Origin of the sequence: Pseudomonas frederiksbergensis (assembly GCF_003732665.1) — a bacterium.
In the GTDB taxonomy this organism is placed as follows: Bacteria; Pseudomonadota; Gammaproteobacteria; order Pseudomonadales; family Pseudomonadaceae; genus Aquipseudomonas; species Aquipseudomonas frederiksbergensis_G.
Window position 1 is genome coordinate 1 of sequence record NZ_MOBP01000010.1, and the last position, 112,579, is coordinate 112,579.

The window sequence follows — 112,579 nt, forward strand, 5'->3', positions numbered from 1 at the left end:
CCCACAAAAACGTAAAGGATGTCCCCGGTTTCGTTTGTAAAGGATGTTCCCGTTTCTACATCGGGTAGAAACAGGCGACATCGATATCGGGTTAATTAAACTCGTCACCCACCGGATACCGGCTCGCATTCAAGCTCTCTTTGATCTTGCGCAAATGCGGCTGGAAATCCACCCCGCGACGCAAAGTCATGCCCGTCGCCAATACGTCCAGCACCGTCAGCTGAATAATCCGCGAAGTCATCGGCATATAGATGTCGGTGTCTTCCGGCAACGGAATGTTCAGGCTCAAGGTACTGGCCTTGGCCAGCGGCGAGTTCTCGGCGGTCAAACCCAGCACCGAAGCGCCGTTCTCCCGGGCGATGCGCGCCACTTCCACCAGTTCGCGGGTGCGGCCGGTGTAGGAGATGATCACAAACAACTCGCCGGTGTGCGCCACCGACGCAATCATGCGCTGCATCAGCACGTCAGCGTGGGCGGTGACCGCGAGGTTAAAGCGGAAGAACTTGTGCTGTGCATCCAGCGCCACAGGGGCCGAGGCGCCGAGGCCGAAGAAGTGGATCTGCCGGGCCTGGATCAACAAATCGACGGCGCGGCTGATCAGGTTCGGGTCCAGGGCCTGGCAAGCACTGTCCAGGGACGCGATGGCACTGCCGAAGATCTTCTGGGTGTAGGCTTCAGGATTGTCATCGGCCTCGACCGCCCGGCTGACATACGCCGCACCGCTGGCCAGGCTCTGGGCCAGTTGCAGCTTGAGTTCCGGGTAGCCGCTGACGCCGAATGAACGGCAGAAACGGTTGACCGTCGGCTCGCTGACCTTGGAGGCCTGGGCGAGGGCGGCGATGCTGAACCGGGTAGCCTGCTGTGGATTGAGCAGGATCACTTCGGCGACTTTGCGTTCGGCCTTGTTCAGGTCTTCAAGGCGATTCTGGATCTGTTCCAGTAAATTTCGCACGCGGTCCATAGATGTTCCTTGAGTCAGCAACGCCAACAAAGCGTTCTGCTATGCAAAAAGGGCCTTTGATGCGGCCCGTGACGGTGGCCTATCCTACTGATGGCTCCGACCGACCACCACTCGGAATCTGTATTTTGCGAAAATGTTGTGGTTATTACTACATTTTCCCTTGAGTGATGCCTTGAAAAAAGGTATTTGTAGCTTAACTTGATAAAAGAACAAACATCATGCCTTCGATTACGGTTGAACCGTGCACCTTTGCCTTGTTCGGCGCCCTCGGCGACCTGGCCTTGCGCAAGCTGTTTCCTGCCCTCTATCAACTGGACGGCGCCGGCCTGTTGCACGAGGACTCGCGCATCATCGCCTTGGCCCGTGAACCCGGCAGCGAGCAGCAACACCTGGCGTTCATCGCCTCGGAGCTGCGCCGCTATGTCGATGCCAAGGAGCTGGACGAGGCCGTACTCGAACGTTTTCTTGCCCGCCTGACTTACCTGCACGTCGATTTCCTCAAGTCAGAGGATTACGTCGCCCTCGCGGAACAGGCCGGTAGCGCCCAGCGCGTGATTGCCTACTTCGCTACGCCGGCCGCCGTCTATGGCGCGATCTGCGAAAACCTGTCGAAGGTCGGCCTGGCCGAAAACACCCGGGTGGTCCTGGAAAAACCCATCGGTTCGGACCTGGAATCCTCGCGCAAGGTCAATGACGCCGTGGCGCAGTTCTTCCCGGAGAACCGCACCTACCGCATCGACCACTACCTGGGCAAGGAAACCGTCCAGAACCTGATCGCCCTGCGTTTCGCCAACAGCCTGTTCGAAACCCAGTGGAACCAGAATTACATCTCCCACGTGGAAATCACCGTGGCCGAGAAAGTCGGGATCGAAGGCCGCTGGGGTTACTTCGACAAGGCCGGCCAGTTGCGGGACATGATCCAGAATCACCTGCTGCAACTGCTCTGCCTGATCGCCATGGACCCGCCGGCCGACCTCTCCGCCGACAGCATCCGTGACGAGAAAGTCAAAGTACTCAAGGCTCTGGCGCCGATCAGCCCTGAGGGCTTGACCACCCAAGTGGTGCGCGGCCAGTACATCGCCGGTTACAGCGAAGGCAAACCGGTGCCGGGCTACCTCGAAGAGCCGAATTCCAACACCCAGAGCGACACCGAAACCTTCGTCGCCCTGCGTGCCGACATCCGCAACTGGCGTTGGGCCGGCGTGCCGTTTTACCTGCGTACCGGCAAGCGTATGCCGCAGAAGCTGTCGCAGATCGTCATCCACTTCAAGGAGCCGTCGCACTACATCTTCGCGCCGGAGCAGCGCCTGCAAATCAGCAACAAGCTGATTATCCGCCTGCAACCGGACGAAGGCATCTCCCTGCGTGTGATGACCAAGGAACAAGGCCTGGACAAAGGCATGCAGCTGCGCAGCGGTCCGTTGCAGCTGAATTTTTCCGACACCTGGCGTAGCGCACGGATTCCCGATGCCTACGAGCGGTTGTTGCTGGAAGTAATGCGCGGCAATCAGAACCTGTTTGTCCGTAAAGATGAAATCGAAGCCGCGTGGAAGTGGTGTGACCAGTTGATCGCCGGGTGGAAAAAATCCGGTGACGCGCCCAAGCCGTACGCGGCCGGGTCCTGGGGACCAATGAGCTCCATTGCACTGATCACGCGGGATGGGAGGTCGTGGTATGGCGATATCTGAATTGAAACTGCCTCAGGGCGTGAATGCCCATGAGTTCAAGAGCCCGGTGTTGCTGGCCGATGGTTTGGCGCTGAATGTGGCCAAGCAATTGAGCGATGCCATCGACGCTCGCGGCAGCGCGACCCTCGTGGTGTCCGGTGGCCGCAGCCCGGTCGCGTTTTTCCAGAACCTCGCCAAGCAGAAGCTGGATTGGTCCAAGGTCGTGGTGACCCTGGCTGACGAGCGCTGGGTGCCGGTGGAACACGCCGACAGCAATGCCGGTCTGCTCAAGCGTTATCTGCTGCAAGGCCCGGCGGCCAAGGCGCAGTTTCTGAGCCTTTATAGCGCCACCGCCAACCTTGAACTGGCAGCGGAGCAGGCGGATCGCTTGCTCGCGGAATTGCCGCCAATCGACGTGCTGATTTTGGGCATGGGCGATGACGGTCACACGGCCTCGCTGTTCCCCAACAGCCCGAACCTGGCCGAGGCCTTGAAAGTCGACGGCACGCGCCGTTGCTGGCCGATGCTGGCGCCGACTGTGCCCCATCAGCGCCTGACCATGAGCCGGGCGCTGCTGGCGTCGGCCAAGACCACCGTTCTATCGATTTCCGGTCAGTCCAAATTGACCACTTTGAGTGCCGCATTGGCCAGTGACGATGTCGCTGCCATGCCGATTCGCGCGTTTCTGCAACCTACGTTAGAGATTTACTGGTGCCCATGAGCCAAGGATCAGCCGCTATGACAAACACATCCCCGACCGTTTCCATGGCGGACAAAGTTGCCCTGATCGACAGCCTCTGCGCCAAGGCGCGGATTTTGCCGGTGATCACCATCGCTCGCGAACAGGACGTCCTGCCTTTGGCCGACGCCCTGGCCGCCGGTGGCCTGACAGCCCTGGAAGTGACGCTGCGCTCGCAGTTCGGCCTGAAAGCCATCCAGATCCTGCGCGAGCAGCGTCCGGAGCTGGTGACCGGTGCCGGCACTGTGCTGGATCGCACCATGCTCGCCGCCGCCGAGCGCGCCGGTTCGCAGTTCATCGTCACCCCGGGCATTACCCGTGACCTGCTCGAGGCCAGTGTCGACAGCCCGATCCCGCTGTTGCCCGGCATCAGCAACGCCTCCGGGATCATGGAAGGCTATGGTCTGGGCTACCGCCGCTTCAAGCTGTTCCCGGCGGAAGTCAGCGGCGGCGTCGCGGCGATCAAAGCCTTGGGCGGCCCGTTCGGCGAAGTGAAATTCTGCCCGACCGGCGGCGTGAGCCCGGCCAATATCAAAAGCTACATGGCGTTGAAAAACGTCATGTGCGTGGGCGGTAGCTGGATGCTTGATCCGGAGTGGATCAAGAACGGCGACTGGGCCCGCATTCAGGAATGCACCGCCGAGGCGTTGGCGCTGTTGGACTGATGCTGTTGGATTAGTAATTACCAGACACTTCGTTGTGTGTTCTACGGCTTTACGGTGCGCTTGGTCGGTGCACCGTTTTTTTTTGCCTGCAAACAATGCCCCTGTAGGAGCAAAGCTTGCTCGCGATGGCATCACCGCGGTGCAACGGTTAACCGCGTTATCGTTCATCGCGAGCAAGCTTTGCTCCTACAGCGAAGGCGGACTGACATTCAACATTTACATCGACTGACACACCGCTTTCGCGAGCAAGCCCGCTCCCACACATAAACATTTGCCGATACATAGTTACCGCCTCCCGCCCGGCATCTCTCTCTATCCTTGAAGCATCTTATGGAAGAGAGAACCTCATGGATTACACCTCTGCTGCTCCCCGCGAACCCGTCTGCCTGCTCTCCCCGGAACAGATCGCCGGCCCTTATTTCCGCAACCCCAAGCTCATCCGCAGAAACATCAGCGAAGGCCAGGACGGCCTTCCGCTGGTGCTGCGGCTGGTGATTGTCGATGCCATGACCGGCGAGCCGGTTAGTGGCGCCCTGGTGGATATCTGGCACTGCAATGCCCGAGGCACGTATTCGGGCTGGAGCAAGGTCAACCCGGACCAGGAAGTTGATGCCGACGCTATTGGTTCGATCCCGCGCACCGATGACGACACCTACCTGCGCGGCGGGCAATTCAGCGACAACAATGGCGTCGTGCGCTTTACCACGATCTATCCGGGGTTCTATGCCGGCCGTGCGCTGCACCTTCACGTCGCCGTGCGGATCACCGGCGGTAACAATTATCTGGAGGAACGGCATGTCGCCTGGGTTGGCCAGTTGTATTTCCCAGAGGTCGCCTCACGGTCGGTGCTGAATGCCAAGGCCTATCGCGGGCGGACGCTGGCGCCGCCGACCAACGCTCAAGACGAGTACTACGCCAACATGGGCGGTGAAGCGTCGACCCTGATGGTGCACAGCATCGGCCGAGACTCCTACGAGGACGGTTTCTTCGGGCACCTGACCATCGGCATCGATACTTTTGCAGTGTCGACGCAGATCAGGCCCGAAGACTTCGACAAGTACACGGTGTAGACGTCAGCTCAGTTCGGTCAGGGCCTGGGCCAATCGGTCGATGTTGGCGGCCGTGGTGGTCAGCCCCGGGGTGATGCGAATGCACGGTCCGCTGGCGGCACCGCTGCGGACCACGGTGAAGATGTCGTACTCGCTGAGCAACCGCTCGACCATCACCTGCTGGTCGGCATGCGCGGTGAAACGCATTGAAGTGATGCCGCAATACAGGCGCGGATCGTCCGGCGTCATGACTTCGATGCCCGGCAGGTCTCGCACGGCGTTGACCCAGCGGTTACGCAGGTAGTTGAGCCGTGCGCCCTTGGCCGAGGAACCCCCCATGGCCTGATGCTCTTCGAGTACCAGTGGCAAGGTCATCAGCGCCGGGATGTTCGGCGTGCTGTAGGGCGTGCGGGCGCGGATGTCGTTGATCGCAAAATGCATCTCGCCCATGTCCGGGTCGATGTCGGCCAGGCGCTGGGGCGCGATGTAGATGAAACCCAGGGTCAGCGGGGCGCCGATCCATTTGTGCAGGTTGTAGCCGGCGAAGGCGATGCCCAGGGCTTCCAGATTGAATTCCATCTGGCCCAGGGCATGGGCGCCGTCAAGGATCACATCGACCCCGTATTCCTTGGCCAGCGCGGCAATCGCCTGCACTGGCATCACCAGGCCGGTGCGGTGGGTGACGTGGGTCAGGGCCATCAGCTTGAGGCGCGGATAACGCTCGAAGGTTTCGCGATAGGTCGCCAGCAGGTTGTCGAAGGTCGCCGGGTGCTGGTGATCGATTTCGATCACTTCCACGCCGCGATGACGGGCCAGCCAGCGCATGGCGCCCTTGACCGTGTCGTACTCCAGATCGCAGAACAGCACCTGATCGCCGGGCTGCAAGCGGTTGTAGTTGCGGATCAACGATTGCAGGCCGTCCGAGGCGTTGCGGGTGAGGGCGATGGAGTGCGCACGCACACCCATCATCTCGGCGAGCTGCGCCCGGATGTCGAGGCTTTCAATCTTCTCGAAACGCTGGCGCACATGCACTGAGTTGCTGCGGTTGATCAGCTCGATGTTGCGCTGATATTCCTCGACCACCGTGCGCGACATGCGTCCGAAGTAACCGTTCTCCAGATTGATGGGGCCGGGTTCGACTGCGTAACGATCGGCAAAGGTTTGCCAGAAGGCTTCATCACGGGCACGGCGGGTGTTCTCGGGCATGGGTTACTCAGTCAATTCAGTGGCGGGGCGCAGGTTTGCCATGTTTGGCGCGCAGCGGTTCGAGCAGTTCCGATAAGCCGTTGTGATCGATTTCCTGCATCAGCGCCAGCAGTCCGCCGAGTTCGCCGTGGGGGAACCCTTCCCGTGCAAACCAGTTCAGGTACGGGCCGGGCAGGTCGGCGATGATGCGGCCTTTGTATTTGCCGAAGGGCATTTCGCGGGTAATCAGCAGTTCGAGCTTTTCAGGATTCATCAATCGGTCGTCTTGATTCAAACAGCCCTCGAAAATACAGGCATTCTGCATGCAGGCCAAATGACAGATCATGCAAATAACGCGGATACAGATTTCAGAGTCAAAGTTAAATGATTGAAAAATAAGGAATAAATATTCAATTCAAAGCTGGCATGCAGGCTGCAATAGCTATTGCATCTTTCATCAAACCGCGAGGAATTGAAAATGACCGACGTGAATAAAGAAGCCATCTCTGTACTCAACGACCTGATTGAAACCAGCAAAGACGGTCAGGAAGGGTTCAAGACCTGCGCTGAAGACATCAAGCATCCAGAACTGAAAACCTTGTTCGTGCAACGCTCCGCCGATTGCGCGACAGCGGCTGCCGAATTGCAAAGCGCTGTGCGCTCCATGGGCGGCGATCCGGAAACTTCGACCAGCGTCAGCGGTGACCTGCATCGTCGCTGGGTCGATGTGAAAGCCATGTTCACCGGCAAGGACGAAGAAGCCGTACTGAACGAAGCCGAACGCGGTGAAGACCACGCGCTGAAGGCATACAAGGAAGCGCTGGAAAAAATCAACAAACACAATCTGGTAGGGATTCGCGACCTGGTTGAGCGTCAGTACCACGGCGTGCAACGCAATCACGATCAGGTAAAAGCCCTGCGTAACCAGGCGCGTGCTCGTTCTTAAGCGTTCGTCGCTGTAATAAAAAACGCCAGTTTGACTGGCGTTTTTTTATGCCTGGGATTCGGTGCCAGACATGAGTCCGGGGGGAGGCTATTCGCGAGCAAGCCCGCTCCTACAGTAGATCTTCAGTGAACACAGCATTTGTGCTCAACAAAGCTCCCCTGTGGGAGCGGGCTTGCTCGTGAATGGCTCCGAAGGAGCCTCAGCCAATGCTGATCGCCGGCAGCGTCGGCAAGGTCACGGTCTGTTGCTTGCGCGGTGCCAGGATCTCCGCTTCGCCATCCACCACCAACTCATCACGCTGGTTGAACACGCGGGTGGCAATGCGTACGCGAAACTTCGGCAGTTTCTCGAGAATTTCCAGACGCACGGTCAGGGTGTCGCCGATTTTCACCGGTTTCTGGAAGCTCATCTGCTGGCCGATATAGATCGTGCCCGGGCCAGGCAATTCGCAGGCGACGGCCGCGCTGATCAGGGCGCCGCTGAACATGCCGTGGGCGATGCGTTCCTTGAACATGGTGCCGGCCGCGAATTCCGCGTCCAGGTGCACCGGGTTGTGATCGCCGGACATGGCGGCGAACAACTGAATGTCGCGCTCTTCAACGGTCTTGCTGTAGCTGGCGGTCTGGCCGACTTCAAGGGCTTCGTAAGGGGTGTTGGTAACCTGGGTCATCTGTCTCAATTCCTGTGACGAATTAAAAAATCCACAAAAAAACGATTCGAAAAACTATTCGGTTCTGGCTGGGCGGCGGTGGCTGAGGGCCTGGGCGATCCAGTTCAATACGTCGGCGGTTACTTCATCGCGGTTGCTCTCGTTGAACAGTTCGTGACGCGCCTGCGGGTAAATATTCAATTGCAGGTTCTGACTGCCGGCCGCCCTTAGCGCATGGGCCAGATCTTTCAGACGCTTGCCTTCGCTCACCGGATCACATTCGCCACCCATCACCAGCAAGGGCAGGCCCGGATCGACTTGGGCGAGATTGGACGCTTTGCTGATTTGCTGCAAGCCGCCCAGCAAATCGATCCACAGTTGATTGGTGCAGCGGAAGCCGCAAAGTGGGTCGTTGGCGTACAGATCGACCTCCGCCGGATCGCGGCTCAGCCAGTCAAATTGAGTGCGTGCCGGTTTGAATTTCTTGTTGAAGGAGCCGAAGGACAGGAACTCGATCAGCGCGCTGCGCCCCTTCGGCCCCTGGCGCAGCCGTTCAAGGCGAGCAATCTGCCGCGCTGCGCGGTAAAGCGCCACGGGCTGGAAGTTCGAGCCACTGAGGATCGCCCCGTGCAGGCTGGCGCTGTGGTGCAGCAGGTAAGCCTGGGCGATGTAGCTGCCCATGCTGTGGCCCAGCAGCACGATCGGCACTCCGGGGTGTTGCTGGCCGATGTGCTGGTTAAGGCTGGCCAGGTCGCCAACGACTTTGCACCAGCCATCGTCATCGGCGAAATAACCGAGGGTGCCGTTTTCGGCAGTTTTGCCATGTCCACGCAGGTCCGGCGCGTAGACGCCATAGCCCTGATCACAGAGTTTTTCCGCCAGCCGGGCGTAGCGACCGCTGTGCTCGGCCATGCCATGGGCCAGCAGAATCACGGCTTTCAGCGGCGGGGTGGGCAGCCACTGGTTGACGAAGAGGCGGCTGTGGTCACTCGCGGTCAGCCAGAAAGTGTCGTGGATCATGGCGATTCCTTTGCACGATGTCGTTGCATTGTATAGCGCATCCCACGCTTGCCGTCTGATCAGGCCACACCGTCCTAGGAAGATTCACACGATCTATGACGCTGTTTGCCATATTTGCCTGATTGGCCATAACTGCTAGTGTCCGTGAAGCTCCGCTTTTCGTTGTTTGCTTTTCAGAAATGACAGAAGTGGCCCCGGATAGATTCAGGTAAAGAGGACAAGAACAATGCAACCTGATTTCTGGAATGACAAACGCCCGGCCGGCGTACCCCTGGACATCGATCTTGGGGCCTACAAGTCGGTGATCGAGGTGTTCGAGCGTTCCTGCAAGAAATTCGCGGATCGCCCGGCCTTCAGCAACATGGGCGTGACCCTGAGCTACGCCGAACTGGAACGCTACAGCGCCGCGTTCGCCGGTTACCTGCAAGCCCACACGGATCTTGCGCCGGGGGATCGCATCGCGGTGCAGATGCCCAACGTCCTGCATTACCCGATTGCCGTGTTCGGTGCCTTGCGCGCCGGGCTGATCGTGGTCAACACCAACCCGCTGTATACCCCGCGGGAGATGCGTCATCAGTTCAAGGATTCCGGTGCCCGGGCGCTGGTGTACCTGAACATGTTCGGGGCCAAGGTCCAGGAAGTGCTGGCCGACACTGACATCCAGTACTTGATCGAAGCGAAGATGGGCGACCTGATGCCCGCCGCCAAGGGCTGGCTGGTCAACACCCTGGTGAGCAAGGTCAAGAAAATGGTCCCCGACTATTCATTGCCCCAGGCGATTTCCTTCAAGAGCGCGCTGCGCCTGGGCCGGGGCCTGGGTATCAAGCCACTGAAGGTCGGTCTCGACGACATCGCCGTGCTGCAATACACCGGCGGCACCACCGGCCTGGCCAAGGGCGCGATGCTCACCCACGGCAACCTGGTGGCAAACATGCAGCAGGCGCGAGCGTGCTTGGGGCAGTTCGGCAATGACGGCCAGCCGCTGCTACGCGAAGGCCAGGAAGTGATGATCGCGCCGTTGCCGCTGTACCACATCTATGCGTTCACGGCGAACTGCATGTGCATGATGGTGACCGGCAACCACAACGTGCTGATCACCAATCCACGGGACATCAAGGGCTTTATCAAGGAGCTGAAAAACTGGCGCTTTTCGGCGTTGCTGGGGCTCAACACGTTGTTCGTGGCGCTGATGGATCACCCGGACTTCAAGACCCTGGACTTCTCCAGCCTCAAGCTCACCAACTCCGGCGGCACCGCGCTGGTCAAGGCCACGGCCGAGCGCTGGGAACAGCTCACCGGTTGCCGCATTACCGAAGGCTATGGCCTGACCGAAACCTCACCGGTGGCCTGCACCAACCCTTACGGCGATAAATCCCGGATCGGCACGGTCGGCCTGCCGGTGCCGGGCACCACGTTGAAGATCATCAACGACGAAGGCGTCGAGCAGCCGCTGGGCGAGCGCGGCGAGTTGTGCATCAAGGGCCCGCAGATCATGAAGGGCTATTGGCAGAAACCCGACGCCACCGCCGAAGTGCTGGATGCCGAGGGCTGGTTCAAGTCCGGTGACATTGGGGTGATCGACCCGGACGGTTTCGTGCGCATTGTCGATCGCAAGAAAGACATGATCATCGTCTCGGGTTTCAACGTGTACCCGAACGAAATCGAAGACGTAGTGATGGCCCACCCGAAAGTCGCCAACTGCGCGGTGATCGGCGTGCCGGACGAACGTTCGGGGGAGGCGGTGAAGTTGTTTGTGGTGGCCAGGGAATCGGGAGTCAGCCTTGAAGAGTTGAAGGCCTACTGCAAGGAAAACTTCACCGCGTACAAAGTGCCCAAGCACATTGTGTTGCGTGAGTCGTTGCCGATGACGCCGGTGGGCAAGATATTGCGGCGGGAGTTGCGCGATATCGCCTGATCGTTGGATGGCCGCGCTCCGCGCGTTCGCGGGCAAGCCTCGCTCCTACAGGTTCACCGTCATTCACATTGACGCGATACCTGTAGGAGCGAGGCTTGCCCGCGAAGCTTTTAAGGGCTGAAAAGCCCGATTTAAAGGGCTTCCAAGGGGTGTATAGAATTTTTGCTCTAAAATGACTGCTTGCTATTCTTGAGTCATGAAAGTGACTGTAGAGGCCGCTTTTGGCTCTAGTCGGCCCTTGGCAAAGCTGCTACTCTCGGCGCGCTTTTGTGACTTCTCGGCCTATATAAAAGCCAGACTCACCAATCAAAAACACACACCAATAATAATCGCATCAAATGCGGTGATGAATTCGCGTTGCTGAGGAGTGGGCTTCCATGATCGAAGACTTTTGGAAGGATAAGTACCCTGCCGGGATTGCTGCCGACATCAATCCAGACGAGTATCCGAATATTCAGGCAGTGTTGAAGCAGTCCTGCCAACGCTTCGCCAACAAACCGGCATTCAGCAACCTGGGCAAGACAATCACCTACGGTGAACTGTACGAATTGTCCGGTGCCTTTGCCGCTTACCTGCAACAGCATACCGACTTGCAGCCCGGTGATCGAATCGCCGTGCAACTGCCCAACGTGTTGCAGTACCCGGTGGCCGTCTTCGGTGCGATCCGCGCCGGGCTGATCGTGGTCAACACCAACCCGCTGTACACCGCGCGGGAAATGGAACACCAATTCAACGACTCCGGTGCCAAAGCCCTGGTCTGCCTGGCCAACATGGCTCACCTGGCGCAGACCGTGGTGCCGAAAACCGGCGTCAAGCACGTCATCGTCACCGAAGTCGCCGACCTGCTGCCGCCACTCAAGCGCCTGCTGATCAACAGCGTCATCAAGTACGTGAAGAAGATGGTCCCGGCGTATCACTTGCCCAAGGCCGTCAAGTTCAACGACGTGCTGAGCAAGGGCCACGGCCAGCCAGTGGCCGAAGCCAACCCGGACAGCGGCGATGTCGCGGTGCTGCAATACACCGGCGGCACCACCGGCGTGGCCAAGGGCGCGATGCTGACTCACCGCAACCTGGTCGCCAACATGCTGCAGTGCAAGGCGCTGATGGGTTCCAACCTCAATGAAGGTTGCGAGATCCTGATCACGCCGCTGCCGCTGTACCACATCTATGCCTTCACCTTTCATTGCATGGCGATGATGCTGATCGGCAACCACAACATCCTGATCAGCAACCCGCGCGACCTGACGGCGATGGTCAAGGAACTGTCGAAGTGGAAGTTCAGCGGTTTCGTTGGCCTGAACACCTTGTTCGTGGCGCTGTGCAATAACGAAGCGTTCCGCAAGCTGGATTTCTCGGCGCTGAAAGTCACGCTGTCCGGCGGCATGGCCCTGCAACTGGCCGCCGCCGAGCGCTGGAAAGCGGTGACCGGTTGTGCGATCTGCGAAGGTTACGGCATGACCGAAACCAGCCCGGTGGCCACGGTCAATCCGATCCAGCACATCCAGATCGGCACCATCGGGATTCCGGTGCCGTCGACCCAGTGCAAAGTCATCGACGATGCCGGCGTTGAGCAGCCCCTGGGCGCAATCGGCGAGCTGTGTGTGAAAGGTCCGCAAGTCATGAAGGGCTACTGGCAGCGCCAGGACGCCACCGATGAAATGCTCGACAGCGAAGGTTGGTTGAAGACCGGCGACATCGCGCTGATCCAGCCCGATGGCTACATGCGCATTGTCGATCGCAAGAAAGACATGATTCTGGTCTCCGGTTTCAACGTGTACCCGAACGAACTGGAAGACGTGCTCGCGACCCTGCCGGGCGTGCTGCAATGCGCGGCCATCGGCGTGCCGGACGAGAAGTCGGGGGAGGCGATCAAGATCTTCATCGTCGCCAAACCGGGCGTGACCCTGACCAAGGAACAGGTGATGGAGCACATGCGCGCCAACGTCACCGGCTACAAGGTCCCGCGCTCCGTGGAATTTCGCGATGCACTGCCGACCACCAACGTCGGCAAGATCCTGCGCCGCGAACTGCGCGACGAAGAGCTGAAGAAGCTGGGCGTGAAGAAATAAGCCCCTAAACAAAAGCCCCGCAGATGCGGGGCTTTTTTGTGCCTGACGGATCGTTCCCACGCTCTGCGTGGGAATGCCTCAATGGACGCTCTGCGTCCGCTGTTGGGACGCGGAGCGTCCCGGGCTGCATTCCCACGCAGAGCGTGGGGACGATCAATGTAGGAGCTGCCGAAGGCTGCGATCTTTGTGTTTTTACAGGCGAAACGGCGCGAAGTTGACGTTGGTGCCCGCCGGGCGCATGTCCTGCAGGTACGAGTCCTTGTCGGCGCTCAGTTCCAGGCTCAGGGCGGCTTTGCGCTTACCCTCGTTGCGCACCACCAGGCCTTCGAGTTTTTCACGCAGGAACACCGTCGGCACTTTCAGGTGCAGCAGTTCGTCGGTGTCCGGGGTGTGCATCAGCAGGTGAACCCACTCGTACTGACCAACGGCCAAACGTGCCACCGGGATGTCGAACCACCAGATGTTGCGGTTGCGGTTCAGTTCGGTGAAATGGCAGTTGTTGACGCCAAGCACAGCACCGCCGAGTTCCTGGTTTCTGCGGGCAATGGCCTGCTTTTTATCGAGTTTCATAACATTCCTACGGGATTGGATCTTCAGCGCCAAGGCCTGAATACGTTGCGCATTCTCGGGGGTTGCAGGGCAAACATAAAGCCCAACCTTTGATCGGCGATGAAATGACGCCGTGAAAATAAATGAAACTCCGCCCAAACGCCGCCGGTCAATCTTTCTGTGACGACTTTCCCGATGAAATGTTCACAGGAGAAACACCATGAGCAGCACTGGCGATAAAGTTAAAGGCATGGCAAACGAAGCGGTCGGCAACGTCAAGCAAGGCGTCGGCAAGGCCACTGACAACACCAAGTTGCAAGTAGAAGGCAAAATCCAGGAGAAGAAAGGCGAAACCCAGCAAGCCGTGGGCAAAGCCAAGGACGCCATCAAGAAAGGTGTCGACAAGGCGTGATTCGGCCTTTGAAGACAGTAAAGAAACGGCCATCCGCGGATGGCCGTTTTTGTGTCAGCCCCACCGGTTAAATAACGAAATTGTTTCAAAGTCGCCAAGTAGGCTACTTTGATGTAGAAAACGGCCCCTGAGTCGCCACGACTTCAACCCTTTTGCGGCGAAAGGAGACGCTTATGATTTTCCCGGACATGAAAGGCCTGCCCATCCACCAAGTGATGGTGCGCACGGTCAAAGAATTCATTGACGATGAAATGTCGACCTACGCCTCGGCGCTGGCCTATCAAATGCTGTTCTCGCTGTTCCCCTTCATTCTGTTCCTGATTGCCCTGATCGGTTTCCTGCACCTGCCGGACTTCTTCTCCTGGCTGCGCCTGCAATCGGAACTGGTGTTGCCGCCCCAGGCCCTGGAACAAGTGAACCCGGTGATCGACCAGCTCCAGCAATCCAAGGGTGGTTTGCTTTCGATCGGTATCGTCATCGCCCTGTACACCGCCTCCTCGGGTGTGCGGCTGATGATGAGCGCGATGAACGCCGCCTACGACGTGGTCGAAGGCCGCCCGGTGTGGAAGCGCTTTCCGTTGTCGATTTTCTACACCATTGGCATCGCCGGCATGCTGCTGGCCGCTGCCGCGCTGATGGTGCTCGGGCCGCAGGTGATGGGCTGGATTGCCGCGCAGGTCGGGCTCGAAGACTTCATCGTCACGGTGTGGACCATCGCCCGCTGGCCTGTGATCGTGATCCTGATGATGGTCGCGGTGGCGTTGATCTATTACGTCATGCCTGACGTGCGCCAGGAGTTTCGTTTCATCACCCCCGGCTCGGTATTGGCGGTGGTGGTGTGGATCTGCGCGTCGTTGGGTTTCGCGTTTTACGTCAAGACCTTCGCCAACTACAACGCCATGTATGGCAGTATCGGCGCGATCATCGTGCTGTTGCTGTACTTCTACATTTCCGCGGCGGTGCTGTTGCTCGGCGCGGAGATGAATGCGGTGATCGAACACATGTCGACCGAAGGCAAGGACCCTGGCGAAAAGGTCCCCGGCGAGCACGACCAAGCAACCAAACACCACATTTCGGGACTGGGACGGGACCACTCGCTCAAGCCGAACACTGACGAAGCCTGAACATGATCCGTGAAATCCTGAAAATGGGCGATGAGCGCCTGCTGCGCATCGCGCCGCCAGTCCCTGCTGAAATGTTCGACAGCCCCGAGCTGTGGCAACTGATCGACGACATGTTCCAGACCATGGAAAGCGTCGGCGGCGTCGGCCTGGCCGCGCCGCAGATTGGCGTGGACCTGCAACTGGTGATCTTCGGTTTCGAGCACAGCGAACGTTACCCTGACGCTGAAGCCGTGCCGCAGACGATCCTGATCAACCCGCTGATCACGCCGCTGAGTCCGACCCTGGAAGAGGGCTTCGAAGGTTGCCTGTCGGTGCCGGGTTTGCGGGGTGCGGTGGATCGCTATCAGCACATTCGTTATGAAGGTTTTGATCCCAAGGGGCAGCCGATCACACGAATCGCCTCGGGGTTTCATGCGCGGGTGGTGCAGCATGAATGCGACCATTTGATTGGCCGGTTGTACCCGTCGCGGATTACCGACTTCACCAAGTTCGGGTTTACCGAAGTGATGTTTCCGGACCTTGATCCGAACGTGGACGACTAACCCAAACCCACCACAGAACCCAATGTGGGAGCGGGCTTGCTCGCGAATGCGGTGTGTCATTTAANNTGCTCGCGAATGCGGTGTGTCATTTAACAATGATGTTGACTGACACACCGCATTCGCGAGCAAGCCCGCTCCCACAGTGGAGGTGTGTTTACTTCAATGGTTTAACAAACCGCAACGTCATCCGGTCCGACTCGCCAATCGCCACATACTTGGCCTTGTCCTTCTCCCCCAACGTCAACGCCGGCGGCAAGGTCCAGACGCCTTCCGGGTAGTCCTTGGTGTCCTTCGGATTGGCATTGATCTCGCTTTTCTCCTCAAGCTTGAACCCCGCGTCGGTCGCCAGTTTCACCACGTAGGCGGTGGTCAGGTAGCCGCTGTGCTTGATGTCGTCCAGCGACGCGCCATCCTTGGCCCGGTGATCCACCACACCGAGCACACCGCCCGGTTTCAGCACCTTGAAGAACGACTCGAACATCACCGGTGCTGTGTCCGCCAGCACCCAATTGTGCACGTTGCGAAAGGTCAACACCGTGTCGGCGGAACCGGGTTTTCCCAGTACCGGGGCCTTGGGATCGAACTCGGCGACTTGGGCCTTGGCGTATTGGGCCGGGGAGGCGGCGAATTTGGCCTTGAGGGTTTCTTCATTTTTGCGTGCGTAGTCACTGACGGTTGGCGCCTGCACGGCGGCGATGTACTGACCGTGATCCTTGAGCAGCGGCGCCAGCAGTTCGCTGTACCAACCGCTGCCGGGGGTGATTTCGATGACAGTCTGGTTCGGCCGCAGACCGAAGAATTGCAACGTCTGCTGCGGATGCCGGTAGACGTCGCGCACCACGTTCTGCGGCGCGCGCCAGGTGCCCTTGAGCACCTCGGCGTATTGCTCGGCGGAGACGGGTTTGGTGTCGGCGGCGTGGGCCAGAACCGGGGCGAGCAGGGCGGTCAGGGTCAAAGCGAGTAGGGCAGGTTTCATGGAGCATCCTGGCGAAGTCGAAGTCGACCCCGAGGCTAGCACGCAGCCCTCGATGGCCGATCACACATTATTGCTGGACGACCTCACCAACGGTTCTAAGCCCATGGCGATCATCGGTTTGCTGCGGGCGTAGCGGGTCAGGCGCTCGACCATGGCGTAGGGCATTTGTGGATCAAACGTAAAACCCCGGCGCTCGTAAAAACCGCGCAAATCCGGATGGCAGTACAACCAGACCGGGCTGTCGAGGCCCTTGACCGCTTCGGCGATCAACGCGGCGGCGATGCCTTGTTCACGACACGCCGGATCGACGAACAACCCCGTCAACCAATGGCCGCCCGCTACCGGTCGCAAACACAAGGCCGCGACAATCTCCCCGCGCCGGGCCACCCACAGTCGGGCCTCGCGCACGGCTTTCATCGGCGATTGGTGGGCGCGGTAAAACTTGTTCATCAACGGCCAGAGCGGCTCGTCGAGCAGGGTGTATTGAGTGTCTGGCATGGGCGTTGGCTGTCGTTTGGCAGGGTGGGCGATTATAAAAGAACGCGAGCGCCGCGATAGGTGTATACCTGACTTCACATCCCGTATGAGTGGAGTACGTATCATGGCCAAAGGCATGGATTCAAAGAAAGCAGCGAAGAAAAAACCGGCCAAAACCGCCGATGAAAAGCGCGCGGACAAGAAGGCCAAGAAGGTGGATGTGTTCGGGCACTAAAAGCCAAGTCACCCTGCTGATCGTTCCCACGCTCTGCGTGGGAATGCCTCTAGGGACGCTCCGCGTCCAGTGACGCGGAGCGTCACGGGCTGCATTCCCACGCAGAGCGTGGGAACGATCGTTAAACCAAAAAATAATCTGCAAGATTTCCCCCCGCCATTGCACAGAGAGGGATACGTCCCGTTCTGAGCAACGCCATGCCCCATTACTTCGACGCCGCCCATCGAGCAGAAATCGACAACCTGCGCCATCGCCTGACCGCTCGGACCGAGTGGCCGACCTGGCTGTTGCTGATCGGCGTGTACGCAGGTTGGTTGAGTATTGTCCTGAACAGTCATCGCCTGGGTTTGTGGTGGAGCACGGCGTTGCTGATTCCGTTGGTGGTGCTCTGGCTGTCGGTGCAACACGAATTGCTCCACGGCCATCCCACCCGCTGGCTGGCCCTGAACAAATTCCTCGGCTACGCGCCCTTCGCGGTGTGGTTTCCCTACACCCTGTACCGCGACAGTCATTTGCTGCATCACCACGACGAAGACCTGACCATCCCCGGTCGCGACCCGGAAAGCCGTTACCTCACCGCCGAGCACTGGCAGCGCAGCTCCGTGTTCCAGCAAGCCTTGCACTGGCTGAATAAAACCGTGCTCGGGCGCGTGATGATTGGCGCGCCCATGGCGTTGCAAGCCCTGGCCCGCAAAGAACTTCGACGCCTGAAGGCGGGCGAGCGCCAGGCCTGGCTGATGTGGCTGACCCACGGCGCGTTCACCGTGTTGATGCTGGCGTTCATCGCCCATTTCAGCGTGTTGCCGGTGTGGCATTACCTGCTGCTGATCAGCGTACCGGCGCTGTCGATTGCCATGATTCGCTCCTACTATGAACACCGCCCCAACGCCCAGCCCGAGCAACGCACCGTGCTCAATGAAGCCTCTTGGCCGTGGAGCTGGCTGTTTTTGAACAACAACCTGCACCTGGTGCATCACGACTTGCCGGGTTTGCCGTGGTATGACCTGCCCAAGGCCTATCAGGCCCGGCGCGAGCAATGGCTGGCGCGCAGTGGCGGGTTTTTGGTGCAGGGATATGGGACGCTTTGGCGTCAGCATGGGTTGAGGGCAATCGACAGCCCACAACACCCATTTCATTGATTAGCGCAGATCCCCTTGTGGGAGCGGGCTTGCTCGCGAATGCAGTGTTTCAGGCACCCTAGATGTCATTTGACACACCGCCTTCGCGAGCAAGCCCGCTCCCACAGGGGTTCTTTGTTGTAGGGGAGTTTTTGAGATGACCGCACACCTCGCCGAACTACTGATGTACATCGCCCCCGAGCCGATCCGTCTGGCCAACGAACGCTGGCTGACACGAATTCTTGAACGGCTCGGCAGCACCCGCCAAAGCGCCGTCGGCCTGTCGTTGCCACAGCTTTGGCTTTCCCCGGACCTGCTGCTGACCCAAACCTGCGGCTACCCGCTGATGACCCTGCTGCGTGATCAAGTCCGGGTCGTCGGGCGCCCGCGTTATGAATTGCCGGACAGCAACGGCGGCAATCATTGCAGCCTGTTGCTGTGTCGCGCCGACGATCCTCGCCGCAGCTTGCCGGCCTTTCTCGGTAGTCGCGGGGTGATCAATGACGAAGGCTCCAACAGCGGCATGAACCTGTTGCGTCATCGCCTCGCGCCGCTGCACCGCGACGGTCAGTTCTTTGCCAATGTCGGCATCAGTGGCGGCCACCGCGAAAGCCTGCGCTGGTTGCGCGAAGACCTGGCCGACCTGGCCGCCATCGACAGCGTGACCTTCGCCTACCTGGCGCGGCATGCCGAGGAAGAAGTGGCCGGTTTGCGCGTGGTTGCCCGCAGTGCGTTTAGCCCGACTTTGCCTTACATCACGGTGGCGAGTGCTACGGATGAGCAGGTCGAAGCGCTTCGGCGGGTGATGAACGAGACCCTGAAAGAATTGCCCGAAGTCGCTGAGGTGCTCGGTCTGCAAGAGGTATTGCCCGCGACGGAAAGCGACTATCAGGTGGTGCTTGATTATCAGCAGGAAGCCGAGGCGTTGGGGTATGGGCGGTTGCGTTAATAGACAGGGATTTTCGTTGCCAGTCAGAACGCTTTCGCGGGCAAGCCTCGCTCCTACAGAATCGATCACCGATCCCGTAGGAGCGAGGCTTGCCCGCGAAAGCAATCGAACTGACGCAACTCATCTAAATGTCTAAATAGAATATAAAAATGCCTTTTAAGTATTATTAAAGAATAAGGCTCCCCGCTAGAATCGCGCCACCGGATCACCGGACATTCAGCGACCCCTAACCCCAGGAGCCCCTATGTCCGGCGCCGACCTTTCCCATCGCAACCACGTCGACGCCTTGTTCCGCGCGCATTACGCCTGGCTGTGCATCCGGTTGCGCCGGCAGTTGGGCGCCAGCGCCAGCGTCGAAGACATCGCCGCCGAAACCTTCACCCAATTGCTCGAATCCCCAGGGCTGACGCCGATCCGCGAGCCCCGCGCCTTGCTGACCACTATCGCCCAACGCTTGATCTATCAGCTCTGGCGCCGTCGCGATCTGGAGCGCGAGCATCTGGAGCAACTGCAACACGCCGATGCCGATCAAGTGCAATCGCCGGAAGTGCTGCTGCAACTGACCCAGGCCCTGCACCGCCTCGACCGCAGCCTCGACCGCTTGCCGGGTAAGGTCCGGGCGACGTTCCTGTTGTCGCGCATCGATGGCCTGACTTACCCGCAAATCGCCGCCGAGCTGGGCATTTCCCAGCGTTCGGTCAGCGTCTACATGACCCGCTCCCAAGCCTTGTGTGCGCAACACAGCGCCAATGAACCCCTAAATAGAACGACCCAGAGGTCCGCATGAGATCGATCAAAACCCTGCTCGGCAGTTCGCTGCTGGCCCTGAGCCTGGTCGCCACCCAGGCGCCCGCCAGTGAAAAAACCGCGCCGATTCACTTCGGCGACATCGCTTGGGAAAGCGGCAGTTTCATCACCGAAGTCCTGCGCCTGATCGTCGAGAAAGGTTACGGCTACCCGACCGACACCTTGCCGGGCAGCACGGTCAGCCTCGAAGCGGCGCTGGCCAAGAACGATATCCAGGTGATCGGCGAAGAGTGGGCCGGGCGCAGTCCGGCGTGGGTCAAGGCCTCGAACGAGGGCAAAGTGTTTGGTCTGGGCGACACGGTCAAAGGCGCCACCGAAGGCTGGTGGGTGCCGGAATACGTGATCAAGGGCGACCCGGAACGCGGCATCAAGCCGTTGGCCCCGGAGCTGAAATCCGTGGCCGATTTGCCGCGCTACAAAGACGTGTTCCGCGACCCGGAAGACCCCAGCCGTGGCCGCTTCCTCAACAGCCCCACCGGTTGGACTTCGGAAATCGTCAACAGCCAGAAACTCAAGGCCTATGACCTGACCGCCGACTACGTGAACTTCCGCACCGGCTCCGGCGCGGCGCTGGATGCCGAGGTCGCGTCGTCGATCCGCCGTGGCAAACCGGTGCTGTTCTACTACTGGTCGCCGACGCCGTTGTTGGGCCGCTTCAAACTGGTGAAACTCGAAGAACCGGCGTTCGATGCCGAAGCCTGGAAGACCCTGGCCGACGCCAACAACCCGCACCCCAAAGGCACCCGTTCGATGCCGGCAAGCCTGGCGATTGGCGTGTCGGCGCCGTTCAAGACCCAGTACCCGGACCTGGTGGCGTTCTTCGAAAAAGTCGATTTGCCGATTGATCTGCTGAACCAGACGTTGGCGCAGATGAGCGAAAAACGCCAGCCACCGCGCCAGGTCGCAGAGGCGTTTTTGCGGGACCAGCCGCAGGTGTGGAAGGGCTGGGTGCCGGGGGACGTCGCGACCAAGGTGAGCGGGAGTTTGTAGGTCTTTTCTGATGTTTTTGTGGTGTTAATTAGATAGCTTTCGCGAGCAAGCCTCGCTCCTACAGGATCGCGCGTTCTGTAGGAGCGAGGCTTGCCCGCGAAGGCGGCCTAACGCCCTACACCAACTCCGCCGCCAACGCCGCTTTCACTGTCGGGCGCTGACCAACCCGCGCCTGAAACCGCGCCAACGCCGGCCACTCCTCCAACTCAATCCCAAACCCCACCGCCCAGCGCAGCACCGTAAACAAATACGCATCCACCACACTGAACCCCTCCGGCATCAAATAATCCTGGCGCTCAAGCGTGCGCACCAACACCGCAAACCGCTTGAACAACTTCGCCTTGATCAACCCCTTTATCTCGTCGGGAAATTGCGCATTGAACAGCCATCCAAGCCCGCCATGAATCTCGGTGGAGACGAAGTTCAGCCATTCCTGCAACCGTACCCGCTCGAAACTGCCGTTTGCCGGCGCCAGGTTCGCTTCAGGCCGCAGGTCTGCCAGGTATTGCAGGATCGCCGGGCCTTCGGTCAATACCTGACCGTTGTCCAGTTGCAGCGCCGCGACGTAGCCCTTGGGGTTGATGGCGAGGAAGTCTTCGCCGGCGGCGGTTTGCTTGGTGCGGTTATCGACACGGATCAATTCGAACGGCAGATCGAGTTCGCGCAACACAATGTGCGGCGCCATCGAACAGGCTTGAGGGGCGTAGTACAACTTCATGGGCAGGGCTCTGGTTGGAGATTTGCGCCAGTGTCATAGTGCGCGCCGGGCTTCGTAAAATTAATCTTCCAGAAAACTGCCATAAGGACAGCTACTGCCATGATGAATCTGATGCACTGGCGCATGGTGGTGGCGGTGGCCGATACCGGCAACATCACCCGGGCGGCTGAGCGGGTCGGCATGACCCAGTCCGGTGCCAGCCAGGCGCTGGCGCTGATCGAAGAAACCCTGGGCGTGCAACTGTTCAGCCGGGAAAACCGCCAGACCCTGCCCACCGCCATCGGCCTGCCGGTGATCGAGCAGGCGCGGACCATGCTTGGCGCGTTGGAGAACATTCGCAGCACCGTCGATACCGCAAAAAACGTCCAGCGCGGCAGCATTCGCCTGGCCAGTTTTCCCATGGTGCTGGCTACGTTCCTGCCGCCACTGTTGCGCCGGTTCAATCGGCTCTACCCCGGCATTCAGGTGGTGGCCCTGGAGGTCAGCGACGATGAAGTGGAAACCCTGCTCGACGCCGGGTTGGTGGACGTCGGCGTGGTATTGAACCCGGCGCCGGAACGTAATGCTGCAGTTTTGGGACGCGATGCCTGGGTGGCGGTGCTGCCCGGCGGCCATCCTTTGGCGCGGGGTGCACACGATGAAGGCCTGAGCCTGGCGCAATTGGTGACGCAACCTTTTGTGCTCGCCACGGGAGGCTGTTCGACCAATGCCCGCAGCCTGGCCGCCGACGCCGGTTTGCAACTGAGCGATATCCGGGTCGAGGTCCGGGAGTGGAGCAGTGCCTTTACCCTGGTGCGGGAAAACATCGGCGTAACCCTGGTGCCAGAAATGACACTGCCGGCCAATCGCCAGGGGTTACGGGTGGTTCCGATTACACCGCAAATCATTCGCGAGTTTGCCTTGGTCACGGGAACCCGAGAGGCACCTTCGGTCGCCGTACAAGCACTGCTGGGCATGCTCGCGGATCAATGATCGGCAGGTGACGCTGAACCGATTTTGTGCTGATTTCTGGCCGACTAATGGCATTGCGCCCGTCATTTCACTGGCTATGCTCACTCATGACTCTCTATTTCAGTCACGAAAATGAATGGTTCGTGACCGAGTGGTGAGCCCCCGTGAAACACGCCGCAGAGTGCGCAACCCAAGGCACCGACACTGAACAACAAGGAGCCGTCCGGTAAATGGAGTTACTTAACAAAACGTTAGGGTTGGCCCGACCGGGCTATCAAGAGAAGGATGTCTTGATAAGAGCGTCGCTGCATGGACACTCCGATTGAACATCATTTATCACCTGACAAATCCTGCCCTTGGCGGGATGCGTGTGCCTGTTCCGTGGAACGTAGTGGTGGATCTGGAATGACCGAGAACTTTCTCCCGGCATTTCCCCTGTAGGAGCAAAGCGTGCTCGCGATAGCGCCGAACCTGACACACCGCGTCATCGTCCATCGCGGGCAAGTCTTGCTCCTGCATCAATCAAAAAGACCGCGCTAAAGGTGATAGAACCATGTTTAACCTACATCACAAGGCAGACCTGCTTGAGATCGAGCGCTTCAACGGTGCGTTGAGCGAGGCCAACGCCAAGTTGGCGGCGGTCGGTCGTTCGATGGCGATGATCGAGTTCAGCCCTGACGGCATCGTGCTCGACGCCAATGACAACTTCTGCGCCGCCATGGGCTACAGCGCCGAAGAAGTGCGCGGCAAACATCACCGGATCTTCTGTGAAGAAGCGTTCTATCGCAGCGAGGAATACGCCAAGTTGTGGCGTGACCTGGCCCGTGGCGAACCGATCAGCGGCACTTTCCTGCGCTTGAACAAGGCCGGTCGCGAGGTGTGGCTGGAAGCCAGCTACATGCCGGTGTTCGGGCCGGATCGCCAGGTGAAAAGTGTGATGAAAATCGCCTCGGACATCTCCGCTCGGGTCCACAAAGAGCACGAAGAGGAAAGCATGCTCGCGGCCATCGGGCGTTCCATGGCGGTGATCGAATTCACCCCGGACGGCCGGGTGATTACCGCCAACGAGAACTTTTTGAAAACCATGCATTACTCGCTCAACGAAGTGATCGGCCAGCATCACAGCCTGTTCTGTCATCGCGCTGAAGCTGAGTCGCCGCAGTACAAGGCGTTCTGGGCCTCACTCAATCGCGGCGAATATCACTCGCACCGTTTTGAGCGCAAAGATAAGTACGGTCATACGGTGTTTCTGGAAGCGTCCTACAACCCGTTGTTCGACAGCAAGGGCCGGTTGTACAAAGTGGTGAAGTTCGCCAGCGACATCACCCAGCAAGTCACCACCCTGCAGACCGCCGCGGAATCGGCCCACAGCACCTCGGTACAAAACGACGCCTGTGCGCAGAAAGGCTCCCAGGTGGTTCAGCAAACGGTGCAGATCATCCAGGACATTTCCCGCGACCTCAACGAAGCGGCGCTGAGTATCGACGCAGTGAGCAAACAGTCGGACATCATCGGCACCATCGTCCAGACCATTCGCGGTATCGCCGACCAGACCAACCTGCTGGCACTCAACGCCGCCATCGAAGCGGCTCGGGCCGGGGAGCATGGGCGTGGTTTTGCCGTGGTGGCGGATGAAGTGCGCAGCCTCGCGGCACGCACCAGCCAGGCGACGCTGGAAATCGTTGATGTGGTGCGCAGGAACCATGACCTGTCGCTGAGTGCGGTGTCGAGCATGCAGTCGAGTTTGAGCCGCACCGGGTTAGGCGTGGAACTGGCGAACGAGGCGGGGGAGGTGATTCTGGAGATTCAGCAGGGATCGCGGCATGTGGTGGATGCGATCAGCCAGTTCAACTCAACCCTGCAACTGAATTGATACCCGCATCACCACAACCCAATGTGGGAGCGGGCTTGCTCGCGAAGAGGCCAATACATTCAACATCTCGGTTGACTGACACGACGCCTTCGCGAGCAAGCCCGCTCCCACAGGTGTTATGCGTTGGGCTTAGAGCGAAGCCAGGAACTTATCCACCACTTGCGGCCCATCAGGCTTTTCAGTGCTGCCATTTTCCTTGTCAGCCTGGGCCAGTTTCATCTTGTCCTGGAGACGCTCGGCGATCTCTTTGCCGATGGCCAATTGTTGCGCCGGTGGCATGGCTTGCAACTGGTCTTCGGTAATACCCATCTCTTTCAGAATACTATCGCGCAGCCGCTGCTCCGGCGTTTTGCTCATGTAGTCCTTGAAGTCGGTCATCGCGGCGCTGTCGGTGGACTTGGCCTTGTTATCGTCCGGCACGGAGGCTTGCAGGCCCACGCGGGTTTTCGCGAACGCTTCGTCAACGTTGTCGCTGATGGTGCTGGCCGAGTTGACTTGCTGGGTGGCGGCGTTCAGGCCGGAGGACTGCGCGTTGGTGCTGTCCTGCTTGATTTGCGCCACGGTGTTTTGCGCGTTCTGGATCAAACCACTGTACAGCGCGCTCGCGGCGGCCGTGGTCGGGTCCATGTCCGTGCGCTGGGTCTTTTGAACGATGGAAGCTTGATGGGCACTGACCAACATGATGGATAAACCTGTAGGTAATTGCTGTTGAGTCTGTAGGAGCAATTAGCGTGCCGCTGCTGAAAGCCCCTATTTACGGGGCGATTCAACAGTGGCAGCGGTCAGATATTGCCGCTGGGCGGCAGACGGCAACCGCTTCAGCGGTGGGCAATGTTTTCCAGCGCAAGGTTGCGGGTTCTTGGCCCGAAGTAACCGATGGTGATCATCACGATCAACATGCTGCTGACAATAAACGCCAACACCCCCGGCGTGCCGAAGTGTTCGAGGAAGATCCCGATCAGCAAACTGCTGAACACCGTCGACAAACGACTGAACGAATAACAGAAACCCACGGCCCGGGCGCGGATGTTGGTGGGGAACAATTCGCTCTGGTAGGAGTGGTAGGCGAAGCTCAGCCAGGCGTTGCAGAAGGTGATCATCACCCCGCAGACGATCAAACCGACTGCGCTGGTTTGCAGGGCGAACAGCGTGCCGAAGGTCATGGCGCCGAGGGCCGAGCCGACAATCTGCCACTTGTTCTCGAAGCGGTTGGCGAACTTCACAAACAGCAACGGCCCCAGCGGATAGGCGAGGGTGATGATGAAGGCGTACATCAAACTGTGGGTCACGCTCACGCCCTGGCCGGACAATAACGCCGGCAACCAGTTGCCGAAACCGAAGAAGCCGATGGCCTGGAACACATGGAACACGATCAGCATCAACGCCCGGCGGCGATAGGGTGGCTGCCAGATATCGGCGAATCGGCCCTGACCCTGAATGTCCACGGCGGCCAGTTCCGGTTCGTCCAGCGCCTTGCCCTGATCTTTCACGCAACGTGCTTCAATGCTGTCGAGAATCCGGCTCGCCTCATCAAAACGGCCATGTTGCGCCAGCCAGCGCGGCGACTCCGGCAAGCGCGAGCGCAGCCACCAGATAAACAGCGCAAACACCGCGCTGGCCAACACCACCCAACGCCAGCCCGACACCCCGAACGGGTCCTGCGGCACCAGCCACCAGGACATCAACGCCACCGCCGGCACCGATAGGAATTGCACGAAAAACGCAAAGGCAAACGCCGAACTGCGCATGCGTTTGGGCACCAGTTCCGAGAGGTAGGCGTCGATGGTCACCAGCTCGATGCCCAGGCCAATCCCCACCAGAAAACGCATGCAGATAATGCCCAGCGCCGAACTCTGCACACCCATGGCCACGGTGGCGACCGTGTACCAGATCAGCGCAAAGGTGAAAATCGCCCGGCGGCCAAAACGGTCGGCCAAGGGACTCAGCAGACTCGCGCCGAGGAACAATCCGAGAAAAGTTGCCGAAGCAAATGCAGCCTGATCGGAGAAACCGAACACCCCCTGACTGCCGGTGGCGAAGATGCCGTCGCGAATCAGGCCGGGGCTGATGTAGGCGGTCTGGAACAAATCGTAGAGTTCGAAGAACCCCCCAATCGACAGCAGCGCCACCAGTTTCCAGATCGTGGCAACGGCGGGCAGTCGGTCAATGCGAGCGGAAATCTGGGCGGCGCGGACGGGGTCGATACCGTCCGTTTGAACAGCGGCGGGGGAGTGAGCAGGCATGGGCTGATCCAATTCTTGTTGAAGAGGAAGCTTAGCCTGCTATCGGAAATAAATGGTTGCGAATCTTTGCGGTGTTGTGACGAGATTCGCTGAGTTCTTGCCTTAACGGCTCAGGTTTTAAGGGTTTATGGCGCGATCGGTATATCAAACTCCCGAAACGCATCATCCACCGGCAGATAACCCAACACCCGCGTGGTTTCGCTGAGGTCCAGACGCTTGAAGCGGTTATTGGAAATACCGTGGGCGATCAGGTGTTGAACGCCTTCGACTTCCACGGCGCGTTGCAGCAGTTGCACCGCATCCCGAGGGCTGAGCCAGGCGCTCAAGTCCCGGGCGTTGGTCAGTTCGTGGCGGTCCGGGAATTCGAAGGCACCGATGCGAATGGCGATGGTCGAGAGCCCGCGTTTGGCGGCGTAAAACGCGCACAACGCCTCGCCATAACATTTGCTGACGCCATACAGATTGGCCGGCATGACCTGCATGCCCGGGGTGATCTGCCGGTCCACCGGATAGCCTTCGATGGTCTGCGCGCTGCTGGCGAACACCAGCCGTTTGCAACCGGCCGCCACCGCTGCTTCGAACAGGTAAGTGGTGGCCAGAATGTTATTGGGCAACAACTCATCGAAGGTCGCGGTGGCGTGAGGGATGCCGGCCAGGTGGACGATAACGTCGATGCCGTTCAGCACTTCTGCGATGGCCTTGGGATCAGCCATGTCCAGACGCACGAAACGGTGGGGCGTCTCGACGGGGAAGTCGGGTTCGACGCGGTCGGTCAACAGGAAGGTGTAACGGTCCTTCGAGGCTTCGAAAAAAGTTTTGCCGATTCTGCCGCAGGCACCGGTGAGCAGTACGTTGAGTCCGTTCATGTATCTCTCTTTTTTGGGAAGGGGGGGATCCGCTTAATCAGGCCCGCCACAGTTACTCATTGCCAGCTTCATCTCTTTAAGGCTACGGCAACCCATTGCAGCCATGTTTCAGGAAACCAGGACGCTGTGCCAGCCGTTGGAAATATTCATCAACGGCAGGAAAGTCCGGTCGCTCCATCGGCGTCATCAACCAGCGATTGACCGACAGACCGATCACGATATCCGCGAGGCTGAACCGTGGCCCGGCGACATAGGCTTTGGTCGCCGCAAGCTGATGCTCAAGGATGCTCATCTTGTGGTTCCAGTCATTGATGCCGACGGCAATCTGGTGTGGGTCCTGAAACTCGGGGTCTTTACGCACCAGCGCAGTGAACGCGTAGCTCCAGGACCGATTGAGCTCGGTGGCCTGCCAATCCATCCACTGTTCCACCCGTGCGCGGGCCGCAGGTTCAGTGGGCAGCAATTCGTGGTTGTGGTGCTTGCCGGCCAGGTAACGGCAAATCGTATTGGACTCCCATAGCACACCGGCGTCATCGATGATCACCGGCACCTGGGCGTTGGGGTTGAGCCGGGTGAACTCGGGGCTGTGGGTCGAGGCAAAACCGCTGCCCCAATCCTCACGCTCGTAGGCAACGCCCAGTTCCTCACAGGTCCACAGGACTTTTCTGACGTTGATGGACGACGCCTTACCGAGAATCTTCAGTGCATGTTCCATGGAGCTACTCCTTTAGCGAATCGACGCCTCGGGAATCTACCACTAAGCGGGATCCGGCAGCGCCGACGCTGGCAAACCAGACGTGCGATCAAACAACCAGTTGAAGGCGAAGGTGTAGCACGGGATGAAGAGGATCAGGGCCAAGTCCAGCAAGAACGCTTCTACCAGGCTGATGTTCATCCACCAGGCGATCAACGGAATGAGGAACACCATCAAGGTTAGTTGAAAACCCACGGCATGGGCGATGCGCCGCTTCACCGTGCGAGTGCGGGGCAATTTCCCGTTGTCGGTGGTGCAGCCGTTGCAGAAAGGCGCATTGGCCTTCGTCAGCCTTATGTCCGCAGCCTGATCGTTCCCACGCTCTGCGTGGGAATGCCTCAACGGACGCTCCGCGTTCGGCTTTGGATGGGACGCGGAGCGTCCCGGGATGCATTCCCACGCGGAGCGTGGGAACGATCATCAAGTGCGGTGTAGGAGATGGCTGTAGGAAAGCGGTTTCAGCAGGTGTCAAAAGGCTACAGCTTCTTGCTCCATTGCCTACAACTACGCCAGAATCCGCCGGCTTGTGCGTTGGGTGCCCGGAATTTATTGTTCCCGTGTCGCTGCCAATTCAGCGGTCGGGTTTCGCAGCCCGGGTATCTCTAGACGCATAGCGTCCACCGTTCGTGATCCGTTCACGTTATGGCGGCTGTGCGCGGGAGACCTTCGGGTCTACTGGGTTCTAGAGTCCCGGTCTGCGACCCGCGTACGGCTGCCACCCCTTTTCGTTCGCAGCGAATCGTGGCAGCTCCATTACTCTAGGAGCATCACCATGTTCAAACCGACTCCCAACCCTCCGCGCAAAATCAGTCCCATGTTCAGCATCTCGACTGACCTCAACAACGAAACCCTGCTGGCCCACGCCTGCGAATCCCTGGCTTCGGCCAATGTCATGATCAATGACTTCGCGACTTTACTGGACAACCCTCATCGCAACACCGCGCTGGGTATCGCACAGATCATCCTGTCGGCGGAAATGGCGGTGAATCGAGCGCTGGATAACCTCGACCCACAAGACTGACCGGTCGCAGATCGTTCCCACGCTCTGCGTGGGAATGCCTCAACGGACGCTCCGCGTTCGGCTTTGGATGGGACGCGGAGCGTCCCGGGCTGCATTCCCACGCGGAGTGGTCTGCACCCCATCAGTTGTATCCAACTTTTGGGGTGCAGACCAGAGCGTGGGAACGATCAAAATCGAGCGCTGGATAACCTCGACCCACAAGACTGACCACTAAACCGTTGTAGCAGCTGTCGAGCACCGCGAGGCAGCGTTCGGCGGCGTAGCCGTCGCAAAATCAGGCGGTGCGGTGTGTCAGGTAAACCGTAAGTGTAGGGTTTACGACGGCTTCGCCGCCGAACGCTGCCTCGCGGTGCTCGACAGCTGCTACAAAAGGTGTGCTCGGCGCGCTCTACGTCAGGTGCTTTCCCGCACCTTCAGCTCAAACCCCATGTCTTGCACCGGTTTAGCCACGGTGTTGCCCGCCATCAGCGTCAACATCTGCTCCGCAGCCCGCCGTCCGATCGCTTCACGGGGGGTGTTGATGCTGCTCAGGCGCGGGACCATGTGCGCCGAGGCCGGCAGGTCGTTGAAGCCGAGGATCGCCACTTGCTGCGGGATCTTGATCCCGCAACGCATGGCCTCCAGCAGCGCGCCTTGGGCCAGGTCGTCGTTGCCGAAGAAGATCGCATCGACATCGGGATGGCTGGCCAGCAGTTGCAGGAACAGTTCGCCACCCAAACCGACGGAAGACGCACGGGGCGTCAGCACTTCCAGATCCGGGTCGTACAAACCAGCCTTTTGCAGCGCCTTGCGGAAGCCTTCGCCGCGCAACAACGTGCGTTGATCGAGTTGCGCGCCGATATAAGCCAGGCGCTTGCGACCCCGGGACAGCAGGTGTTCGGCAGCCGTTTCGCCAGCGGCCAGTTGGGAGAAGCCGACGCAGTTAACCCCGGCGGCGCTGTCCAGTTCCATCATGTAAACGCAAGGAATGTTGCTCGCCTCGATCATCCGCCGCGAACTCTCGGTGCGGTCGAAACCGGTCAGCAGCAAACCACGCGGCTGATAGGCCATGTAGTTGCGCAGCAGGTTTTCCTCTTCATCCCGGGAGTAGTGGAAGTTGCCGATCAGCACTTCAAAGCCCTTGGGCCGCAGCACTTGATGGATGGCTTCCAGGGTGTCGATGAACAGCAGATTGGACAGCGACGGCACCAGCACCACCACCGAATGGCTCTGGGCCGAGGCCAGGGCGCGGGCGGCGGGGTTGACGACGTAGTTGAGTTCGGCGGCGGCTTTCTGGACTTTTTCCACCAGTTCGGTGGCCACGGTGCTGACCCCGCGCAAAGCCCGGGAAGCGGTGATCGGACTGACGCCGGCCAGGCGTGCGACTTCGTTGAGGGTAGGGCGGCCAGTGGTGCGTGTATTTTTATCGTTTTTAGGGGTGGTCATCGGGGCGGCTTGCCAAACAAAATTCAAGGCACTAAGGTAGCGCTGTCCCGAAGCAGCTGCAAATGCGTGAGCGAGTTTTGCCTGAACCTCGCTTTTTGGCATTGGGAGCGAACATGCTGCAACCCACAAAAATGACAAGAAGGCGTCGGCAACTTCTACTTTTGATCCAGTGTCATAACTTGCAAAGGTAGCGCTGTCTGCGCGCTGAGGTGTTTCATGAATCATCCCATCACCGCCCTGGTCATCATGGGCGTTGCCGGTTGTGGCAAGACTTGCGTCAGCGAGGCCTTGTGCCAGCTCAGCGGCGCGACTGCCATTGAAGGCGACACTTTCCACCCTGCCGCCAATATCGAAAAGATGAGCGCGGGTATCCCCCTGAACGACGAAGACCGTGCCGGCTGGCTCGACAGCCTGTGCGACGAACTGCGCCGCGTCGATGCCAAGGGCGAACGCCCGGTGCTGACCTGCTCGGCCCTCAAACACAGTTATCGCGAAGTGCTGCGCAGTGCCTTGCCGGGCCTGGGCTTCGTGTTCCTTGAGCTGACCCCGGAAGTCGCCGCCGAACGTGTGTCCCACCGTCCCGGCCACTTCATGCCATCGACCTTGATCGACAGCCAGTTCGCCACCCTTGAATCCCCTGTTGGCGAGCCGTTGACCCTGGCGCTGGATGCTTCGAACCATAGCGTCGAGCAATTGGCCAGGCAGGCGCATGTCTGGTGGCTTGAACACGGTTTGAAACTCGCGGTATGAGTTTTCCTCGAAGAGATAGCGCTGTCCTTATGCCTTGCGAATTACCCGCTTTAATAACAACAACAATCAGGAGACACCCCTAATGTTTGGCATGTCCCACGAGTCGTTCCTGCTGCTCGATGCAGTGGTTACCGTGATCGGACTTATTGTCCTGATCACCAAGTTCAAATTGCACCCGTTCATTGCCCTGATCATCGCCGCCGGCTTCCTTGGCCTGACCTCCGGCATGCCGGTGGGCACCATTCTCAAAGCGTTCCAGGACGGCTTTGGTGGTGTGCTCGGTTTTGTCGGGATCATCCTCGCGCTGGGCACCATGCTCGGCAAAATGATGGCCGAGTCGGGCGGGGCGGATCAGATTGCCCAGACCCTGATTCGCGCGTTCGGCAAAGAGCGCGTGCAATGGGCGATGATGTTCGCGGCGTTCCTGGTCGGCATTCCGCTGTTCTTTGAAATCGGCTTTGTGCTGCTGATCCCGTTGGTGTTCATCGTCGCCCGGCGCACCGGCGTGTCGATCATCAAGATCGGTATCCCGCTGCTGGCCGGTCTGTCGGCGGTACACGGCCTGGTGCCACCGCACCCGGGCCCGTTGCTGGCCATCGGCGTGTTCGGTGCCGACATCGGTAAAACCATTCTGTACGGCCTGATCGTTGCGCTGCCGACCGCCATCATTGCCGGTCCGATCTTCGGTACGTTCATCGCCAAATACATCCCGGGCCATGCCAACCAGGAACTGGTGGATCAACTGGCCCGCGAGCCGCAATCCGCCACGTTGCCGAGTTTCGCCATCACCCTGATCACTGTGCTGTTGCCGGTGTTCCTGATGTTGCTCAAGACCTTTGCCGACGTCGCGCTGCCGGACGGGCACTTCTTCCGCAGCTGGATGGACCTGATCGGTCACCCGATTTCGGCGCTGCTGCTGGCATTGCTGTTGTCGCTGTACACCTTTGGCCATCGCCAGGGCATCGGTTCGAAACAGATTCTGAAACTGCTGGATTCGAGCCTTGCGCCGACCGCCGCGATCATCCTGATCATCGGTGCCGGTGGTGGCTTCAAGCAGATGCTGGTGACCAGCGGCGTGGGTGACGTGATCGGCCACATGGCGGTGAACGCACAGATCTCGCCGATCCTGCTGGCCTGGCTGGTGGCGGCGGTGATTCGTGTGGCCACCGGTTCGGCGACCGTGGCGACCATTACTGGCGCAGGCATCGTGGTGCCGGTGGTGGGGATGATTCCGGGTGTGAACCGTGAGCTGCTGGTGCTGGCCACCGGTGCTGGTTCGCTGGTGTTGTCCCACGTCAACGACGCCGGTTTCTGGCTGGTGAAGCAGTACTTCAACATGACCGTGGCCGAAACCTTCAAGACCTGGACGGCGATGGAAACCATCCTGTCCGTGGTCGCGTTGGGCTTTATCCTGCTGCTGTCGCTGTTCGTCTAATCGCCTCACACCGATCGTTCCCACGCTCTGCGTGGGAATGCCGCCATGGACGCTCCGCGTCCCCTGTGACGCGGAGCGTCACGGGATGCATTCCCACGCGGAGCGTGGGAACGATCGGGTAGCGATCAGGTACAAAAAAACCGCAGCGATGCGGTTTTTTTGTGGGTGTTTAATGGGTCAGGCGCTGGTTTTGGTGACCAATCCATCCGCCCTGAACATCCCGCGAATCCCACGCACGGCCTGACGAATCCGATCCTGGTTTTCGATCAGCGCGAAGCGCACATGATCATCCCCGTATTCCCCGAATCCTACGCCCGGCGAGACGCAAACCTTCGCTTCGGCGAGCATTTTCTTGGCGAACTCCAGCGAGCCCAGGTGCGCATACGCTTCGGGAATCTTCGCCCAGACATACATCGCCGCCTTCGGATTCTCGACCATCCAGCCCAGTTCATGCAGGCCTTTGACCAGCACGTTACGACGCTGCCGATACTGCTCGGCGATGTCTTTCACACACTGCTGATCGCCTTCCAGCGCCGCAATCGCGGCAACTTGCAACGGGGTGAAGGTGCCGTAGTCGTGATAACTCTTGATCCGCGCCAGGGCGTTGACCAGTTCGGCGTTGCCGACCATGAAACCAATGCGCCAGCCGGCCATGTTGTAGCTCTTGGACAGGGTGAAAAACTCCACCGCAATGTCCTTGGCGCCGGGCACTTGCATGATCGACGGGGCTTTCCAGCCGTCGTAGACGATGTCGGCGTAGGCCAGATCGTGCACCACCAAAACGTCGTACTGCTTGGCGAGGGCGATGACGCGCTCGAAGAAGTCCAATTCCACGCATTGCGCGGTCGGGTTCGACGGGAAGCCGAGGATCATCATTTTCGGTTTCGGGATCGAACCGCGAATGGCGCTTTCCAGTTCAGCGAAGAAATCCACGCCCGGAATCAGTGGCACGGAACGCACCTGGGCGCCGGCAATCACGGCACCGTAGATGTGAATCGGGTAGCTGGGGTTCGGCACCAGCACGGTGTCGCCCTGGTCGAGGGTGGCCAGCATCAAGTGCGCCAGGCCTTCCTTGGAACCGATGGTCACAATGGCTTCGGTTTCCGGGTCGATATCGACCGCGTAGCGATCCTTGTACCAGTTGGAAATCGCCCGGCGCAGGCGCGGAATGCCTTTGGATGTCGAATAACCGTGGGTGTCTTCGCGCTGGGCGACGGTCACCAGTTTTTCGACGATGTGCGGCGGGGTCGGGCCATCAGGGTTGCCCATGCTGAAGTCGATGATGTCTTCGCCACGACGACGGGCGGCCATCTTCAGCTCGGCAGTGATGTTGAATACGTAAGGGGGGAGTCGATCTATGCGCGCAAAGCGGCGCGGCGAACCTGGGTTAGCCATTGGTGCCTCGGATAACGTGAGCGCCCGGAACCGTCCGAGCGACGCTGGCCACTGCGGTGGCCTGTGGCGGAATGTAAGGGCTGATGTGGCACACTGTCCAGCGACTATGTAAACAAATTTGTCCGAAGGAAATCGGTTGATGGAATTTAGCAGTGGCTTCTTGCTGAGCCTTTCGCTGTGCCTGGATATCGGCGTGGCCAACATCGCGATGATCACCCTGGCGATGCAACGCGGCTATTTTCAAGGCTTTGCCCTGGGGTTGGGCACATGTGTCGGCGACCTGATCTACGCCGTGCTGGCCCTGGCCGGGATGACCGTTTTGCTGCAATACGAAACCGTGCGCTGGGTCCTGTGGATCGGCGGTTCGGCGCTGTTGCTGTACTTCGCGGCGAAGATGATCTACTCGGCGATCCACCACGAAGCGGTGCTGGCCCAAGGCGCGGAGGTAGGAAACAACTCCCATCGGCGTGAGTTTTTTCGCGGCATCTTCCTCGCCATGTCCTCCCCCAGCGCGATTCTCTGGTTCGCGGCGGTGGGCGGCACCCTGATCGCGCGTTCCGGTGGCGGTGGCGCCCTCAGTTCGGCATTGTTTCTCGGCGGTTTTCTCTGCGCCGGGGTGCTCTGGTGCGTGGCGTTGTGCTTCGCCGCAAGCCACGGTGGCAAGTTGCTGGGGGACAAGCTGCTGCGCTACTCCTACATGGCATCGGCAGCGATCTTCTGCTATTTCGCGGTGTACGTGATTCTATCGGGCTACAACGAGTTCATCGGCAAGGCTGCCGCCGGGCAGGTTCCAGGCCTGTGACTGGGAGAATCGGGCAGGGCTTCTATACTCCCAGCCGAACCCACTTTTTTGTTCCAGGAGTTGAGTCATGGATGAGCAAACACACGTCAAACCGGCCGAGCCACGCATTGTAAGCGGGCACTTCCTGCTCATTGCCGGGCTTGGCGGACGATTTACCCAGGAAACGTCGAAGAAGATTCCCGAACTCTGGGAGAAATTCATTCCCGAGATCGGCAAGATTCCGGGGCAGAAAAGCGAAGTGACCTACGGTATTTGCTGCAATCCCGACGGCATGGGCGGGTTCGAATACATCGCCGGCGTGGAAATCAGCAAGCTCGACGATTTGCCCGACAAGTACCGCTGGGTCGAGGTTCAGCCGCAACATTACGCAGTGTTCGAGCACAAGGGATCGCTGGACACCTTGCCCCAGACCTTTCAATACATCTGGAAAACCTGGCTGCCACAGTCCGGTCGCGCAGCGGCGGACGCCCCGGAGTTCGAACGCTACAGCGAGGACTTCAACCCGAAGCTCAAAACCGGTGTGCTGGAAATCTGGCTGCCGCTCAAACCCGAATGATCGCAGCGAGAGGCGGACTGCACGTCCGCCTCTCGACTTGTCATTTACCCTGCTTCAGCCGTCGCGCCCGCAACAGGTCGATGGACAGGGTGACAAAGCCAAACGCGATGATGCCCGAGAGCATAAGAAGACCGATCTGAACGCTGCTCATGACGTATTCCCCCTATTGATGATCAGAGACAGGGAACACCAATAGGCCGAATCCTGGAGCAATGAAAGCGCCTATACGCAGGCTTTACGGCGCCGACGGTGATCGATATGAACACCTTATTCCTCTATGATCTCCCACCTTTCCAACGCTGAATCCGAGCCGCCATGAACACCGTTATCCGTCACGTCACCCCCGTCGACCTGGACCGCTGCTTCGCCATCGAAACCGTGGCCTATGAAGGCGACGAAGCCGCCACCCGGGAAAAAATCGCCACCCGCATCGCCACCTGGCCCGAAGGTTTCATCGTGGCAGACGTCGATGGCGTTGTGGCCGGTTTCATCAATTCCGGTGCGGCGTTTGAAGTGGAAATGTCAGACGAAGCGTTCAAGGAACTGATCGGCCACGACCCGAAAGGCCCGCATGTGGTGATCATGTCGGTGGTGGTCCACCCGGATTATCAGGGGCAGGGTCTGGCTAAACGCTTGATGGGCGAATTCATCGAGCGGATGCGCGGGATGGGCAAGGCCAGCATCCATTTGATGTGCAAGGAGCGGCACATTCCGCTGTATGCGGGGTTCGGGTTTGCCTACATCAAACCGTCGGCGTCCGACCATGGCGGGATGGCTTGGCATGAGATGGTGCTTGAGCTCTGATTGATTCGGTGCGGCTGAAATTGCCTTCGCGGGCAAGCCTCGCTCCTACAGGATTCGCGCAGGACTTGTAGGAGCGAGGCTTGCCCGCGAAGGCGATCGAAAGATCTCAATTGCTAGTAAAGGCTATCGCGCACCCTGGCCGGCGCTTCTCGGTCATACGTCTCGGCATCAAATTGCCCATCATTCAGCCGCTTGTGAAACGCCCCCGCCGTCGGCAGGGCTGAGCGGTCCAGGTAGCGTTCCGGGTTCCACAGCTGCGAACGCACAATCGCCTTCGAACAGTGGAAATACGCCGCGTCCACCGTCACCAGCATCACCGTACGCGCCGGTTTGCCGTTGACTGCGAAACTCTCCAGCAGCTCAGGTTCGGCGCTGATCTGCGCGGTGCCGTTGACCCGCAGTGTCTCGCCAATCCCCGGAATGATGAACAGCAGCGACACCCGTGAATCGAGCACTACGTTGCGCAGCGTATCGATGCGGTTGTTGCCCGGACGATCCGGGATCGCCAGGGTGTGCTCATCGATGATCCGCACAAAACCCGGCGCATCGCCCCGAGGCGAACCGTCCATACCATCCGGGCCGACCGAGCTGATGATGATCAGCGGCGAAGCGCGGACCATCGCCTGATAGTCCTCGTTCAAAAACGCGATCTGCTTGCGCACGGCACGGTCATGGGGTTGGCCGTAGATGGCCTCCAGTGCTTCGATTGAATTCACCATCGTTTTTCCCTCAACGATTCAGAAAACCAGGCCCATCCGCCGTTCGTAGCCGATGCGGCCCTTGTACGCCTCGCCACTGTCGACGAAGCCAAATTTGGCATACAGCGCGATGGCCGCTTCGTTGTCGGCGTCCACTGACAACTCCAGCCCCTTTATTTCCGGAAACGCCTGGCGCGCAGCATCGGGCAACGCTTGCAGGCAGGCCTTGCCATACCCCTTGCCCTGGGCGCGTTGATCGACTTGCAAGGCGTGCAACGTGGCGCTGTGTTCATTTGCCCAGGCCGGTAGTGCCGGTGGGCGCTTGAGCAGCAGGAATGCGACGGGGATGTCCTCGACCAGCAAGGCAAAACCTTTGACGCCGGGACCGGGTTTGGACAGCAAGGTGTGCAACGCACCGTGGATGTCGCCGGAGAACTTGATTTGTTCTTTGTGTACTTCGATGGCCTCGACCTGTCGGCACTGGTGCGCGTTCAGGCTTTCGTAAGGCACGAGTAGAGCTGTCACGGGAGTGTCCTTTTTCCACTGCAAACGGGCCTCGAATTCTAGCGAGTTTGCGTAGTTGGATTATTTTTATTTCAGGTGTCGATTCAACGTTACGCCGAACGACTAGAGGTGTCTTCCCAACAAAAACCACGGAGAAAGCACCATGCACGCTCAAACCCAAATCCATAACCTGATCGAAAACTATCGTCAGGCCGTCATCATCAAGGACGTGGAAAAAGTCATGGCCCTGTACGCCGACGACATCGTGTCCTTCGACGCGGTCAAGGCCCTGCAATTCAAGGGCAAAGCGGCGTACCGGGCGCACTGGCAGGCCTGCATGGAAATGTGCCCCGGCCCGCACATTTTCGAATTCCATGAGATCGATATCGCGCCGTCCCAGGAAATCGCCTTCGCCCATTGGCTGGCCCATTGCGGCGGCACCAACGACAAGGGCGAAACCCAGGCCTGCTGGATGCGCGTCACGCAGTGCTACCGGCAAGAGGCAGGGCTGTGGCAGATCGTCCATGAGCACTGGTCGGCACCGTTCGACATGACCAGCGGCGCTGCGCTGTTCGACCTGAAACCCTGATCGTCGGAAAAGCAGCCATAACGCCAAACAGCAGCCATAGTTGATCAGCCGATCACGGAGAGCCCCATGAAATACCTATGCCTGGTTTACAGCAACGAGCAGGCGCTGCACTCACTGCCCGACAGCCCCGAGGACGCCGAATGCATGGCCTACGCCGAGTCGATCCAGGGCAGTGGCCGGATGATCGCCGCCGAGGCGCTGGAGTCGGTGCAGACTGCCACCACGGTGCGTATGCGCAACGGCAAGTTGTCGATCACCGATGGCCCGTTCGCCGAAACCAAGGAGCAGTTGGCCGGCTTCTACCTGATCGATGCCAAGGACCTCAACGAAGCGATCCAGGTTGCCGGTGACATCCCGGCGGCCCGGGTCGGCTGTGTCGAGGTGCGTCCCGTTCGCCAGTTGAATCCCTGAACAATCAAAAACAAACAGGAGATCTGCATGAGCCCGCAACCCTTTAAAAAACAGCCTGCCGAATTCGAACTGTCCATCAGCCGTCTGATCGACGCGCCACGCCGTAAGATTTTCCGCGCCTGGACCGAGCCGGCCTTGCTCGTCCAATGGTGGGGGCCCCACGGCATGACCACGCCGGAGTGCGAAATGGACCTGTGGGTCGGCGGCCAGTTTCGCACCCTGATGCGCGCCCCGGACGGCAGCGAATACCCGACCATGGGCGTGTTTCTTGAAATCGTCGCGCCGGAGCGGCTGGTGTTTACCGATGCGTTTATCCCCGGCTGGATTCCCTCGGGCAAACCCTTCATGAGCGCCGAAGTGACCCTCGAAGATCAGGGCGGCAACACCCTCTACACCGCCCGCGCCATGCACTGGAGCGAAGAGGATCGCCAGGCTCACGAGGCCATGGGTTTCCATGACGGTTGGGGGCAAAGTCTTGATCGGTTGGTGACGCTGGTGACCGAAGGCATGCCGGACTGATGTCCGCTGAGTCGGTCAAGGCGCGGGTCGAGCAGGTTTACCGCGAAGACTCGCGGCGAATCCTGGCGACGCTGATCCGTTTGCTCGGCGATTTCGACCTCGCCGAAGAGGCCTTGCACGAGGCGTTCTTCGTCGCGGTCGAGCGCTGGCAGCGCGACGGCGTGCCGGACAACCCGCGCACCTGGCTGGTGTCCACCGGGCGCTTCAAGGCGATTGATGTGTTGCGCCGGCGGGCGCGGTTCAAGGCGTCGCGGCCGCTGCTGATCGCTCAACTGGAAGCGCTGGAGCAGGCCGATTGGAGTGACGAAGACGTGGAAGACGATCGCCTGCGCCTGATCTTCACCTGCTGTCACCCGGCCCTCGCGGCAGATGCGCAAGTGCCGCTGACCCTGCGGGAAGTCTGCGACCTGACCACGGAAGAAATCGCCCGCGCCTTCCTCTCGGCGCCGGCCACCATCGCCCAGCGCATCGTGCGCGCCAAAGCGAAAATCCGTGACGCGAAAATCCCTTATCAAGTGCCGTCGCTGAGCGAATTGCCCGAGCGCCTCGACAGCGTGTTGCGGGTGATTTATCTGGTGTTCAACGAAGGCTACTCGGCGTCCATCGGCGCCGAACTGACCCGCGAAGCGATTCGTCTCGGGCGTTTGTTGGTGGAATTGTTGCCTGAACCTGAGGTGATGGGGTTGCTGGCATTGATGCTGTTGCACGAGTCCCGACGTCCGGCGCGCAGTACTGAAAACGGCGAACTGATCCTGCTGGATCAACAGGACCGTTCGTTGTGGGATGCCCGGATGATTGCCGAAGGTTGCGCGTTGGTGGAGCAGGCGCTGACCTTGCGGCGTTTCGGGCCTTACTGCCTGCAAGCGGCGATTGCGGCGGTGCATGCTGAAGCCGCGACGGCGGGGGAGACGGATTGGCCGCAGATTGTGGGTTTGTATGATTTGCTGCTGCGGGCGGTGCCGTCGCCGGTGATCGAGCTGAACCGTGCGGTGGCGCTGGCCATGCGCGATGGGCCGCTGGCGGGGTTGACGGTGGTGGAAGGGATTCTGGCCCGGGGCGAGCTGCAGGATTACCACCTGGCGCATTCAGCGCGGGGGCAGTTTTGCCGGCAGTTGGGCCGGGTGGAAGAGGCAAGGTCGGCGTATCAGCGAGCGCTGGAATTGACGCAGCAGGAGCCGGAGCGGCGGTTTATCGAGGGGCGGCTCAGGGATTTGGAATGATTCGAGAGGTGCGCTGTGGCTGCTGGCCTCTTCGCGGGCAAGCCTCGCTCCTACAGACTATGGGTGATCCCCTGTAGGAGCGAGGCTTGCCCGCGAATGGCCGCACCGCTATTCCAACATTTTGCTCAATAACCAACTCCCCGCCGGCCCCGGCGGATGCAGCCGCGACCACAGCGCATCGACATACACCGGCTTCGGCCAGCCCCGCACTTGCAGTTCCACCAGCGAACCCGCGCCAAACCGCCCCACCAGCCAGCGCGGCAGCGGCGCCCAGCCGAAGCCGCCCTGGGCCATTTCCAGCAGCATCAGGTAACTCGGCGCCGACCAGACCCGGCCCTTCGCCCGGCTTTCATAGGGATTGACGATGGTCGCCAGGCGCAACTCCCGGTGCTGTTGCAACACGTCCTGATCGATCCCGCTCAGCGTCGCCAAAGGGTGGGTTTGCGCGACGAACAGGGCGATTTCCGTGCGCTCGTCGACGGTCGAACTGACCAGATCCGGTGGATAACTGTCCTGCATCTCAGCGAAGGCGACATTCGCTCGACCACGCTGCACCAGCGCCACCAGGTCATCGCATTCGGCGATCAGGCATTCCAACTCAAGGTCCGGATAACGCTGTTCGAAAGCACTGAGTGCCGCTTCGAAACGGTCGGACTGATAGGTGTCGGAAATCGCCACCGTCAGCTTCGCCTCGACCCCTTGGGACAATTGGCTGGCGGTCATTTCCAGGCGACTGGTGGCGGCGAGGATTTCCTCGGCCCGTTGCAGCATCACGTGCCCGGCCGGGGTCAGGGTCGGTTTGCGGCTGCTGCGGTCGAACAGGGTCAGGTTGAGGTCGATTTCCAGGCTCGCCACCGCCGCGCTGACGGTCGACTGACTGCGCCCCAGTTTGCGCGCCGCTGCGGAAAACGAGCCTTGGGTCGCGGCCTGGACAAACGCCAGCAACACTTCGTGTGAGGCCATGAACTATCGCCTTGATCGATGGTTATTGATTATGAAGTATCGGTGCGCTGCCAGATCATGGCAACCACAGTCACTCAGGGGAGTCTGGCCATGACCGCCAACAAATCCATTACTGAACGTATTTTCCAGGCCATCGGTTTCGAACTGCTGGCCGTCCTGATCTGCACTCCGCTGCTGGCCTGGGTCATGGATAAACCGATGCTGGAAATGGGCGTCGCCACCGTGGCGATCGCCGCCCTGGCCCTGGGCTGGAACGTGGTGTTCAACGGGTTTTTCGACCGTTTGCTCAAGCACTACGCCATCGTGCGCAACGCCTGGGTGCGGGTGGTGCATGCGCTGTTGTTCGAGGGCGGGCTGATCGTGATGGGCGTACCGCTGATTGCCTGGTGGCTGAGCATCAGCCTGTGGCAGGCGTTCCTGCTCGACATCGGCGTGTTGCTGTTCTTCCTGCCGTACACCTACGTTTACCACTGGGGGTATGACGTGGTGCGCGAGCGGATGTTGATGGGGCGGGCGCTGCGTTAAGACTGCAAAGCATGGAACACCACCATCCCTGTGGGAGCGGGCTTGCTCGCGAAGGCGATTGCACATTCAACATCAATGTCGACTGACAGTCCGCTTTCGCGAGCAAGCCCGCTCCCACAAGGGGCTGCGGTTAGCCGTCACACAACTCACTGACAAACTCCAAAAACGCCCGCACCTTCGCCGCCGGCAGATGCCGCGACGGGTACAGCGCATACAGCGGAAATCGCTCGTCCGGCCAGTCCGGGAACAACTCCACCAACCGTCCTTCCGTCAACGCCGGGGCAATCCCCAAGTCCAGCACCTGAGCGATGGCTTGCCCACTTTCGCAAACGCTGTGCAACGTCCCCACATCATTGACCAACAACCGGCAATGGGGCTGTACATGCAGCACCGCACGCCCCGGCCGATGAAATTCCCAGCCAAACGGCCGGGCGGTTTGTGGGTCGCGGAACTGCACGCAGGTGTGGCGCTCGTCCTCCATGTCCAGCGGCGCCAGTGGTCGGCCATGGCGTTTCAGATAGGCCGGTGAGGCGAGGGTCAGCACTCGCACTTCCAACAATTTGCGCGCCACCAACGACGAAGACTGCGGATGGCCGAAACGCACCGCCAGATCAAAGCCGTCCGCCACCATGTCGCCGAGTTGGTCGCGGGTTTGCAACTCCAGGTACAACTGCGGATGACGGGCCATGAACTGCCCCAGTTTCGGCCCGAGGATCAGCCGTGAAAAATACGGGTCCATGTTCACTCGCAAGCGCCCGCGCACCTGGGTGGCGCTGTTCGAGGCTGAGTTCGCCGCTTCTTCCAGGCTGGCCAGTAGCGGGGCGATTTCGCCATGAAAACGCCGGCCTTCATCGGTGAGCGTGACCGTGCGGGTGGTGCGGTCGAACAATCGAATACCCAGGCGTTTCTCCAACCGGGCGATGGCGCGGCTGACACCCGATGGCGTCAGCTCCAGCGCCTCGGCGGCCCGCACGAAACTGCCGCCATCCACCACCGCGCTGAACACGCCCATGCCGCTGGCCAGGCTTGCGTCGAAACTCATTGATGACTCCGGATCATTTGTCCAATGACATTCATGCTATCGGAGAATGTCGGCCCACGGCTCAATAATCTGCCCATCGCGACAACCGTCGCCATCCAGCAGGAGAACAACTGATGTACGCAGTCATGGGCATTACCGGGAAAGTGGGCGGCGCGGTCGCCCGGACGTTGCTGGCCGCCGGGCATCAGGTGCGCGCCGTGGTGCGTAGCGCCGATAAAGGCGCGGTGTGGGCCGGGCAAGGCTGTGAACTGGCGGTGGCCGATGTCGATGATCGCGAGGCGATGGCCAAGGCGTTTACCGGTGTGGTCGGGGTGTTCGTGATGATGCCGTCCAACTTCGATCCGTCCCCAGGCTTCCCGGAAACCCGGCAGGTGGTGGAGAACATTCGTTCGGCGCTGGAAACGGCGCGGCCCGGCAAAGTCGTGGGTCTGTCGACCATCGGCGCCCAGGCTTCCCAGCCGAACTTGCTCAATCAATTGCGCCTTCTGGAGCTAGGGCTGAGTTCGCTGGCGTTGCCGGTCACCTTGCTGCGCCCCGCCTGGTTCATGGAAAACGCCCTGTGGGACGTCGAGCACGCGGTCGGTTCGGGGGGCATTCCAAGTTTCCTGCAACCGCTGGATAAACCGGTGCCGATGATCGCCACCGCCGACGTCGGTCGGGTTGCTGCAGAGCTGTTGCTGGAAACCTGGAATGGCCAGCGCGTTGTCGAATTGGAAGGCCCGCAACGGATCACGCCGCTGCAATTGGGCGCCGGTTTCAGCGAGCTGTTGGGCAAACCGGTGCGCATGCACGTGGTGCCACGGGAAACCTGGCAGGGCCTGTTCGAAAGTCAGGGGATGCGCCATCCCTTGCCACGGATGCAAATGATCGATGGCTTCAACGAAGGCTGGATCGAATTCGAAGGTGAACCGCGCAAGGGCCGGGTCGAGTTGTTGACCGTGCTCAAACAACTACTGGCGAGGTAGACCTGTAGGAGCGAGGCTTGCCCGCGAAGGCGGTGTGTCAGTCACACCCAATGTTGAATGTGCCCCCGCCTTCGCGGGCAAGCCTCGCTCCTACACGCGATGGCGGTGTGTCAGTCACATCAATGTTGAATGTGGCGCCGCCTTCGCGGGCAAGTCGGATCGCCGCACCGCTTGCTCCTACAAAAACATCCCGCCCGACGCTTCGATGCGCTGGCCGTTGATCCACTGGCCGCCCGGCGACAGCAACAGCGCAATCGCCGCGCCGATGTCATCCGGCTGACCGGCGCGCCCCAACGCGGTGTTGCTCGCCACCATCTGATTCACCGCAGCGATATCCCGCACCGCACCACCGCCGAAATCAGTCTCGATGGCCCCCGGTGCGAGGATGTTTACCGCAATTCCGCGTGCGCCAAGCTCCTTGGCCTGGTAGCGGGTCAGTACTTCCATCGCCCCTTTCATCGCCGCATACGCGCCATAACCCGGCAGGCTGAAGCGCGCCAGACCGCTGGAAATATTGACGATGCGCCCGCCGTCATTCATCAGCGGCAGCAGGTTCTGGGTCAGGAAGAACGGGCCTTTGAAATGGATATTCATAAGCAGGTCGAACTGCTCGACGGTGGTGTCGACGAAGTTGGCGTGCACACCAATCCCCGCGTTGTTGACCAGGAAATCGAAGTGCTGACGATCGAAGTGGTTCTTCAGCACCTTGGCGACTTCGCTGCTGAAGTTGGCGAAGCTTTCACTCTGGCCAACGTCGAGTTGCAGCATGGCGGCGCGCCCGCCGAGGCTTTCGATTTCGGCGACCAGGGCCTGGGCCTCATCGGCGCGACTGTTGTAGGTGCCGATGACGTCGATGCCTTGGGCAGCCAAGTGCAGCGCGGTGCTTTTGCCCAGGCCGCGACTGGCGCCGGTGATCAATGCGATTTTACGGTTCATGGGATTTCCTCAAGCGGTGGGTGAGCGATGTGAGGAAGTTTATTTATCCGGCCCGTGGTGATAAACAGGAGGAAATCGGAATCACTGGTCGGTTAAGTCGAACAATAAAGGTTGGACCCATGAACAAACTGGAACTGCTGCGCACTTTCGTTCGTGTCAGCGAAATGTCGAGTTTTACCCTGGCCGGTGAGAGTCTGGGCTTGCCCCGGTCCACGGTGTCCGAACACGTCCAGGCTCTGGAAACCCTGGTGGGCACGCGCCTGCTGCAACGCACCACGCGCAAGGTTCAGGCGACTCAGGATGGTTTGGTGTTGTACGAACGCAGCAAGGATCTGCTGTCGCACATGGATGAAATCGAAGGCCTGTTCAAGCAGGACGAGGCGTCGCTGGCCGGGCGGATTCGCATCGACATGCCGAGCATCATGGCTCGCCGATTCGTCATGCCGCGCTTGCCGGAATTCATGTCCAGGCACCCGCACCTGGAACTGGAAATCAGCAGCACCGACCGCCGGGTTGATTTACTCAGCGAAGGGTTTGATTGCGTGGTGCGGGTCGGGGCGCAGCCGGATCAGTCGGTGGTGGCGCGGCGGGTGTGCGAGTTTTCCATGGTCAACTGCGCCAGCCCAGCGTATCTGGAACGTTTCGGCGTGCCGCAACATCTCGAGGATTTGGCCCGGCATCGGCTGGTGCATTACGTCGGGGTGTTGGGCTCGCGTTCGGAAGGGTTTTTGTACGAGGACGCGGGGCAGACGCGGCGCGTGCCGATGGCCGGCAGCATTACGGTGAACAACTCCGATGGCTACGAATCGGCGTGCCTGGGTGGGTTTGGTTTGATCCAGGCGCCGTTGCATGGCATGCGGCCGTATCTGCTCACGGGGGAACTGGTCGAAGTGCTACCGCAATGGCGAGCGCCGTCGATGGACGTGTCATTGCTGTATGCGCGGCAGCGGCATCTGCCGTTGCGGGTGCGGGCGTTCATGGATTGGCTGGAACAGGTTATCCAGGCAACCCACTGACCTGTGGGAGCGGGCTTGCTCGCGAATACGGTGTGTCAGTCGACATTAACGTTAACTGACACACCGCCTTCGCGGGCAAGCCCGCTCCCACAAGGGGATTGCTGTCGAGCACAAATTTTGTGTCCACAGCAAATCCCCTGTAGGAGCGAAGCTTGCTCGCGAAGGCGGCTTAACATTCAACGTACATGTTGACTGCTAGACCGCTTTCGCGAGCAAGCTTCGCTCCTACAGGTCCGGGGTGAGGCGTTAGACGTGGAAGTAGCCGACGCACGAATCGAACGGCAGGCGCTTGAGTTCGATTTTGTTCAGATCCAGCACTTCGCGCAGGGCTTTGGTTTCGCCGGGGAAGTTGCGGTAGGCGACTTCGTCCAGGACCACCACCGCGCCTTTGGGCATGTACGGCAGGAAGGTTTCCAGGGCGACTTTGGTCGATTCGTACAGGTCGGTGTCGAGGATCAACATGGCCACGACCAGGTCCGGACGGGTCTTGACCCACTCTGGCACGGTCTTGACGATGTCGCCCTTGACCAGCTCGCAACGCGGGATGCGGTTGACCGGGCGCAGCAGGTCGTTGGCGTCGATCATGTCCTGGATCAGCGACTGGTCGGTGTCGGAGAACATGGTCTCGTTGACGTCCGCCGGGTCTTCTTTCTTGTCGATGCTCTGGAAGCCTTCGAAGGTGTCGAAGCCGATGATCGAGCGGTTGATCGCATACGGTTCCAGGATCATCGACAAGTGCATGTACAGCATCAGCGAGTTGCCCTTGTACACGCCGCACTCGATGATCGCGCCCGGTATTTCGGCGACTTTCTTGAACAGCTCCATGCGCGACAGCGCAGCGGTCACGCCGATGCGGTTGGCGAAGACGAACGGCGCGTCGGCCACGTACTCGGCATCGACCCGTTTCAGGACGTTGGCACGGGTTTCGTTGTACTGGGCCTCGGCGGGCGTGATGCGACGCTTGGTCATTGCTGGATTCCTTGGAAATTCGAAAAGTCGTGGGCGTGGAAATAGTCTTTGAAACCGGCGCCGACGTCAGGGCAGGCGCTGTCGACGTTGATCGCGCCGCGCTTGTGCTTGAGGTCGTCGAGGTGCATCAGGCGGAAGTCCACGCTGAAGCGGGTCTGTTGCGTATGGTTTGGCACAGTGCCATGCAAATGCGAGCCGGAGAAGATCAGCATGTCACCGGTGTTGCCGGCCACGCGCACTTCCGAGGCGCTGTTGATCGCTTCCAGGGGCACCGGATGCACCCGGGCTTCCTCCTTGAGGTTCTCCTTGGCCTTGTGCCGCTGGTTGCTGATCCAGTCGTTGAGGCTCCATTCGCTGGAGGTGTTCTTCACCGGTACGTCGAAGTACCCGCCGTTGATCATCATGGTCTGGTCGGGGCTGATGGTGTGCACCGGCATCCAGGTGTTGATCTGGCAATCGACGCTGCCGTACCAGGTATCGCGATGGGGTTTGTACGCATAGCTGACGCCCGCGTGCAGGTATTCGTAGTTCGGCACCACGCGGATGCGCGGCACGTCGAAAATGTACTCGCGCGGATCGATACCGATTTCATCGATGAAGCTCAGGATCAATTCCTTGGCGCGCAGGCTGTTGGTGAACTGGCCCTTGAGGCGCGTCACCAGTACGACGAATTCTTCCACCGGCATCAGGGTGTGCAGGGCCTGGTGGTGGGTCTCGCCGTTGAAGGCGGCGGTGATGCTTTCCTGGGCGAACGCGCACAGTTCTTTGGCGGCACGCAGCTCAGTGTTCAAGAAAATGTCGCCGGCGTAGATGGCTTCTTTGAAGTCAGCTTTTTTCTGAAGCTGATTGATGTACAGATTCACGGGTCGCACTCCTGAATGCATCGAGTCTCTTAAGAATCGGCACCACGTTAGCAAACTGAAGTGCGATCCATCGCTTGGCAGGTCAATAAAGACTTAATTGGCAGAAATAGCGACGAAATGTACTGGCCAGGCAAAAAAAATCCCGGCTCGGGAAATGAGCCGGGATATTCGCCTTGCCTTTGTAGGAGCGAAGCTTGCTCGCGAAGGCGGTGTGTCAGTCAACAGTTGAGTTGAATGTTAAGCCGCTTTCGCGGGCAAGCCTCGCTCCTACAGGTTCGGGGTGGGTCAGAAGAGTTTGGTGAACAGCCAGTACAGGCTGCCCGACAACAGGATCGCCGCCGGCAAGGTCAGCACCCACGCCATCAGCAGGTTGCGGATGGTCTTCATCTGCAAGCCGCCGCCGTTGGCGACCATCGAACCGGCGACCCCTGAGGACAACACGTGGGTGGTGGACACCGGCAAGCCGAACATGTCGGCGGCGCCGATGGTCAGCATGGCCACGGTTTCCGCCGACGCGCCCTGGGCGTAGGTCAGGTGGGTCTTGCCGATTTTCTCACCGACCGTCACCACGATGCGCTTCCAGCCCACCATGGTCCCCAGCCCCAGTGCGATGGCCACGGCGATCTTCACCCACAGCGGAATGAAGCGTGTGGAGTTGTCGATCTGTTGCTTGAACAATTGCAGCTTGCCGCTGGTGTCGGCGTCGAAGTTGCCGACCTTGTTTTTGTCCATCAGGCGAATGGTTTCGCTGGTCAGGTACATGTCGTTACGCACGTTGCCCACGGCCTCGGCCGGGACTTTCGACAGTGAACCGTAACCCTTGACCTCGGCGCCGATACGGCCGGTCAGTTCGGCGAGGGCGGGGACCAATTGTGGCGTGGCTTCCTTGCTGCGCACGTAGTCGGAAAGAATCGCTCGCGGATCGGCCGGGGCCGGTTGCGGCGACGCTTTCACCAGGGCTTGCTGGGTGACTTCGGCCACGACGGCGAACTGCAACGCCTGATCGGCGGGCATGGTGCGGTTCAGTGCGTAGGCCATCGGCAAAGTACCGACCAGGATCAACATGATCAGGCCCATGCCTTTCTGGCCGTCGTTGGAACCGTGGGCGAAGGACACGCCGGTGCAGGTCAGGATCAACAGACCGCGAATCCACCATGGCGGCGGCGCGTCGCCTTCCGGTGCCTTGTACAACGCACGATTCTTGACGAAGGCGCGCAAGGCCAGCAGCAACAGCGCGGCGCAGCCAAAGCCGACCAGCGGCGAGAGCAACAGCGCGTAACCGATCTTGGTCGCCTGTGCCCAGTCCACGCCGCTGGTGCCATCGCGGCCATGCATCAGGGCGTTGGCCACGCCGACGCCGATGATCGAACCGATCAACGTGTGGGACGACGAGGCCGGCAAGCCCAGCCACCAAGTGCCGAGGTTCCACAGGATCGCAGCGATCAACAGGGCGAAGATCATGGCGAAACCGGCGGAGGAGCCGACTTGCAGAATCAGTTCCACCGGCAGCAACGCGATGATGCCGAACGCCACCGCACCGCTTGAAAGCAACACGCCGAGAAAGTTGAAGAACCCGGACCAGGCCACCGCGAAGTTCGGCGGCAGCGAGTTGGTGTAAATCACCGTGGCCACGGCGTTGGCGGTGTCGTGGAAGCCGTTGACGAATTCAAACCCGAGGGCGATCAGCAATGCCACGCCGAGCAGCAGGAACGGCGTCCAGGTGGTCACCACCGTGCCGAGTTCGTGCATGTCGTGCATCAGGCTGTAAGCGGTGAACAACAACCCGCTGGCCAGTACCCCGAAGAAAATCACCAGGGTGAACAGGCCGGGTTTTTTATTGAGCTGCGGTCTGGCGCTGCTGCCGCTGGCGGGCGCCTGGGCAGTGGTATAGGAAGGAGTAGCCATCACGGACAATCCTGAGGAGGGAAGGAGTGTCGCCCATGATCGTTTCAAAATGTGACAGAGAGACTGCGGTGGGTCAGTGTTTGCGGTTTTTGTATAACCACCCGTCCTGTAATGATCGTTCCCGCGCGGAGTGGGGAACGATCAACAGCGTGGGAACGATCAACGTCCTGTAGGAGCGAGGCTTGCCCGCGAAGAACGATAACGCGGTCATTCAGATAGACCGAGGCGTTCCATTCGCGGGCAAGCCTCGCTCCTACAGAGATTGGGGTGCGTTAATAATCCTGGCGCTTACGAAACGCCCAACGCCCGGCCAGCACGGTAAACGTCGCCACCAGCGCCACCAGAATCCAGAACCCCTCCGGGTCCCCCGCCAGCGGAATCCCGCCCACGTTCATCCCGAAAAACCCGGCAATGATGTTGATCGGCAACGCCAGCACCGTGACCACGGTCAGGGTAAACAGCGTGCGGTTGCTCTGTTCGTTGAGGTTGGCGGCGATCTCTTCCTGCAACAGTTTGATCCGCTCACCCAGGGCCGTGAGGTCGTTGATGATCAGGGCAAATTCCTCGGTGGACTTGCGCAGCTCCTTCACGTCTTCCTTCTGCAGCCATTGCGGCGGCCGGTTGAGCAGGCGCAGCAACGACCCCGGCTCCAGCGCCAGCAGCCGTTGCAGGCGCACCAGCACCCGACGATTGGCGCCCAGCTCGGCGCGGTTGGTCGATAGCCGTGACGACAGCAATTCATCTTCGATCTGGTCGACGCTCTGGCTAGTCTTGCGCACGATCTGCGTCAGCACTTCGCCCTGATCGCGCAACAGATGTACCAGCAACTCCAGCGGCGAGCGAAAGCACTCGCCGGCCTTCACCGAGGAACGCAACTTATCCACCGAGTGCAGCGGTTGCAGGCGGGCGCTGATGATCAACTTGCTGCGGGCGCAGACCCACAGCGTCGACACATCCGAGGAAACCATGCTGCTGAGGTTGAACACCACGTCGTTGACCACCGCCAGCAACGCCGAATCCACGTGTTCGATCCGCGTCGAGCGCGAGCCTTCGTGCAACGCCTCGAAAAACTCCTCGGGCAATTCCAGATGGCTTTTCATCCAGCGCTCGCACGCGGCGTGGGCCAGGTTCAGGTGCAGCCAGAGAAATTCGTCGCTGTCTTCCGGTTGCTGCAAACAGCGCAGCGCCTCGGCCGAATCGATCTCCCGGCCACGCTCACCGGGACGAAAACGGAAGCCGTAAAGCAGGCCGAACAAGTCAGTGTCGCGGTGAGTGTGATCGATGCTGTGGTTCATGAGGTCTCGCTGGGAGGGGCGTTCGGCTATAGCAACGTAGCACCTTGGACCGTAGCAGCTGTCGAGCGCAGCGAGGCAGCGTTCGGCGGCGAAGCCGTCGTCAAACCTGAGCACGCGGTCTATCTGAAACACCGCGTTGGCTGATTTTGCGACGACTTCGTCGCCGAACGCTGCCTCGCTCCGCTCGACAGCTGCTACGGGAGCTAGGGCGATTGCTACCGGACATCATCGCAAGGCGTTTTGACGGTTTTGTGACGGTTGCGTGGCGCCGTAAAAGTGACCTTTACCAGTGGTCGGAATTGATTCAAGAACCGCTCTGGCACGCCGATGACGCAGATGTTAGGTTGCGCGGCCCCGGCCACGAACCGGGACCGCAGACAGGGAAGTTTGGACGTCTTTCACGCCCAACCAGGCGTGCCTATTTCCTGTCATGAGTATCATCCGATGCTGCAAAAATCCCTGAGAGCCCAAATCCTCGCGTTGCTCGGCGGCAGCCTGTTGGCGATGTTGCTGATCGCTTTGGCCTGCTTTCATTTCCTGTCCAGCGGCGTACAGAGCTACGCCAATCTGATCGACGGACCGCTGCACACCTCGCAATTGATCGATGAGGCCAACCTGCAATTCAAGGTGCAGGTTCAGGAGTGGAAAAACGTCCTGTTGCGCGGCAAGCAACCGGCGGACCTGGACAAATACTGGAAGCAATTCGAAGACCGCCAGCGCGACGTGCAGGGCATCCTCGGCGAACTGGCGAGCCAGAAAGGCCTGGATGGCCAGCTCAAGACCCGCATCGAACGCCTGCGTGACGAACACCGTCAGTTGGGCAGTGCCTACCAGAAGGGTCGCGATGCCTACGTCGCCGCCGGTGCCGACCCGACTGCCGGCGACACCGCCGTCAAAGGCGTGGACCGCGCCACCAGTGATCAGATGAGCGAATTGGTCGGCGAACTGCGCAAGCAGGGCACTGAGCAATCGGCATTGATCAGCGCCGGAGCCGAGCGCACGGTGATGCTGGGGATTATCGTGATGCTCGCCTCAGGTCTGTTGATCGGCCTGTTGAGCCTGTGGCTGATCAACCGCAACCTGGTTGACCCGATCCGCAAACTGATCGATTACGTGGCGCAACTCAGCCAAGGCAAATTTGCCGACCGTGTGGCCAGTACCCGTCAGGATGAACTGGGCAAACTGGCGATGGCCGCCAACACCCTGCGCGACTTCCTCGCCGAAACCTTCACTCGTTTGCAGCGCAGCGCCAAGGACCTGGACAGCGCCAGCGGCGAGTTGAATGCCATCGCCGGCCTGATGGCCAGCGGCACCAACGAGCAATTCAACCGCACCGACCAAGTGGCCACGGCGATGAACGAAATGTCCGCCACCGCCCAGGAAGTGGCGCGTCACGCTGCCGACGCGGCCCGTGCCGCCGACGATGCCGACCAGTCCGCCCAGCAAGGCGAAAAAGTCATGCAGGGCACCATTCACACCATCACCCAGATGCGCGGCGAAATCGCCAACACCGCCACGGTTATCCGTCGTCTGGAAACCGACAGTGGCCGCATCGGCAAGGTGCTGGAAGTGATTCGCGGCATCGCCGAGCAGACCAATTTGCTGGCGCTCAACGCGGCGATCGAAGCGGCCCGTGCCGGTGAAGCCGGACGCGGTTTTGCGGTAGTGGCCGACGAAGTGCGCAGCCTGGCCCAGCGCACGGCGGCGTCGATCATCGAAATCAACCAGATCATCCAGACCGTGCAAACCGGCGCGGTGGATGCGGCCCAGGCGATTGAAAGCGGCCAGTCCCGCAGCGAAGAAAGTGTCGAGCAAGTGACCCAGGCCGGCGCGATGCTGGAGCGCATCACCCACGCCGTGGAAGCCATCCGCGACATGAACCGCCAGATCGCCACCGCTGCCGAAGAGCAGACCTCAGTGGCCGAAGACATCTCGCGCAACCTCACCGAAATCACCACGATTGCCAGTACCAACCTGGACAACGTGCAGCGTACCGAAGCGGCAAGCCACAACCTGCACGGCTTGTCCGGGCAATTGAATGAAGTGACGGCGCGCCTGAGCGCTTAAGCAAAACGACTGTGTACCGGTTCGCTTACCAAACCGGTACACAGTCGATCTCAAGTGCGACCAGCGGATGTCGATGATGGGGTTAACCTGAACCCACATAGGACAAGTCCCATGGTCAGCATCACCTCGGTTTCGATCAACCAGACCCTTTCCACACCCACCAGCAAAACCTCGATCAGCGACAGCACCGAAGACACCACGTCAGCGACGGCAACTGCCACCGATTCCGGCGATACCAGCAAGACCTCGGCAAGCGGCGGCGCACCGGCGGCGGGGGGCGGCAGTTCGAGCAGCAGCTCTGAATCCGATGCGGTAAAAGAACTGCGCAAGCAGATTGCCGAGTTGCAGAAGCAATTGCAGGAACAACAACAGCAGTTGCAAGCGGCTCAGGCCAAGCAGGAAAGCGCCGATGCCAAGGCTGCTGACGTGGCCGCCGCGCAGTCGCAGATTTCCGCCACCTCGGGCTCGTTGCAGACTGCCACGGCGGCGTTGTTGCAGGCGTTGCAGGAGGAGGGCGGCAGCACCTCCGGTTCGATGGTCAGCACCACGGCTTAAACCGCTGGCGGCAGGCTGAAGGTAAATTGCGTGCCGGTTTGCGCGGTGGACTCGACCTGCAATTGACCGCCATGGGACTGGGCAATCTGGCTGGCAATGTAGAGGCCCAGGCCCAATCCCGCCCGGGTCGAATCGTCGGTCGGGCGCGAGTAGGGATGGAACAGTTGGGACAGTTCCTCTTCGGGAATCTGCCCCTGGTTTTTCACCGCCAGCCTGAAACCGTGCTGATCCACCTGCGCGCTGATTTCCACATCACCCTGGGGATCGCCGTGGACGATGGCGTTCGCCAGCAGGTTCGACAGCAATTGCGCGACGCGTTCGCGGTCGCAAGGGATGTTCGGCAAAGGGCTGATCGAGGCGTGGATGACCCGATTCGGGTAAACGCTTTGGATCTCTGAAATGACATGCAGCAAGGCGTCGGCCAGATCCGGGCAGGGCGCGATAGTGAGCGGGATGCCATTGCCCATTCGGCCACGGGCGAAGTCCAGCACGTCGTCCACCAATTGCGCGGCGCGGCGGGTGCTGGTGAGGATGTGCGTGACCAGTTTGTCGCCGGCGGGGTTGGGGAACTTGCGCCGCAGCATCTCGGCAGAGGCGCTGATGGCGAACAGCGGGTTGCGCAGGTCATGGCCGAGCACGGCGATGAACTGTTCGCGCAGCTCGGCGATTTTCTGTTCCTGCTGCAACGCGGTTTCGGCCCGTTGCAGGTTCTCCTCGGCTTCGATCTGCAGCGACAGCACCCGGGCGAACGATTCCATGGTGCTCTGGATCGCGCTGGCCTTGAGCTCGGCGGGGTTGGGGTCCAGCGCACAAATGGTGCCGAAGAAACGCCCGTCGGTGCGGAACACCGGGACCGAGATGTAGCTTTCGAATTGGTACAGGCGCGGGGTGTGGTGGTCGTGGTACAGCGGGTCTTCGCTGGCCTTGTCGATCACCACCGAGACATGGGCCTGGCGGATTTCATGGCACAGGGTGGTGACCAGATCCAGCTCGCCACCGACCTTGAGGCCGAAATCCAGTTGGTCGAGCACGGCACAGGCCGTCCATGAATCCTCGGTAACACGGGCCACAGCGGCAAAGCGCAGGCCGGTCATTTCCCGGATCACCTGGAGAATCGCCGGCACGGCACTGATCCGGCCGATGGTGGCGATGTCTGCTGCCGCTGTTTCCATGTTTCTTGTTCTCTGCTTGAACGCCGTGAGCGGATTCTAGCCACCCTGGCGCCGAGCAGGCACAAAAAAACGCACGACCCGGAGATCGTGCGTTCTCTAAATTCACCGCCAACCCCTGTAGGAGCGAAGCTTGCTCGCGAAAGCGGACGATCAGCCAACATTGATGTTGCCTGATTCACCGCTATCGCGAGCAAGCTTTGCTCCTACAGGGATTGGGGTGAGTCAGGCTCATTGTTGTTGGATGTGGTGCCGCCTTCGCGAGCAAGCTTCGCTCCTACAGGGATTGCGGTGATCCACAGGGATTGGGGGGATTATGTGTCTTGTTTGTTGCTCAGGACCTTGCCGGTGGTGGCATCGAAATCCACGTCCCATTCAACGCCTTTGGCATCTTTGAGCTCGACTTCGTATTCGTAACCGTTGAAGTGGTTGTCCAGGTCGGTGTCGGTGATGGTCGTGCCCGGATGCAGTTTCAAGGCCTCTTGGTTCATTTCTTCCAGTGGCTTGATCTTGCCGCTTTTGACCAGCTCAGGGATCTGGTCGACACGGATGTCAGCCTGGGCGATGCCGGCAGTGAGGGTCAGGGCAGCGGCGGTGAACAGGGCAGTGAGGGTTTTCATAAGCGTCTTTCCTTGGGTGATCTGTTTAAGTGGGCTCAGGTTAACCGGCGCAACTTAATTCACCCTTAAATTCAGCTGCGGCCGCTAAAAGCATTCGCGAGCAAGCCCGCTCCCACCAATTGACCGCATTCTCCTGATAGAACTCGGTCAACTGTGGGAGCGGGCTTGCTCGCGAAGAACGATAACGCGGTGTCGCGTCAGACGCCGATCAGTACCCGTTGTTCTGCAGCAATTGCGCCACAGTGCCCGCCGCCGGACGTTTGTAGAACTTCAGCAGTTCGCTGGCGCGGTTGGTGAAGATGCCATCGACGCCGGCGTCCATCACTTTCTGGTAATCCACGGCATCGTCGATGGTGTAGACGTGCACCAGCAGGCCCTGATCATGGGTGAACTGATTCATCCATGGCTTGACCAGATCCGAATAGCTTTGATCGCCGCCCTTGGTCAGCGCGGCCGAAGGACCGGTGCCGATCGCGCCCTGGGACTTGGCGTACTCGATCCATTGCTGGAATTCGGCTTTGCTTTTCGGCTCTTGCTTGGCGTAGTAAGTGGCTTTGTCCTTGTCGCCGGACTCGGCGAAGGTCACCTTGGATTTCGGCTCGATGCTGCCTTCGCCGACCCACAGCAACAGGATTTTCGGCACGTTCGGCATTTCTTTTTGCAGCAGTTCGAGGCTGCTCTTCTCGAAGGTTTGCAGCACGACCTTGCCTTTGCCCTGGCCGACGGCCAGATTGCTCTTCGCCAGTTTCGAACCGGCCGGGCTCAGCCAGCCGCGATCCTGGAGTTTGTCCTTGAGGTCGCGTTCGATACCGGGGAATTGCTTCGGCTCCTTGGTTTCGATGTACAGGCCGGGTTTGTGCAGCGGATTGCCCTCGGCGATGTCGATGATTTCATCGAGGGTCAGAATCTTCAGGCCGACGTAGGAAGGACGGGCACGATCCGGGTAAGCGGCGTTGAACCAACTGCCGGCGTCGAGGGTTTTCAGTTCGCCAATCGTGAACTGGTTGGCCGGGGCATCCTTGCGCTCAGGAAACTTGGTGGCGACGTCGGTGGTGCGTTGCAGATTATTGTCGTGCAGGGCGAACAGCACGCCGTCCTTGCTGCGCTGCAGGTCCATTTCCAGGTAATCGGCACCCAGGTCGCGGGCCAGTTTGTAGGACGCAGCGGTGGATTCCGGGGCATCGAACGACGCGCCGCGGTGGGCAATCACCGCCGGGTGCGGGATGCCCAGAGTGGTCGCCAGTGCGGTGGGGCTGGGCTGGCTGGCGGCCTGTGCCTGGCCGAGGCCGAGCAGCAGACTCAGCAGCAAGGCGCTCTTGGTGAAGGTTGCAGGCATGGTCGAGGTCCTTTCGCAGAGGTTTTCAAAGACGTACCTTTTAACAACTGAGCGCCGCGAGCGCTATCGCGAGACCGACATAAACGTATTTAAAGCGATTTTTTTCCGCGCTTTTGTGCGGTTCTTTGCAGTACTCTCTGGCCCATGCGTTTCCCCGGCAGAGGGAAACCCGTTCATCCGCCCTGCGTGTAAACCATCGATCACCGGTCCTTTAGCGACCTTTTGTGAGGTTTATCATGCGCATCACGTCCCAACTCATCTGCCAGGCCGCCGACCAACTCAAGGGTTTCGTCGGCCTCAATCGCAAGACCGGCCAATACATCGTGCGTTTCAGCGAAGACTCGTTCGGTATGGACGTGGCCGATGACGGCATTATTCCTACCAGTGAATTTGTCTGGGCACCGGGGCCTGGCGAGGCGATGACCCTCAAACGTGAGTTGATTCAGTTGCTGCTGGATCAGAATATTGATGACCGGATCAATGTGACCGAGCCGTTGCGGGTGTACATGAGTCGGCGGGAAGTGCCGGAGATTTCGGCGGTGCGGAGTTTGGTTCAGGGCTGATGGTTTTGTGGTGACTTTATTGGCCTTTTCGCGAGCAGGCTCGCTCCCACACTGGATCTGTGGCGCAAGCAAATCCCCCTGTGGGAGCGAGCCTGCTCGCGAAGACGGCCTGAAAAACACTGCATCATTCAGAGCTTGAACTCATAAGCCCGCTCAACCCGACACACCCGCGTATGGCACTGCGAATACCAAGTCGCCCGGCCACGCTCCCTGATTGCGCTGTGCTCCGGATGCTGCTTCCACGCCAGAATCGCCGCTTCACTGGTCCAGTACGACACAGTAATCCCCAACCCATCCTCACCCCGAGCCGATTCCACACCGAGAAACCCCGGCTGTTCGCGTGCCAGTTGCACCATGCGTTCGGCCGCCTCGGCGTAGCCCTGGTCACCGTCGGTGCGCAGTGAGGTGAAGATCACCGCGTAATAGTGGGGCGGTGGCGTAGTGGCGATCATCGTTTGTGTCTCGCACAGGCTTCGACCAGCGCCCGAACCAACGGCGGCAACGTGCCCTTGAGCGCGGCGCGTTCCGGTTGGAACAGGGTGGCGACGAAGAACGGATGCCCCTTGAGCTCCACCGCTCGCAAATCACCGTTCGAGTCGTGCCCTGCGGCGTTGAGTTGTTGGGTCAGCAATGCTTGCTCAAACTCTGGATTCACACCGTAGCGGCAGCGATAGCCTTCGTGAATCTCGGATTTTTCATACGCCTTGGCGATCAACGAGCCTTCCACCAGATGAATGCTGTCGACCGCTTCCACCAGTGAGCACGTCAACGGTGTGAGCAATGCTCGCTCAGCGTCGGGGGCGGTTTCGCCGTGCTCGGCATCGGCCCAGCCCAATACGTTGCGGGCATATTCCAGCACCGCATGTTGAAAACCGCCGCAGGTGCCGAGGAAAGGTCGCTGGTGTTCGCGGGCAAAACGGATCGCTCGCAGTGCGCCGTCCATGTCGCGGTATGGGCTGGCGGGCACGCACCAGAAGCCGTGGAATGAGTCGAGCCGTGTATCGGCGTTGATCCGGTCGGTGGCCAGCCATTGGAACTGCACGTCCAGGTCCAGGTTTTCTGCGGCCATGCCGAGGGCGATGGGAATGGCTTGGTGGGCGGTGACTTGTGGGTCGTAGTCGCCGATCAGGGCGATGCGGATGGCGGTGGTTTCCATGAGGGCTCTCTGCGCTTGTTGATTCCTGATACCCACTATAGATTGGCGTTCGCGCACTCAATATTGGCGTTTTCCCAATTGATCAATGCACCCACGCACTATCGGCTGGACTATCCGGACCTGGCGCTGATCCTGGCGTTGGTCCGTGGCGGCTCTCTGGCCCGTGCCTCGCAGCTATTGAAAGTCGACGTGTCGACGGTGTTCCGCGCCGTGCGCCGACTGGAAGCCGCGCTCGGTCAGCAACTGTTCGAAAAGAGCCGCGCCGGTTACCTGCCCACAACCTTGGCCCAGACCCTGGCCGAACAGGCGGAGCGCGCCGAGCAAGCGCTGGACGCGGCGCGCATCGGCGTGGAGCAGGGCGGTGAAGTGATCAGCGGCACGGTGCGCCTGACCTGCACCGATTCCGTCCTGCAAGGCTTGCTGCTGCCGGCGCTGGCCCGGTTCATGCCGTCCTACCCGGCGCTGACCATCGAACTCAGCACCTCCAACGACTTCGCCAACCTCAGCCGTCGGGATGCCGACATTGCCCTGCGCCTGACCCGCACACCGCCGGAGCATTTGGTCGGGCGCTGTTTGGCGCAAGTGTCGTATCGGGTGTGTGGCAGCAAGGCCTATCTAAAAACCATCGATCCTACGGATTTGGCTGCACTGACCTGGATCGCCCCGGACGACTTCCTGCCTGATCACCCGACCATCGCCTGGCGCCGTCAGCAATGGCCCGGTGTGATGCCGGGATATCGCTGCAACAGCCTGTTGTCGGTGACGGAATTGGTGCGGGCAGGGCTGGGAGTCGCGGCGTTGCCGGACTTTCTGATCGGCGACGGTTTGCAGCCGTTGACCGGGCCGTTGCAGGGTTGCGACACGGCGCTGTGGTTGCTCACTCGACCGGACTGCCGTGCGTTGCGCTCGGTGGTGACGCTGTTCGATGAACTGGGCCGGGCGCTGCGCTTGCCTTAAATCGGCGTTTTCGGTTCGTCTTTTCGTACAAAGTGCTGGTGCATTTCCGAGGTCAGGTTTTCGATGCGCTCGGTCAGGCTCTTGGTCATTTCGGTGAGGCGAGTGTTTTGCTCCAGCAGCTCCATCAACTGTGCGGTGTTTTGCGCGGCCTGGGCCTGGCGCTCACTGTTGGCCACGGCCAAGGCCTCGCGGTGTTGTGCGTCAGCGTCGGACTGGGCTTTGTCCCGCGCAGCCTGACGGGTCTGGGCCAGCAGGATCAGCGGCGCGGCGTAGGCTGATTGCAGGCTGAACGCCAGGTTGAGCAGGATGAACGGATACAGGTCGAAGTGCGCCACACCGAACAGGTTCAGGCACACCCACAACACCACGATCAGGGTTTGCGCGCCGAGAAAGGTCGGCGTACCAAAGAACCGCGCAAACGCCTCGGCGCGCAGGGCAAATTTGTCATTGCCGAAGGTCGGCGCCAGATGAGCGTGGGCACGGTGGAAGCGCAGGTGATCGACAGTGGCGGCGGGTTTGTGGTCGGGCTTGGTTGAATTCATGGTGCGCTCGGCGAGGAATCGGGACGTGCGGTCACTATAGTCCTGTGCCGGCGCTTGTTAGCTGAATCGATGTTGAACGGGAATCCGCCTTCGCGAGCAAGCCCGCTCCCACAGGGGATCATTGTGGGTCACAGATTTTGTGTACCCAGAAGATCCAATGTGGGAGCGGGCTTGCTCGCGAATGAGGCGACTCGGTTATTTGCCTGGCAAGAAAATCAATCCCCCTCACAACCTCAACCAGTCACCCGCTCATTCGCAAACATACTCACCGCCTGCACCGCATTACTCGCCCCATCCCGAATCTGCAAAATCACCGTGCCCGCCTGATTCGCCAACTCAACCCCTTCCGCCGCCCGGTCCCGGGTGCCATCCATGCTTTTGATCGCCTGCCGGGTCTCCGCCAGGATCAAACCGATCATGCTCGAAATCTCCGCCGTGGAGCCGCTGGTCCGTGCCGCGAGCAGCCGAACCTCATCCGCCACCACCGCAAATCCGCGCCCTTGCTCCCCGGCCCGGGCCGCTTCGATGGCCGCATTGAGCGCCAGCAAATTGGTCTGGTCGGCAATCGCCCGAATCGTGTTGACGATGGCGGTGATCTGTTCGGAGCGCTCGCCGAGTTGGGCGATCAACGTCGAAGACTCGGCAATATTGGCGGCGATTTCGCGCATTTCACTGGCCGCTTGCTGGATCACCTGGGTCCCGTGTTCCGCGACTTTTCGGGTCTCCACCGAGATGTGATAAGCCTCGGTGGCGCTACGGGCATCCTGGGCATGCTGCTCGACCCGGGCGGTGACGTCCGAAGCGAATTTCACCACTTTGCACAAGCGGCCGCCGGCGTCGTACACCGGGTTGTAGTTGGCTTCCAGCCAGACCGTTTGCCCGCGCTTGTCGACGCGCTCGAACTGGCCGTTGAACAGCTCACCCTGATTGAGCCGGCGCCAGAAGTCTTGATAAGCACTGCTGTTGACCAGTTCAGGGGTGCAGAAAATCCGGTGATGCTTGCCCTTGAGCTCGGCGAGGCTGTAACCCATGCGCGTCAGGAAATTCTGATTCGCAGTAATGATGCTGCCGTCCAGGTTGAACTCGATCACGGCCATTGCACGGTCGATAGCCTGCAACTTGGCTTGCGATTCGCTTTCCTGTTGCACCTTGGCCGTCACGTCCATGGCGTACTTCACCACTTTGACCACCCGCCCCGACGCATCCTTGATCGGGTTGTAACTGGCTTCCAGCCAGATTGGCTGGCCCTGACTGTTGACCCGCTCATAGGTGCCGGACTCGAACTGGCCGTTTTTCAGGCGCGCCCATAGCTGGGAATACTGGCTACTGCGGCCATATTCCGGCGTGCAGAACTGGCGGTGGGGTTTGCCGAGCACTTGATCGCGTTGATAACCCAGGGTCTTGAGGAAATTGTCGTTGGCGCGCAGGACGACGCCATCGAGGTCGAACTCGACCACTGCCATCGAACGATCGATGGCGTCCAGAAGGCCGGTTTGGTTGGCGACGGTTTGCTGGAGTTCATCGAGGGCGGATTTGTGGCGATTGAATAGCATGGCGGCAGTGCTCGAAAGGTTGGGAACAACAAGAAGCAAGTCCCTATTCCTGCGCGTGCAGGCCGAAGACCAAGGCTGTCTTCGGCGTTGTCTGCTCAATGTCAGCGGTCCCTGGCTGACAGAGCAATACTTATACAAAACTTAATAAACTTGTACAAGAAAGCAATTTATTGATCGTCTGTACAAGTTTTCAGGCGGGGATACGCGTTGCTGAGCCTTCGGCAGCAGGGTTCGAAGCAATACTGATTTTGTTACGACCGGTGTTTTTCGCGGTGTAGAGGGCTTTGTCAGCATCGTTGAGCCAGGTAATCGCGTCGGCGAACACCGTTTGGTACGCAGCCAGGCCAATGCTCAGCTTGATACGCAGCTCGGGCACTGGCGGATGACGATAGTCATTGAGCACTTCGCGCAGTCGCTCCATCACCTCCCTGGCGTGGTGCAACGACATGTTGGGCAAGATCACGCAGAACTCGTCGCCGCCATAACGGCCAGCCAGATCGCCTTCGCGCAAAGTGCGCCGCAGCTCAACGCTCAGTTGCCGCAGCACGGTATCGCCGACGATATGTCCGTAGCTGTCGTTGATGGCCTTGAAGTGGTCGATGTCGATCAGGGCAATCACCGACTCCACCTTATTCTGCCGGCACTGCTGGAACTTGACGTGCAGCAGGTCCTTCCAAGCGCCGTGGTTGAGCAGGCCGGTCAGGCTGTCGGTGCGGCTCAAGGCGCTGAGGGCGCGTTTGTGTTCGGAGAGTTTGAACGCCAGTCGATAACACACCATCCCCACCGCCAACGGGTAAATGGTCAGCGACGGTATGCACGCCCAGACCTGAATCGGCGTGGCTGTCGGGGTAAAACTGATGCCGAACAGCAACCAGGCAATCACCACCCCGATCAATTGAGCCAATGCGCCCTGGAGAAACAGTCTCGGGCCACCCGCCGCAACATTGTTCATCGTCATCATCGACAGAATGGTGACGGTCACGATGGGGTTGAACTGAACGGCGGCTGCCCAGAAACCACCGCACAGCGAATCGCCGATGATGTTGCGGCGTTCAGCCTGGTAGGGGAAGGGCGAATGCGTGGCGATCTGGTAGGCGAAATGGGGCCAGACGAAGCCGTTGAGCAACATCAAGACCCAGACCCAGCCCGGCACGTTCAATGGGTAAAGCGCGGCGGTCACACAGATACAGCCAATACCCAGACCGACCGTCCGGGGCATGTAAATGCGTCTGGCGAATGAAAGGCCCTTGCCGCGTTGGTTTTCCATAATTCCCTGCGCCAGTTTCATTCTGAAACACATTTCGGTGTTTTATTCAGAGCTACCGTTCATCGGTAAAGCGGCAGACATTGTCATTTATTCCAACAGGAATAATCAGTGTCCTTGGGAGCCATTTAACGAGGGCGCAGGTGCGGCAGAGACTTGATCTAGAGCTGATAGCAGGCCAGGAACATGTCCATCGCCGACTCGACGACGGTGTTTTGCATCTCGGGGGAAAGACCGGGCTGCCCCATGGAAATCTGCGGCCAGAATCCGAAGGACTTGAGCAGCCCCTGGATTTGCTGCGCGGCAAATTCCGCGGCGACCGGTTTCAGTCGGCCATCGGCCTGGGCGGCGCGAATCCACACCGTCAGGCCTTCTTCGCGTTCACCCATGCGGGCGACCATGTTGCGGGCGCGTTCGGGGGAATGGATGGTCGCGGCGATGGCGACTCGTGCCAGGTAGAGAAAGTTGTCGTCGCCCATCATCTGCACTTTCGCCATCAGGATTTGCCGTAGCTGATCGCGCAGGGGCAGGTCGGGGCGGTAGGCCGTTTCCTGCTCGGCGGTCACTCGCGCCCACAATTGATTAAGGATTTCGGCGAACAACTCTTCCTTGCTCGGAAAGTGGTTGTACACCGTGCGCTTCGACACGTCGGCGGTGGCGGCGATCTTGTCCATGCTGGTGATTTCAAAACCATTGGCACGGAATTCAGCAATCGCGGCCTGGATGATGGCTTCGCGTTTGCGGTCGGTGAGGCGCTGTGGAGCTGTCATAAGTACGCTTCGGCAGGAAAAAGAAGAGAGTTACACTCGGCAGTTTACTTGTGATCCGGATTGATGCAACCTAGAAACTACACTGTGCAGTGTAATCCGCAGTTAATCCTGCGCAGTGAAAAATAGAATCTCCGGCTGATGCGTGCGTGCCTTGGCCATTTATCGTCCCACGGTAGAAACCTGCGACTAACGCGGTTTTTCTGGAGTCATTCCTTCATGGCCAGTTCAAATTCCTCTACGGACATCGCCGTCCGACCTGAAGCTTCTCGTCAGGTCGAAGGGCATTTCCGAAACCACCAGCCAGTCCAGCGTGAAGGCTTTCGCAAAATGCTGCGCATCATGTGGAACATGATCTTCCACAAACCGCGCAACACTCGTCCGAGCACTTCTGTCCCGGTCCAGACCCTGACCCAGGCCGCTTTGATCGCCGCACCCAACCACAGCGTCTACCGCCTCGGCCACTCCACCGTCCTGCTGAAGCTGCGGGACAAGTTCTGGATCACCGACCCGGTCTTCGCCGAGCGTGCTTCACCCGTGCAATGGGCCGGCCCCAAGCGCTTCCACCAGCCGCCGATCAGCCTGGAAGACCTGCCACCGATTGAAGCGGTGATCCTGTCCCACGATCACTACGACCACCTCGATTACAACGCGGTGCTCAAACTGGCGGACAAGACCCAGTACTTCCTCACGCCACTGGGCGTGGGCGATACCCTGATCAAGTGGGGCATCGACGCCAGCAAAGTCCGCCAACTGGACTGGTGGCAGGGCACTGAAGTCGATGGCATCCAGTTCATCGCCACACCGTCGCAGCACTTTTCCGGTCGCGGCCTGTTCGATGGCAACAGCACCCTGTGGGCCTCGTGGGTGATGATCGACGGCGACACCCGCATCTTCTTCAGCGGCGACACCGGCTACTTCGACGGCTTCAAACGCATCGGCGAACAGTACGGCCCGTTCGACCTGACCCTGATGGAAACCGGCGCCTACAACGTCGAGTGGCCGCACGTGCACATGCAACCCGAACAAACTCTGCAAGCCCACATCGACCTCAAGGGCCGTTGGCTGCTGCCGATTCACAACGGCACCTTCGACCTGTCGATGCACGCCTGGTTTGAACCCTTCGACCGCATCATCACACTGGCCTGGGAACGCAATGTGTCGATCACCACGCCGCAGATGGGCGAGGCGTTCAACCTGAGCTATCCGCAGCGCGGCAGCCCTTGGTGGCTGGGCGTGGAAAACGTGAGCGATCAGGTAATGGCCTAGAGCGCTGCACTTTCGGGCCGTCTGCCAGGGGACGGCCCAGGGTTCACACCAATGCGCTGTGCGTTCCATCCTTCAGAAGATCCAGGTATTCCTGGATCTTCGTCATGGTCAAATCACCTAACCGTCCTTGCAGCATTTCATCCAGCTCCTCCTGAGACAACCCAAGCTTTTGCGCCGCCTCAGCCTTACCCAGATCACCGTTTTCGAGGAGCATGCCGATCCTCATGACGTATTCGGCCTTGCCTCGCGCTAAACCCGCATCGATATCACTCATCCACTGCCACCTCACTCAACCATCGCATAATCCGCCCGCGCCACCGGATTCGGCGTCGAGCCTTTCACATTCATCCCTCTACCCGGCGCAAACCCCGGGAAAAACACCAACCCCTCCGACTCAAACCGATACGCCAGCGCCAGTCGCGTGACATCCAGCACATCACGCTCGGCCTCGAAACGCTCAATGGCGTCTACGGAAACCCCGGATTCTCGGGACAACTCCTCCACGCTCCAACCCAGCATCGCTCGGGCCTGGGCGCTGTGGGCCGGGGTGAATTGGAAGAGGGCGATACGTTCCAGGGTGATTTTCATCGCAAGAGAGGCCATGGTGTTCTCCGGGCTCGAGAGTGCTGATTCAAAATGTACTGTGTTTTTGTACAGTTGTTTTGAGCCGGGATCAAATGCATTTTTTGATTTTTGCTATTTCGCCGCATCCATCCAGACGGACGGTGCCTGCCCTAGCACCCGGCGAAACATCGTCGAGAACGCCGCCGGGCTGTCGTAACCGAAGTCCACGGCAATTCGCGTGACCGGCGTGCCCACCGCCAACCGAGCCAGGGCCAGGACCACGCAGGCTTGTTGTCGCCATTGGCTGAAACTCAGGCCGGTTTGTTGGCGGAACAGCCGATTGAAGGTGCGCAAACTAATGTGCAACTGATCGGCCCAGTGCTGTGGCGATTGGTGGATGTTCGGCTGCTGGAGAAACGTCTGACACAACCCGAGCAATCGTCCTTCACCCGGCAGCGGAATGTGCAACGGCAGATGAGCGCTACGGGCCAGTTCGTGCAGCAGCAAGTCCATCAGCACGCCATCGCGCCCGGTCTCGTCATACGCCAGCGGAACCCCTACCGCCTCCATCAACAAGTGCCGCATCAGCGGCGAGACGCTGATCACCTGGCAGCGATCTCCCAGCTCAACCGCCGCCGGCTCGATGTACAAACTCCGCGTACTCACCCCGAGCATCAACACTTCATGGGCCACCCCGGCCGGGATCCAAACTGCCCGTTGCGGCGGCACCACCCAGTTACCGTCATGGGTGCTGACCTGCATCACCCCGGTGGCGCCGTATAGGAGTTGTGCCCGTCGGTGTGTATGACGAGGCAACACATGCCCGTGGGAATAATCCGTCCCGATCGCCACCACCGGCCGCGGCGTGTCGTCCAGCAAATTGATCGAAACATTGCGCATCGCAGCAGCACTCAGCAGTTGGCGTAAACGCGAACATTATTGGCTGACTTGCTGAAGCAGGCCAAGCGGCATCGCTCTATCGTCGACCGCTCCCCACCATTGGACGATGCGCAATGTTTTATCTCTTACTGACACTCTTCGGTTGCATGACCGGTATTACCGCCGTGCTGTTCGGCTTCGGCGGCGGTTTCGTCGTGGTGCCGTTGTTGTACCGCATGCTCATGGCCAGCCATGGCGCCGACGACCCCATCGGTCAATCGGCGATGCACATCGCCGTGGCGACTTCGACCTGCGTGATGATCGTCAACGCACTGATCGCCACTGGAAAACACCACCGCGCCGGTAGCCTGATTCGTCATTACCTGTGGCCGTTGGGTGGCTATATCGGGTTGGGCGCGATTGTCGGCGCTGGTGCAGCGATGTGGGCCAATGGTGAGGTGATTCGCTACGCCTTCATTGTGTATTTGGGTATTACGATTCTGGACTGCCTGTTCAGGCGCGGTTTTCTCACGCACTCGGATAACCAAGTCCCACGGCGATTGGGCAACGTTGCGGTGTCCGGCATAGGAATCGGCGCCATCGCAACCTTTCTCGGTGTGGGCGGCAGTGTCATGACTGTGCCGCTACTACGGCGTTGTGGCTTGAACATGTCCCAAGCCACGTCCATGGCTAATCCGCTGAGTTTACCCGTGGCCCTGGCCGGGACGCTGACTTACATGGCGATGGCTGGCTTCACCGAGTTTGATTTGGGCAAATGGTTTATCGGGTATGTGGATGTGTTGGCGTTTGCGATATTGGCGGCTGGATCGATCATCGGCATTCGCCTGGCGACGCCGTGGATCGGGCGGATACCGGATCGCGTGCATGCGTGGGTCTATATCGGTTTGTTGCTTTTAGTGATGCTTGGTATGTGGGTTAATTAAGTGCACCTAACGCTTGAGGGCCATTGATGTTGATCTTTAACTGCACCGAAGCAGCCAGCCAGTTTTTCAGTCGCGTCCAAAAGGGCAAAACAATCACGCCCGTGGACTTCAATCCATCATCGCCCACCCCGGAAGAGGACGAACCGGCTGACCTGACAGAACAGTGGCTGGTCCATGCGATCACCGTACAGCGCAAACACGTGCTGTTCGTCATGCACATCAAAACCCGTTACTGCATGATTTTCGCGGACGCGAAAAAGGCTGACGTTGCCGGATTTATCCAACGCTTCTCTGATCGCTGGCTCTACGGCTTGATGCGCCATGCGACGCAGAATGACTTGTTTCAATGGATCGACGGCGATCTCATGGAGCAGCGTTATGAGCAGGCCTGTAGCGAGTATGTTTTCTATAAGCGCCGGCATCGCGGTGCGCAAAAGCACATCGACGAAGTCTCTTGGATTTTCCAGAGTTACGCCGCCGAATGGGGCTCGCTACCGGCTGACGAATACGAGGCTGGCCGCTTCGACGCACGGAGGAATGACACCCCACGGCTGAGTAAAGGCCATAAAGACTATTACTGGCCCGATGAAGAAATGATTGCGCACTGGTTACGCACTTACTCCGGCCAGGATGAACAAAGTGTTCAGGCTGCACGTGATCGGCGTAATGCAGTGAAGCGCGAGATTGGGCAGTTGCAGTCGCAACTGGCGCAGCAATGATCGACATTGCGGCATCGATTGTTTGACGCCTCTTCGCCATAATCCGCGCCCATTACTACCGAGCAAACGCTCGCTTCGTTCAAGGATGATTTGATGTTCAACGGATTGTGTCGTCTGACTGGCGTTATCGCGCTGGCGTGCTCAACGTTTTCTACGCCGCTGTGGGCGGAAAACAGCGCTCAGGTGTACACCGGAACCTTGGGCAAAACGCCGATTGTGCTGCAGATGGACCCCGAAACGGCGACCGGCCGCTACTTCTACCAGAAGTACCGCAAGGATCTGGCGCTCAACGGCACAAAGGAAGGCAAAGCCCTTGTTCTGAAGGAGGGTGAAGAACCTTACGGCGAGGACACGCCGCGCCCGACAATTCGCTTGCAGCCCACACCTGACGGCTGGGCCGGCGAATGGATCAGCCCTGAAGGTAAAGTGCTGAAGATCGAGTTGGAGCGAGCCAAACGCCCACCACTACCGGCCAATACGTTGCCCTATCTAACCAGGCTCCATGATCAGGAACCTTATGAGTATCTGCGCCTGCAAGGTCTGAAACTCAATCAAGGCAAGACACAGACGTTTAATGGCTATTCGTTGCAGTGGTGGAGTGAGCCGCAGACGAAGTTGACGATATTTGAAGTGGTTTCCGGCTATACCCCTGAAGCGCGCGATCGCATTAATCGGCAGTTGATGGATCGATTGTGGCGGGAAGTGGTGGGGTACTACGGGTGTCTCGCTGGCGGTAGTGATACGTCGCTTATCCAAGCGATGACACCGCTGCTGATCACCTCATCGGTTATCAGCGTGAACGTTGAAACCGAGGGGCGTTGTGGCGGCCAGCACCCGGATTACAGCGAGGCACCCATTAACCTGGATGCCAAAACCGGTAAGTCCCTGACGTTAGAAGACGTCCTTTGGGTCGGGCAGGGTAAACCGCTGCATTACGAAGAGCTGAATGACCAAACCCCGGAAGCGCGCGAAGTTTATTCCGAGTACCGCACCCAAAAACTTGCACCTTGGCTCGTCGAACAGTTGCATAAGCTTCACCCCGATCAGATACCTGGCAGTGACGAGAACTGCGCTTACGGTGAAGCAGACCGTTGGATTCTCCCGACTTGGTATTTCACTGAAGAAGGCATCAAGTTAGAGCCGTACTTCTCTCACGCCGAAGCGCCGTGTGGGCATGTGGAATGGAGTGTTTTGCCCTATAGCCTTATCAAGCAGCACCCTGGCGGCGTCGCGCTGCAATTGCCCTGAGGCTGGATACGGCCATTTATCCAAGGAAGATTTGATGTTCAACGGATTGCGCTGGTTGGCCGGGGTTGTCGTCCTGGCGTGCTTAACGGCTTCGCCTGTGATTTGGGCTGACGGCAGTACTCAGGTCTATACCGGGACTTTGGGCAAAATGCCGATTGTGCTGGAAATGAATCCTGACTCTGGCGACGGTCGTTACTTCTACCAAAAGTACCGTAAGGACTTGGTTCTGAGCCTTACAAAAGAAGGGGAAACACTGGTACTGGAGGAGGGCGGTGGAAGTCAGCCTTACCCGACCATGCGCCTCAAACCCACGCCGGATGGCTGGTCTGGCGAGTGGACCAGCGCCAAGGGCAAAGTGCTGAAGATGGAGCAGCAGCAAGCCAGACTTGCGCCAGCGCCCGCCGATACCTTGCCCTATCTCGTCGAACTTCATGACAAATGGCCCTACGAATACCTGCGCTTGCTAGGCCTGAAACTCAAACAAGGCCAGACCGAAAATTTCATGGGCTACACGTTGCAATGGTGGAGCGAGCCGCAATCAGAAGTGCAACTGTTCGAAGTCGTTTCGGGTTATCCCGCTGAAGTGCTTCAACGCATCAATCAGCGACTGATGGCGCGCTTGTGGCAGGGCGTCGGGGGGACTTTGGAGTGCACTGTCGATGGTGCCCCGGGGTCCTATTTTCAAACAAGTCATCCCGTATGGATGTCGCCTTCGGTGATGAGCGTCATTACCGCCACCGACTTCTATTGCGGTGGTCTTCATCCGAATCTGGACAACGAATCGCTCAACTTTGATACCAGGACCGGCAATGTCCTGACGCTTGATGATGTGCTGTGGGTGGGGCAGGGCAAACCCGTGCATTTCGAAGAGGGCTTTGACTACTCATCCCCTGCATCCAAAGCTCATTATGAATATCGCAATAAAGAACTGGCGCCGTGGCTGGTGGCGCAATTGCTCAAACTCAACCCCAGCGAGATGACGGCAAAGCCCGAAGTGGAGGAGAACGATTGCGTCTATAGCGACGATAACCTTTGGAGTTCCCCTCTCTGGTACTTCACCGAAAAAGGCCTCAAGTTGGAGCCCGTTTTTGTTCACGCGGCGGCAGTGTGCCGAGACATTGACTGGGGCGTTCTGCCTTACAACCTCGTCAAACAACACCCCGGCGGCGTAGCACTGCAACTGCCCTGAAAATGCCCACCGCCATTTACCCAAGGATGATTTGATGTTTAAAGGATTGTGTCGTCTAACCAGCGTTGCCGCGTTGGTGTGTTCAACGTTTTCTACCGCGCTGGGGGCTGAAAGCGGCAAGCAGGTCTACACCGGCACCCTGGGCAAAACGCCAATCGTGCTGGAAGTAAACGCCGATGGCGGCGGCGACGTGGGTGGCCGTTACTTCTACCAAAAGTACCGCAAGGACCTGATGCTCAGCGGCAAAAAGGTCGGGCAGACGCTGGTGCTCGACGAGGTTCCCCTGCGGGGTGATCAGGACGCTCCCCACCCGACGATTCGTCTACAGCCCAAGCCCGACGGTTGGTCCGGTGAATGGCGCAGCCCCGAAGGCAAGGTGCTGAAAGTCGATCTACAGCAAGCCAACATTGCACCCGCGCCCGCCGCAACCGTGCCCTTTCTCACCACCCTGCGTGATCAGTCACCTTACGAGTACCTGCGTCTGCAAGGCCTGGACCTGAAGAAGGGCAAGGCCGAAACCTTCATGGGCTACTCGCTGCAATGGTGGATTGAACCAAAATCCGAAACGACACTGTTTGAAGTGGTATCGGGGTACACCGCCGCGGAGCGCCAGCGCATCAATCAACAATTGATGGGGCGCCTGTGGCAAGAAGTGGCGGGGAAGTTCGACTGTGAGGCCAGTGCCGGCGAGACGTTCTACGCACAAACGGTAGAACCCTTGTGGATGGGGCCGTCAACCATCAGCGTGAGCATTGCCACTGAGTACAGTTGCGGCGGCGCCTATACCGATGAAAACGACATGCCACTCAATCTGGACGTCAAAACCGGCAAGACCCTGACCCTTGAAGACGTGCTGTGGCTCGGCCAGGGCAAACCGCTGCACTACGAACGCGAGTACAACGACGCCACGCCGTCTTCCGAATCGTACGACGCCTATTCCGACTACCGCACCAAAACCCTGGCGCCGTGGTTGGTCCAGCAACTCAGCGCGCTCTATCCCGACGAGATGAAAACCACCACAGAACGTGAAGACGGCTGCATCTATGGCGACGAACAACCATGGACATACCCGTCCTGGTACTTCACCAAAAGCGGCATCAAGTTAGTGCCATCGTTCCCGCACATCTCTTCCATGTGCCGCGACACAGCGTTCAGCGTCCTGCCGTACAACCTCATCCAGCAACACCCCGGCAGTGCCGCGCTGCAATTACCCTGACGCGAGGGTTACTTGTCGTCCAACCCCGGCGCTTCCCGAACAATAAAGTGATCCAGATTCTCAATATTCGCACTGAACACCCCGAACGTCTGTTCGGGGTTTTTCTTGCTCGGCACCTGCTTCAACTCCGGCGTCACGCCATAGAAGAAGCAAAACAACTCCTTCCCGCTTTCTATGGCGTGCTTGATCTCTTCCAGAAACGCCTTGCGCTTGCGGTAGTTGTCGATCAACTTCTTGCTCAAATAAACATTCACCGAATAAGGCTTCTTCTTCGCCTCATCCGCCTGCTTGAACCAGACCTTCTGTTCGAAGTCGATGCGAAAACTCTGGGTGTAATCCTTGATCTCCTTGATCTTGCCCCAGTAAATCAGCCCCTTGTTGTCCGTCAGGTATTCGATCTTCTTGAAGAACGAGCCGTAAGGCGCGGTGTGCTCGCCAATCTTCAGCGGCATGCGCTTGAGCAGTTCCTTGTCCTCGAAGTTCGACACAAAACACTCCACCGGATGGGCGAAGACACTGGTCTTGTCCGGCGCCGACTCGCGGGTTGGGTGCTCCGTGTGCTTATCCACTGACGTGGGTTTCGGATCATCCCGCACCACATCCGCCGCCACCGCCGGGCTCGACGGCTTGCGTACATACTCACGCCGAGTCAGTAACAACTCCGACGGAAAATGCTCCTCGCGACTGTCATCCGTTTCCGCACCGTCCGCCTCAACCCCCGACGCCGGCGCCCTCAAACTGACATAAGGACAATCCGCCACATGCCGCGTGCTGGGCGTGTTCTTGAAGTGCGGGGTGCGAACGTAGTTCACGTTTTTGGCGTTGAACGTCGTCAGCACATTGGCCGAATCGAAGGCCGCCCTGCAGGCGTCATTGGGACATTGGAAGTGTTCCTTGGCGGAATCGAACGCCACCGTCTCGTCAAAATTCAAATCCCGCACGTCATAGATCGACAACTTGTCGTCGAGGCTGAGGCAGTAGGCGAGGTCGAATTTCATGGCGGGCTCGGGTCCTTGAGTGGGGAAGGGTATTAATAGCGGGAGGCGGGGCGGGTTGCACTGACTGTTTTCAAAACACCGCAAAACCTGTGGCAACACACCAAACCTGTGGGAGCGGGCTTGCTCGCGAATCCCAGCATCAACTCGGTCAATCTACCCCGCGCGGACACCACAGCAACGCAACTCACTGTGGCGAGGGAACTTGCTCCCCCTGGGCTGCGCAGCAGCCCCAAACCCGGCAAACGCGGTACATCAGGCAGATCGAGTTGTTTGCATGGCGACTGCTTTGCAGCCGAGCGGGAGCAAGCTCCCTCGCCACAGGTTTCGTACAGTCCAATTACTCAGGTTTCAACCGCTTCACCCTCTTATAAAGCGAAGCAGTAAATTCATCCCGGTCGCTGGAATGGTGACAACGACGATGACAGTTCGGGCATAGCGCCACAGCATTACTTGTGCGATCCGAACCTTCCAGCGCCAAATGCTTAACGTGATGAACCTCAAGAAACGGCCTGCCATCCTTCTCAAACGGAGCCGGCTCGCCACAGCCTTCGCATTTTCCTTCAGCCTGCTGGCGAACCCACGCCCTGACTTCAGGATCGCGAACATAAGACTTTCCAATGGACTGAGTTTGCTCGGGGCACTCAATCCCCTTCGGCTCATTTTTAAGCGGTTGCCGCTCAATTTTGGCCGCACGCTGCTCCAGTGTTGCCTCGTCCGCAGTCGGAGCAAAGTCTTCGGGCGTCAAAATACTTGAAGCGCTGAGCGCTCTACGAATGCTGCGCGCAACATTCGCGCCGACATTCTTGGCCGGTTTGTAACCCTCGATGCGATCTCGACGCAGTTCCACCAGCACGGTAGAGATGTTCTGCATCCTAAACTCAACTGATCCTTTAGTCCGACCGGCTAAGGCACCCTCACGCAGGATGCGATTCTCCTCAGTCTTAACGACTTTCTGACCGCTCTGCTCGCGGGACAACATGCTGAGATAGGCATCGACCGCAGCTTGAATCTCCACGTCAGTCCAATCGCTGTTGCTCTTTTCAGTGTCCATACAATCGCCGAGGGTTGAAAACCCTCGGACGATACTGAGTGGCCATTACGACTGTCTACGAAAATTCCTACAGAAAAGACCGACGCATCGTTCAAGCGATCCTACAAAGACACCACCGCACTACTAACCCACCGATTGCTTCGAAGACTGAAAAGCCTCCAAAACCCTGCGCCACCAGGGCTTAACCACTGGCACCCGTCGTCGCGTTCGATTGAGCAACAAATAAGGCATGTCCCTCAGCCGAATCCAGCCTTCATCCTGCCAATGCAACAGACTCAACGACATTTCCGGCCAGTCCAACAAACTCAACATCGGTCGATCAGAATTCTTCGACGGCACGGCATCACGTAAGGCGGGCACCACTTGATGAGTCAACCATTCGCGCAACAACCGATTCCCCGGCGCGTAGTGATAGACCAACAACGCATAGACGCCGGACTCGCTGAGCATCAGTCGCTTCTCTGGCTGGCCGTGGTAGTTAATCAACAACGTATGCCGCTGATCCTCGTCCAGTTTGCTGACCATCCGATCATTCAAATGGACACCCATCAAACGACCGAGGTCGCGGGCGCAGAACCATGGCTGGTTTTCCAGGAGGAGGGCGTGAAGGTCTAGGTTTTGACGAATAAAAACTGTGGGGATGAAGGGATCAGGCATTACCGATCCCCAAAGAAACGGGAGAGTGGATTGGTTGTTGTGTGGGCATATCCATTACCTCTACGAATGAATTGGATAGAGCCAAAACCCAACGTAGAGGATCTAAGAAATCCCAACAGGCAGTCTTTTCCACACAAGGTCGCGTATCGACACGCGGTTCTGTGTAAATAAGTTAGCTTCTACGTTGGGCGTTTCTTAGGCACCTGGATTTAGCTTAGAGGTGCATCGAGTGGGTATCAATCGGGAAAGAGCTGAGAGTGCTGTAGGAGTTTTTGCAACGTGACGTAGGTACGAGTGAGCATTTCTTACAGGCAATAAAAAGCCCCGATCGAATCGGGGCTTTTCAGTTTTTTGATTTGCGACTCAGGTTGGTATCGTCAAATCGCGGCTAGCCTCAGGAGTTAATCCCAGCTAAGCGCACCACCGGTTTGGTATTCGATTACGCGCGTCTCAAAGAAATTCTTCTCTTTCTTCAAGTCCATAATTTCGCTCATCCAAGGGAACGGATTCGTAGTCCCCGGATACTCTTCTTTAAGACCGATCTGCGACAGACGACGGTTAGCGATGAACTTCAGATAGTCCTCCATCATCGCCGCGTTCATGCCGAGTACGCCGCGAGGCATGGTGTCACGCGCATATTCGATTTCGAGTTGGGTGCCCTGCAGAATCATCTGCGAAGCTTCTTCCTTCATCTCAGCATCCCACAAGTGCGGGTTTTCGATTTTGATCTGGTTGATCACGTCGATGCCGAAGTTCAGGTGCATGGATTCGTCGCGCAGGATGTATTGGAACTGCTCGGCGACGCCTGTCATTTTGTTGCGGCGGCCCATGGAGAGGATTTGGGTGAAGCCGCAGTAGAAGAAGATGCCTTCCAGAACGCAATAGTAGGCGATCAGGTTGCGCAGCAGTTCTTTGTCGGTTTCGACGGTGCCGGTTTCGAACTTCGGATCGGAGATCGAACGGGTGTATTTGAGGCCCCAGGTGGCTTTTTTCGCGACCGATGGGATCTCGTGGTACATGTTGAAGATTTCGCCTTCATCCATGGCCAGCGATTCGATGCAGTACTGGTAGGCGTGGGTGTGGATCGCTTCTTCGAAAGCCTGGCGCAGGATGTACTGGCGGCATTCCGGGTTGGTGATCAGGCGGTACACGGCCAGGACGAGGTTGTTGGCAACCAGGGAGTCGGCGGTGGAGAAGAAGCCGAGGTTGCGCATGACGATGCGGCGTTCGTCGTCGGTCAGGCCTTCCGGGTCTTTCCAGAGGGCGATGTCGGCGGTCATGTTGACTTCTTGCGGCATCCAGTGGTTTGCGCAACCGTCCAGATACTTCTGCCAGGCCCAGTCGTACTTGAAGGGTACGAGTTGGTTGAGGTCGGCGCGGCAGTTGATCATGCGCTTTTCGTCGACAGCGACGCGGGCGGAGGCGCCTTCGAGTTCGGCCAGGCCTTCGGCAACGTCGAGGTTGTCCAGGGCGGCTTTGGCACGGGCGATGGCGGCGGAGTCGGAGGCGGTCACGGCGCGCGCTTCTTGGGCGGCAACGCCACCGGCGGTGTCGAGGCGGTCCATGTTGGCTTCAGTCGCGTGGCCGGCGTTGGCGCCTTTTACAGCTACTTCGCCCGTGTCTTCTTTGTCGAATTCGTCCCAGCTCAGCATGACGTGTCGTCTCCTGCGTGAGGGCCAGATTGCCCATGTGATGGTTTGTCACACGGTCGTACTGGCCGCGTTGGATCTAAGGAAAATGTAATTGCAGCTACCGCAGGCAAAAACAGAAATTTTTTACGGAGCCGAGCCGCCGATGGGCGCAGAGAAAATGAATCGCTTCTGCGTGGGGCTTCGGACTGGCTGCTTATCCCTGTAAGGGAATATTGCAGGCCCGTTTAAGGCGGCATTATAGGGAAAAAAATCGGGCTGTGGTGCGACGAAATGGCACTCGGAACGGTTGGCGGGGGGAGGTGTTTGGGTCGGAACGAGGGTTTACAGGGCTTTGGAAGGAAATCGGGGGCGCAGATTTTTTTTCATAATTTTTTGCGGGCAATCTTTTTGCTCAAAAAATAGCCAGAAAAATGGGTTTTTCACTACATGTTGTGGTTTGAGTCGCTTTTCGGCTGCCCCAGACACAACTAGGCCCGACAGAAGTCAGGCCCTAATGTCACGCTCAGCCATCAGCTGAAACGGGCAGCCCCTACGTGATCGGCACCATCGGCAGCGACTTTGGCGGCGCCAACGTGATCAGCCCCGTCAGCGGCGACTGGCGCATCGTTGGTTACAGCGGCCGAACCGGTGTGGTCGTAGCCATCAGCCGCGAAAGCGCCGCCGGCGAGTACGCAAAGGGTCAGGGCAAGGATCAGTTTGGTTTTCATCGTTATCACTCCAAGTGTGTGTGGCGGATTAACCGTTAGTGCAGCCGTTACCCATGACGCTATAACGCAGGATGTGGCGCTGACCTTTGGAGTCGTCGTATTCCATTTTCATCGGAACAACTTCACACACATTAGGAACTTCGCTCATGGACACGACGTTGGCGATGTCCAAGTGGGTGGAGTAGGTGTATTCCTCTACTACCACGGGTTTTTGCTGTGCAACATCAGTCGGGGCCTCGTCTGCCATGGCGTTGAAGCACAAGCTGCTGAGGGCCAGAACTAATAAAGCTTTCATTTCAAATTTACCTTTCTAAAGTCGAGAGGGTTCACGCAATCCTTTTGGGATTGCGTGTGGAACTTCAGTACTGGGTTGTTTGATTAACTGCCTTCGTGGGGGCTGCAACTTGGTTAATCAGGGTTGCCTTGTTGGCGAGGCTGATTTTAGGCGTGGGGGTTACATTCATATACCCATGGTTTTGATAAACACCTTTCGCATTTCTCGTAACAATCGCGCAAAAGATCAAAAGATCGCAGGCTTCGCCAGCTCCTACGGGGGGCGGGGAGGTCCGGATTGCGCGGGTTTGACCCACAAGCGGGGGTAACCACGACGTTTTGTAGGGGCTTGTTACTACCATCGTCGAATGGTTCTATAGGCCCGGCCCGGCTACAACAGAGCCATACAAAAACAACTATTCCACCGAGGTAAGAAAGATGAGTGCGGCTTCTCTGTATCCCGTTCGTCCCGAGGTAGCAGCCAATACGCTGACTGACGAGGCCACCTATAAGGCCATGTACCAGCAGTCGGTCGTCAATCCGGACGGCTTCTGGCGCGAACAGGCCAAGCGCCTCGACTGGATCAAGCCTTTCACCACGGTGAAACAGACCTCCTTCGACGATCACCATGTCGATATCAAATGGTTCGCCGACGGCACCCTGAACGTTTCCTATAACTGCCTCGACCGTCACCTGGCCGAGCGCGGCGATCAAATCGCGATTATCTGGGAAGGGGATGACCCCGCCGAGAGCCGCAACATCACCTACCGCGAGCTGCACGAACAAGTCTGCAAGTTCGCCAACGCCTTGCGCGGCCAGGATGTGCATCGCGGCGACGTGGTGACTATCTATATGCCGATGATCCCTGAAGCCGTGGTCGCCATGTTGGCCTGCACCCGGATCGGCGCGATTCACTCGGTAGTGTTCGGCGGTTTCTCGCCGGAAGCCCTTGCTGGCCGCATCATCGACTGCAAATCCAAAGTAGTAATCACCGCTGACGAAGGCATTCGTGCCGGCAAGAAGATCCCGCTCAAGACCAACGTCGACGATGCGCTGACCAACCCGGAAACCAGCAGCATCCAGAAAGTCATCGTGTGCAAGCGCACCGGTGGCAACATCAAGTGGAACCAGCATCGCGACATCTGGTACGAAGACCTGATGAAAGTGGCGGGCAGTGTTTGCGCGCCGAAAGAAATGGGCGCTGAAGAAGCGCTGTTCATCCTTTACACCTCCGGTTCGACCGGTAAGCCAAAGGGCGTGCAGCACACCACCGCCGGTTATCTGTTGTACGCGGCGATGACCCACGAGCGTGTATTCGATTATCGTCCGGGCGAAATCTACTGGTGCACCGCCGACGTCGGCTGGGTTACCGGTCACAGCTATATCGTCTACGGTCCATTGGCCAACGGCGCGACCACGTTGCTGTTTGAAGGCGTGCCGAACTATCCGGATATCACCCGGGTGGCGAAAATCATCGACAAGCACAAGGTCAACATCCTCTACACCGCGCCCACCGCGATCCGCGCGATGATGGCGTCGGGCCAAGCCGCTGTTGAAGGTGCCGATGGCAGCAGTTTGCGCCTGCTCGGTTCTGTGGGTGAGCCGATCAACCCGGAAGCGTGGGACTGGTATTACAAGAATGTGGGCAAGTCCCGTTGCCCGATCGTCGATACCTGGTGGCAGACCGAAACCGGCGGCAACATGATGAGCCCGCTGCCGGGTGCTCACGCGCTCAAGCCAGGTTCTGCGGCGCGTCCGTTCTTCGGTGTGGTGCCGGCTCTGGTGGATAACCTGGGCAACATTATCGAAGGCGTCGCCGAGGGCAACCTGGTGATTCTCGATTCGTGGCCAGGCCAGGCGCGCACGTTGTATGGCGACCATGACCGCTTCGTCGACACCTACTTCAAGACTTTCCGTGGCATGTACTTCACCGGTGACGGCGCCCGTCGTGACGAAGACGGTTACTACTGGATCACCGGTCGCGTGGATGACGTGCTTAACGTGTCCGGGCACCGCATGGGTACAGCCGAGATCGAGAGCGCGATGGTTGCGCACCCGAAAGTCGCCGAGGCTGCCGTGGTTGGCGTGCCGCACGACATCAAGGGGCAGGGCATCTATGTGTATGTCACCCTTAAAAATGGCGAAGAGCCGAGCGAGCAACTGCGCTTGGAGCTGAAAAACTGGGTGCGCAAAGAGATCGGCCCGATTGCTTCGCCGGATGTGATCCAGTGGGCGCCGGGGCTGCCGAAAACTCGTTCGGGCAAGATCATGCGCCGGATCCTGCGCAAGATTGCGACCGCTGAATACGATGGGCTGGGGGATATCTCCACCCTGGCGGACCCGGGTGTAGTGCAGCATTTGATTGATACGCATAAGACGATGAACGTCGCGTAAGCGTCGGTCTGAGTCATGGAAGCCCTGCCAGGTGTTGTCTGGTGGGGCTTTTTATTGCCTGGGGATTTTGTGGTGGTTGTTCGGGCCTCTTCGCGAGCAAGCCCGCTCCCACAGGGAATCTTCAGTGAACATAAATTCTGCGAACAGCACCGAGCCACTGTGGGAGCGGGCTTGCTCGCGAAGGCGATCTGTCAGACACCACATCAACAACGCCGAATATTTATCGGCATCCCCCGTAGGCCATTTCCCACTGTTACCCGTCTTCAGGAAAGTAACTGAATGTGTAACCGCCCGCGCCGATCCGGGGCATTGGGAAACGCAAAGCCCCGTTTCAGGGCCTCTCAGCGGCCCATTAAAAATAAGACACTACGCTGTGCTTGCCGGATTAGAAGGGTTTGCCAATAATAGGCCCGCTATTTGCAATACAGATCGGTTTACAATCTTTTGCTCTTGCATGAAATTGCAAGGCTGTCAACGTGCCCAAGCGCCATTCTCAGTGCATCTGTAATTTGTTGTCGCATTGAAGAAATATCGGCTTCGGGCCTGTCGTTAGAATGCCGATCACTCGCTCGTCGTCGCTCGCGTTGAAATCAGCGCGGGTTTCTCAGGACGCAGCACCGCTTTCCCGTTTAACCCATTCGCATATTGGGCCTGTGCTCACTCTGCCGTTTTTGCCCTTTACCGATGGAGTCCCAAGATGAAGAAACTTGTGCTGCTTGGCGCCCTGGCACTGTCCGTGTTGTCCCTGCCGACCTTCGCCGATGAAAAACCCCTGAAGATCGGTATCGAAGCGGCGTACCCTCCGTTTGCCTCCAAGGCACCGGACGGCAGCATCGTCGGTTTCGACTACGACATCGGCAACGCCCTGTGCGAGCAGATGCAGGTCAAGTGCCAGTGGGTCGAGCAAGAGTTCGACGGTCTGATCCCGGCACTCAAAGTGCGCAAGATCGACGCGATCCTGTCGTCCATGTCGATCACTGAAGATCGCAAGAAGTCCGTGGACTTCACCAACAAGTACTACAACACCCCGGCGCGCCTGGTGATGAAGGCCGGCACCGTGGTCAGCGACAACCTGACCGAACTCAAGGGCAAGAACATCGGCGTGCAACGTGGTTCGATCCACGAGCGTTTCGCCCGCGAAGTCCTGGCCCCGCTGGGTGCCGAGATCAAGCCTTACGGTTCGCAGAACGAAATCTACCTCGACGTGGCCGCCGGCCGCCTCGACGGCACCGTGGCAGACGCTACGCTGCTGGATGACGGTTTCCTGAAAACCGACGCTGGCAAGGGCTACGCTTTCGTTGGCCCGGCCTTCACCGACGTCAAATACTTCGGCGACGGCGTAGGCATCGCTGTTCGCAAGGGTGACGCGTTGAAAGACAAGATCAACAGCGCAATCGCTGCCATTCGCGAGAACGGCAAATACAAGCAAATCCAGGACAAATACTTCGCCTTCGATATCTACGGCAAGTAACACGTCCCGGCGACAAGTCAGAAATGGCGCAAGCAACAGAATCTCTGCGGTTTGCGCCATTTTTTCATCCCAACTTTCGAGGACCTGAATCATGTTGAAAGGCTACGGGGCTGTCATCCTCGATGGCGCATGGCTGACGCTTCAGCTCGCCTTGTCGTCCATGGTTTTGGCCATTGTCCTGGGGCTGATCGGCGTTTCGCTGCGTCTGTCCCCGATTCGCTGGCTGGCCTGGCTGGGCGACCTGTATTCCACGGTGATCCGCGGGATTCCCGACCTGGTGCTGATCCTGCTGATTTTCTACGGTGGTCAGGACCTGCTCAACCGCGTCGCACCGATGCTCGGTTTTGACGATTACATCGACCTGAACCCGCTGGCCGCCGGCATCGGCACCCTCGGTTTCATCTTCGGTGCGTACCTGTCGGAAACCTTCCGTGGTGCCTTCATGGCGATTCCCAAAGGTCAGGCCGAAGCCGGCATGGCTTACGGCATGAGCAGTTTCCAGGTGTTCTTCCGGGTGTTGGTGCCGCAGATGATTCGCTTGGCGATTCCGGGCTTCACCAACAACTGGCTGGTACTGACCAAGGCCACCGCGCTGATTTCGGTGGTGGGTCTGCAAGACATGATGTTCAAGGCCAAGCAGGCGGCAGATGCCACCCGCGAGCCTTTCACCTTCTTCCTCGCAGTGGCGGCGATGTACCTGGTGATCACCAGTGTCTCGTTGCTGGCATTGCGTCACCTTGAGAAGCGCTACTCGGTAGGCGTAAGGGCGGCTGATCTATGATCTTCGACTACAACGTCATTTGGGAGGCCCTGCCGCTGTACTTCGGCGGCCTGGTGACCACCCTCAAATTGCTCGCGCTGTCGCTGTTTTTCGGTCTGCTGGCGGCACTGCCGCTGGGACTGATGCGCGTTTCCAAGAACTCCGTCGTCAACATGAGCGCCTGGCTGTTCACCTACGTGATCCGCGGCACGCCGATGCTGGTTCAGTTGTTTTTGATCTACTACGGCCTGGCGCAATTCGAAGCGGTGCGCGAAAGCTTCATGTGGCCGTGGCTGTCCAGCGCGACGTTCTGTGCGTGCCTGGCCTTCGCGATCAACACCAGCGCCTACACCGCCGAAATCATCGCCGGCAGCCTGCGGGCCACACCGAACGGTGAAATCGAAGCGGCCAAGGCCATGGGCATGTCCCGCTACAAAATGTACAAGCGCATCCTGCTGCCATCGGCCCTGCGCCGGGCGCTGCCGCAGTACAGCAACGAAGTGATCATGATGCTGCAGACCACCAGTCTGGCGTCCATCGTGACCCTGATCGACATCACCGGTGCCGCGCGCACGGTCAACGCCCAGTTCTACCTGCCGTTCGAGGCGTACATCACCGCCGGCGTGTTCTACCTGTGCCTGACCTTCATCCTGGTCAAGTTGTTCAAACTGGCCGAGCGCCGCTGGCTGGGCTACATGGCCCCGCGGAAGCACTGATATGGAACGCATCGATCATTCATTGCCGTGGAGCCACTTGGGCAGCGAGCGCCAGATTTCGGTGTTCCGTTTCGGCACGGGCGAGCGCAAGGCCTACATCCAGGCCAGCCTGCACGCCGATGAACTGCCGGGCATGCGCACTGCTTGGGAGCTGAAAAAGCGTTTAGGTGAGCTCGAAGCCCAAGGCTTGCTCAACGGCGTGATCGAACTGGTGCCGGTGGCCAATCCACTGGGCCTCGGCCAATTGCTGCAAGGCAATCATCAAGGGCGTTTCGACGCGGGCAGCGGCAAGAACTTCAACCGGGATTTCGTCGAACTCAGCGCCCCCGTGGCTGCTGCGGTGGACGGACGCCTGGGGGATGATCCCCACGCCAATATCCGTTTGATTCGCCAGGCCATGAGCGATGCACTCGCCGCACTGCCTCCCGCTGCCAGTCAGTTGCAAGGCATGCAGCGCATCTTGCTCAGCCACGCCTGCACCGCCGACGTCGTGCTGGATTTGCATTGCGATGCCGAAGCCGCGCTGCACATGTACGCCTTGCCGCAGCACTGGCCACAGTGGCGCTCCCTCGCTGCGCATCTGAACGTGAAGGTCGGTTTGCTGGCGGAAGACTCCGGCGGCAGTTCCTTCGACGAAGCCTGTTCGCTGTCGTGGCTGCGTCTGTCGCGGCTGTTCCCGGACGCGCAGATTCCACTGGCGTGTCTGGCAACCACCATCGAATTGGGCGGGCAGGCTGACACCGGTCGCCCGCAAGCTGAATTCCACGCCGAAGGCATTCTGGCGTTCCTCGCTGAGCAAGGCCTGATCAGCGGCGAATGGCCGAAACCGGCGCACGAAGCCTGTGAAGGCATGCCGTTCGAAGGCACTGAATTGTTGTTCGCGCCGCACCCCGGTGTGGTGAGTTTCCTGCGTAAACCCGGCGAATGGATTGAAGCCGGCGATGAGATTTTCGAAGTGATCGATCCGTTGGCGGATCGGGTCAGCACGGTGTGTGCTGGTACGTCCGGGGTGCTGTTTGCCATTGAACGGCTACGTTATGCCCAACCCGGTTTCTGGCTGGCCAAGGTGGCGGGGCGCGAAGCGCTGCGTCACGGGCGCTTGCTCAACGACTGACTGACTGTTTTTGTGAGAACCGACCGCATGTACAAACTTGAAGTCCAAGACCTGCATAAACGCTATGGCAGTCACGAAGTGCTCAAGGGTGTGTCCCTGAAAGCGGCGGCTGGCGATGTGATCAGCATCATCGGCTCCAGTGGCTCCGGCAAAAGTACTTTCCTGCGCTGCATCAACCTGCTGGAGCAGCCGCACGCGGGCAAGATCCTGCTCAATAACGAAGAGCTGAAACTGGTTTCGAACAAGGACGGCGCCCTGAAGGCCGCCGACCCGAAACAGTTGCAGCGCATGCGTTCGCGCCTGTCGATGGTGTTCCAGCATTTCAACCTGTGGTCGCACATGACCGCGCTGGAAAACATCATGGAAGCGCCGGTTCACGTGCTCGGCATGACCAAGGCTGAAGCCCGGGAGAAAGCCGAGCACTACCTGAACAAGGTTGGCGTGGCGCATCGTAAAGACGCTTACCCAGGCCACATGTCCGGCGGCGAACAACAGCGCGTGGCGATTGCCCGTGCGCTGGCGATGGAACCTGAAGTGATGCTGTTCGACGAGCCGACCTCGGCCCTCGACCCGGAACTGGTCGGCGACGTGCTGAAAGTTATGCAGGCCCTGGCCCTGGAAGGCCGGACCATGGTGGTGGTGACCCACGAAATGGGCTTCGCCCGTGAAGTGTCGAACCAGTTGGTGTTCCTGCACAAAGGTGTCGTCGAAGAAAGCGGCAACCCGCGTGAAGTGCTGGTCAATCCACAGTCAGAACGTTTGCAACAATTTCTCTCGGGCAGCCTGAAGTAAACCGAACTCCCGTTGCGCACCCTGTAGGAGCTGACGAGTGAAACGAGGCTGCGATCTTTTGATCTTGATTTTTACAATCAAAAGATCGCAGCCTCGTTTCACTCGTCAGCTCCTACAGTGGGGGGTGACAAGCCTGCTCTTGTAGGGTTTCAAGATTTGCGTTCATTTTCGGGCTAGCATTGGCCCATGCCTTTAACACTGTTTTCGCTTTCGGATTGCCCACAATGACTGCCCATCGAATTGGTTTCCTGATTTGGCCCAGCACTAAAGCTCTGACGCTTGCGCTGGCTGAGGAGGCCTTGCGTGTTGCTCAGCGTGTGCATCCGGACGTTGTCTACGAACTGTCGTTCTTGCAGGCCGAACCGCCGACCGAAGGCGCCTGGCAATTGCCGGGTGAGCCGTGGGCCGGCAAGCTCGAAAACTTCCAGAAACTGTTTTTGCTCGCCGATGAGCCGCCGACCACGCTGGCGCCAGCCCTCAGCAGTTCGCTGAAACAACTGGTGCGCGCCGGTTGTGTGATCGGTGGTTTGTCCGCCGGTGTTTATCCGTTGGCGCAACTCGGTTTGCTCGACGGTTATCGCGCTGCCGTACACTGGCGCTGGCAGGACGATTTCGCCGAACGCTTCCCGAAAGTCATCGCCACCAGCCACCTGTTCGACTGGGATCGTGATCGCCTGACCGCGTGCGGCGGTCTGTCGGTGCTTGACTTGCTGCTGGCGGTGCTGGCCCGTGACCACGGCGCCGAACTGGCCGGTGCGGTGTCGGAAGAGCTGGTGGTCGAACGCATCCGCGAGGGCGGCGAACGCCAGCGCATCCCGCTGCAGAACCGTCTCGGCTCCAGCCATCCGAAGCTCACCCAAGCGGTGTTGCTGATGGAAGCCAACATCGAAGAACCCCTGACCACCGACGAAATCGCCCAGCACGTGTGCGTGTCTCGTCGGCAGTTGGAGCGAATCTTCAAGCAATACCTCAACCGTGTGCCGAGCCAGTACTACCTGGAACTGCGCCTGAACAAGGCCCGGCAGATGTTGATGCAAACCAGCAAGTCGATCATCCAGATCGGCCTGTCGTGTGGCTTCTCTTCGGGGCCGCACTTCTCCAGCGCCTACCGCAACTTCTTCGGCGCCACGCCGCGGGAAGATCGCAACCAGCGGCGCAGCAGCAGCCCGTTCGAATTGTCGTCGGTGCCTTCAGAGCGCGGCTGATCGCCGGTCGTTCCTGGCAGGCAGCCAGTCGTCCACAGGCGACTGGCCAGGCACACAGCCTTAGTCTTCCATCGCTGAATCCTCCGAGTGCGACACCTCCATCTCCGCGTTATCGATGATCTCCTCCACGCCAAAATCAACGCCTGTGTTCTGAAAGTACGCATACAAGAGCTGAAGGCTTCGCTCGGAAAACGGGTTGGCGCGCAAGCCGATGCCTTCCGCGATGTCCTGTGGCAGCTCCAGCAGGTCGGACGGTAACTCCAGAATTTCATTGTGGCTCAGGTTGGCACTCTCAAGCTTTTGCAGGTGCAGCATGCCGTTGGGCAGTTCGGTGATGAACGTGTCGTGCAGGGTCAACGTGTTCAGGTTCGTCATCTGGCTGACATCAGGCGCCAGGTACAGCGGGTTATCACTGAGGTCCAGAATAAAGAGGTGATCCATGCCTGCAAGTGCGGCCACGGTGTTCGGGGTGAGCGTCAGGTGGGAATCGGTGATGACCAATGATCTGAGTTCGCCCATGTTGAACACGGCATCAGGAATGACACTCATCCGATAATCGTGGACAGTCAGGGCCTTGAGCCTTGGGAAACAGCGCAGGAATCCGTTGTGTACCGTGGTCCATCCTGCATCGCTGCTCAGAAACAAGTGCGACACATGGCTGAAGTCCGCTTCCAGGGTGGGCAAGTCTCCGATGATGATCATGTCCAGGACCAGCTCGTAGGAGGTCTCGTTGGGGTCGATGGGGTCGTCGAACGCGTCCACTTCGATTTCTTTGCGCCAGGCTTGCTCGATCCGGTGCTTTAACGCGTCCCGGATGCTGTGCTCGATCAGCAGTTGCTGGGGCGTGAACGGCTGCTCGGTGACAGGGTGCCGGGCCGGCACATCTGAGGTCCAGGCCGCCAGCGCAGTGACCATCGTGCTGTATTCGTTTTCCAGGCGTGCAAGCTCCACGCGTCCTGCTGCCAGGTTGCCGGGCAATCGGTACACGAATTCACTGGCATCTTCGCGGAGCAGGCGAGGATAAAGGCGTGCAGCGCGTTCCAGATCGTCTTGCGGGGCCGCTACACCGAAGTCCTGCTGCACGCGCTGGAAGTTGTCCTTAATACGGTTGCGTGTGGCGTCGGACAAGGGGTTGCCACTGAAGTCGAAACCCTTGACCCGAATGGGCGGCAGATCAAACAGCTCGACAGGCAAGTGGCTGATCAAGTTGTCCGAGAGAATGGCGTTACGCAAGTGGGTGCGCGTACCGAGTCCGGCCGGTGTGTGGGTCAGGCTGCAATTGCTCAGGTCGAGGTACTCCAGCGCTGGCAGGGCTTCCAGGCTGACGCTGGTGGACAGCGGATTTCGGCATAAGTCGAGGGTGTGCAATTGCGTCATCGAGGCAATGACGGATTGAGTTTCGGCGCTCAGGCTGAGGCGGCAATTGCTGAGAATCAACTGGATCAGAGTCGGGCGCATCGCCACCACCTCCGGCAGACCACCCAACGGAATATTGCGCACCACCAGGCGTCGCATACCGGTGAAGTGGTTCAGGAAGGCGCGAGCGCCGAGGGTCATTTCGTTGCCTTCCAGGATCACGAAGCTGATGTGGCTGAAGTCGGCCCGCAGCGTGGGCAATTCACCGATGATCGGTCGCGTGAATGTGAACAGGTATTCGGGGTCGCCACCCTGGGCGGCGGGGTCGTTGAGCGCGGTCTGGCGACGCCAGCAGCGGTGCAGTTCGCCTGCCAGCCGGTGACGGTTCTGCGCGTCGGCGAACATTTGCTCCGGCGTTAACGCGGCGCCGGTGATGGGATGCTCAGTCGCTACGGTGTGGCTCCAGATGCGCAAGTCTTCGGCCAGTTGCCGGAACTCTTCGTACATCCGCGAGAGCTCGATACGTGCGCCTGCCGGATGTTCCTGCAGGGTGCGTGCATAGTCCGCGACTTGCTGCTCGGTAAAGGTGGGGAACAGTTCGAGGATCCGATCACTCAGGGAATGGTAACCGGGATGACTTTTCCGATAGCCATCGACGCCACCCGGCAGGCGCATGAGGTGAGGGTCGTAGGACGGTTTGAGCAGCGGTTGCGAGGACAGCACGCTTTGCAGTTCCTCCAAAGGCAGCGCGTGTTGGCCAATCGCGTGCTTGAGAGCCTGGCCCTGGCCGATGTTCAGCTTGATTTTCCGGCGCACGGTGTCGGGTAGTGCGTGCAGCACGCTGTTATAGAAATCGTCAGCGTCGGCCAGTACTTCGCCGATTTCGTTGTATGGCTGGTAATGACCGTCCTCCGTTTGCACCAGCACCTTGCGCACGGCGGCATTCGGTTGGCCGATGCTGTCGATGTCCGCGCCTTCGAAGGAATAGCGCTTGACCTCGATTCGCACGTTCGCCGACCAGCCTGGCAGGCGTGGTAGGGAATGCAGGGCCAGGCGTTCGGCATCCGGGTTGTCCACGCTCTCCAGCTCCAGGCTTTCGCGGGCGCGGACTGCGCGGACTTGCTGTTGCGTCCAGCGCGCCAGCTCTTTCAAGCGCGGGGCAACGGTGCCTTGTTCAAGCTGTTGCCGTTCGATGGCGCTGGCGCTGAGCAACAACTCTTGCGCCGAACCGGACGGCAGACCAGGCACGGCGTCCATGAGCTGGCGGGCCAACGGCTCGACGTCCAGTTCCTGGGCCCGGTAACGGGCTTCGAACAGGGTGCTGCGTTGGGTTTGCACGACCCGCAGAATCCGCTCACGCAGTTGCGTGGTGCGCACCTCCAGGGCCTGGCTCGGGGCGCCGGAGGACTCGTCGAACAAGGCTTTGATTTCAGCCTCGTCCAAGTGGCCGAGCGCGGCCTTGAGCACGTCGCCAGTGTTCGCGGCGATGTCATAAACGCGCGGGCCGGCGCTGCTTTGCCAGGTCACCTCGCCCTGGCCGTCGATCAGGCGCAACGCCTTGTCACTGGGCCAGCGCAGTTGCTCTGTCAGCAGTTGCAACTGGGTGGCGGGATCGGCCGTGAGCCAGGTGGCGGGCTGCTCGCTGCCCAGGCGCTCGATAAAGGTGTGCAAGTCCCGGTCGATCTTGACGCGTTTGAGCGTATCGGCCAGCAGGGAGGGCAGGGGTTCATTGTCGACCAGCATCCGGCGCAGGGCGTTTTCGTGGTAGCCGCTGATACTCAGCACTGTTTCAAGGTCGTCCGTGGACAAGGCGTCGGCGAGAGGGCCGAGGCGCTGTAAGACTTTTTCGCGGTCCCAGGTCAGCGGTTGTTCGTGTTCGGCCTGCCAACTGCCGTTGCCGTTGTGTTTCAGTCGCGGCGCGTAGGCGTCGGGCCGGTTCGGATGTTCGATCACGAACGGCTCCCGGGCGGAGGCTCTTTTCACCGAATACGTTTTGCCTTCCAGCAGCAGGATGGTTTTGTCGTCGTGGCGGCGCAGGCCCAGATCGTCGGGGATGACGTCGGTTGAGGCAGTGGGGTGTTCATAGGGCCCCAGGTCGCCATTCCAGTAGCGGGTCTTGCCGTCAGCGGTCTTGACTGGCGTGAAACGGTCAATGAAGCCGATCCATTCGCGGGGCAGCACCTGGCGAAACTCCCCGGCGACGATGTTGCCACCGGCGGCAAAGGTGCCCAGTTGCACCAGTGATTCGATCACGCCCAGGGTGTGGGCGATGGCCTCGCGGGTCAGGCCCTCTGCCCAGTCGACGATCCCCTCGAAGGTTTCATCAAGCACCTGGTACGCCGTGTAGGCCAGCATCAACTCACCGAGAAACGGCACGAACGGCAACGCCACGAACGCGGCGATTTGCAGCAGGGTCGAGGCAATGCCGGTGAAGGAATCCCAGCGCTCCCATCGAGCCTGCCGATCGGCGCTGGCGGTCGAGACCGCGATGGTGCGTGCGTCATTGAGGATCTTGTCGAGTTTGCGCTGCTGCAGATGCGCCCACAGATCACCGCGAAGGGGCGCCGCGGCAAATTGCAGGTTGGCGTGGGGTGCCCGGGTTTCGCGCCAGCTCGGCAACGGATCGCCGTAGTTGCGTTGATGCCAGGTGAGGGTGGTCAGTCGGCTGTTCAGGTTGGCGAAGAAATGACCACGATCTTCATGGGCCACGAAGCGATTGAAAAAGTGCTGGTAGTTTTGCGAGCGCAGCCGGTTGCTCAGGTCGGCCATGAAGTGAGCGCTGGAGGGATATTGTTTGAGGGCCTGTACAGGGTCGTCCGGGATGTAGGCGATTACGGGCACGGTGTCGCGATGCTGTTCCAGGTCCGGGGAAAACAGCACGATGCCAGTGAGCCGGGCGTTCATCATGGTCAAGTCATGGCACAGCAAGGGCTTGCCATCGAGCAACATACCCTGCACGCCATCTACCAGCCCGCGCATCGAGCGATAGGTGCCGTGACTCAACGGCTCGTCTGCAATGACCGCCAGTTCCAGCGCCATGCGCAGAGCGGCCTGGTGGCTGTCCTTGATCTGTGGGTGTAGCACGGCGGCGACCACCGGCGTGCTGACGCCCAGGTTTTCTTCGAGAAAGGCCTGATACTGCTTGCCGATGTCCAGTTCGCGACACAGCCGTGCGAAGGCGCCGATGCCGAGCCGATCCTTGATGTGCCTGAGGGTATCGAACTGGCCGGTGGCGGACGGTTGGGTGATGTAGGTCGAGTCTGCCTCGTAGGCGTCATCTTTTGCTTCGGCGGGTTCGAAGTTGTGCAGCGCCGCGTCCAGCAGCGAAACCGTCCAGGTGCGGGCGCCTCCCGACTTGATGGGAAACCACGGCGTGGTGATTGGAATGTAGAGACGCAGCCAGGTGGCGTTGACGTCCAGGTCCAGCCCGTATTGCTGTTGCAGGGCGGCGCGCAACAAGGGCTCACCGAACGCACGCGCATCCTGAAGTTGTTCAAGGTGTTGATCGACGCCGTTCTGTGCGGTCCACCAGGCGTGGTTCAGCCGTTTCAGCACGCGGTGCTGCGCGGGCGAAACGCTGTGCAATTGGCTGATGAGTTCGGGGCGAGCGTCGCTCAGGTTGGCCCGGCGAGTGGCGCTGGCCTTGATCAGCCACGTCGGCAGTGTGGCGGCCAGGTGCGCGTAGTGGGTGTCCGGGTGCCGGGGCCAGAAAGGTATCGGTTGGAGGTCCTTGGGAAGATTCACGGTGTTGTCCTTAAGCCTGTCGAGCGAGCTATGAAACCCGGGAATCTTTTTTCAGGTGCGGTACATAGTTACCGCACATCAACGAACGCCTTGAAATCAAATGCACGCGACTGCCGCTGATTCGCCGCATCGGTTTAAACTGCGCCTTTGCGACGGTATATGTCGCATTGCCGTAAACCCGGCTGAAACCGGGGTTTGCGCTATAAGAAGTTGTCGCTTGGCGGCAAGGCCGGGCTGAAAACTGTCCTTACAATCCCCTCATCGCTCGCCAGTTTCAGGCGAGTGTTCCTCTTCAGGAGACTCCGATGTCCGTTGAGCACGCTGCGGTACAACGCGCCGATTTCGACCAGGTAATGGTTCCCAACTACGCGCCTGCCGCATTCATCCCTGTGCGTGGTGCCGGTTCCCGCGTTTGGGACCAGTCTGGCCGCGAGCTGATCGACTTCGCCGGCGGGATTGCCGTTAACGTATTGGGTCACGCGCACCCGGCGCTGGTCGGTGCCTTGACCGAACAGGCGAACAAGCTGTGGCATGTGTCCAACGTGTTCACCAATGAGCCGGCCCTACGCCTGGCGCATAAGCTGATCGACGCCACGTTTGCCGAGCGCGTGTTCTTCTGCAACTCCGGCGCCGAAGCTAACGAGGCCGCTTTCAAGCTGGCCCGTCGCGTCGCTTTCGATCGTTTCGGCACTGAGAAGTACGAAATCATCGCGGCGCTGAACAGCTTCCACGGTCGCACCCTGTTCACCGTGAACGTCGGTGGCCAGTCGAAGTACTCCGACGGTTTCGGTCCGAAAATCACCGGCATCACCCACGTTCCTTACAACGATCTGGCAGCGCTTAAAGCCGCCATTTCCGACAAGACCTGCGCCGTGGTGCTGGAACCGATCCAGGGCGAGGGCGGCGTGATGCCGGCCGAACTGGCTTACCTGCAAGGCGCCCGCGAGCTGTGCACCGAGCACAACGCGCTGCTGGTGTTCGATGAAGTGCAAACCGGCATGGGGCGCAGCGGCAAGCTGTTCGCCTACCAGCATTACGGCGTGACCCCGGACATCCTGACCAGCGCCAAGAGCCTGGGCGGCGGTTTCCCGATCGCGGCGATGCTGACCACCGAAGACCTGGCCAAGCACCTGGTCGTCGGCACCCACGGCACCACCTACGGCGGCAACCCGCTGGCGTGTGCGGTCGCAGAAGCCGTGATCGATGTGATCAACACCCCTGAAGTGCTGGCCGGCGTCAACGCCAAGCACGACAAGTTCAAGGCGCGCCTGGAGCAGATCGGCGAGAAATACGGCCTGTTCACCCAGGTCCGTGGCCTGGGCCTGTTGATCGGTTGTGTGCTGAGCGAAGCCTGGAAAGGCAAGGCCAAGGACATCTTCAACGCCGCCGAGCGTGAAGGCCTGATGATTCTGCAAGCCGGCCCGGACGTGATTCGTTTCGCTCCAAGCCTGGTGGTTGAAGACGCGGACATCGATGCCGGTCTGGATCGTTTCGAGCGCGCTGCGGCGAAGTTGACCCAAGCCTGATCCACCCTTCGACGCCTGAGCGTTCAGGCGTCGATCCAAATTTTTATGCCGGGTTAGATTCAATGTGGGAGCGGGCTTGTTGTGGCGAGGGGGCTTGCCCCCGTTCGATTGCGAAGCAATCGTAAATCGGTTCCCACTTTCTGATTCGAGAGTGTGGTGACTGGTTTCAGGGATGCTTCGCAACCCAACGGGGGCAAGCCCCCTCGCCACACAAGCCCGCTCCCACAGTTGGCTCTGAGTGATTTCAGGACTGACCCGGCTATTTTTCCTATAAGAGTTTTTCGAGAAAGGAGTGACACCATGCTGGTGATGCGCCCCGCGCAAATGGCTGATCTGGGCGAGGTACAGCGTCTGGCTGCGGACAGCCCGATTGGTGTCACTTCCTTGCCGGATGACGTTGAACGCCTGAGCGACAAGATCGCCGCGAGCGAAGCCTCGTTTTCCGCTGAGGTCAGCTTCAACGGTGAAGAGAGCTACTTCTTCGTCCTCGAAGACAGTGCCACCGGCAAACTGGTGGGCTGTTCGGCCATCGTAGCCTCGGCCGGTTATTCCGAGCCGTTCTACAGCTTTCGTAATGAAACCTTCGTGCACGCCTCCCGCGAGCTGAAGATTCATAACAAGATCCACGTGCTCTCCCAGTGCCACGACCTGACCGGCAACAGCTTGCTGACCAGTTTTTACGTGAAGCCTGAGCTGGTGGGTTCGCCGTGGGCGGAACTCAATTCCCGTGGTCGTTTGCTGTTCGTCGCCAGCCACCCGGAGCGCTTCGCCGATTCCGTGGTGACCGAGATCGTCGGCTACAGCGATGAAAATGGCGACTCGCCGTTCTGGGACGCCATCGGTCGCAACTTCTTCGACCTCAACTACGCCGCTGCCGAGCGTTTGTGTGGCCTGAAGAGCCGCACGTTCCTGGCCGAGCTGATGCCGCATTACCCGATCTACGTGCCGCTGCTGCCGGACTCCGCGCAAGAAGCCATGGGCCAGGTGCACCCGCGTGCGCAGATCACGTTCGACATCCTGATGCGCGAAGGCTTCGAGACGGATCACTACATCGACATTTTCGACGGCGGCCCGACTTTGCACGCCCGCGTCTCGGGGATTCGTTCGATCGCCCAGAGCCGTGTGGTCCCGGTGAAAATCGGTGAGCCGGTCAAAGGCGCCGGTCGGCAATACCTGGTGGCCAACGCCCAGTTGCAGGATTACCGCGCCGTGTTGCTCGAGCTCGATTACGCGCCGGGCAAACCCGTAACCCTGGATCTTGAAGCGGCCGAAGCCCTGGGCGTCGGCGAAGGTGCCAGCGTGCGCCTGGTCGCGGTTTAACTGAGTGTTTCACGGGTGGCGCAAGCGGCCCGTTTGAGGAGATAGCATGATCGTTCGTCCCGTACGCAGCAGCGATTTACCCGCGCTGATCGACCTGGCCCGCAGCACCGGCACCGGCCTGACTACCTTGCCGGCCAATGAAGAACGTCTGGCCCATCGGGTCGGCTGGGCCGAGAAAACCTTTCGCGGCGAAGCCGGGCGGGGCGATGCGGATTACCTGTTCGTGCTCGAAGACGACAACGGTCGTGTGGTGGGCATTTCCGCCATCGCTGGCGCGGTCGGCATGCGTGAGCCCTGGTACAACTTCCGGGTCGGCCTGACGGTCAGCGCCTCGCAAGAGCTGAACATCTACCGCGAAATTCCGACGCTGTTCCTGGCCAACGACCTGACCGGTAACTCCGAGCTGTGCTCGCTGTTCCTCCACGCCGATTACCGCAGTGGCCTCAACGGCCGCATGCTGGCCAAGGCGCGGATGTTGTTCATCGCCGAATTCCCGCAACTGTTCGGCAACAAGATCATTGCCGAAATGCGCGGTGTGTCCGACGACGCCGGGCGCTCGCCGTTCTGGGAAAGCCTGGGCCGGCACTTCTTCAAAATGGAATTCAGCCAGGCCGATTACCTGACCGGCGTGGGCAACAAGGCGTTCATCGCCGAACTGATGCCGAAGTTTCCGCTGTACACCTGCTTTCTGTCGCCAGATGCGCGCAACGTGATCGGCCAGGTTCACCCGGACACCGAGCCGGCCCTGTCGATGCTCAAGAGCGAAGGTTTCAGCTATCAGGGTTACGTCGACATCTTCGACGCCGGCCCGGCGGTGGAATGCGAAACCGGCAAGATCCGCGCAGTGCGCGACAGTCAGGCGCTGGTGCTGGCCATCGGCACCCCGGGTGACGACGCCACGCCGTTCCTGATTCACAACCGCAAGCGCGAAGACTGCCGGATCACTGCCGCACCCGCACGCTTCGCCGCCGGTACGTTGGTGGTCGATCCGCTGACCGCCAAACGTCTTCAACTCAACGCCGGCGATCAAGTGCGCGCCGTTCCGTTGTCCGCTGCTCGGGAGTCGAAATAATGAATTCGCTATACATCGCAGGTGAATGGCTGGCCGGCCAGGGTGAGGCATTTCAATCGCTGAACCCGGTGACCCAACAAGTGCTGTGGACCGGTGAAGGCGCTACCGCTGCCCAGGTTGAATCCGCCGTGCAAGCGGCGCGTCAGGCGTTCCCGGGCTGGGCCCGTCGCACCCTGGACGAGCGCATCAGCGTGCTGGAAGCCTTTGCCGCTGCGCTGAAAAACAACGCTGAAGAATTGGCCCGCTGCATCGGTGAAGAAACCGGTAAACCCCTGTGGGAATCGGCCACCGAAGTCACCAGCATGGTCAACAAGATTGCCATCTCGATTCAGAGCTACCGCGAACGCACCGGCGAGAAGAGCGGCCCGTTGGGCGACGCCACCGCCGTGTTGCGCCACAAGCCGCACGGTGTGGTGGCGGTGTTCGGTCCTTACAACTTCCCGGGTCATTTGCCCAACGGTCACATCGTTCCAGCGTTGCTGGCGGGTAACAGCGTGCTGTTCAAACCAAGCGAATTGACGCCGAAAGTCGCCGAGCTGACGGTCAAGTGCTGGATCGAAGCCGGCCTGCCGGCGGGTGTGTTGAACCTGCTGCAAGGCGCTCGCGAAACCGGGATCGCCCTGGCGGCGAATCCGGGGATCGACGGGTTGTTCTTCACCGGTTCGAGCCGCACCGGCAATCACCTGCATCAACAATTCGCCGGTCGCCCGGACAAGATCCTGGCCCTGGAAATGGGCGGTAACAACCCATTGATCGTCGACGAAGTGGCGGACGTTGAAGCCGCCGTCTACACCATCATCCAGTCGGCCTTCATTTCCGCCGGTCAGCGTTGCACCTGTGCCCGTCGTTTGCTGGTGCCGCAAGGTGCCTGGGGTGACGCGTTGCTGGCGCGCCTGGTGGCGGTCAGCGCGACGATTGATGTCGGTGCGTTCGATCAGACGCCAGCGCCGTTCATGGGCTCGGTGATTTCCCTCGGCGCGGCGAAAGCGCTGATGGATGCCCAGGAGCATCTGCTGGGCAACGGCGCGGTGGCGCTGCTGGAAATGACTCAGTCCCAGGCGCAAGCCGCGCTGCTGACCCCGGGTATTCTGGACGTGACGGCGGTGGCCGACCGTCCTGACGAAGAGCTGTTCGGCCCGTTGCTGCAAGTGATCCGCTACGCTGATTTTGAAGCGGCGATCGTTGAAGCCAACGACACCGACTATGGCCTGGCGGCCGGTTTGCTGTCGGATTCCGAAGCGCGTTATCAGCAGTTCTGGCTGGAAAGCCGCGCCGGGATCGTCAACTGGAACAAACAGTTGACCGGTGCTGCGAGCAGCGCGCCATTCGGCGGCGTCGGCGCTTCGGGCAACCACCGCGCCAGCGCCTACTACGCGGCGGATTACTGCGCGTACCCGGTGGCTTCGCTGGAAACGCCGAGCCTGACGTTGCCGGCGACCCTGACGCCTGGCGTGCGGATGGCGTAACGGCCATTCGCGAGCAAGCCCGCTCCCACAGGTTTTGCACAATCCCTGTGGGAGCGGGCTTGCTCGCGAAGGCCGCGACGCGGTCTTAACTCAATTGTTACCAGATGCCTATAAAAACAGATTCTCGTGGAGCCTCGCTGATGAAATCCTATGAAGTCAATTTTGACGGTCTAGTGGGGCCGACCCATAACTACGGCGGCCTGTCCTACGGCAACGTCGCGTCCCAGAGCAACAGCCAGCAGTCTTCGAACCCGAAGGAAGCGGCGTTGCAAGGGTTGCAGAAAATGAAAGCGCTGATGGAAATGGGCTTTCAACAAGGCGTGCTGGCACCGCAAGAACGTCCGGACGTTGCCGCATTGCGCCGTTTGGGTTTCAGCGGCACCGATGCCCAAGTGATCGAGCAGGCGGCTAAAGAAGCCATGCCGCTGCTGGTCGCCAGTTGCTCGGCATCGAGCATGTGGGTAGCCAACGCCGCGACGGTCAGCCCGAGCGCCGACACTGCCGATGGCCGCGTGCATTTCACCGCCGCCAACCTGAACTGCAAATATCACCGCAGCATCGAGCATCCGACCACCAGCCGCGTGCTGGGCGCGATGTTCGCCGACCAGAAGCACTTCGCCCACCACGCCGCTTTGCCGGCCGTGGCGCAGTTCGGCGACGAAGGCGCGGCCAACCACACCCGTTTTTGCCGTGACTATGGCGAGGCTGGCGTCGAGTTCTTCGTGTTCGGGCGCAGCGCTTTCGACAACCGCTACCCGGCGCCACAGAAATATCCGGCGCGCCAGACCCTCGAAGCGTCCCAGGCTGTGGCTCGTCTGCACGGTTTGAGCGATGACGGCGTGGTCTATGCGCAGCAGAACCCATCGGTGATCGATCAGGGCGTGTTTCACAACGACGTGATCGCTGTGGGTAACGGCGAGGTTTTGTTCTATCACGAGGACGCCTTCCTCGACACCGAACAGATGCTGGCCGAGCTTTCCGGAAAACTCGCCAAAGTCGGTGGGAAATTTCAGTCGGTGTGTGTTCCGCGTTCCGCGGTCACCGTAGAAGACGCGGTTCGGTCCTACCTGTTCAATAGTCAGCTTCTGTCGCGTCCTGACGGCTCGATGCTCTTGATCGTGCCGGAAGAATGCCGTGGCAACGAGCGCGTCTGGCAATACCTGCAAGGTTTGACCAGTTCCGGCGGGCTGATCCGCGAGGTCAAAGTCTTCGATTTGAAACAGAGCATGCAGAACGGCGGTGGCCCGGCTTGCCTGAGACTTCGCGTGGCCCTTAACGAAACCGAACTGGCGGCGGTCAATCCAGGCGTTATCATGACAGCACCGCTGTACGGCACGCTGACCGAATGGGTCGACAAGCACTACCGCGACCGCATGACCGAAAACGATCTCGCGGATCCGCAATTGCTGCTTGAATGCCGGACGGCACTGGATGAACTGACGCAAATCCTTAAACTGGGCGCGGTTTATCCATTCCAGATCAATTGAACGTCGAGAGCGTAAAAAACATGAGCGATACCCTGCAGCTGATCCTTGAAGACACCGACGGCACGCAACTGGAAACCTCCTGCACCCGCGTCGCGGTCCTGTGGCAAGGCAAAGAGCTGTGGATCCAGCAAGATGGCCGCGGCCAACTGCTGATCGGCGTGGACGTCGAAGAAGGCGATGCTGAATACGCAAACCTGCTGCTGCGCCCATTGGCGACTAATCTGGTAAGTCTGCAACTGGAAATGGAACCGGCCGAAGTCGGTGACGAAGACCACGTGCACGGCCCGGATTGCGCACACGACCACTAAGGAAATCGCTCTATGCTCGCCCTCGGCAAACTGCTTGAACTGACCCTCGCCGGCCGCGAACCGGCGGAGAAGACTCAACTGACTGTCGAAGGCGTGCGGATGCGCTGGTTGAGCGAAGGTGCGCTGGAAGTCCGGCCACCGGAGGCTCGCGACAATGGCCTGGACCTGCTGCTGTCAGCCGGTATCCATGGCAACGAAACAGCGCCGATCGAGTTGCTCGATCGCCTGTTGCATGGCATCGCTCGCGGCGATCTTAAGCCGCGCGCACGTATTCTGTTCCTGTTCGGTAACCCTGAGGCGATCCGTCGCGGCGAGCGTTTTGTCGAGCAGGACGTCAATCGGCTGTTCAATGGCCGTCACGAGCAAAGCAGCGGTTCCGAAGCCCTGCGTGCCTGTGAGCTGGAGCGGCTGGCGGCGAGTTTCTTCAGCCTGCCGGACCGCGACCGTTTGCACTACGACCTGCACACCGCGATCCGTGGCTCGAAAATCGAGCAGTTCGCGTTGTACCCGTGGAAAGAAGGCCGCCAGCATTCACGCCTGGAACTGGCGCGTCTGCGCGCCGCCGGCATGGACGCGGTGCTGTTGCAGAACAAGCCGTCCATCGTCTTCAGTTCCTACACCTACGACAAGCTCGGTGCCGAGGCTTTCACTCTGGAGTTGGGCAAGGCGCGGCCCTTCGGGCAGAACGCCGGGGTTAACGTTTCCCTGCTGGAAACCCGCCTGCAGCAGATCATCGAAGGCAACGAACCGCCCCTGACCGACGAAGGCCTGGACGGTTTGCAGTTGTTCAGCGTGGCGCGGGAAATCATCAAGCACAGCGACAGCTTCCGCTTGAACCTGCCAGCGGACATCGAGAACTTTTCGGAATTGGAAGTGGGTTATGTACTGGCCGAAGACATCGCCCAGACCCGCTGGATCATCGAAGAGAAGGGCGCCCGGATCATCTTCCCCAACCCCAAAGTGAAGAACGGCCTGCGCGCCGGCATCCTGATCGTCCCGACCACCGACGAAAACCTCGCCTAAGCACACCACAAAACCAATGTGGGAGCGGGCTTGCTCGCGAAGACGGCCTGACAGATAGCGCCGCCAACCTGTAGGAGCGAGGCTTGCCCGCGAAGGCGATCTAACAATCAACATCTCTGTAGATCATGAAATGGCCTTCGCGGGCAAGCCTCGCTCCTACAGGGGCGGGGTTGGTGTTTAGACCGCTACCGCCCGTGGCTCACTACGACGCAACGCCCGGGTCTTGTGCAGCGTATCCGCACAGGTCTTCGCCGCTTCCTGGCCTTTATGCACGAAATGCTCGAAGAAGAACTTCTGATGTTCTTCGCCGGAGTGGAAGTGGTGCGGGGTCAGGACCACCGAGAACACCGGCACTTCGGTTTCCAGCTGAACCTGCATCAGGCCGCTGATCACCGATTGTGCGACGAATTCGTGACGGTAGATCCCGCCGTCCACGACCAGGCCAGCGGCAACGATGCCGGCATAGCGCCCGGACTTGGCGAGCAGCTTGGCGTGCAACGGGATTTCAAAGGCGCCGCCGACTTCGAAGAAATCGATGTCCGATTCCTGATAGCCCTGGGCAATCATTTCGGCGAGGAAGCCCTTACGGCTCTGGTCGACGATTTCCTTGTGCCAGCAGGCCTGGATGAACGCGACGCGCTCGCCCTGATGGTTTTTGCTTTTGCTGTCGATTGCGGTGGGTTGCATGTTCTGGTTCCTGTTTGTGTGAAAAACAGGGCTTATGAATCGAATGGGATTTAAGGGTACGCAGGCTCGCAAAAAATGCGTGCAAACGGCCCTTTGGCGCCAATCCCGTTCTCTCTTCATCCGGACTATGACCGTCGGCCCCGGGATCACACCGGGTCTGCTGACCTTGCCGCCAGTCACTGCCGAAGCCGTGCTGCCACCAAGCGCTCGCGGGCTATGCGCATTGCGCGCAATTACCGCCGGTGGGGAGTTGCACCCCGCCCTGAGAACGTTTTGCCGCCAGAATGTTTGGCGGCGAAGCGTTTTTAACACATATTTCCTACCTGCGCATTGCTGCTTTCTGATGATTGATATCGGGTTTTTCGTTGGCTTAACGCACCTATTCCTCAGCCGAGGGTTGATTATTCGTCGCTATGCCCGCAGTAATTCCATCTTGAAAGGGATTTTCCCCTGCTAACCGAGGCCAGATTCATGAGCGTTATCGATCTTCGCAGCGACACCGTCACCCAACCCACCGCCGGGATGCTCGACGCGATGGCCAAGGCCGCCACCGGTGACGACGTTTACGGTGAAGATCCGACGGTCAATCGTCTGGAAGCCGAACTGGCAAAACGGCTGGGTTTTGCGGCGGCGTTGTTCGTGCCGACGGGCACCATGAGCAATCTGCTGGGTTTGATGGCGCACTGCGAACGCGGCGAGGAATACATCGTCGGCCAGCAGGCTCATACCTATAAGTACGAAGGTGGCGGTGCGGCGGTGCTCGGTTCGATCCAGCCGCAGCCCATCGAATTGCAGGCTGACGGATCACTGGACCTGGCCCAGGTTGCCGCGGCGATCAAACCGGACGACTTCCATTTTGCGCGCACCCGATTGGTTGCCCTGGAAAACACCATGCAGGGCAAGGTCCTGCCGCTGGAGTATCTGGCACGGGCGCGAGCCTTCACCCGCGCGCACGGTCTGGCCCTGCATCTGGACGGTGCGCGGCTTTACAACGCCGCGGTCAAACTGGGTGTCGATGCCCGGGAAATCACCCAACATTTCGACTCGGTTTCGGTGTGCCTGTCCAAAGGCCTGGGCGCGCCCGTCGGGTCGGTGCTGTGTGGTCCGGTCGAATTCATCGCCAAGGCGCGCCGTCTGCGCAAAATGGTCGGCGGCGGCATGCGCCAGTCTGGCCTCCTGGCTGCGGCAGGTTTGTACGCCCTGGACAATAACGTCCAGCGCTTGGCCGACGACCACGCCAATGCGCAATTTCTGGCCGAAGGCCTGCGCGAGGCCGGTTTTGAGGTCGAGCCGGTACAGACCAACATGGTGTACGTCGCCATGGGCGACAAAGCCGAAGCCATCAAGGCATTCGCGGGCGAGCGCGGCATCAAGCTGAGCGCCGCCGGTCGTCTGCGGATGGTCACGCACATGGACGTCAGCCGCTCACAAATCGAGCAGGTGATCGCTACATTCGTCGAGTTTTCGCGCAACTGACAGCGTTAGCCGTCCAATTGACCGTTTCTATCGTATAAACACGCTGTACCCCGCGCGCTGGGCCGATATAATGCGGCCCTTTGCCGTCGCTTCGTCTGTTGACGTATTGCACAGGCCTTTGGCCGCAGCCTCCGTGGAAGAACCTAATGAAAAGCGCAGAAATCCGTGAAGCCTTCCTTCGCTTCTTCGAAGAGCAAGGCCACACCCGTGTAGCCTCCAGCTCTTTGATTCCGGGCAACGACCCAACCCTGCTGTTCACTAACGCGGGGATGAACCAGTTCAAGGACTGCTTCCTGGGCCAGGAAAAACGTGCGTACACCCGTGCGACCAGCAGCCAGAAGTGCGTGCGCGCCGGTGGCAAGAACAGTGACTTGGAAAACGTCGGTTATACCGCTCGTCACCACACATTCTTCGAAATGCTGGGTAACTTCAGCTTCGGTGACTATTTCAAGCAGGACGCGATCACCTACGCCTGGACCTTCCTGACCGACGTCCTGAAACTGCCCAAGGAAAAACTCTGGGTAACGGTCTACGCCTCGGATGACGAGGCTTATGACATCTGGACCAAGCAGATCGGTGTGCCCGTCGAGCGCATGATCCGCATCGGCGACAACAAAGGCGCGCCATATGCGTCCGATAACTTCTGGACCATGGGCGATACCGGCCCGTGCGGTCCGTGCACCGAGATTTTCTACGATCACGGCGACCACATCTGGGGCGGCCCACCGGGTTCGCCGGAAGAAGACGGCGACCGCTACATCGAAATCTGGAACAACGTGTTCATGCAGTTCAACCGCACCGCCGATGGCGTATTGCATCCGCTGCCAGCACCGTCGGTAGACACCGGCATGGGCCTGGAGCGGATCAGTGCGGTGATGCAGCACGTTCACTCCAACTACGAAATCGACCTGTTCAAGAACCTGCTGAGTGCGTCGGCCCAGGCCATTGGTTGCAGCAATGACGATCAGTCGTCGCTGAAAGTCGTCTCCGACCACATCCGTTCCTGCGGTTTCCTGATTGCCGACGGCGTGCTGCCGTCCAACGAAGGTCGCGGCTATGTGTTGCGCCGGATCATCCGTCGTGCCTGCCGTCACGGTAACAAGCTGGGCGCGACCGGCAGCTTCTTCTACAAGATCGTTGCCGCGCTGGTGGCCGAGATGGGCGAAGCCTTCCCGGAACTCAAGCAGCAACAGGCCAATATCGAACGCGTGCTCAAGGCTGAAGAAGAGCAGTTCTCCAAGACCCTGGAGCACGGCCTGAAGATTCTCGAGCAGGATCTGCTGGAACTCAAAGGCACCGTGGTGCCGGGCGACGTGGTGTTCAAGTTGTATGACACCTACGGTTTCCCGATGGACCTGACCGCTGACATCGCCCGCGAACGCAACCTGACCGTCGACGAAGTCGGCTTCGAGCGTGAAATGGAAGCCCAGCGCGTCCGTGCGCGTTCGGCCAGCTCGTTCGGTCTGGACTACAACACCTTGGTCAAGGTTGACGTGGCGACCGAGTTCACCGGCTACAAGGCCACCAGCGGTTCGGCGAAGATTGTCGCTATCTATAAAGAAGGCCAGTCGGTCGACGTATTAAGTGAAGGCGAAGAGGGCGTGATCGTCCTCAATCAGACGCCGTTCTACGCTGAGTCCGGTGGCCAGATCGGCGATTGCGGTTATCTGCAAGTCGGCAGCAGCCGTTTTGACGTGCGCGACACCACCAAGACCGGTGGTGCTTTCCTGCATCACGGCGTGGCGGTGTTGGGCAGCCTGACCATCGGCGCACCGGTCGAGACCCATGTCGATGCCGAAGTCCGTCACGCCACGTCGCTGAACCACTCGGCGACGCACTTGCTGCACGCAGCATTGCGCCAGGTGTTGGGCGAACACGTTCAGCAGAAAGGTTCGTTGGTCGACAGTCAGCGCCTGCGCTTTGACTTCAGCCACTTCGAAGCGATCAAGCCTGAGCAGTTGAAGGCCCTGGAAGACATCGTCAACGCCGAGATTCGCAAGAACTCCGCGGTTGAAACCGAAGAGACCGATATTGAAACCGCCAAGAAAAAAGGCGCGATGGCGCTGTTTGGCGAGAAGTACGGCGACAACGTGCGTGTGCTGAGCATGGGCGGTGATTTCTCCGTCGAGCTGTGCGGCGGTATCCACGCCAACCGTACCGGCGACATCGGCCTGCTGAAAATCATCAGCGAAGGCGGTGTGGCCTCCGGTGTACGTCGTATCGAAGCGGTCACCGGTGCTGCGGCATTGGCCTACTTGAATGCGGCCGAAGAACAACTCAAGGAAGCGGCCAACCTGGTCAAGGGCAGCCGCGACAACCTGATCGACAAGTTGTCGGCTGTGCTGGAGCGCAACCGTCTGCTGGAGAAGCAACTCGAGCAGTTGCAAGCCAAGGCTGCCAGCGCGGCGGGCGACGATCTGTCGGCTAGCGCACTGGATGTCAAAGGTGTGAAAGTGCTGGCCGTGCGTCTGGACGGTCAGGATGGCAAGGCACTGTTGGCACTGGTCGATCAACTGAAAAACAAACTCGGCCGCGCAGTGATCCTGCTCGGCAGTGTCCATGAGGAAAAGGTCGTTCTGGTTGCAGGCGTAACCAAAGACCTGACTGGCCAACTCAAAGCCGGTGATTTGATGAAGCAAGCCGCTGCGGCAGTGGGCGGGAAGGGCGGTGGTCGTCCGGACATGGCGCAGGGCGGTGGTGTAGACGCCGGTGCACTGGATGCGGCATTGGCCCTGACCGTTCCATTTGTAGAGCAGGGTTTATAAGGCGGTTTGCCGGGCTCGCGGTCTAGTGGCGGGGCCGGCAACTGTTTGAGTGATTATTGGGCGCCCTTCATGGGCAGAGGCGGCTTTGAAATGGCTTTGATCGTACAGAAATTTGGAGGCACCTCGGTCGGCACTGTCGAGAGAATCGAGCAGGTCGCCGACAAGGTTAAGAAATTCCGCGATGCCGGCGATGACCTGGTGGTTGTGCTGTCTGCAATGAGCGGCGAGACCAACCGTCTGATCGATCTGGCCAAGCAAATCAGTGGCGACAATCAACCGGTTCCCCGTGAGCTGGATGTGATTGTCTCCACCGGTGAGCAGGTGACGATTGCCCTGTTGGCCATGGCGCTGATCAAGCGCGGCGTGCCAGCGGTGTCCTACACCGGCAATCAGGTACGGATTCTGACGGACAGCGCGCACAATAAAGCGCGTATCTTGCAGATTGACGATCAGAAGATTCGCGGTGACTTGAAGGCAGGTCGCGTGGTGGTCGTCGCCGGTTTCCAGGGCGTCGACGAGCACGGCAACATCACCACCCTCGGTCGTGGCGGTTCCGACACGACCGGTGTGGCGCTGGCAGCGGCCTTGAAGGCTGATGAATGCCAGATCTACACCGATGTGGATGGCGTCTACACCACCGACCCACGCGTGGTGTCCGTGGCTCAGCGCCTGGACAAGATTACCTTCGAAGAGATGCTGGAAATGGCCAGCCTCGGTTCCAAGGTGTTGCAGATCCGTGCGGTGGAATTCGCCGGCAAGTACAACGTTCCGCTGCGCGTACTGCACAGCTTCAAGGAGGGTCCGGGCACCCTCATTACTATTGATGAAGAGGAAACCATGGAACAGCCGATCATTTCCGGCATCGCTTTCAACCGCGATGAAGCCAAGCTGACCATCCGTGGCGTGCCAGACACCCCGGGTGTGGCGTTCAAGATTCTTGGGCCTATCAGCGGCGCGAACATCGAAGTCGACATGATCGTGCAGAACGTTGCGCACGATAACACCACCGACTTCACCTTCACCGTGCACCGCAATGACTTCCAGGCCGCACAAACCGTGCTGGAAAACACCGCTCGCGAGATCGGTGCCCGTGAAGTCGTGGGCGACATCAAGATCGCCAAGGTCTCGATCGTCGGCGTCGGCATGCGTTCACACGCAGGCGTGGCCAGCCGCATGTTCGAATCCCTGGCCAAGGAAAGCATCAATATCCAGATGATCTCGACCTCGGAAATAAAAGTCTCCGTAGTGATCGAAGAGAAGTATCTGGAACTGGCTGTGCGCGCTCTGCACACGGCTTTCGAACTGGACGCGCCTGCCCGTCAGGGTGAGTGATGCGTTACCGAAGGGCGCGGTCTGACCGCGCCCTTCGTCTTTTTTGAATGGCGCGACCCAGGACTCTGTTCTTTTGCTCGCGCTGGTCAATACTCAGGCATGTAGGGCTGCGATCGTTCCGGTTGTAGGTCGAGTGCCTTTTTTTTGCAGACTGTTGTCCCTGAACTGTAATGCGTGAGGAGAAAGGTATGCTGATTCTGACTCGTCGGTGCGCAGAAAGCCTGATTATTGGTGATGGCGAAATCACTGTGACCGTGCTCGGCGTCAAAGGAAATCAAGTGCGTATTGGCGTTAACGCGCCTAAAGAGGTTGCTGTTCACCGCGAGGAAATCTACTTGCGGATCAAGAAAGAGAAGGACGACGAACCAAGCCATTAATTTTTATCGTTTTTTATGTTTGCAAACGGGGAAAAGGTTGGTTAAGATACGCCCCGTGTTGCGGAGAGCTGGCCGAGTGGCCGAAGGCGCTCCCCTGCTAAGGGAGTACACCTCAAAAGGGTGTCGGGGGTTCGAATCCCCCGTTCTCCGCCATTATTTGCTTAGTACGTTGTAATCTGGCTTCTTCGGTAAGTTGTTGAAATTACTAGAAAAAGTGTTTGACATAGAGATTAGACGGCCTATAATGCGCGGCAACAAATGCACTCGTAGCTCAGCTGGATAGAGTACTCGGCTACGAACCGAGCGGTCACAGGTTCGAATCCTGTCGAGTGCACCATTTAAGAGTTGTTTGCAGTAATGCGAGCGACTTTGCTTCAACCAGTTGTGGTCTGGTTTAAAAACACAAAATGCACTCGTAGCTCAGCTGGATAGAGTACTCGGCTACGAACCGAGCGGTCACAGGTTCGAATCCTGTCGAGTGCACCAAACACCAAAAAGCCCGCGTTTAACGCGGGCTTTTTGCCGTCTGGGATTTGGCTTTTCCTTTGACGCATCCTCTCTCATCGAATTCGACATGAGCACTGCGACCTCTCTTCAGGTCGTAGCGGTAGCTTGTGGCTGAATTGCGAATACTGATCTTGTCCGGCTTGCCAAGAGCGCTTTCGACGTCCTGCTGGCTCATGCCGGCAATGACTCGCTGATTGATGATCGCTTCTCGGCGTTGCTTCGCGTTGATCAGGTTCCCGCATTTGTCTTCAGATTGGCCGACGACGGTCGGCTCCCGCTTTTTTTCATTCATGCTTGAGGCCAGCCGGGCGGAGGCTTCAGGCATGACTGAAATGGTGGTGCCTGGGGTGAAGGGCTGAACTGGCTGTAGTGAAAGGCTCTCATCGGCCTTGCAGCTCATCGTGGTGAAGGTAATGCGTCCGTCGGGTGCCTCGCATCGGTGAATGGTCGCAGCCAGCAGTTTGGGTGACAGGCAGACCAGGGTGGTTATCAAAAGCAGGTTTGCAATCGATGGCATTCGGCGTCCTCCATGACGTTCCATCTGAAGGGTAGCCGCTTCATTTTTCGACTGCAGTGTGTTTTCTTTTCAGAATAAGTCGTCGCAGTAATGGATAAGGACAGCGCTCAGGTTTATCTTGCAAGCGCTTGTTTCAGCCACGATTTTTTAACGTTTTTAACCGTCAGGCGGTGTATCATTGCGCCCGTCAGCCCCGCCGGGGCTTATGGAAAACCTCCATGGACTTACCCAGTAGTTACTCAGTACCCCGTTTTTCCAATCATGAATTGACTGATTGATCCTTCCGGCGTGCCCCGCTGCTGGGAGTGGAGTTCGCCTATGTCTGAAGTTGAAGTAAAGAAAACGCAGGAAAGCTTGCAGGACCGCCTGGCTCAAGTCGTTGAGCTGTTGCAGCGTCAGCGAGTGGTCGAAGACCTGACTCACCGTCAGGAAGGCCCGCATCACGACCGGGTCGAGAACCTGGTTCACCGCCAAAACCTCGTCGAGCTGCAACGCAAGCTCGATGATCTGCACTCCGCCGACGTTGCCTACATCCTTGAAGCCTTGCCGCTGGACGATCGTCTTACGCTCTGGCAATTGGTCAAGGCGGATCGTGACGGCGACATCCTTCTCGAAGTATCCGATTCGGTTCGTGAAACGCTGATCGCCGACATGGACGATCACGAGCTCCTGGCTGCGGCCAAGGACATGGATGCCGACGAACTTGCTGACCTGGCTTCCGAGCTGCCGCGAGACGTCGTCCATGAGCTGATGGAAACCCTTGATGGACAGCAGCGTGAGCGCGTTCGCTCCGCGTTGTCTTATGACGAGGAGCAAGTCGGCGCACTGATGGACTTCGAAATGGTGACCATCCGTGAGGATGTCAGTCTCGAAGTGGTTCTGCGCTACCTGCGTCGTCTCAAGGAGTTGCCCGGACATACGGACAAATTGTTCGTGGTGGACTACGACGGCGTGCTCAAGGGCGTGTTGCCGATCAAGCGTTTGTTGGTCAACGACCCGGACAAGCAGGTTGCTGAAGTCATGGCCAGTGATCCGGTGAGTTTTCACCCGGATGAAGATGCTTACGATGCCGCCCAGGCGTTCGAGCGTTATGACTTGATCTCTGCGCCCGTCGTCGACAAGAACGGCAAGCTGATTGGCCGTCTGACCATCGATGAAATGGTCGACCTGATTCGTGAAGAGAGCGAAAACGAAGTTCTCAACATGGCGGGTCTGCGGGAAGAAGAAGACATTTTTGCGTCAGTCTGGAAATCCCTGCGTAACCGCTGGTCCTGGCTGGCGGTTAACCTGGTGACTGCATTTGTAGCTTCGCGAGTCATTGGCCTGTTCGAAGGCTCCATTGAAAAGCTGGTAGCGCTCGCGGCATTGATGCCGATCGTGGCAGGTATTGGGGGCAACTCGGGTAACCAGACGATTACCATGATCGTTCGGGCTATGGCGCTGGATCAGGTCAGTACCGGCAATACTTCGCGCTTGATGCGCAAAGAGCTTGCAGTAGGTTTGATCAATGGCCTGGTCTGGGGTGGGGTGATTGGTGTCGTCGCCTATCTGCTCTATGGTAGCTGGTCCCTTGGCGTCGTGATGACTGCAGCGATGACACTTAACCTGCTGCTGGCGGCGTTAATGGGGGTATTGATTCCCATGACCCTGGCGCGCCTGGGGCGCGACCCGGCAATGGGTGCCAGTGTGATGATCACGGCCATGACCGACAGCGGTGGGTTTTTCATCTTCCTTGGGTTGGCTACAATCTTCCTGCTCTGATTCGCATCTCTGAAGCCCGCCAAATTGGCGGGCTTTTTTATGCCTCGAATTCCAGGCAAAAAAAAGCCAGCGGTTATGCTGGCTTGAATTTTTTTGGGTGGATCAGGACGCGTCTGCGGCCATTTCAGCGTCATGGGCGATCAGCGAAACAAGAGCGTTTTGCTGACGGTGGGAGAGTTGGCGGAAGCGTTGCAACAGTTCGCGTTCGTGCAACGACAGCTCTGGGCTGTCCAGGCGCATGCTCAGCTCTTCGCCCAGTGCACCTTCTTGAATAAGACTCTGCTCAAGGCGCGCAATGATTTCGGAGTTCATGCTGCGATGATGATTGCGAGCCACCTCGGCAATGCGCTCACGCATTCCGTCTGGCAGACGTACGACAAACTTGTCAGCCGTACGGCTGGAATAAATTGCCTGTTTCAATGGGCGCATATATTTAACCGGTTAGTTCAGGGGAGCGGTTCTCGGGATTGGCCGCAGGATGTCTGATAGGACAAGCACTCTGGCCAAATGTTCAACCTGAATTGATAGAGGCTCGCATCATGCCTCAAAGTAGCCAGTTCATTGGCGTCAATTCTGTGACAAATATTGAACTGGATAAAGGCGTTATGCCAGCACCAATTATCAGAAATGCGGACTGGTTTGAAAAGTTTGCCCTGGTCCGTGTTTCTGACCGCGTCCTCTTGCCCCTCAAGTGGCGTCCAAAGACGCCGGGAGGCGCACGCTATGCGGATTCGATCATTGTTCCTTACCCTGTATAGGATAGTGGCAAATGGCCGATTTACTAGAGGAGAACAGTAGGGCGGGGTGATTTCGGGATGGATGGCAGATTGATTTATCTGACAACAGCTCCCGGATCTGGCAGAGATTGGCTCATCGACCCGGTTCGAAAACCGTTGCAAGCATTAGGGCGGGGTGGCGCGACGGGGTTACAAGCTTTGAGCCGGATCGCGCTGGGTGAGGACGCGGTTGGGCATTTTCCGGCGGAGTTCGGGCTGCGCAACGGCCTTTAGTAAATCACGAGCGAATGACCAGATACCTATCCAAGGACTCGATAATTCTGGTGACGTGGCTGATACGGTCGAGCGCTACGGGATCTGCTCAGCTCAGCGTAGCACTGGATCAAACTTGATCCGACGCCCGGCAATTAGTGCCAGCATGAACAGGGCGCCAAATACACCGCACGCAATCAAGGGGAGGGTGATCGTCCCTTCTTGGCTTAAAGAGAGATGAAGAATGCCGCTCAACAAGGCCAGGAAAAAAAATCCAATGGCTAATTTGGACATGCGCTGCTCCGGGTAGGGGGTCAAAAAATCAATCGTTCGGAAGAAGGGGTCTGTAGCCGTGGGTTATTTTGGCTCACTTCCTGATTTACAAAGGCGTGCTGATCACTCATGACTGCCAATTGCGGGGCTTTCTGTAATTGAAGGTAATGGGGCATACGTTGAGCAACTACCTCAGCCTTACCCTCGGGGGCAAATTGAAAGCCGAGCAGCAGGACCAAGGCGATCACATTCGAGAGTAAAAGGGTGCTGTTCATCGGGGTTGTTCTCCTTTGTTCTTGGAGAACAGCTCAAGCAGTCCGCGTGCCAAGAGTCTAACGGCTATTAAGTCCTTTAAAAACAACGATTTAATGGTGTTTCGTAAAGCGACGGTAGTGCAATTTGCAATGATGGCGTTTTGAAGTGATGCAAATTGCATGGTAAGCGGGTCTCTGATGGCTTAAGGCGTTTGCCTACACTCAAAAAGCCGAAGGACGACATGACAAAAGCAGGCCTGCCCGTTAACATGCTCGCCGTCCATCGCGCTGCGGTTCCCGCGGGCGACTTGTGTCTCAGTAGCTCAATTGGATAGAGCATCCCCCTCCTAAGGGGAAGGTTGGCAGTTCGAACCTGCCCTGGGACACCATATAATTCAATGCTTCCAGCATATTTCGCCTGACAGCTTAGAAACTCGTGACAGCAGGGTGGCAGCAGCAGGTAAAAAGAAGCCCCGCCGGACTATGCTCAGGCGGGGCTTTTTATTTCCGGTTTTCGCCTCTCATGAAGGGTTGTATCGGCAGTGCTCAATCTCCCATTTTCGGTAGGGCAGGTGCACGCTATGTATTTGAGCTTCTCAATCACCAGTGGCCATCTTCCAGCCAGCGTTCGATGCTTTCTCTCATAGGCCCGGCATCGGCCCAGGCAGCGGCGTCTAAACGCTTGATCTGTTCCACCTTTTGCTCGAAGGTCCGCCAGTGCAAGCCCTTCGGCTTTGGAATGTATTCGGCAGGTAAGGTTAGGAAACCTTCGGGGCAGCCTAGGGCGCTGCGCAGCTTCCACGAATGGTCTGCGGCGCGGTCGCGCTTGTTGGCCTGCTGGCTCTCGTAGTTGAGACGCAGACAGTGACGGCAGGCGAACACGCGGCTCAGGTACAGCTCGGCGACTCGCCGGCCACAACAGGGACACAGGAACCACCCTCGATTTCCCCCTAAGTGACAGGGTGTCCAGGTGATCGGGACGGGATATTCCTTCGACTCGGTTACTCCATTCGTTGTCACTCGATACTGCAGGCGCAGACGGGTCAGGCTTTCGACGTCGATGCCGATTGTCCCGACCAATTCGCCACTGCGCTTCCACACCCATTTGTAAGCAAAGCCAGCGCGCAGCAGCCCGGCACGGTGTAGCGCCCGAATGTCGAGGGAGCGGTAGTCGTCTGTCGAATTCTTTTCCTTGGCTCTGCCCATTTTTGGAACCTAAATCAATTGGAAAATTTACTACCAATACCGCGAACCCATGGTCCGCTTCTGTCCGACTTCTGCCCGTCTCGAAGGGCTGAAACCGGCTAAAAGCGGACGTCTAGTACAGGCAGCTTCTGGCCGATTTCCGCCTGTTACGGGGGGCCAGAGAACTACCCATAGCTAACAGCGGACAGGCAGAAATCGACAGTGGATTCGCATTCAGGCGCTGGCCAAGTCCCTGATCCTGAGGACTGTGGTGGTTGAGCAGTTGGCGTGCCTGGCTGTTGCGCGGATGCCAAGGCCTGCACCGAGCAGTTCCGTAACGCGCTTGTGCAGATTTTCATCAATCGGCCGGCCCTGATACTTACCGGCAGCTTTGGCCTTCTCGATACCCTGGGCCTGACGCTCGCGGCGTTGCTCGTAATCCTTGCGCGCAATGGCGGCCATCATTTCCACCAGCATCGAGTTGATAGCGCCAAGCATCCGCCCGGTGAACTCGTCGCCCTTCGTGTCCTGCATTCCCTGATGACTGGTCGGCAGATCGAGCGCGACGATGCGCAGGCCCTTGGAATCAATCGTGGCCTTGAGCTTCTGCCAGTCCTCCACCGGCAATCGGGAAAGCCGGTCTATCGACTCCACCAGCAGCACGTCACCCTTGCGCGCATCTTTGAGCAGACGCAGCAACTCGGGCCGGTCTGCGGAGGCGCCGCTGGCATTCTCCAGATACACGCTCGCAATGTCCTTGTTATGGTCGCTGGCGAACTGTTCAAGCGAGGCCTGGGCGCGGCTGGCGTCTTGCTCTTCGGTTGATGCTCGGAGATATGCGCGGATGAACATGATGTGCCTCACGTATCAGTTAGGGTGTTCTACTAATACTGTTGCACTATGGGTGTCACTTATCAAGCGGAAAGGGCAAATAAATTTGAATATGCCCGTATCAGCTAAGGCATACCTATAACTGCCGTAGTCGCATGATGGCGCCTGTGATTTCTTGAGCATTGCGGTCCAGCGTTGCCATGGCCGCAATTGCGTTAGCGGCAACGCTCCCCACTCCATTATCAGAAAGCCACTTGGTCACTTCCTCAATGGCAGCACATATGGCGTGCTGGTTGTGCAGAAGCAGTGTGAGTGCGTCTGCTGTGGCTATGTTGGCCTCAGAGTTATCTGGCATGGATATCATCCTTGAGTAACTGGTACGGGAAGACTAGCTGAACTCGCCGCTGGCTCGAGCCGCTTCTCCAGATCCGCTGACGCCTGGGTAATTACACTGACCTGACCACCCATTTGCATTCGACCTAACTAGCCATCTACGCCGGATTCGACCCACCTCCTTAGCAAACATGACCGGCAGTGAACGGCCAAAAGCTGACGGCCGATCCATGACTGCGTCAGGCCAGCAAGATCGAGTTATCTGGGATACACAGACTGATCAGTCGCTCACAGAGGAGCTGATTGGATTTCCCAGCCTTGTCCCCGGAACCATCCCCTTCAGTTTCGCTCGAGTCGGTCCGCCGGCGGAATAGAAAGGCTCACCCGATAAAACGAATCGCGAGTAGGATCATCCCATAACGCTGATCAACGCTCTCACCGTTCATACTGAAGCAGCAGATAAATCTCTTCCGAATCTAAGAGCTAATAGCAATGACTCCAACGGAAAGACTTTTGCAGTGGCACGCGAAATGGAAGATTTCAGAAGATACTTTCGTTTGTAGGAC

At 59.2% G+C, this 112,579-nt stretch carries 108 protein-coding genes, 4 tRNA genes, 5 pseudogenes and 1 riboswitch; of the genes and pseudogenes, 64 read left to right on the forward strand and 53 right to left on the reverse strand.

Going from position 1 to position 112,579, the window contains the following annotated elements:
* Positions 1-91 precede the first annotated feature (91 nt).
* Positions 92-952, reverse strand: coding sequence for a MurR/RpiR family transcriptional regulator (locus BK665_RS16200; protein WP_178129043.1), 861 nt, complete (start codon positions 950-952; stop codon positions 92-94).
* 227 nt (positions 953-1,179) lie between these two features.
* Here BK665_RS16200 and zwf point away from each other — a divergent pair, with 227 nt between their 5' ends.
* From zwf to BK665_RS16220, 4 genes are all read left to right on the forward strand, one after another.
* A complete protein-coding gene (zwf, locus tag BK665_RS16205) occupies positions 1,180-2,649 on the forward strand; it encodes a glucose-6-phosphate dehydrogenase (protein ID WP_123407162.1) in 1,470 nt (489 codons plus the stop codon).
* Positions 2,636-3,349 (forward strand): 6-phosphogluconolactonase, encoded by a 714-nt coding sequence (gene pgl, locus BK665_RS16210; RefSeq protein ID WP_123407164.1) that lies wholly within the window; start codon positions 2,636-2,638, stop codon positions 3,347-3,349. Before zwf ends, pgl begins: the two co-directional genes overlap by 14 nt.
* Before the next feature lie 17 nt (positions 3,350-3,366).
* On the forward strand, positions 3,367-4,032 hold the full coding sequence (locus BK665_RS16215) for a bifunctional 4-hydroxy-2-oxoglutarate aldolase/2-dehydro-3-deoxy-phosphogluconate aldolase (RefSeq protein WP_123407166.1): 666 nt from the start codon (positions 3,367-3,369) through the stop codon (positions 4,030-4,032).
* Between the two features lie 347 nt (positions 4,033-4,379).
* Positions 4,380-5,102, forward strand: coding sequence for an intradiol ring-cleavage dioxygenase (locus BK665_RS16220; RefSeq protein WP_123407168.1), 723 nt, complete (start codon positions 4,380-4,382; stop codon positions 5,100-5,102).
* 3 nt (positions 5,103-5,105) lie between these two features.
* Here the strand turns inward: BK665_RS16220 and BK665_RS16225 are convergent, their stop codons facing one another.
* Positions 5,106-6,287 carry an aminotransferase class V-fold PLP-dependent enzyme gene (locus BK665_RS16225; protein ID WP_123407170.1) on the reverse strand — a complete coding sequence of 394 codons (1,182 nt, stop codon included), beginning with the start codon at positions 6,285-6,287 and terminating at the stop codon, positions 5,106-5,108.
* Between the two features lie 16 nt (positions 6,288-6,303).
* Positions 6,304-6,540, reverse strand: a complete 237-nt coding sequence (locus BK665_RS16230) for a DUF3820 family protein (RefSeq protein ID WP_003213031.1) — start codon at positions 6,538-6,540, stop codon at positions 6,304-6,306.
* Between the two features lie 204 nt (positions 6,541-6,744).
* Between BK665_RS16230 and BK665_RS16235 the strand changes: the two genes are divergently transcribed.
* On the forward strand, positions 6,745-7,212 hold the full coding sequence (locus BK665_RS16235) for a ferritin-like domain-containing protein (protein WP_123407172.1): 468 nt from the start codon (positions 6,745-6,747) through the stop codon (positions 7,210-7,212).
* A 199-nt stretch (positions 7,213-7,411) separates the two neighbouring features.
* On the opposite strand, the gene BK665_RS16240 is transcribed toward BK665_RS16235, so the two are convergent.
* Together BK665_RS16240 and BK665_RS16245 are read right to left on the reverse strand one after the other, a co-directional pair.
* The gene (locus BK665_RS16240; protein WP_008151121.1) at positions 7,412-7,882 is read right to left on the reverse strand and encodes a MaoC family dehydratase; all 471 of its coding nucleotides are present in this window, start codon (positions 7,880-7,882) and stop codon (positions 7,412-7,414) included.
* 54 nt (positions 7,883-7,936) lie between these two features.
* Positions 7,937-8,881 (reverse strand): alpha/beta hydrolase, encoded by a 945-nt coding sequence (locus BK665_RS16245; protein ID WP_123407174.1) that lies wholly within the window; start codon positions 8,879-8,881, stop codon positions 7,937-7,939.
* Positions 8,882-9,107: 226 nt separating this feature from the next.
* Between BK665_RS16245 and fadD2 the strand changes: the two genes are divergently transcribed.
* Positions 9,108-10,796 (forward strand): long-chain-fatty-acid--CoA ligase FadD2, encoded by a 1,689-nt coding sequence (gene fadD2, locus BK665_RS16250; RefSeq protein ID WP_123407176.1) that lies wholly within the window; start codon positions 9,108-9,110, stop codon positions 10,794-10,796.
* A 377-nt stretch (positions 10,797-11,173) separates the two neighbouring features.
* Positions 11,174-12,865, forward strand: a complete 1,692-nt coding sequence (gene fadD1 / locus BK665_RS16255) for a long-chain-fatty-acid--CoA ligase FadD1 (RefSeq protein ID WP_123407179.1) — start codon at positions 11,174-11,176, stop codon at positions 12,863-12,865.
* Between the two features lie 192 nt (positions 12,866-13,057).
* On the opposite strand, the gene BK665_RS16260 is transcribed toward fadD1, so the two are convergent.
* Complete coding sequence (locus tag BK665_RS16260; protein WP_046032015.1) at positions 13,058-13,435, reverse strand: hypothetical protein; 378 nt, start codon at positions 13,433-13,435, stop codon at positions 13,058-13,060.
* A 199-nt stretch (positions 13,436-13,634) separates the two neighbouring features.
* Between BK665_RS16260 and BK665_RS16265 the strand changes: the two genes are divergently transcribed.
* From BK665_RS16265 to def, 3 genes are all read left to right on the forward strand, one after another.
* Complete coding sequence (locus tag BK665_RS16265) at positions 13,635-13,826, forward strand: CsbD family protein (protein ID WP_123407180.1); 192 nt, start codon at positions 13,635-13,637, stop codon at positions 13,824-13,826.
* A gap of 173 nt (positions 13,827-13,999) precedes the next feature.
* On the forward strand, positions 14,000-14,950 hold the full coding sequence (locus tag BK665_RS16270) for a YihY/virulence factor BrkB family protein (RefSeq protein WP_123407182.1): 951 nt from the start codon (positions 14,000-14,002) through the stop codon (positions 14,948-14,950).
* Positions 14,951-14,952: 2 nt separating this feature from the next.
* Positions 14,953-15,492, forward strand: a complete 540-nt coding sequence (def, locus tag BK665_RS16275; RefSeq protein ID WP_123407184.1) for a peptide deformylase — start codon at positions 14,953-14,955, stop codon at positions 15,490-15,492.
* Between the two features lie 154 nt (positions 15,493-15,646).
* Here def and BK665_RS16280 read toward each other — a convergent pair whose 3' ends face one another.
* Together BK665_RS16280 and BK665_RS16285 are read right to left on the reverse strand one after the other, a co-directional pair.
* Positions 15,647-16,468, reverse strand: coding sequence for a class I SAM-dependent methyltransferase (locus BK665_RS16280; RefSeq protein ID WP_123407185.1), 822 nt, complete (start codon positions 16,466-16,468; stop codon positions 15,647-15,649).
* 60 nt (positions 16,469-16,528) lie between these two features.
* Positions 16,529-16,966, reverse strand: coding sequence for a GNAT family N-acetyltransferase (locus BK665_RS16285; protein WP_123407187.1), 438 nt, complete (start codon positions 16,964-16,966; stop codon positions 16,529-16,531).
* 411 nt (positions 16,967-17,377) lie between these two features.
* On the opposite strand from BK665_RS16285, the gene BK665_RS16290 reads away from it, so the two are divergent.
* The 4 genes from BK665_RS16290 to BK665_RS16305 all read left to right on the forward strand — a co-directional run bounded on the left by BK665_RS16290 (position 17,378) and on the right by BK665_RS16305 (position 21,044).
* On the forward strand, positions 17,378-18,319 hold the full coding sequence (locus BK665_RS16290; protein ID WP_123407189.1) for a fatty acid desaturase: 942 nt from the start codon (positions 17,378-17,380) through the stop codon (positions 18,317-18,319).
* A 136-nt stretch (positions 18,320-18,455) separates the two neighbouring features.
* A complete protein-coding gene (locus tag BK665_RS16295; protein WP_123407191.1) occupies positions 18,456-19,247 on the forward strand; it encodes a phosphate/phosphite/phosphonate ABC transporter substrate-binding protein in 792 nt (263 codons plus the stop codon).
* A gap of 244 nt (positions 19,248-19,491) precedes the next feature.
* Positions 19,492-20,034: a sigma-70 family RNA polymerase sigma factor gene (locus tag BK665_RS16300; RefSeq protein WP_123407193.1), complete on the forward strand. Its 543-nt coding sequence runs from the start codon at positions 19,492-19,494 to the stop codon at positions 20,032-20,034.
* The gene (locus BK665_RS16305) at positions 20,031-21,044 is read left to right on the forward strand and encodes an ABC transporter substrate-binding protein (RefSeq protein ID WP_123407195.1); all 1,014 of its coding nucleotides are present in this window, start codon (positions 20,031-20,033) and stop codon (positions 21,042-21,044) included. The genes BK665_RS16300 and BK665_RS16305 overlap by 4 nt, the downstream gene beginning before the upstream one ends.
* A 115-nt stretch (positions 21,045-21,159) precedes the next feature.
* Here BK665_RS16305 and gstA read toward each other — a convergent pair whose 3' ends face one another.
* Complete coding sequence (gstA, locus tag BK665_RS16310; protein ID WP_123407197.1) at positions 21,160-21,762, reverse strand: glutathione transferase GstA; 603 nt, start codon at positions 21,760-21,762, stop codon at positions 21,160-21,162.
* 99 nt (positions 21,763-21,861) lie between these two features.
* On the opposite strand from gstA, the gene BK665_RS16315 reads away from it, so the two are divergent.
* From BK665_RS16315 to BK665_RS35365, 3 genes and pseudogenes are all read left to right on the forward strand, one after another.
* Positions 21,862-22,734, forward strand: a complete 873-nt coding sequence (locus BK665_RS16315) for a LysR family transcriptional regulator (protein ID WP_123407199.1) — start codon at positions 21,862-21,864, stop codon at positions 22,732-22,734.
* A 637-nt stretch (positions 22,735-23,371) separates the two neighbouring features.
* Positions 23,372-24,043 (forward strand): annotated as a pseudogene (locus BK665_RS35360) (PAS domain-containing protein); the annotation flags it as partial.
* A gap of 111 nt (positions 24,044-24,154) precedes the next feature.
* Positions 24,155-24,586, forward strand: a pseudogene (locus BK665_RS35365) (methyl-accepting chemotaxis protein); the annotation flags it as partial.
* Between the two features lie 129 nt (positions 24,587-24,715).
* Here BK665_RS35365 and BK665_RS16325 read toward each other — a convergent pair.
* The 5 genes and pseudogenes from BK665_RS16325 to BK665_RS16345 form a co-directional block, all read right to left on the reverse strand.
* Positions 24,716-25,267: a hypothetical protein gene (locus tag BK665_RS16325; RefSeq protein ID WP_123407203.1), complete on the reverse strand. Its 552-nt coding sequence runs from the start codon at positions 25,265-25,267 to the stop codon at positions 24,716-24,718.
* A 137-nt stretch (positions 25,268-25,404) separates the two neighbouring features.
* Positions 25,405-26,829, reverse strand: a complete 1,425-nt coding sequence (locus BK665_RS16330) for an MFS transporter (protein WP_123407205.1) — start codon at positions 26,827-26,829, stop codon at positions 25,405-25,407.
* Positions 26,830-26,954: 125 nt separating this feature from the next.
* Positions 26,955-27,695, reverse strand: coding sequence for an NAD-dependent epimerase/dehydratase family protein (locus BK665_RS16335; protein ID WP_123407207.1), 741 nt, complete (start codon positions 27,693-27,695; stop codon positions 26,955-26,957).
* Between the two features lie 82 nt (positions 27,696-27,777).
* Positions 27,778-28,410 carry a glutathione S-transferase family protein gene (locus BK665_RS16340; RefSeq protein WP_123407208.1) on the reverse strand — a complete coding sequence of 211 codons (633 nt, stop codon included), beginning with the start codon at positions 28,408-28,410 and terminating at the stop codon, positions 27,778-27,780.
* 42 nt (positions 28,411-28,452) lie between these two features.
* Positions 28,453-28,680 (reverse strand): annotated as a pseudogene (locus tag BK665_RS16345) (PACE efflux transporter); the annotation flags it as partial.
* Positions 28,681-29,221: 541 nt separating this feature from the next.
* On the opposite strand from BK665_RS16345, the gene BK665_RS16350 reads away from it, so the two are divergent.
* On the forward strand, positions 29,222-29,470 hold the full coding sequence (locus tag BK665_RS16350) for a DUF6124 family protein (protein WP_123407210.1): 249 nt from the start codon (positions 29,222-29,224) through the stop codon (positions 29,468-29,470).
* 393 nt (positions 29,471-29,863) lie between these two features.
* On the opposite strand, the gene gntR is transcribed toward BK665_RS16350, so the two are convergent.
* Entirely contained in the window at positions 29,864-30,895 is a 1,032-nt protein-coding gene (gene gntR / locus BK665_RS16355; RefSeq protein ID WP_123407212.1) for an HTH-type transcriptional regulator GntR, read from the reverse strand.
* A gap of 216 nt (positions 30,896-31,111) precedes the next feature.
* Here gntR and BK665_RS16360 point away from each other — a divergent pair, with 216 nt between their 5' ends.
* Both BK665_RS16360 and BK665_RS16365 read left to right on the forward strand, forming a co-directional pair.
* Positions 31,112-31,645 (forward strand): gluconokinase, encoded by a 534-nt coding sequence (locus BK665_RS16360; protein WP_123407214.1) that lies wholly within the window; start codon positions 31,112-31,114, stop codon positions 31,643-31,645.
* A gap of 82 nt (positions 31,646-31,727) precedes the next feature.
* A complete protein-coding gene (locus BK665_RS16365) occupies positions 31,728-33,080 on the forward strand; it encodes a GntP family permease (protein WP_123407216.1) in 1,353 nt (450 codons plus the stop codon).
* A 177-nt stretch (positions 33,081-33,257) separates the two neighbouring features.
* Here BK665_RS16365 and alaC read toward each other — a convergent pair whose 3' ends face one another.
* Complete coding sequence (gene alaC, locus BK665_RS16370; protein ID WP_054044859.1) at positions 33,258-34,475, reverse strand: alanine transaminase; 1,218 nt, start codon at positions 34,473-34,475, stop codon at positions 33,258-33,260.
* Positions 34,476-34,614: 139 nt separating this feature from the next.
* Between alaC and BK665_RS16375 the strand changes: the two genes are divergently transcribed.
* The 3 genes from BK665_RS16375 (at position 34,615) to BK665_RS16385 (ending at position 36,637) form a co-directional block, all read left to right on the forward strand.
* Entirely contained in the window at positions 34,615-35,277 is a 663-nt protein-coding gene (locus BK665_RS16375; RefSeq protein WP_123407218.1) for a LysE family translocator, read from the forward strand.
* A gap of 67 nt (positions 35,278-35,344) precedes the next feature.
* Positions 35,345-35,833, forward strand: coding sequence for a GyrI-like domain-containing protein (locus tag BK665_RS16380; protein WP_123407220.1), 489 nt, complete (start codon positions 35,345-35,347; stop codon positions 35,831-35,833).
* 315 nt (positions 35,834-36,148) lie between these two features.
* Positions 36,149-36,637 carry a GNAT family N-acetyltransferase gene (locus BK665_RS16385; RefSeq protein WP_123407222.1) on the forward strand — a complete coding sequence of 163 codons (489 nt, stop codon included), beginning with the start codon at positions 36,149-36,151 and terminating at the stop codon, positions 36,635-36,637.
* Between the two features lie 113 nt (positions 36,638-36,750).
* Here BK665_RS16385 and BK665_RS16390 read toward each other — a convergent pair whose 3' ends face one another.
* Positions 36,751-37,356 carry a pyridoxamine 5'-phosphate oxidase family protein gene (locus tag BK665_RS16390; RefSeq protein ID WP_123407224.1) on the reverse strand — a complete coding sequence of 202 codons (606 nt, stop codon included), beginning with the start codon at positions 37,354-37,356 and terminating at the stop codon, positions 36,751-36,753.
* Positions 37,357-37,374: 18 nt separating this feature from the next.
* On the reverse strand, positions 37,375-37,860 hold the full coding sequence (locus BK665_RS16395; RefSeq protein WP_123407226.1) for a GNAT family N-acetyltransferase: 486 nt from the start codon (positions 37,858-37,860) through the stop codon (positions 37,375-37,377).
* A 142-nt stretch (positions 37,861-38,002) separates the two neighbouring features.
* Between BK665_RS16395 and BK665_RS16400 the strand changes: the two genes are divergently transcribed.
* The 4 genes from BK665_RS16400 (at position 38,003) to BK665_RS16415 (ending at position 40,578) form a co-directional block, all read left to right on the forward strand.
* Positions 38,003-38,428 carry a YybH family protein gene (locus tag BK665_RS16400; protein WP_123407228.1) on the forward strand — a complete coding sequence of 142 codons (426 nt, stop codon included), beginning with the start codon at positions 38,003-38,005 and terminating at the stop codon, positions 38,426-38,428.
* Positions 38,429-38,494: 66 nt separating this feature from the next.
* Positions 38,495-38,839: a YciI family protein gene (locus BK665_RS16405; RefSeq protein WP_054044847.1), complete on the forward strand. Its 345-nt coding sequence runs from the start codon at positions 38,495-38,497 to the stop codon at positions 38,837-38,839.
* Positions 38,840-38,866: 27 nt separating this feature from the next.
* Entirely contained in the window at positions 38,867-39,358 is a 492-nt protein-coding gene (locus tag BK665_RS16410) for an SRPBCC family protein (protein WP_123407230.1), read from the forward strand.
* Positions 39,358-40,578 carry an RNA polymerase sigma factor gene (locus tag BK665_RS16415; RefSeq protein WP_123407232.1) on the forward strand — a complete coding sequence of 407 codons (1,221 nt, stop codon included), beginning with the start codon at positions 39,358-39,360 and terminating at the stop codon, positions 40,576-40,578. The genes BK665_RS16410 and BK665_RS16415 overlap by 1 nt, the downstream gene beginning before the upstream one ends.
* Positions 40,579-40,686: 108 nt before the next feature.
* On the opposite strand, the gene BK665_RS16420 is transcribed toward BK665_RS16415, so the two are convergent.
* Positions 40,687-41,541 carry a LysR family transcriptional regulator gene (locus tag BK665_RS16420; protein ID WP_123407235.1) on the reverse strand — a complete coding sequence of 285 codons (855 nt, stop codon included), beginning with the start codon at positions 41,539-41,541 and terminating at the stop codon, positions 40,687-40,689.
* 90 nt (positions 41,542-41,631) lie between these two features.
* Here BK665_RS16420 and BK665_RS16425 point away from each other — a divergent pair, with 90 nt between their 5' ends.
* Positions 41,632-42,066, forward strand: coding sequence for a multidrug/biocide efflux PACE transporter (locus BK665_RS16425; RefSeq protein ID WP_123407406.1), 435 nt, complete (start codon positions 41,632-41,634; stop codon positions 42,064-42,066).
* Positions 42,067-42,196: 130 nt separating this feature from the next.
* Here BK665_RS16425 and BK665_RS16430 read toward each other — a convergent pair whose 3' ends face one another.
* A complete protein-coding gene (locus tag BK665_RS16430; protein ID WP_123407237.1) occupies positions 42,197-43,108 on the reverse strand; it encodes a LysR family transcriptional regulator in 912 nt (303 codons plus the stop codon).
* A gap of 113 nt (positions 43,109-43,221) precedes the next feature.
* On the opposite strand from BK665_RS16430, the gene BK665_RS16435 reads away from it, so the two are divergent.
* The gene (locus tag BK665_RS16435; protein WP_123407239.1) at positions 43,222-44,073 is read left to right on the forward strand and encodes an NmrA family NAD(P)-binding protein; all 852 of its coding nucleotides are present in this window, start codon (positions 43,222-43,224) and stop codon (positions 44,071-44,073) included.
* A gap of 177 nt (positions 44,074-44,250) precedes the next feature.
* On the opposite strand, the gene BK665_RS16440 is transcribed toward BK665_RS16435, so the two are convergent.
* On the reverse strand, positions 44,251-45,009 hold the full coding sequence (locus tag BK665_RS16440; RefSeq protein WP_123407241.1) for an SDR family NAD(P)-dependent oxidoreductase: 759 nt from the start codon (positions 45,007-45,009) through the stop codon (positions 44,251-44,253).
* A 119-nt stretch (positions 45,010-45,128) separates the two neighbouring features.
* Between BK665_RS16440 and BK665_RS16445 the strand changes: the two genes are divergently transcribed.
* Positions 45,129-46,025: a LysR family transcriptional regulator gene (locus BK665_RS16445; RefSeq protein WP_123407243.1), complete on the forward strand. Its 897-nt coding sequence runs from the start codon at positions 45,129-45,131 to the stop codon at positions 46,023-46,025.
* Between the two features lie 246 nt (positions 46,026-46,271).
* Here BK665_RS16445 and BK665_RS16455 read toward each other — a convergent pair whose 3' ends face one another.
* The 4 genes from BK665_RS16455 to BK665_RS16470 all read right to left on the reverse strand — a co-directional run bounded on the left by BK665_RS16455 (position 46,272) and on the right by BK665_RS16470 (position 51,057).
* Positions 46,272-46,994, reverse strand: a complete 723-nt coding sequence (locus tag BK665_RS16455; protein WP_123407245.1) for a TylF/MycF/NovP-related O-methyltransferase — start codon at positions 46,992-46,994, stop codon at positions 46,272-46,274.
* Positions 46,991-47,857: a phytanoyl-CoA dioxygenase family protein gene (locus BK665_RS16460; protein ID WP_123407247.1), complete on the reverse strand. Its 867-nt coding sequence runs from the start codon at positions 47,855-47,857 to the stop codon at positions 46,991-46,993. The genes BK665_RS16455 and BK665_RS16460 overlap by 4 nt, the downstream gene beginning before the upstream one ends.
* Positions 47,858-48,142: 285 nt before the next feature.
* Entirely contained in the window at positions 48,143-49,762 is a 1,620-nt protein-coding gene (locus BK665_RS16465) for an inorganic phosphate transporter (RefSeq protein ID WP_123407248.1), read from the reverse strand.
* A 272-nt stretch (positions 49,763-50,034) separates the two neighbouring features.
* Entirely contained in the window at positions 50,035-51,057 is a 1,023-nt protein-coding gene (locus BK665_RS16470) for a transporter (protein WP_123407250.1), read from the reverse strand.
* A 444-nt stretch (positions 51,058-51,501) separates the two neighbouring features.
* Here BK665_RS16470 and BK665_RS16475 point away from each other — a divergent pair, with 444 nt between their 5' ends.
* Positions 51,502-53,124: a methyl-accepting chemotaxis protein gene (locus BK665_RS16475; RefSeq protein WP_123407253.1), complete on the forward strand. Its 1,623-nt coding sequence runs from the start codon at positions 51,502-51,504 to the stop codon at positions 53,122-53,124.
* Between the two features lie 111 nt (positions 53,125-53,235).
* Positions 53,236-53,679, forward strand: coding sequence for a hypothetical protein (locus BK665_RS16480; protein ID WP_123407255.1), 444 nt, complete (start codon positions 53,236-53,238; stop codon positions 53,677-53,679).
* Here BK665_RS16480 and BK665_RS16485 read toward each other — a convergent pair.
* The 3 genes from BK665_RS16485 to BK665_RS16495 form a co-directional block, all read right to left on the reverse strand.
* Positions 53,676-54,851, reverse strand: a complete 1,176-nt coding sequence (locus BK665_RS16485) for a GAF domain-containing sensor histidine kinase (RefSeq protein ID WP_123407257.1) — start codon at positions 54,849-54,851, stop codon at positions 53,676-53,678. The genes BK665_RS16480 and BK665_RS16485 overlap by 4 nt on opposite strands.
* 311 nt (positions 54,852-55,162) lie before the next feature.
* Complete coding sequence (locus BK665_RS16490) at positions 55,163-55,468, reverse strand: PepSY domain-containing protein (protein ID WP_123407259.1); 306 nt, start codon at positions 55,466-55,468, stop codon at positions 55,163-55,165.
* Between the two features lie 208 nt (positions 55,469-55,676).
* Positions 55,677-56,804, reverse strand: coding sequence for a glycerophosphodiester phosphodiesterase (locus BK665_RS16495; RefSeq protein ID WP_123407261.1), 1,128 nt, complete (start codon positions 56,802-56,804; stop codon positions 55,677-55,679).
* Positions 56,805-57,040: 236 nt separating this feature from the next.
* Here BK665_RS16495 and BK665_RS16500 point away from each other — a divergent pair, with 236 nt between their 5' ends.
* Positions 57,041-57,367, forward strand: coding sequence for a DUF2025 family protein (locus BK665_RS16500; protein ID WP_123407263.1), 327 nt, complete (start codon positions 57,041-57,043; stop codon positions 57,365-57,367).
* Between the two features lie 128 nt (positions 57,368-57,495).
* Here the strand turns inward: BK665_RS16500 and BK665_RS16505 are convergent, their stop codons facing one another.
* Both BK665_RS16505 and BK665_RS16510 read right to left on the reverse strand, forming a co-directional pair.
* Complete coding sequence (locus tag BK665_RS16505) at positions 57,496-57,819, reverse strand: antibiotic biosynthesis monooxygenase family protein (RefSeq protein ID WP_123407265.1); 324 nt, start codon at positions 57,817-57,819, stop codon at positions 57,496-57,498.
* The gene (locus tag BK665_RS16510; protein ID WP_123407267.1) at positions 57,816-58,523 is read right to left on the reverse strand and encodes a CTP synthase C-terminal region-related (seleno)protein; all 708 of its coding nucleotides are present in this window, start codon (positions 58,521-58,523) and stop codon (positions 57,816-57,818) included. Before BK665_RS16510 ends, BK665_RS16505 begins: the two co-directional genes overlap by 4 nt.
* A 15-nt stretch (positions 58,524-58,538) precedes the next feature.
* Between BK665_RS16510 and BK665_RS16515 the strand changes: the two genes are divergently transcribed.
* On the forward strand, positions 58,539-59,480 hold the full coding sequence (locus tag BK665_RS16515; protein ID WP_123407269.1) for a LysR family transcriptional regulator: 942 nt from the start codon (positions 58,539-58,541) through the stop codon (positions 59,478-59,480).
* Here BK665_RS16515 and BK665_RS16520 read toward each other — a convergent pair.
* The 5 genes and pseudogenes from BK665_RS16520 to BK665_RS16535 form a co-directional block, all read right to left on the reverse strand.
* Positions 59,477-60,022 carry a DUF1003 domain-containing protein gene (locus tag BK665_RS16520; RefSeq protein ID WP_123407271.1) on the reverse strand — a complete coding sequence of 182 codons (546 nt, stop codon included), beginning with the start codon at positions 60,020-60,022 and terminating at the stop codon, positions 59,477-59,479. The genes BK665_RS16515 and BK665_RS16520 overlap by 4 nt on opposite strands.
* A 233-nt stretch (positions 60,023-60,255) precedes the next feature.
* On the reverse strand, positions 60,256-60,834 hold the full coding sequence (locus BK665_RS35370; protein WP_375538938.1) for a methyl-accepting chemotaxis protein: 579 nt from the start codon (positions 60,832-60,834) through the stop codon (positions 60,256-60,258).
* A pseudogene (locus BK665_RS35375) lies at positions 60,808-61,575 on the reverse strand (PAS domain-containing protein); the annotation flags it as partial. The gene BK665_RS35370 and the pseudogene BK665_RS35375, both read right to left, overlap by 27 nt.
* A 190-nt stretch (positions 61,576-61,765) precedes the next feature.
* Positions 61,766-62,842, reverse strand: coding sequence for a diguanylate cyclase (locus BK665_RS16530; protein WP_123407408.1), 1,077 nt, complete (start codon positions 62,840-62,842; stop codon positions 61,766-61,768).
* Positions 62,843-63,000: 158 nt separating this feature from the next.
* Positions 63,001-63,609: a TetR/AcrR family transcriptional regulator gene (locus tag BK665_RS16535; protein WP_123407275.1), complete on the reverse strand. Its 609-nt coding sequence runs from the start codon at positions 63,607-63,609 to the stop codon at positions 63,001-63,003.
* Positions 63,610-63,825: 216 nt separating this feature from the next.
* Here BK665_RS16535 and BK665_RS16540 point away from each other — a divergent pair, with 216 nt between their 5' ends.
* The gene (locus tag BK665_RS16540; RefSeq protein ID WP_123407277.1) at positions 63,826-64,875 is read left to right on the forward strand and encodes an MBL fold metallo-hydrolase; all 1,050 of its coding nucleotides are present in this window, start codon (positions 63,826-63,828) and stop codon (positions 64,873-64,875) included.
* Between the two features lie 43 nt (positions 64,876-64,918).
* Here the strand turns inward: BK665_RS16540 and BK665_RS16545 are convergent, their stop codons facing one another.
* The 3 genes from BK665_RS16545 to BK665_RS16555 all read right to left on the reverse strand — a co-directional run bounded on the left by BK665_RS16545 (position 64,919) and on the right by BK665_RS16555 (position 66,339).
* Complete coding sequence (locus BK665_RS16545; protein WP_123407279.1) at positions 64,919-65,149, reverse strand: helix-turn-helix domain-containing protein; 231 nt, start codon at positions 65,147-65,149, stop codon at positions 64,919-64,921.
* Between the two features lie 11 nt (positions 65,150-65,160).
* Complete coding sequence (locus BK665_RS16550) at positions 65,161-65,478, reverse strand: helix-turn-helix domain-containing protein (protein ID WP_054613790.1); 318 nt, start codon at positions 65,476-65,478, stop codon at positions 65,161-65,163.
* A gap of 93 nt (positions 65,479-65,571) precedes the next feature.
* Positions 65,572-66,339: an AraC family transcriptional regulator gene (locus BK665_RS16555; RefSeq protein ID WP_123407281.1), complete on the reverse strand. Its 768-nt coding sequence runs from the start codon at positions 66,337-66,339 to the stop codon at positions 65,572-65,574.
* 113 nt (positions 66,340-66,452) lie between these two features.
* Here BK665_RS16555 and BK665_RS16560 point away from each other — a divergent pair, with 113 nt between their 5' ends.
* From BK665_RS16560 to BK665_RS16580, 5 genes are all read left to right on the forward strand, one after another.
* Complete coding sequence (locus BK665_RS16560; RefSeq protein WP_123407283.1) at positions 66,453-67,262, forward strand: sulfite exporter TauE/SafE family protein; 810 nt, start codon at positions 66,453-66,455, stop codon at positions 67,260-67,262.
* 26 nt (positions 67,263-67,288) lie between these two features.
* Entirely contained in the window at positions 67,289-67,981 is a 693-nt protein-coding gene (locus tag BK665_RS16565) for a DUF6933 domain-containing protein (RefSeq protein WP_123407285.1), read from the forward strand.
* Between the two features lie 93 nt (positions 67,982-68,074).
* On the forward strand, positions 68,075-69,229 hold the full coding sequence (locus tag BK665_RS16570) for a hypothetical protein (RefSeq protein WP_123407287.1): 1,155 nt from the start codon (positions 68,075-68,077) through the stop codon (positions 69,227-69,229).
* Positions 69,230-69,263: 34 nt separating this feature from the next.
* Positions 69,264-70,418 carry a hypothetical protein gene (locus BK665_RS16575; protein ID WP_123407289.1) on the forward strand — a complete coding sequence of 385 codons (1,155 nt, stop codon included), beginning with the start codon at positions 69,264-69,266 and terminating at the stop codon, positions 70,416-70,418.
* Positions 70,419-70,452: 34 nt separating this feature from the next.
* Positions 70,453-71,634 carry a hypothetical protein gene (locus BK665_RS16580; protein WP_123407291.1) on the forward strand — a complete coding sequence of 394 codons (1,182 nt, stop codon included), beginning with the start codon at positions 70,453-70,455 and terminating at the stop codon, positions 71,632-71,634.
* An 8-nt stretch (positions 71,635-71,642) separates the two neighbouring features.
* On the opposite strand, the gene BK665_RS16585 is transcribed toward BK665_RS16580, so the two are convergent.
* The 6 genes and pseudogenes from BK665_RS16585 to BK665_RS16615 form a co-directional block, all read right to left on the reverse strand.
* Positions 71,643-72,632 carry a hypothetical protein gene (locus BK665_RS16585; RefSeq protein ID WP_123407294.1) on the reverse strand — a complete coding sequence of 330 codons (990 nt, stop codon included), beginning with the start codon at positions 72,630-72,632 and terminating at the stop codon, positions 71,643-71,645.
* A gap of 337 nt (positions 72,633-72,969) precedes the next feature.
* Positions 72,970-73,683, reverse strand: coding sequence for an HNH endonuclease (locus BK665_RS16595; protein WP_123407298.1), 714 nt, complete (start codon positions 73,681-73,683; stop codon positions 72,970-72,972).
* A 123-nt stretch (positions 73,684-73,806) separates the two neighbouring features.
* On the reverse strand, positions 73,807-74,340 hold the full coding sequence (locus BK665_RS16600) for a BRO-N domain-containing protein (protein WP_123407300.1): 534 nt from the start codon (positions 74,338-74,340) through the stop codon (positions 73,807-73,809).
* Between the two features lie 401 nt (positions 74,341-74,741).
* The gene (locus tag BK665_RS16605) at positions 74,742-75,992 is read right to left on the reverse strand and encodes a ribonucleotide-diphosphate reductase subunit beta (protein WP_092279009.1); all 1,251 of its coding nucleotides are present in this window, start codon (positions 75,990-75,992) and stop codon (positions 74,742-74,744) included.
* Positions 75,993-76,504: 512 nt separating this feature from the next.
* Positions 76,505-76,699: pseudogene (locus BK665_RS16610) on the reverse strand (hypothetical protein); the annotation flags it as partial.
* A gap of 28 nt (positions 76,700-76,727) precedes the next feature.
* On the reverse strand, positions 76,728-76,994 hold the full coding sequence (locus BK665_RS16615; protein WP_123407305.1) for a DUF2790 domain-containing protein: 267 nt from the start codon (positions 76,992-76,994) through the stop codon (positions 76,728-76,730).
* A gap of 416 nt (positions 76,995-77,410) precedes the next feature.
* Between BK665_RS16615 and acs the strand changes: the two genes are divergently transcribed.
* The 7 genes from acs to BK665_RS16650 all read left to right on the forward strand — a co-directional run bounded on the left by acs (position 77,411) and on the right by BK665_RS16650 (position 85,424).
* On the forward strand, positions 77,411-79,366 hold the full coding sequence (gene acs, locus BK665_RS16620) for an acetate--CoA ligase (RefSeq protein WP_123407307.1): 1,956 nt from the start codon (positions 77,411-77,413) through the stop codon (positions 79,364-79,366).
* 697 nt (positions 79,367-80,063) lie between these two features.
* On the forward strand, positions 80,064-80,837 hold the full coding sequence (gene aotJ, locus BK665_RS16625; RefSeq protein WP_123407309.1) for an L-arginine-binding protein AotJ: 774 nt from the start codon (positions 80,064-80,066) through the stop codon (positions 80,835-80,837).
* Between the two features lie 91 nt (positions 80,838-80,928).
* Positions 80,929-81,618 carry an ABC transporter permease gene (locus BK665_RS16630; RefSeq protein ID WP_123407311.1) on the forward strand — a complete coding sequence of 230 codons (690 nt, stop codon included), beginning with the start codon at positions 80,929-80,931 and terminating at the stop codon, positions 81,616-81,618.
* A complete protein-coding gene (locus BK665_RS16635; RefSeq protein ID WP_123407314.1) occupies positions 81,615-82,313 on the forward strand; it encodes an ABC transporter permease in 699 nt (232 codons plus the stop codon). The genes BK665_RS16630 and BK665_RS16635 overlap by 4 nt, the downstream gene beginning before the upstream one ends.
* A gap of 1 nt (position 82,314) precedes the next feature.
* Complete coding sequence (locus BK665_RS16640; RefSeq protein ID WP_123407316.1) at positions 82,315-83,427, forward strand: M14 family metallopeptidase; 1,113 nt, start codon at positions 82,315-82,317, stop codon at positions 83,425-83,427.
* 27 nt (positions 83,428-83,454) lie between these two features.
* A complete protein-coding gene (locus tag BK665_RS16645; RefSeq protein WP_123407318.1) occupies positions 83,455-84,219 on the forward strand; it encodes an ABC transporter ATP-binding protein in 765 nt (254 codons plus the stop codon).
* Positions 84,220-84,443: 224 nt separating this feature from the next.
* Positions 84,444-85,424: a GlxA family transcriptional regulator gene (locus BK665_RS16650; protein ID WP_010457247.1), complete on the forward strand. Its 981-nt coding sequence runs from the start codon at positions 84,444-84,446 to the stop codon at positions 85,422-85,424.
* A 60-nt stretch (positions 85,425-85,484) separates the two neighbouring features.
* On the opposite strand, the gene BK665_RS16655 is transcribed toward BK665_RS16650, so the two are convergent.
* The gene (locus BK665_RS16655; protein WP_259699612.1) at positions 85,485-90,524 is read right to left on the reverse strand and encodes a dermonecrotic toxin domain-containing protein; all 5,040 of its coding nucleotides are present in this window, start codon (positions 90,522-90,524) and stop codon (positions 85,485-85,487) included.
* Between the two features lie 305 nt (positions 90,525-90,829).
* Here BK665_RS16655 and BK665_RS16660 point away from each other — a divergent pair, with 305 nt between their 5' ends.
* From BK665_RS16660 to astE, 7 genes are all read left to right on the forward strand, one after another.
* The gene (locus BK665_RS16660; protein ID WP_123407320.1) at positions 90,830-92,050 is read left to right on the forward strand and encodes an aspartate aminotransferase family protein; all 1,221 of its coding nucleotides are present in this window, start codon (positions 90,830-90,832) and stop codon (positions 92,048-92,050) included.
* 300 nt (positions 92,051-92,350) lie between these two features.
* Complete coding sequence (gene aruF, locus BK665_RS16665; protein ID WP_123407322.1) at positions 92,351-93,370, forward strand: arginine/ornithine succinyltransferase subunit alpha; 1,020 nt, start codon at positions 92,351-92,353, stop codon at positions 93,368-93,370.
* A 46-nt stretch (positions 93,371-93,416) separates the two neighbouring features.
* On the forward strand, positions 93,417-94,442 hold the full coding sequence (locus BK665_RS16670) for an arginine N-succinyltransferase subunit beta (RefSeq protein WP_123407324.1): 1,026 nt from the start codon (positions 93,417-93,419) through the stop codon (positions 94,440-94,442).
* Positions 94,439-95,908 carry a succinylglutamate-semialdehyde dehydrogenase gene (gene astD / locus BK665_RS16675; RefSeq protein WP_185076546.1) on the forward strand — a complete coding sequence of 490 codons (1,470 nt, stop codon included), beginning with the start codon at positions 94,439-94,441 and terminating at the stop codon, positions 95,906-95,908. The genes BK665_RS16670 and astD overlap by 4 nt, the downstream gene beginning before the upstream one ends.
* A 140-nt stretch (positions 95,909-96,048) precedes the next feature.
* Complete coding sequence (gene astB / locus BK665_RS16680; protein ID WP_123407328.1) at positions 96,049-97,395, forward strand: N-succinylarginine dihydrolase; 1,347 nt, start codon at positions 96,049-96,051, stop codon at positions 97,393-97,395.
* A 20-nt stretch (positions 97,396-97,415) separates the two neighbouring features.
* On the forward strand, positions 97,416-97,703 hold the full coding sequence (locus tag BK665_RS16685) for a hypothetical protein (RefSeq protein WP_010457234.1): 288 nt from the start codon (positions 97,416-97,418) through the stop codon (positions 97,701-97,703).
* 12 nt (positions 97,704-97,715) lie between these two features.
* Positions 97,716-98,726 carry a succinylglutamate desuccinylase gene (astE, locus tag BK665_RS16690; RefSeq protein ID WP_123407330.1) on the forward strand — a complete coding sequence of 337 codons (1,011 nt, stop codon included), beginning with the start codon at positions 97,716-97,718 and terminating at the stop codon, positions 98,724-98,726.
* 177 nt (positions 98,727-98,903) lie between these two features.
* Here the strand turns inward: astE and BK665_RS16695 are convergent, their stop codons facing one another.
* Entirely contained in the window at positions 98,904-99,413 is a 510-nt protein-coding gene (locus tag BK665_RS16695; protein ID WP_123407332.1) for a 6,7-dimethyl-8-ribityllumazine synthase, read from the reverse strand.
* A 103-nt stretch (positions 99,414-99,516) separates the two neighbouring features.
* Positions 99,517-99,687: riboswitch (FMN riboswitch) on the reverse strand.
* Positions 99,688-99,884: 197 nt separating this feature from the next.
* Between BK665_RS16695 and ltaE the strand changes: the two genes are divergently transcribed.
* The 7 genes from ltaE to BK665_RS16730 all read left to right on the forward strand — a co-directional run bounded on the left by ltaE (position 99,885) and on the right by BK665_RS16730 (position 105,849).
* Entirely contained in the window at positions 99,885-100,889 is a 1,005-nt protein-coding gene (ltaE, locus tag BK665_RS16700; protein ID WP_123407334.1) for a low-specificity L-threonine aldolase, read from the forward strand.
* 146 nt (positions 100,890-101,035) lie between these two features.
* Positions 101,036-103,654 (forward strand): alanine--tRNA ligase, encoded by a 2,619-nt coding sequence (gene alaS / locus BK665_RS16705; RefSeq protein ID WP_123407336.1) that lies wholly within the window; start codon positions 101,036-101,038, stop codon positions 103,652-103,654.
* A gap of 90 nt (positions 103,655-103,744) precedes the next feature.
* Positions 103,745-104,986: an aspartate kinase gene (locus BK665_RS16710; protein WP_123407338.1), complete on the forward strand. Its 1,242-nt coding sequence runs from the start codon at positions 103,745-103,747 to the stop codon at positions 104,984-104,986.
* A 188-nt stretch (positions 104,987-105,174) separates the two neighbouring features.
* Positions 105,175-105,363 carry a carbon storage regulator CsrA gene (gene csrA, locus BK665_RS16715; protein WP_003178872.1) on the forward strand — a complete coding sequence of 63 codons (189 nt, stop codon included), beginning with the start codon at positions 105,175-105,177 and terminating at the stop codon, positions 105,361-105,363.
* Between the two features lie 62 nt (positions 105,364-105,425).
* A tRNA-Ser gene (locus BK665_RS16720) sits at positions 105,426-105,516 on the forward strand.
* A 107-nt stretch (positions 105,517-105,623) separates the two neighbouring features.
* Positions 105,624-105,700, forward strand: a tRNA-Arg gene (locus BK665_RS16725).
* Positions 105,701-105,772: 72 nt separating this feature from the next.
* Positions 105,773-105,849: transfer RNA gene (locus BK665_RS16730), tRNA-Arg, on the forward strand.
* A gap of 19 nt (positions 105,850-105,868) precedes the next feature.
* Here the strand turns inward: BK665_RS16730 and BK665_RS16735 are convergent.
* The gene (locus BK665_RS16735) at positions 105,869-106,387 is read right to left on the reverse strand and encodes a cell envelope protein SmpA (protein ID WP_123407340.1); all 519 of its coding nucleotides are present in this window, start codon (positions 106,385-106,387) and stop codon (positions 105,869-105,871) included.
* 318 nt (positions 106,388-106,705) lie between these two features.
* Between BK665_RS16735 and mgtE the strand changes: the two genes are divergently transcribed.
* Positions 106,706-108,148, forward strand: coding sequence for a magnesium transporter (mgtE, locus tag BK665_RS16740; protein WP_123407343.1), 1,443 nt, complete (start codon positions 106,706-106,708; stop codon positions 108,146-108,148).
* Between the two features lie 102 nt (positions 108,149-108,250).
* Here the strand turns inward: mgtE and BK665_RS16745 are convergent, their stop codons facing one another.
* Positions 108,251-108,577 carry an Arc family DNA-binding protein gene (locus tag BK665_RS16745; protein WP_003178899.1) on the reverse strand — a complete coding sequence of 109 codons (327 nt, stop codon included), beginning with the start codon at positions 108,575-108,577 and terminating at the stop codon, positions 108,251-108,253.
* A gap of 110 nt (positions 108,578-108,687) precedes the next feature.
* Between BK665_RS16745 and BK665_RS16750 the strand changes: the two genes are divergently transcribed.
* Positions 108,688-108,906: a hypothetical protein gene (locus tag BK665_RS16750; RefSeq protein ID WP_123407345.1), complete on the forward strand. Its 219-nt coding sequence runs from the start codon at positions 108,688-108,690 to the stop codon at positions 108,904-108,906.
* A gap of 345 nt (positions 108,907-109,251) precedes the next feature.
* Here the strand turns inward: BK665_RS16750 and BK665_RS16755 are convergent, their stop codons facing one another.
* Both BK665_RS16755 and BK665_RS16760 read right to left on the reverse strand, forming a co-directional pair.
* Positions 109,252-109,431 carry a PA3371 family protein gene (locus tag BK665_RS16755; RefSeq protein WP_123407347.1) on the reverse strand — a complete coding sequence of 60 codons (180 nt, stop codon included), beginning with the start codon at positions 109,429-109,431 and terminating at the stop codon, positions 109,252-109,254.
* Between the two features lie 20 nt (positions 109,432-109,451).
* Entirely contained in the window at positions 109,452-109,685 is a 234-nt protein-coding gene (locus tag BK665_RS16760) for a hypothetical protein (protein ID WP_123407349.1), read from the reverse strand.
* 291 nt (positions 109,686-109,976) lie between these two features.
* Between BK665_RS16760 and BK665_RS16765 the strand changes: the two genes are divergently transcribed.
* A tRNA-Arg gene (locus tag BK665_RS16765) sits at positions 109,977-110,053 on the forward strand.
* Between the two features lie 211 nt (positions 110,054-110,264).
* Here the strand turns inward: BK665_RS16765 and BK665_RS34850 are convergent.
* From BK665_RS34850 to BK665_RS16780, 3 genes are all read right to left on the reverse strand, one after another.
* Positions 110,265-110,870 (reverse strand): hypothetical protein, encoded by a 606-nt coding sequence (locus BK665_RS34850; RefSeq protein WP_259699613.1) that lies wholly within the window; start codon positions 110,868-110,870, stop codon positions 110,265-110,267.
* Between the two features lie 213 nt (positions 110,871-111,083).
* Complete coding sequence (locus tag BK665_RS16775; RefSeq protein WP_123407351.1) at positions 111,084-111,701, reverse strand: recombinase family protein; 618 nt, start codon at positions 111,699-111,701, stop codon at positions 111,084-111,086.
* A 115-nt stretch (positions 111,702-111,816) separates the two neighbouring features.
* Positions 111,817-112,035, reverse strand: a complete 219-nt coding sequence (locus BK665_RS16780) for a hypothetical protein (RefSeq protein ID WP_123407353.1) — start codon at positions 112,033-112,035, stop codon at positions 111,817-111,819.
* Positions 112,036-112,579: the final 544 nt, after the last annotated feature.

Coding starts and splice junctions, on each gene's coding strand:
- BK665_RS16365 (WP_123407216.1), top strand. CDS start 31,728: ATGTTTGGCATGTCCCACGAGTCGTTCCTGCTGCTCGATGCAGTGGTT.
- BK665_RS16420 (WP_123407235.1), bottom strand. CDS start 41,541: ATGGCCTCACACGAAGTGTTGCTGGCGTTTGTCCAGGCCGCGACCCAA.
- alaC (WP_054044859.1), bottom strand. CDS start 34,475: ATGGCTAACCCAGGTTCGCCGCGCCGCTTTGCGCGCATAGATCGACTC.
- acs (WP_123407307.1), top strand. CDS start 77,411: ATGAGTGCGGCTTCTCTGTATCCCGTTCGTCCCGAGGTAGCAGCCAAT.
- ltaE (WP_123407334.1), top strand. CDS start 99,885: ATGAGCGTTATCGATCTTCGCAGCGACACCGTCACCCAACCCACCGCC.
- BK665_RS16510 (WP_123407267.1), bottom strand. CDS start 58,523: ATGGAAACCACCGCCATCCGCATCGCCCTGATCGGCGACTACGACCCA.
- BK665_RS34850 (WP_259699613.1), bottom strand. CDS start 110,870: ATGGGCAGAGCCAAGGAAAAGAATTCGACAGACGACTACCGCTCCCTC.
- BK665_RS16385 (WP_123407222.1), top strand. CDS start 36,149: ATGAACACCGTTATCCGTCACGTCACCCCCGTCGACCTGGACCGCTGC.
- aruF (WP_123407322.1), top strand. CDS start 92,351: ATGCTGGTGATGCGCCCCGCGCAAATGGCTGATCTGGGCGAGGTACAG.
- BK665_RS16330 (WP_123407205.1), bottom strand. CDS start 26,829: ATGCCTGCTCACTCCCCCGCCGCTGTTCAAACGGACGGTATCGACCCC.
- BK665_RS16550 (WP_054613790.1), bottom strand. CDS start 65,478: ATGGCCTCTCTTGCGATGAAAATCACCCTGGAACGTATCGCCCTCTTC.
- BK665_RS16485 (WP_123407257.1), bottom strand. CDS start 54,851: ATGGAAACAGCGGCAGCAGACATCGCCACCATCGGCCGGATCAGTGCC.
- BK665_RS16500 (WP_123407263.1), top strand. CDS start 57,041: ATGCGCATCACGTCCCAACTCATCTGCCAGGCCGCCGACCAACTCAAG.
- BK665_RS16520 (WP_123407271.1), bottom strand. CDS start 60,022: ATGAATTCAACCAAGCCCGACCACAAACCCGCCGCCACTGTCGATCAC.
- BK665_RS16775 (WP_123407351.1), bottom strand. CDS start 111,701: ATGTTCATCCGCGCATATCTCCGAGCATCAACCGAAGAGCAAGACGCC.
- BK665_RS16650 (WP_010457247.1), top strand. CDS start 84,444: ATGACTGCCCATCGAATTGGTTTCCTGATTTGGCCCAGCACTAAAGCT.
- gntR (WP_123407212.1), bottom strand. CDS start 30,895: ATGACCACCCCTAAAAACGATAAAAATACACGCACCACTGGCCGCCCT.
- BK665_RS16455 (WP_123407245.1), bottom strand. CDS start 46,994: ATGACCAAGCGTCGCATCACGCCCGCCGAGGCCCAGTACAACGAAACC.
- BK665_RS16505 (WP_123407265.1), bottom strand. CDS start 57,819: ATGATCGCCACTACGCCACCGCCCCACTATTACGCGGTGATCTTCACC.
- BK665_RS16230 (WP_003213031.1), bottom strand. CDS start 6,540: ATGAATCCTGAAAAGCTCGAACTGCTGATTACCCGCGAAATGCCCTTC.
- BK665_RS16490 (WP_123407259.1), bottom strand. CDS start 55,468: ATGAAAACCCTCACTGCCCTGTTCACCGCCGCTGCCCTGACCCTCACT.
- BK665_RS16560 (WP_123407283.1), top strand. CDS start 66,453: ATGTTTTATCTCTTACTGACACTCTTCGGTTGCATGACCGGTATTACC.
- BK665_RS16340 (WP_123407208.1), bottom strand. CDS start 28,410: ATGGAACATGCACTGAAGATTCTCGGTAAGGCGTCGTCCATCAACGTC.
- BK665_RS16335 (WP_123407207.1), bottom strand. CDS start 27,695: ATGAACGGACTCAACGTACTGCTCACCGGTGCCTGCGGCAGAATCGGC.
- BK665_RS16265 (WP_123407180.1), top strand. CDS start 13,635: ATGAGCAGCACTGGCGATAAAGTTAAAGGCATGGCAAACGAAGCGGTC.
- BK665_RS16495 (WP_123407261.1), bottom strand. CDS start 56,804: ATGCCTGCAACCTTCACCAAGAGCGCCTTGCTGCTGAGTCTGCTGCTC.
- BK665_RS16760 (WP_123407349.1), bottom strand. CDS start 109,685: ATGAACAGCACCCTTTTACTCTCGAATGTGATCGCCTTGGTCCTGCTG.
- mgtE (WP_123407343.1), top strand. CDS start 106,706: ATGTCTGAAGTTGAAGTAAAGAAAACGCAGGAAAGCTTGCAGGACCGC.
- BK665_RS16390 (WP_123407224.1), bottom strand. CDS start 37,356: ATGGTGAATTCAATCGAAGCACTGGAGGCCATCTACGGCCAACCCCAT.
- BK665_RS16755 (WP_123407347.1), bottom strand. CDS start 109,431: ATGTCCAAATTAGCCATTGGATTTTTTTTCCTGGCCTTGTTGAGCGGC.
- BK665_RS16670 (WP_123407324.1), top strand. CDS start 93,417: ATGATCGTTCGTCCCGTACGCAGCAGCGATTTACCCGCGCTGATCGAC.
- BK665_RS16305 (WP_123407195.1), top strand. CDS start 20,031: ATGAGATCGATCAAAACCCTGCTCGGCAGTTCGCTGCTGGCCCTGAGC.
- BK665_RS16580 (WP_123407291.1), top strand. CDS start 70,453: ATGTTTAAAGGATTGTGTCGTCTAACCAGCGTTGCCGCGTTGGTGTGT.
- BK665_RS16315 (WP_123407199.1), top strand. CDS start 21,862: ATGATGAATCTGATGCACTGGCGCATGGTGGTGGCGGTGGCCGATACC.
- BK665_RS16270 (WP_123407182.1), top strand. CDS start 14,000: ATGATTTTCCCGGACATGAAAGGCCTGCCCATCCACCAAGTGATGGTG.
- BK665_RS16585 (WP_123407294.1), bottom strand. CDS start 72,632: ATGAAATTCGACCTCGCCTACTGCCTCAGCCTCGACGACAAGTTGTCG.
- BK665_RS16350 (WP_123407210.1), top strand. CDS start 29,222: ATGTTCAAACCGACTCCCAACCCTCCGCGCAAAATCAGTCCCATGTTC.
- BK665_RS16780 (WP_123407353.1), bottom strand. CDS start 112,035: ATGCCAGATAACTCTGAGGCCAACATAGCCACAGCAGACGCACTCACA.
- aotJ (WP_123407309.1), top strand. CDS start 80,064: ATGAAGAAACTTGTGCTGCTTGGCGCCCTGGCACTGTCCGTGTTGTCC.
- fadD1 (WP_123407179.1), top strand. CDS start 11,174: ATGATCGAAGACTTTTGGAAGGATAAGTACCCTGCCGGGATTGCTGCC.
- BK665_RS16415 (WP_123407232.1), top strand. CDS start 39,358: ATGTCCGCTGAGTCGGTCAAGGCGCGGGTCGAGCAGGTTTACCGCGAA.
- BK665_RS16225 (WP_123407170.1), bottom strand. CDS start 6,287: ATGCCCGAGAACACCCGCCGTGCCCGTGATGAAGCCTTCTGGCAAACC.
- BK665_RS16400 (WP_123407228.1), top strand. CDS start 38,003: ATGCACGCTCAAACCCAAATCCATAACCTGATCGAAAACTATCGTCAG.
- BK665_RS16445 (WP_123407243.1), top strand. CDS start 45,129: ATGAACAAACTGGAACTGCTGCGCACTTTCGTTCGTGTCAGCGAAATG.
- BK665_RS16555 (WP_123407281.1), bottom strand. CDS start 66,339: ATGCGCAATGTTTCGATCAATTTGCTGGACGACACGCCGCGGCCGGTG.
- BK665_RS16475 (WP_123407253.1), top strand. CDS start 51,502: ATGCTGCAAAAATCCCTGAGAGCCCAAATCCTCGCGTTGCTCGGCGGC.
- BK665_RS16605 (WP_092279009.1), bottom strand. CDS start 75,992: ATGCTGAGCTGGGACGAATTCGACAAAGAAGACACGGGCGAAGTAGCT.
- BK665_RS16660 (WP_123407320.1), top strand. CDS start 90,830: ATGTCCGTTGAGCACGCTGCGGTACAACGCGCCGATTTCGACCAGGTA.
- fadD2 (WP_123407176.1), top strand. CDS start 9,108: ATGCAACCTGATTTCTGGAATGACAAACGCCCGGCCGGCGTACCCCTG.
- BK665_RS16565 (WP_123407285.1), top strand. CDS start 67,289: ATGTTGATCTTTAACTGCACCGAAGCAGCCAGCCAGTTTTTCAGTCGC.
- BK665_RS16325 (WP_123407203.1), bottom strand. CDS start 25,267: ATGTTGGTCAGTGCCCATCAAGCTTCCATCGTTCAAAAGACCCAGCGC.
- pgl (WP_123407164.1), top strand. CDS start 2,636: ATGGCGATATCTGAATTGAAACTGCCTCAGGGCGTGAATGCCCATGAG.
- BK665_RS16405 (WP_054044847.1), top strand. CDS start 38,495: ATGAAATACCTATGCCTGGTTTACAGCAACGAGCAGGCGCTGCACTCA.
- BK665_RS16215 (WP_123407166.1), top strand. CDS start 3,367: ATGACAAACACATCCCCGACCGTTTCCATGGCGGACAAAGTTGCCCTG.
- BK665_RS16710 (WP_123407338.1), top strand. CDS start 103,745: ATGGCTTTGATCGTACAGAAATTTGGAGGCACCTCGGTCGGCACTGTC.
- zwf (WP_123407162.1), top strand. CDS start 1,180: ATGCCTTCGATTACGGTTGAACCGTGCACCTTTGCCTTGTTCGGCGCC.
- BK665_RS16635 (WP_123407314.1), top strand. CDS start 81,615: ATGATCTTCGACTACAACGTCATTTGGGAGGCCCTGCCGCTGTACTTC.
- BK665_RS16695 (WP_123407332.1), bottom strand. CDS start 99,413: ATGCAACCCACCGCAATCGACAGCAAAAGCAAAAACCATCAGGGCGAG.
- BK665_RS16300 (WP_123407193.1), top strand. CDS start 19,492: ATGTCCGGCGCCGACCTTTCCCATCGCAACCACGTCGACGCCTTGTTC.
- BK665_RS16260 (WP_046032015.1), bottom strand. CDS start 13,435: ATGAAACTCGATAAAAAGCAGGCCATTGCCCGCAGAAACCAGGAACTC.
- BK665_RS16425 (WP_123407406.1), top strand. CDS start 41,632: ATGACCGCCAACAAATCCATTACTGAACGTATTTTCCAGGCCATCGGT.
- BK665_RS16245 (WP_123407174.1), bottom strand. CDS start 8,881: ATGATCCACGACACTTTCTGGCTGACCGCGAGTGACCACAGCCGCCTC.
- BK665_RS16615 (WP_123407305.1), bottom strand. CDS start 76,994: ATGAAAGCTTTATTAGTTCTGGCCCTCAGCAGCTTGTGCTTCAACGCC.
- astB (WP_123407328.1), top strand. CDS start 96,049: ATGAAATCCTATGAAGTCAATTTTGACGGTCTAGTGGGGCCGACCCAT.
- def (WP_123407184.1), top strand. CDS start 14,953: ATGATCCGTGAAATCCTGAAAATGGGCGATGAGCGCCTGCTGCGCATC.
- BK665_RS16685 (WP_010457234.1), top strand. CDS start 97,416: ATGAGCGATACCCTGCAGCTGATCCTTGAAGACACCGACGGCACGCAA.
- BK665_RS16750 (WP_123407345.1), top strand. CDS start 108,688: ATGCCTCAAAGTAGCCAGTTCATTGGCGTCAATTCTGTGACAAATATT.
- BK665_RS16575 (WP_123407289.1), top strand. CDS start 69,264: ATGTTCAACGGATTGCGCTGGTTGGCCGGGGTTGTCGTCCTGGCGTGC.
- BK665_RS16240 (WP_008151121.1), bottom strand. CDS start 7,882: ATGACCCAGGTTACCAACACCCCTTACGAAGCCCTTGAAGTCGGCCAG.
- csrA (WP_003178872.1), top strand. CDS start 105,175: ATGCTGATTCTGACTCGTCGGTGCGCAGAAAGCCTGATTATTGGTGAT.
- BK665_RS16380 (WP_123407220.1), top strand. CDS start 35,345: ATGGATGAGCAAACACACGTCAAACCGGCCGAGCCACGCATTGTAAGC.
- BK665_RS16295 (WP_123407191.1), top strand. CDS start 18,456: ATGACCGCACACCTCGCCGAACTACTGATGTACATCGCCCCCGAGCCG.
- BK665_RS16570 (WP_123407287.1), top strand. CDS start 68,075: ATGTTCAACGGATTGTGTCGTCTGACTGGCGTTATCGCGCTGGCGTGC.
- BK665_RS16735 (WP_123407340.1), bottom strand. CDS start 106,387: ATGCCATCGATTGCAAACCTGCTTTTGATAACCACCCTGGTCTGCCTG.
- BK665_RS16440 (WP_123407241.1), bottom strand. CDS start 45,009: ATGAACCGTAAAATCGCATTGATCACCGGCGCCAGTCGCGGCCTGGGC.
- BK665_RS16645 (WP_123407318.1), top strand. CDS start 83,455: ATGTACAAACTTGAAGTCCAAGACCTGCATAAACGCTATGGCAGTCAC.
- BK665_RS16410 (WP_123407230.1), top strand. CDS start 38,867: ATGAGCCCGCAACCCTTTAAAAAACAGCCTGCCGAATTCGAACTGTCC.
- BK665_RS16530 (WP_123407408.1), bottom strand. CDS start 62,842: ATGGAAAACCAACGCGGCAAGGGCCTTTCATTCGCCAGACGCATTTAC.
- BK665_RS16600 (WP_123407300.1), bottom strand. CDS start 74,340: ATGCCTGATCCCTTCATCCCCACAGTTTTTATTCGTCAAAACCTAGAC.
- BK665_RS16435 (WP_123407239.1), top strand. CDS start 43,222: ATGTACGCAGTCATGGGCATTACCGGGAAAGTGGGCGGCGCGGTCGCC.
- BK665_RS16630 (WP_123407311.1), top strand. CDS start 80,929: ATGTTGAAAGGCTACGGGGCTGTCATCCTCGATGGCGCATGGCTGACG.
- BK665_RS16480 (WP_123407255.1), top strand. CDS start 53,236: ATGGTCAGCATCACCTCGGTTTCGATCAACCAGACCCTTTCCACACCC.
- BK665_RS16545 (WP_123407279.1), bottom strand. CDS start 65,149: ATGAGTGATATCGATGCGGGTTTAGCGCGAGGCAAGGCCGAATACGTC.
- BK665_RS16285 (WP_123407187.1), bottom strand. CDS start 16,966: ATGCCAGACACTCAATACACCCTGCTCGACGAGCCGCTCTGGCCGTTG.
- BK665_RS16540 (WP_123407277.1), top strand. CDS start 63,826: ATGGCCAGTTCAAATTCCTCTACGGACATCGCCGTCCGACCTGAAGCT.
- BK665_RS16465 (WP_123407248.1), bottom strand. CDS start 49,762: ATGGCTACTCCTTCCTATACCACTGCCCAGGCGCCCGCCAGCGGCAGC.
- BK665_RS16595 (WP_123407298.1), bottom strand. CDS start 73,683: ATGGACACTGAAAAGAGCAACAGCGATTGGACTGACGTGGAGATTCAA.
- BK665_RS16220 (WP_123407168.1), top strand. CDS start 4,380: ATGGATTACACCTCTGCTGCTCCCCGCGAACCCGTCTGCCTGCTCTCC.
- alaS (WP_123407336.1), top strand. CDS start 101,036: ATGAAAAGCGCAGAAATCCGTGAAGCCTTCCTTCGCTTCTTCGAAGAG.
- BK665_RS16290 (WP_123407189.1), top strand. CDS start 17,378: ATGCCCCATTACTTCGACGCCGCCCATCGAGCAGAAATCGACAACCTG.
- BK665_RS16745 (WP_003178899.1), bottom strand. CDS start 108,577: ATGCGCCCATTGAAACAGGCAATTTATTCCAGCCGTACGGCTGACAAG.
- BK665_RS16235 (WP_123407172.1), top strand. CDS start 6,745: ATGACCGACGTGAATAAAGAAGCCATCTCTGTACTCAACGACCTGATT.
- BK665_RS16470 (WP_123407250.1), bottom strand. CDS start 51,057: ATGAACCACAGCATCGATCACACTCACCGCGACACTGACTTGTTCGGC.
- gstA (WP_123407197.1), bottom strand. CDS start 21,762: ATGAAGTTGTACTACGCCCCTCAAGCCTGTTCGATGGCGCCGCACATT.
- BK665_RS16430 (WP_123407237.1), bottom strand. CDS start 43,108: ATGAGTTTCGACGCAAGCCTGGCCAGCGGCATGGGCGTGTTCAGCGCG.
- BK665_RS16640 (WP_123407316.1), top strand. CDS start 82,315: ATGGAACGCATCGATCATTCATTGCCGTGGAGCCACTTGGGCAGCGAG.
- BK665_RS16280 (WP_123407185.1), bottom strand. CDS start 16,468: ATGAAACCTGCCCTACTCGCTTTGACCCTGACCGCCCTGCTCGCCCCG.
- astE (WP_123407330.1), top strand. CDS start 97,716: ATGCTCGCCCTCGGCAAACTGCTTGAACTGACCCTCGCCGGCCGCGAA.
- BK665_RS16535 (WP_123407275.1), bottom strand. CDS start 63,609: ATGACAGCTCCACAGCGCCTCACCGACCGCAAACGCGAAGCCATCATC.
- BK665_RS16360 (WP_123407214.1), top strand. CDS start 31,112: ATGAATCATCCCATCACCGCCCTGGTCATCATGGGCGTTGCCGGTTGT.
- BK665_RS16375 (WP_123407218.1), top strand. CDS start 34,615: ATGGAATTTAGCAGTGGCTTCTTGCTGAGCCTTTCGCTGTGCCTGGAT.